Here is a 94316-nt window from a genome sequence, read left to right as displayed (position 1 = left end):
CGTCAAGGTTGGTGAAGAAGTCGAAATCGTCGGCATCCGCGCCACGACCAAGACGACTGTTACCGGCGTTGAAATGTTCCGCAAGCTGCTCGACCAGGGCCAGGCCGGCGACAACATCGGCGCTCTGATCCGTGGCGTACAGCGTGACGGCGTCGAGCGTGGCCAGATCCTGTGCAAGCCAGGTTCGGTCAAGCCGCACAAGAAGTTCATGGCAGAAGCCTACATCCTGACGAAGGAAGAAGGCGGCCGTCATACGCCGTTCTTCACGAACTACCGTCCTCAGTTCTACTTCCGTACAACGGACGTGACCGGTATCGTTTCGCTTCCTGAAGGCACGGAAATGGTTATGCCAGGCGACAACGTCACCGTTGAAGTCGAGCTGATCGTTCCGATCGCGATGGAAGAAAAGCTCCGCTTCGCGATCCGCGAAGGCGGTCGTACCGTCGGCGCCGGCATCGTTGCCTCGATCATCGAGTAACAAATCAGAGGGCAGGGCGGGTTCTTCGGGTCCCGCCCGGTTCACTTTTTTTAAGCAAGTTGGCCCTGCTGACTTGCTTATGACATGAAAATGTAGCAAATGGCGCGCGAGCGCTATTTGCGCCTTGCTTCGTTTTATCGAGGCAGGCAATTGCCAAAGACATTAAGGTGGGCCTTCGGCCTGGAGACGAGAACGGACTGCCGCTGTTGGCGCACCCGTTCGATCTTTGACACTGGTGGTCCCGCCTTAGGATAACGAACAACTCGTGCTGTAACGTTGGCACGTGGAAACAAGAAACAAGGATAACGTCGAATGAACGGCCAAAATATCCGCATTCGCCTGAAGGCGTTCGATCACCGCATTCTCGACGCTTCGACGCGTGAGATCGTGTCGACGGCGAAGCGCACCGGCGCAAGCGTCCGGGGCCCCGTTCCGCTTCCGACTCGCATCGAGAAGTTTACGGTTAACCGGTCCCCCCACATCGACAAGAAAAGCCGCGAGCAGTTCGAGATGCGCACACACAAGCGCCTTCTCGATATCGTAGACCCGACACCACAGACCGTGGACGCGCTGATGAAGCTCGACCTCGCCGCAGGTGTCGATGTTGAGATCAAGCTCTGAGGCTTATGTCTCGAGCTGAGTGAGAAGGATTGAACCGATGCGTTCGGGTGTAATTGCACAGAAAGTGGGAATGACCCGCGTCTATAACGACGCTGGTGAGCACATCCCGGTTACCGTTTTGCGGCTGGAGAGCTGCCAGGTTGTCGCACAGCGCACTGTTGAGAAGAATGGCTATGTTGCCGTTCAGCTCGGTGCTGGCGTCGCCAAGGTAAAGAACACCTCCAAGGCTATGCGTGGCAACTTCGCCATCGCTAATGTCGAGCCGAAGTCGAAGCTCGTTGAGTTTCGCGTTTCCGAAGAAAATTTGATCGACGTCGGCACTGAGCTGAAGGCTGGTCATTTTGCTGCTGGTCAGCTGGTGGATGTCACCGGCACTTCGATCGGTAAGGGTTTTGCCGGTGCTATGAAGCGCCATAACTTCGGTGGTCTGCGGGCGACCCACGGTGTTTCCGTGTCGCACCGTTCGCACGGTTCGACTGGTAACAACCAGGATCCGGGCAAGGTCTGGAAGGGCAAGCGCATGGCTGGTCACATGGGCCAGACGCGTATCACCACGCAAAACCTCGAAATCGTCTCGACGGATGAAGACCGCGGACTGATCCTCGTCAAGGGTGCCGTTCCCGGCTCCAAGGGCGCCTGGATTGAAGTTCGCGACGCCGTCAAGTCGGCCGCGAAGTAAGGGAGCCAGCTATTATGGAATTCAACGTCAAGACCCTCGAGGGAAAAGACGCCGGCCAGGTTTCCCTGTCGGACGCGATTTTCGGCCTCGACCCACGCGAGGATATCCTCGCACGCATGGTGCGTTACCAGCTCGCTAAGAAGCAGCAGGGCACGCACAAGACCAAGAGCCGTTCCGAGATTGCTCGCACCGGTGCGAAGATGTTCAAGCAGAAGGGTACGGGCCGCGCTCGTCACCATTCGGCTCGCGCTCCGCAGTTCCGCGGCGGTGGTCGTGCACACGGCCCGGTCGTTCGCAGCCACGAGCATGATCTTCCTAAGAAGGTTCGCGCTCTTGCTCTGCGTCACGCTCTGTCTGCAAAGCTGAAGTCTGAAGATCTGATCGTCATCGACAACCTGGTTGCTTCTGAAGCAAAGACCAAGGCTCTCGTCGGTACGTTCGCATCGCTCGGCCTCACCAACGTGCTGTTCATCGGCGGTGCTGAGCTCGACAGCAACTTCAAGCTCGCAGCCCAGAACATCCCGAATGTGGACGTTCTGCCGGTCCAGGGCATCAATGTTTACGACATCCTGCGTCGCGGTAAGCTCGTGCTTTCCAAGGCTGCGGTTGAAGCCCTCGAGGAGCGTTTCAAGTGACCGACATTCGCCACTATGATGTGATCGTATCTCCTTCGATCACCGAAAAGTCGACACTGGTTTCCGAGTATAACCAGATCGTCTTCAACGTTGCCAAGACTGCTTCGAAGCCGGAAATCAAGGCTGCCGTGGAAGCTCTCTTCGGTGTGAAGGTCACTGCCGTCAATACGCTGGTCCGCAAGGGCAAGGTGAAGCGCTTCAAGGGCTTCATCGGCAAGCAGAAGGACGTCAAGAAGGCTGTCGTAACCCTGGCCGAAGGTCAGACGATCGACATCTCCACCGGTCTCTGAGGTAAAGAAAAATGGCACTGAAAAGCTATAATCCGACGACCCCGAGCCAGCGTCAGCTGGTTATCGTCGACCGTTCGGGCCTCTGGAAGGGCAAGCCCCTCAAGTCGCTGACTGAAGGTCTGTCCAAGAGCGGTGGTCGCAACAACAACGGTCGTATCACTGCCCGCTTCATCGGCGGTGGTCACAAGCGTACCTATCGCCTTGTCGATTTCAAGCGTCGCAAGTTCGACATTGAAGGCACGGTCGAGCGTCTGGAATACGACCCTAACCGTACGGCGTTCATCGCGCTCGTCACCTACACGGACGGCGAACAGGCCTACATCATCGCTCCGCAGCGTCTTGCTGCAGGCGACAAGGTCATCGCTTCCTCGAAGGCTGTCGACGTGAAGCCCGGCAACACCATGCCGCTGCAGTTCATCCCGGTTGGTTCGATCGTTCACAACGTCGAAATGAAGCCAGGCAAGGGCGGTCAGATTGCTCGCTCCGCCGGCACCTATGTGCAGCTCGTCGGCCGCGATGCCGGCATGGCGATCCTGCGCCTCAACTCTGGTGAACAGCGTCTCGTTCCGGGCTCCTGCCTGGCGTCGATCGGTGCTGTCTCCAACCCCGATCACGGCAACATCAACGACGGCAAGGCCGGTCGTACCGTATGGCGTGGCAAGCGTCCGCATAACCGCGGCGTTGTCATGAACCCGGTCGACCACCCGCACGGCGGTGGTGAAGGCCGTACCTCTGGTGGACGCCATCCGGTGTCCCCGTGGGGCAAGCCCACTAAGGGCAAGCGCACGCGTTCGAACAAGTCCACGGACAAGTTCATCATGCGCTCGCGCCACGTCAAGAAGTAAGAGAGGAAGTCGTTAAATGGCTCGTTCAGTTTGGAAAGGTCCGTTTGTTGACGGCTATCTTCTCAAGAAGGCTGAGAAGGTGCGCGAAGGCGGACGCAGTGAAGTGATCAAGATGTGGACCCGTCGGTCCACGATCTTGCCGCAGTTTGTCGGTTTGACGTTCGGCGTCTACAACGGCAACAAGCACGTGCCGGTCAGCGTCAACGAAGACATGGTCGGACACAAGTTTGGTGAATTCGCTCCCACCCGGACCTATTACGGTCACGGCGCGGACAAGAAGGCGAAGAGGAAGTAATCATGGCGAAGGCAAAGACCGAACGCCGGCTGAAGGACAACGAAGCACAGGCAGTCGCCCGTACGCTTCGCGTCAGCCCGCAGAAGCTAAACCTGGTTGCCGCCATGATCCGCGGCAAGAAGGTTGAACGCGCTCTGGCAGAACTCGAGTTCTCCCGCAAGCGCATCGCAGGCACGGTGAAGAAGACTCTCGAGTCTGCTATCGCCAACGCCGAAAACAACCATGACCTCGACGTCGACACGCTGATCGTAGCGGAAGCCTACGTCGGCAAGTCGATCACGATGAAGCGTTTCCACGCTCGCGGCCGTGGCCGTGCATCGCGGATCGAAAAGCCGTTCGCGCATCTGACGATCGTCGTTCGCGAAGTCGAGGAAAAAGGGGAGGCCGCATAATGGGTCAGAAAATCAATCCTATCGGTTTTCGCCTCGGCATCAACCGTACATGGGACAGCCGTTGGTTCGCCGACAACGCCGAATACGGCCAGCTGCTTCATGAAGACCTGAAGATCCGCGCATACCTGATGTCCGAGCTGAAGCAGGCCGGCATCGCCAAGGTGGTTATCGAGCGTCCGCACAAGAAGTGCCGCGTCACGATCCACTCGGCTCGCCCGGGTCTGATCATCGGCAAGAAGGGTGCGGACATCGAGAAGCTTCGCAAGAAGATCTCCACGATGACCAACTCCGAAACGCACCTCAACATCGTTGAAGTGCGCAAGCCGGAAGTCGACGCAACGCTCGTTGCCCAGTCGATCGCCCAGCAGCTCGAACGCCGCGTGGCTTTCCGCCGTGCGATGAAGCGTGCTGTTCAGTCCGCCATGCGTCTTGGCGCCGAAGGCATCAAGATCACTTGCGCCGGCCGTCTCGGTGGCGCGGAAATCGCTCGTACCGAATGGTACCGCGAAGGCCGCGTGCCGTTGCACACACTGCGCGCCGACATCGACTACGGTACGGCTGAAGCCGAAACCGCATTCGGTATCTGCGGCATCAAGGTCTGGATCTTCAAGGGCGAAATCCTTGAGCACGATCCGATGGCGTCGGAACGTCGCGCGCTGGAAGGCGATGCGCAGGGTCCGGCAAGCCGTGAGCGTGGCGATCGTGGCGACCGTCGCCGCGAACGTGAAAACGCTTGATTAGCGCTGGCGAAAGATAAGCTCGGAGAAGTAATAAAATGTTGCAGCCAAAGCGTACCAAGTTCCGCAAGCAGTTCAAGGGCCGCATCAAGGGCGTTGCCAAGGGTGGCTTCGACCTCGCATTCGGCGAATTCGGTCTGAAGGCTCAGGAACCGAACCGCGTCAACGCACGTGAGATCGAAGCGGCTCGCCGCGCGATCACACGTTACATGAAGCGTGCGGGTCGTGTATGGATCCGCGTATTCCCAGACGTACCGGTCACGGCAAAGCCGACCGAAGTGCGCATGGGTAAGGGTAAGGGTTCTGTCGAATACTGGGCTTGCAAGGTCAAGCCTGGTCGTATCATGTTCGAGATCGACGGCGTTTCGGAAGAGATCGCGCGCGAGGCACTTCGCCTCGGGTCTGCCAAGCTCTCGGTCACGACGCGCTTCGTACAGCGCATCGCAGATTAAGGAGAAGGCACGATGAAAGCCGAAGACGTACGCGGCCTGACCGCCGACCAGCTCAAGGACAAGCTTGCTGACCTGAAGAAGGAGCAGTTCAACCTGCGCTTCCAGAAGGCCACCGGCCAGCTCGAGAAATCCTCGCGCATCACCGAGGTCCGCAAGGATATCGCTCGCGTGAAAACCATTGCCCGCCAGAAGGCGGCAGAAGCCAAGGCCTAAAGGAAGAATAATATGCCGAAACGCATTCTGCAGGGCGTAGTCGTTTCCGACAAGAACGAGAAGACCGTTGTTGTCCGCGTCGAGCGCCGCTTCGCTCACCCTTTGCTTCAGAAGACCGTTCGCCGGTCCAAGAAGTACAAGGCCCATGACGAAAACAACCAGTTCAAGGTTGGTGACGTAGTTTCCATTCAGGAATGCGCCCCGATCTCCAAAGACAAGACCTGGACGGTTATCAACGCCCAGGCTTAAAGACTTCAGGATTTTGCGTCAGGCCCTTGCGTCGGACACAGAATCCTGTAAGAAGCACGCCACTGGCGTAGAACGCTCGGAAACGAGCGTTCTTTTGCTTTCAGCGCACGGAAGGTCCCACTTAGGGAAACCACCTTGGCAAGACCGATCCCGCGCATACTGAAAATGTGTTCATAGCCAGCTCCGTTCGTATTCATGCGCGCGGATAGTTGGTCATTAGAAAAAGGCGACCTGACATGATTCAGATGCAAACAAACCTCGACGTGGCGGATAATTCCGGCGCACGTCGTGTCATGTGCATCAAGGTGCTGGGCGGCTCCAAGCGCAAGTACGCTTCGATCGGCGACGTTATCGTCGTTTCGATCAAGGAAGCTATTCCGCGCGGCCGCGTGAAGAAGGGTGACGTGATGAAGGCGGTGGTTGTGCGTACCGCCAAGGACATCCGTCGCGCCGACGGCAGCGTCATCCGCTTCGACAACAACGCAGCGGTCCTCATCGACAACAAGAAAGAGCCGATCGGCACCCGTATCTTCGGACCGGTTCCGCGCGAACTTCGCGCCAAGAACCACATGAAGATCATCTCGCTGGCTCCTGAAGTTCTGTAAGGAGCGAGAGATATGCAGAAGATCAAGAAGGGCGACAACGTCGTCGTACTGACCGGCAAGGACAAGGGCCGCACCGGTGAAGTAATCCAGGTTATGCCGAAGGAAGACCGCGCGGTCGTTCGCGGCATCAACATGGTGAAGCGCCACCAGCGTCAGTCGCAGACGCAGGAAGCTGGCATCATCAACAAGGAAGCGTCCATCCATCTGTCGAACATCGCGGTTGCCGCGAAAGACGGTAAGCCAACTCGCGTTGGTTTCTCGGTCGTCGACGGTAAGAAGGTGCGTGTCGCCAAGCGTACGGGAGATGTGATCGATGGCTGAGTCCAAGTATGAGCCGCGGCTCAAGGCGGAATACGTTTCCCGCATCCGCGCCGCGCTGAAGGAGCAGTTTTCCTACTCCAACGACATGATGATCCCCAAGCTGGACAAGATCGTCATCAACATGGGTGTGGGCGAAGCAACTGCCGACAGCAAGAAGCCAACGGTTGCAGCAGCCGACCTTGCAGCGATCGCCGGCCAGAAGCCGGTCATCACAAAGGCACGGAATTCCATCGCGGGCTTCAAGGTTCGCGAATTCATGCCGATCGGTGCCAAGGTTACGCTTCGCGGCGCCCGCATGTACGAATTCATGGATCGACTGGTCAACATCGCGCTTCCGCGCGTTCGCGACTTTCGCGGCCTGAACCCGAAGTCCTTTGACGGCCGTGGCAACTTCGCCATGGGCATCAAGGAACACATTGTGTTCCCGGAGATCAACTACGACAAGGTTGATCAGATGTGGGGCATGGACATCATCGTTTGCACGACGGCTACCAACGACGACGAAGCACGGGCTCTCCTGAAAGAGTTCAACTTCCCGTTCCGCCAGTAACCGTAACGACGAGCGTTTAAAAGGAACTCCGATATGGCGAAAACCAGCGCAGTTGAAAAGAACAAGCGCCGCCGCAAGACCGTCGCGGACCATGCAGCCAAGCGTGCTGTATTGAAGGCGACCATCATGAACCAGGAACTTCCGATCGAAGAGCGGTTCAAGGCAACTATCAAGCTCGCTTCTCTGCCGCGCGATGGCTCGAAGACGCGTATCCGCAACCGTTGCGAAGTCACCGGTCGCCCACGCGCTTTCTATCGCAAGCTTAAGATGTCGCGTATTGCACTTCGCGAACTCGGCAGCCTCGGCAAAGTGCCGGGCATCGTCAAGTCGAGCTGGTAAGGAGATCGTTAGATGACCATGACTGATCCCTTGGGCGATATGCTCACACGTATCCGCAACGGCGCTTCCCGCCGCAAGTCGACCGTTTCGACGCCAGCCTCCAGGCTGCGCGTTCGCGTTCTCGACGTGCTGCAGGCTGAAGGCTACATCCGCGGTTACACTGAAACCGATTTCGGCAACGGCAAGGCCGAGATCGAAATCGAACTGAAGTACTACGAAGGCGCGTCGGTGATCCGTGAGATCGGCCGCGTGTCCAAGCCGGGCCGCCGAGTTTATGTCTCGGTCAAGTCCATCCCTCAGGTCGCGAACGGCCTCGGCATCACCATCCTTTCGACTCCGAAGGGCGTGATGGCCGATCACCAGGCTCGCGAACAGAACGTAGGCGGCGAGGTTCTTTGCTCGGTCTTCTAAGACTGCGCAAGGATCTCCCTAGCGAACAGACAGGATTGAATAATGTCTCGTATCGGTAAAAAGCCCGTTCAGGTTCCTGCAGGGATCACGGCCTCGGTTGATGGCCAGAAAGTCACTGCCAAGGGCCCGAAGGGCGAGCTTTTCTTCGTCGCTAACGACGAAATCAAGCTTGAAATCAAAGACAATGCCATTTCGGTGACTCCGGTCAACGATTCCAAGGATGCTCGTTCGAAGTGGGGCATGTCCCGCACGATGATCGAAAACATCCTGAAGGGTGTGAAGGACGGTTTCGAGCGCAAGCTTGAAATCAACGGCGTTGGTTACCGCGCGTCGCTGCAGGGCAAGAACCTGCAGCTGGCTCTCGGTTTCAGCCACGACGTGGTCTATCAGACCCCGGAAGGCATCACCATTGCCGTGCCGAAGCCGACGGAAATCATCGTCTCCGGCATTAATAAACAGCAGGTCGGTCAGGTAGCAGCGGAAATCCGCGAATACCGCGGTCCAGAGCCCTACAAGGGCAAAGGCGTCAAGTACGCTGAGGAACGGATCGTCCGCAAGGAAGGCAAGAAGAAGTAAGGACGCGGGATCATGGCTACCAGAAAAGAAGCACTCACAAAGCGTGCGAGCCGTGTTCGCCGTCAGATCAAGAAGGTCGCAAATGGCCGTCCGCGTCTGTCGGTTCACCGCTCCTCGAAAAACATCTACGTTCAGGTCATCGACGACGTGGCCGGCCGCACGCTTGCAGCCGCTTCCACGCTCGACGTCGATCTGCGCAAGTCGCTGAAGACCGGTGCGGACGTTGCAGCAGCTGCTGCCGTTGGCAAGTTGGTTGCAGAGCGCGCTGCCAAGGCTGGCGTGACGGAAGTCGTGTTCGACCGCGGCGCATTCATCTACCACGGCCGCATCAAGGCTCTTGCTGAAGCTGCCCGCGAAGGCGGCCTGAGCTTCTAAGAAATTTCGCCCGGTCTGCCTGAAGAAGGGGAGGCCGGGCGATTTGCGGTTTTACCGCATCACGTCCGGTACGCCGGACAATCTCAACCTGCCGTTCCACCCGCAAAAGAAAAAGGAAAAGGACAATGGCACAGGAAAGAAGAGGTTCGGGCAACGATCGCCAGAACCGCGAAGAACGCGATAGCGAATTTGTCGACAAGCTGGTCGCGATCAACCGCGTCGCCAAGGTCGTCAAGGGCGGCCGTCGTTTCGGTTTTGCTGCTCTCGTCGTCGTCGGCGACCAGAAGGGTCGCGTTGGCTTCGGTCATGGCAAGGCACGCGAAGTGCCGGAAGCCATCCGCAAGGCAACCGAATCTGCAAAGCGCGATCTGATCTTCGTACCGCTGCGTGACGGCCGTACGTTGCATCACGACGTCAATGGTCGTCACGGCGCCGGCAAGGTTCTGCTGCGCTCGGCCAAGGCTGGTACCGGTATCATCGCCGGCGGCCCGATGCGCGCTGTATTCGAAACGCTCGGCGTCCATGACGTTGTTGCGAAGTCGACTGGTTCGTCGAACCCATACAACATGGTTCGCGCAACGTTCGACGCTCTGAAGCACCAGGTGCATCCGAAGGACGTAGCAGCTCAGCGTGGCCTCAAGTATGCCACCCTGCAGTCGCGCCGCGCCGCTTCCGGCAATGCGTCGGAAGAATAAGAGGAGTCTGAACCATGGCTAAGGCTACGCAGAAGACTGAAGCAAAGACGGTTACCGTTCAGCAGATCGGCAGCCCAATCCGCCGCCCGGCCGAACAGCGCGCAACGCTGATCGGTCTTGGCCTCAACAAGATGCATCGGACCAGCACTCTGGAAGATACTCCTTCCGTTCGTGGCATGATCCGTGCTGTCCAGCATCTCGTTCGCGTCGTCGAAGAGAAGTGAGACGGAGGAATTGACCATGAAACTGAATGAGATTAAGGACAACGAAGGCTCTTCGAAGGACCGTATCCGCGTTGGTCGCGGTATCGGTTCCGGCAAGGGCAAGACCGGTGGACGCGGCGTCAAGGGTCAGAAGGCCCGTTCAGGCGTTTCGATCAACGGCTTCGAAGGCGGTCAGATGCCAATCTACCGTCGTCTTCCGAAGCGCGGCTTCAACAACATCTTCGCATCTGAATACGCAACCGTATCGCTCGGCCGTATCCAGACTGCGATCGATGCTGGCAAGCTCGACGCAAACGCGACTGTCGACGCAGCAGCTCTCAAGGCTGCCGGCGTCATCCGTCGCCTCAAGGACGGCGTTCGCGTCCTGTCCGGCGGCGAACTGACAACCAAGGTTTCGATCGAAGTCGCCGGTGCCTCCAAGGCTGCCGTCGAAAAGATCGAAAAGTCGGGCGGCTCGATCAAGCTGCTCGTGGTTGCTGAAACAGCCGCTGAATAAATCGTTTGAAAATCACCCGGTGTGAGCTTCACACCGGGTGATTTTATGTCCATATGTGAGCCTCACGATCCCCAAGGCAGTCCGGCCGGTCAGCTACCGGGATCAGACGGAAAAATGGGTGAGGCAGGCGATTGCGACAGCATCTCGCGCCCCCAGCTTTCTGAAAACAGAATCAAGACTGCGTTCCGGAAGGCACATGCCGCCGGGGGATGGGTCGGGCGGAGAATTGCATGGCTTCTGCAGCTGAACAACTGGCCTCAAATCTGAATTTCAAAACTTTCGCCAAGGCGGAAGATCTCAAGAAACGCCTGTGGTTCACGCTGGCAGCGCTTCTTGTTTATCGCTTGGGCACGCATATCCCGCTGCCAGGTCTCAACCCTGAAGCCTATGCGCAGGCCTTTAGCGGTCAGTCGGGTGGCATTCTCGGCCTCTTCAACATGTTCTCCGGCGGTGCTGTCGAGCGCATGGCGATCTTCGCCCTCGGCATCATGCCTTACATTTCCGCTTCGATTATCGTGCAGCTGATGACTTCGGTCGTCCCGTCGCTCGAGAACCTGAAGAAGGAAGGCGAGGCGGGTCGCAAAATCATCAACCAGTACACTCGCTACGGCACCGTGATTCTCGGCGCGCTTCAGGCCTACGGCATCGCTGCCGGCCTTTCGAGCGGTCAGGGCATCGTGTCCAACCCGGGCTGGTTCTTCACGCTCTCAACGGTCGTCACGCTGCTTGGCGGCACGATGTTCCTGATGTGGCTTGGTGAGCAGATCACCTCGCGTGGTATCGGCAACGGTATTTCGCTGATCATCTTTGCCGGTATTGCCGCAGGTCTTCCTGGCGCGCTCGCCAACACAATGGAACTCGGTCGTACCGGTGCTCTGCCGACGGCTCTGATTCTCACCGTTATCATCGTCGCGATCGCCGTCATTGCGCTGATCGTGTTTGTTGAACGCGCCCAGCGCCGGCTTCTGATCCAGTATCCGAAGCGTCAGGTCGGCAACCGCATGTTCCAGGGCGATACCTCGCACCTTCCGCTGAAGCTCAATACAGCGGGCGTTATTCCGGCAATCTTTGCATCCTCGCTTCTGCTTCTGCCGGCAACGGCTGCAGGCTTTGCCGGCAATTCACAGCTGCCAGATTGGGCAACGGGGATCATTGCAGCTCTTGGCCACGGCCAGCCGCTGTTTATGCTGTTCTACGCCATGCTGATCGCGTTCTTCGCCTTCTTCTACACGGCCATCGTCTTCAACCCGAAGGATACGGCTGATAACCTGAAGAAGCACGGCGGCTTCATTCCCGGCATCCGTCCCGGTGAGCGTACCGCGGAATATATCGATTACGTCCTGACCCGAATCACGGTCGTCGGCGCTATCTATCTCGTCGTGGTCTGCATTCTTCCCGAATTCCTGGTGGCCAGAACGGGCGTTCCGTTAGCCCTTGGTGGTACTTCGCTTTTGATCGTGGTCAGTGTAACCCTTGATACGGTTGCGCAGATCCAGGGACACCTCATCGCGCAGCAGTATGAGGGATTGATCAAGAAGTCGAAACTACGCGGTGGAAAGAGGGGACGATGAGACTGATTCTTTTAGGACCGCCGGGCGCGGGCAAGGGGACCCAAGCCCAGCGGATCGTGGAGAAGCATGGCATTCCGCAGCTCTCCACTGGTGATATGCTGCGGGCAGCCGTGGCAGCTGAGACCGAAGTCGGCAAGCGCGCCAAGGCAGTCATGGATGCGGGCAATCTCGTCTCTGACGAGATCGTCAACGCGATCGTCTCCGAGCGCATAGACGCGCCCGACTGCGCGAACGGTTTCATCCTTGACGGTTTTCCCCGCACGCTCGTGCAGGCGGACGCCACTGAGGCGATGCTGTCTGCCAAGGGGCTCGATCTTTCCGTCGTGATTGAACTTCGCGTCGACGATAAGGAGCTTGTCCGTCGCGTCTCCGGTCGCTATTCCTGCGCCCAGTGCGGGACGGTCTACCACGACTCGGATAAGAAGCCTTCGTCGGATGGCACGTGCGACAAGTGTGGCTCGACCCACTTCAAGCGTCGGCCGGACGACAACGCCGAGACTATGACCAAGCGTCTCGAGGTTTACTACAAGGAAACCTCGCCGCTCATTGGTTACTACTATGCCAAAGGCAAGCTCAAGGTTGTCGATGGCATGGCCGAGATGGATACTGTCACGGCCGATATCGAAAAGATCCTTGCCAGTCTCTGAGACTGTCTTGGATGGGTTAAAGAATCTTGGGGTGGAGCAGTTGCATTCAAGCACTGATTCCGCTAAACACCGCGCCAACTCGCGACAGTTTTACAGCGATCGGCGCGGATTCCCGCAAGGACATCCGGGGCGATCATTTTGCCTGTCTCGTATGAAGTTTGAACTGGCGACCGTATCCAAAGGTCGCTTTCATGGAAGAAGTACCGCTTGCCGGATGGCAACCGGAACGCAAGGAGAATAGACGTGGCACGTATCGCTGGCGTCAACATCCCGACTGCGAAGCGCGTTGTCATCGCGCTGACCTACATTCACGGGATCGGCCCGAAATTCGCACAGGAAATCATGGAGAAGGTTGGTCTTGCCGCTGAAAAGCGCGTCCATCAGCTGACCGACTCGGAAGTCCTTCAGATCCGCGAAACCATCGACCGCGATTATCGCGTCGAAGGTGATCTTCGTCGCGAAACCGCGATGAACATCAAGCGCCTCATGGACCTCGGCTGCTATCGCGGCCTGCGTCACCGCCGTGGCCTTCCGGTCCGCGGTCAGCGCACGCACACCAATGCCCGCACCCGCAAGGGTCCGGCAAAGGCGATTGCTGGTAAGAAGAAGTAATTTTGGATCGATAGTCGCAAAGCGGGCAGGGCTCCTGGTTGCTTTTTCGTGACTGTCTGATCTGAGGTGGAGCCGCTGGCATTACGGCGGTGCAGAGATCAACGAAAGGAATACCATGGCCAAGGAAGCCACACGCGTACGCCGCCGCGAACGCAAAAATATTACGTCGGGCGTTGCGCACGTCAACTCGACGTTCAATAACACCATGATCACCATCACCGACGCACAGGGCAATGCTATTGCCTGGTCGTCTGCTGGTGCAAAGGGCTTCAAGGGTTCGCGCAAGTCGACCCCGTTCGCCGCTCAGATCGCTGCCGAAGACTGCGCCAAGAAGGCCCAGGAGCACGGCATGAAGTCGCTCGAAGTTGAAGTTTGCGGTCCGGGTTCCGGTCGCGAATCGGCTTTGCGCGCTCTGCAGGCTGCCGGCTTCATGATCACCTCGATCCGCGACGTGACCCCGATCCCGCACAACGGTTGCCGCCCGCGCAAGAAGCGCCGCGTCTAATGGACGTTTTTGGAGCTCGCTTCGCAGCGATCTTCATCTGAACCCGGTAATAGCCGCTCCGTCTCCTGAAAGAGTCGAGGCGGCTTTCACCGTATAGCCGGAAGGGTATTTCCGGTGTTCCTCGTGCTCGGTTACCACGATTGGATGGTGGTAACGAACGGAAGGTAGTAGGTCATGATCCAGAAGAACTGGCAGGAACTGATTAAGCCGAACAAGGTGGAGTTTTCCTCTTCCGGCCGTACAAAGGCAACGCTTGTTGCTGAGCCTCTCGAGCGCGGCTTCGGCCTGACGCTCGGCAACGCGCTTCGTCGCGTACTTTTGTCGTCGCTGCGCGGTGCTGCTGTTACCGCAGTGCAGATCGACGGCGTTCTGCACGAATTCTCCTCCATCCCCGGCGTTCGGGAAGATGTGACGGACATCGTGCTGAACATCAAGGAAATCGCCATCAAGATGGATGGTGACGATTCCAAGCGCATGGTCGTGCGCAAGCAGGGCCCGGGCTCCGTTACCGCCGGCGACATTCAGACGGTTGGCGATATCGAGATCCTCAACCCCGACCACGTGATCTGCACGCTCGACGAGGGTGCGGAGATCCGTATGGAATTCACGGTCAACAACGGCAAGGGCTACGTTCCTGCCGATCGTAACCGTGCGGAAGACGCTCCGATCGGTCTCATCCCGGTCGACAGCCTGTATTCCCCGGTCAAGAAAGTGTCCTACAAGGTGGAAAACACCCGTGAAGGCCAGGTTCTCGACTATGACAAGCTGACCATGACCATCGAAACCGATGGTTCGGTCTCGGGTGAAGACGCCGTAGCCTTCGCCGCTCGTATCCTTCAGGACCAGCTGTCGGTCTTCGTCAACTTCGACGAACCGCAGAAGGAAGCAGAAGAGGAAGCCGTCACCGAACTCGCGTTCAACCCGGCACTCCTCAAGAAGGTCGACGAACTGGAACTTTCCGTCCGTTCGGCCAACTGCCTGAAGAACGACAACATCGTCTATATCGGCGACCTCATCCAGAAGACCGAAGCCGAGATGCTCCGCACTCCGAATTTCGGTCGCAAGTCGCTGAACGAGATCAAGGAAGTTCTGGCATCCATGGGCCTCCATCTTGGTATGGAAGTTCCTGCATGGCCGCCGGAAAACATTGAAGATCTCGCAAAGCGTTACGAAGACCAATACTAACAGGATCAGACTGCAGGCGAATGCCTGCAAGTGAAGGAGACACACCATGCGTCACGGAAATTCGGGCCGTAAGCTCAACCGCACCGCAAGCCACCGCAAAGCCATGTTTGCCAACATGGCGGCTTCGCTCATCACCCATGAGCAGATCGTAACAACCCTGCCGAAGGCGAAAGAAATTCGCCCGATCGTCGAAAAGCTCGTCACTCTCGGCAAGCGCGGCGACCTGCACGCTCGTCGTCAGGCGATCTCGCAGATCCAGGATCAGGACGCTGTTCGCAAGCTGTTCGATGCCATCGCTTCGCGTTACGCAACCCGCAACGGCGGCTACCTGCGCATCATGAAGGCCGGCTATCGTCAGGGCGACAACGCTCCGATGGCTGTCATCGAATTCGTCGAGCGCGACGTCGATGCCAAGGGCGCAGCCGACAAGGCTCGCGTTGCTGCTGAAGCAGAAACTGCCGAAGCCGCATAATTCGATCCCAGGATCGCACTTTTCGAAAAGGCCGGGTGGAAACGCCCGGCCTTTTCTTTTGGGAAATGAGGGGGCGGGCTCGAGCATGACTGCACCACGATCCATACGCGTTCAGCGCTGCCTCGCCACGCTGCTTGTGATCTCCGCGGGGCTTCTGCTGCGCCGCTTCGGTTACGATCTCGGTCTTTCCTTCTTTGTCGTGAAATACGGTGGGTCAGTTCTCTGGGGTGCGATGGTGTTTCTTGCGTTGGCCACGCTGACCGCATCGGTGAACATCGGCAGGCTCGCCTTTGCGGCATTCCTCATCGCCCTTATCGTCGAATTCTCAAGGCTCTTTCACCCGCCCGAGTTGGATGCGTTTCGACTGACGACGGCCGGCAAACTGTTGCTCGGACGGGTGTTTTCCCTGTGGAATATCGCAGCTTACGCTTTCGGTATCGGGACTGCCGCATTTGTCGAGGCGTGGGGCCTCAAACGGGGACGTAGATCTTCTGTTTGATATGCTTGAGATTCGCAACGATCGTGAATGTCATCACCACCAGCAGGGACCACGAACTCCATTTCCCAAGATGCACGACCGACCACGCCCCGATCTGGTTCGGATATTGCCAGATCCCGAAAAAGGTCGAGATGTTCTCCGCCAGCCAGATAAAAAAGCCGATCAGCACGAAGGCGATCAGGAGTGGCATCCGTCTGTCGCGATCGTAGGGCCGGTAGGTGACGGTGGTGCGGGCGTAAAGGCCGAGCGCGCAGGCGGCGATGTACCAGCGGTAGTCACCGATGAAATGGTGAGTGAAGAAATTCGCGTAGATTGCAATCGCGATCAAGCCGGCCATCCAGTAGCTGGGATGGTGGTGGATCCGCAGATCGAAAAGCCGCCAGGCCTGGATGATGTAGCTCCCCACGGCGGCATACATGAAGCCGGAAAACAGCGGTACGCCCAGCACTTTCGTATAGGCGAAGTCAGGGTAGGACCATGACTGGATGCTGCCGGAGGTTTTGAACACTTCGAGCGCAAAGCCAACCACGTGGAAAAGGCCGATCGCTTTTGCCTCATCCCAGGTTTCCAGCTTGCTCCAGATCATCAGGGACTGGATGGCGAGCGCGATGATTAGCAGAACGTCGTAGCGCGGGATGCCGAGCACGCCCGTTCGCGGAACGATGAAGATCGACACAAAAAACAGGCCGGCGAACAGGCAGGCCCGCGCTTCTTTGATGCCGAAGTAGAGAAACTCGATGACGAAACGCGTGATACCGTGGATTTCTCCAAAAGGCCGCTGGTTGCAAAGATAGACATCCAGCAGGGATAGTCGTCCGCCGTCCACAGTCGATTCTGGTGTCATCAAAACATCTCCGCTGCACGGACTGAAGCCTGCGGCGACTGTGACTGTCAAGTCCGGGGGATGGCAGGCTGACCGGCCCGCCGAATGACTGAAGCTCCCTATATCGCTGTTGCCACATCCCGTTTTTTTAGCGACAATCGAGCCGTGACGCATTTGGTGGGAGGAGCCCGATGCATGACCCTGTTTCCCATGCCGACCAAGTCTACGCGTCGGCCAGTTCCCCTGTCGCGAGTTCAGCTGTAGTCGCGTCCTGGCGCCGCTGCATGACCATGCATCACTTGGCGCCAGAGGACCGGCGGATGCCGGAGCGGGTGACAGAGCAGGAACTGGACGTCGCCCGAAAACAGTCGGAGCGTCTTATCGGGCAGGCGAGGGACGAGCTCGACCGGCTGTTCTTGGTCGTCGGTCGCGCCGGCTGCTGCATCCTGATGACCGACAGCAAAGGTATCGCGCTTGACCGTCGCGGCGCAGCGGGCGACGACAAGGATTTTCGTGCGCTCGGCCTCTGGACCGGCTCGGTCTGGACCGAGGAGAGTATCGGCACCAACGGGATAGGCACCGCAATCGCCGACGACCGGCCGATATCGATCATCCGCGACCAGCACTTCTTTGCATCCAATATCGATCTGAGCTGCACGACTGCGCCCATTCGTGATCACCGTGGAGTTCTGGCCGGCGCGCTCGATGTCTCGACGTGCCGAAGTGACGCAAACGAAGGCACGATCGCCATCCTGTCGCAGACGGTGCGTGAGGCGGCATCCCGGATCGAGCTGAACCTGTTCCGAAACGCGTTTCAAGGTGCCCGCTTCGTGATGGTGCCGAGTGAGACGGGATCTCCAATGGCGCTCCTGGCTGTAGATCGCGACGACCTTGTGATCGGTGCCACGCGGGCTGCGCGATCGGCGCTGCGTCTGGACGACGATCGGATTGCGGAAGGGATCCCGGCCTCCGATCTGCTTCACGAATCGAGCCGGGATGCGCGAGAACTGCTGTGCGATGCCGAGCGCTCGGCGCTTCTTCGGGCGTTGTCTCGTGTCCACGGCAACGTCTCGCTGGCAGCCCAGGTGCTCGGCGTCAGCCGTTCCACCCTGCATCGCAAGATGAAGCGATTTGGCATTCAATGACGGGGAGTTTTGTCGCAGACTTGCGACAGAGTGCATCGCGGTATCGCGGGTGAGGCCTGTTTTCACCACGCCAGAAGCGCAGATTCTGTTCCATCGGGTTCGCTTTGAACCTGTTCATCATGGGAGGATGACATGCTGCATCAGAAAATCGTTGAGTCACCGTTCAAGCTCAAATACGGCAACTATATCGGCGGTGAGTGGAAAGAACCGATCAGCGGCAAGTATTTCGACAACGTCACGCCGATCACCGGCGGCAAGATCTGCGAGATCCCGCGGTCTGACGAAAAGGATGTCAATGCGGCGCTCGACGCTGCCCACGCCGCCAAGGAAAAATGGGGCCGCATGGCGCCGGCTGACCGCTCGAACATCCTGATGAAGATCGCCCAGCGGATGGAAGACAAGCTGGAAGTTCTGGCGCAGGCCGAAACCTGGGACAACGGCAAGCCGATCCGCGAGACAATGGCCGCCGACATCCCGCTCGCCATCGATCACTTCCGCTATTTCGCATCCTGCATCCGTGCCCAGGAAGGTTCGATCAGTGAAATCGACCACGATACGGTCGCCTATCACTTCCACGAACCGCTTGGCGTTGTCGGCCAGATCATTCCGTGGAATTTCCCGATTCTGATGGCCGCGTGGAAGCTTGCACCGGCGCTTGCCGCCGGCAACTGCGTCGTCATCAAACCGGCTGAGCAGACACCGGCCTCGCTTCTGGTCTGGGCGGAACTCGTCGGTGACCTCCTGCCACCCGGCGTGCTGAATATCGTCAATGGTTTCGGTCTCGAAGCCGGGAAACCGCTTGCGACCAGCAACCGGATCGCCAAGATCGCCTTTACCGGAGAGACCACGACGGGGCGGCTGATCATGCAATATGCCAGCCAAAACCTTATCCCTGTCACGCTCGAACTTGGCGGCAAGTCGCCGAACATCTTCTTCGCCGATGTGATGAATGAAGACGACGATTTCCTCGACAAGGCGCTGGAAGGCTTTGCGATGTTCGCGCTGAACCAGGGCGAAGTCTGCACCTGCCCCAGCCGCGCACTGATCCAGGAATCGGTTTACGGTCGTTTCATGGAGCGGGCGGTCAAACGCGTCGAAGCCATCACGCAGGGCAACCCGCTCGATAGCTCGACCATGATTGGCGCGCAGGCATCCTCGGAGCAGATGGAAAAGATCCTGTCCTATCTCGACATCGGCAAGCAGGAAGGCGCGGAAGTGCTGACTGGCGGCGTCAAGAACGATCTCGGCGGGGAATTGGCGAACGGCTACTACATCAAGCCGACGATCTTCAAGGGCCACAACAAGATGCGGATCTTCCAGGAGGAGATCTTCGGACCGGTAGTGTCGGTAACGACCTTCAAGGACGAAAAGCAGGCGCTGGAGATCGCCAACGATACGCTGTACGGGCTCGGCGCCGGCGTGTGGACCCGCGACGGCAACCGCGCCTACCGCTTCGGCCGGGAGATCCAGGCCGGCCGCGTCTGGACAAATTGCTATCACGCCTATCCCGCGCATGCGGCATTCGGCGGGTACAAACAGTCCGGGATTGGTCGCGAAAACCACAAGATGATGCTCGACCACTACCAGCAGACCAAGAACATGCTGGTGAGCTACAGCCCGAAGAAGCTCGGGTTCTTCTGATCGATCTCAACCCAAGCATGGGCTCCCGGCTGCAGGGTCGGGAGCCTTTTCAATGTCTCGATGCGAACAGGAATGACATGATGGATGCGACAATCAACGGCGAACCGCGCGTCACGGCCACGGATTCCGCGCTGAACTTCATTGCCGAGATCCAGGCGGACCACCCGGACATCCTGTTCCACCAATCAGGCGGCTGCTGCGACGGGTCGTCACCCATGTGCTATCCGAAGGGCGATTTCATGCTTGCCGACCACGACGTGAAGCTGGGCGAAATCGGCGGCGTGCCGGTCTATATCAGCGGGAGCCAGTTCGAGGCCTGGAAGCACACACAGCTGATTATCGATGTCGTGCCCGGTAGGGGCGGCATGTTCTCGCTCGACAATGGGCGTGAAAAGCGCTTCCTCACCCGGTCACGACTATTCGGCGGCGGTGAGGCCTGCGCGATACCTGCCATACGTTGACGCCGCCCACTATGTCGTGGTGGCGGGACGTGCCGGACGGGTCTTGCCGCGCTTCCAGTTGAGGAACGGCTTCCTCAGCGGCCGGTAGGCGAGCAGCAGCCCGATCGCTGCGATATGGATAAACGGAACGAGCGTCACCGACTTCACCGCGAGCACATAGTGGAGCGCGCCGCCCAGTGCCACGAGATAGATCAGCTTGTGCATTTTCACCCAGGTCTGTCCGAGCTTGCGGATCGACCAGTTGTTGGATGTCACCGCAAGCGGGATCAGCAGCAGCAGGCAGGCAAAGCCGATTGTGATATAGGGGCGCCGCACGATATCGCTGCCAACAGCGCCGAAGTTCAGCTGCAGATCGAGCAGAAGATAGACGCTGAAATGGAACACGACGTAATAGAAGGCGAGCAGCCCTAGCGCACGGCGATAGCGGATCCAGTTGATCCCGAGAATATCGCGAAGGGGCGTGACGGCGAGCGTCAGGATGATGAAACGCAACGCCCAGATGCCGATCAGGTGCTCGAACGTCTTGACCGGATTGAAACCCAGCCCGCCCGTCGCGGCCTGATAGAAGTACCACGCCGCGGGACAAAGCCCCACGACGTAAAGTGCCCAGATGCTGGCGGCATGGTATCGGCGGGGCAGGGCTGGGATCGAGAGCATGGTCAGTAGTTCGCTTTCAGGTCCATGCCGGTATAGAGGCTCGCCACTTCGTTCGCATAGCCGTTGAAGGGCAGGGTATCGACGCGCTTGGTTCCGAAGAAGCCGCCTTCGCCGATCCGCTGTTCGGTCGCCTGACTCCAGCGCGGATGGTCGACGGCCGGATTGACGTTGGAATAGAAACCGTATTCCCGGGCGTTCGAATTCTTCCAGGTGGTCTGTGGCTGCTCTTCGACCAGCTTGATCTTGACGATCGACTTGATCCCCTTGAACCCATACTTCCACGGCACCACGAGCCGGATCGGCGCACCGTTCTGGTTGGGCAGCGTTTCGCCGTAGAGACCGACAGCGAGAATGGTCAGCGGATGGCGCGCTTCGTCAAGGCGCAGGCCTTCGACATAAGGCCAGGGTAGAGCCTGGAAGAGACCGCCTTGGCCGGGCATTTCCTCGGGACGCACGACCGTCTCGAACGCCACGTATTTCGCGCTGCCAAGCGGCTCGACCTGGTCGAGGATCGCCGCCAGGGGGAAACCGATCCACGGGATCACCATCGACCAGCCTTCGACGCAGCGCATGCGGTATCTCCGCTCCTCGAGCTTCATCTTGAGGATCTCGTCGAGACCGAATTCCTTCGGCTTGCCCACCATGCCCTCGACCTTGACGGTCCAGGGTGTCGGTTTGAACGCACCGGAATTCTGCGAGGGATCTTCCTTGCCGACGCCGAACTCGTAGAAATTGTTGTAGGTGGTGACGGCTTCTTTAGGCGTCAGCTTTTCGTCCAGCTTGTAGGGGCCGGGCGATGCGCTGAGAGCCGCAGCGAATGCGCTTGAGCCTCCAAGGACTGAAAGGCCGGCGCCCGCGGCGACGGTGCCCACGAAATTCCGGCGCGACAGATAGATGTCGCGCGGCGTGATCTCAGTCGGCGAAATGTGGGGTGGGCGAAATGCGGGCATGGCGGATCTCCTTCAGGCAAAAGCCTATCCTGTGCTTATACGTACCGCCGACAGGTTTGGTTTCACAGAGGCGGAGGAAAGGCATTAAACCACGTTTGCGTGAAAGAATTAGCGTTGAAACATACGGTAAGCCTTGAACCGGGAAATCGCATGCTCATTTCAGCTTTGACATTAATCAAGGATAGTGAGTATGGCGACGAAAACCTGGGATGCTGCCAGCGAACGCTTCACGGAAACCGATGCGGGCCGGATCGATCGACTGCGGCGTTTGCGGCGTATCCACGGCGTCGCCCGTATGATGGATACGGCGATCGGTATTCCCGGCACCCGGTTTCGGTTTGGTGCCGATTCCATCATGGGCCTTGTTCCGCTCGTGGGCGATGCCGGGGGCGCATTGATTGGCCTCTATATCGTCAACGAGGCCCGCCGCATGGGTGTGCCGAACGACAAGCTTGCAAAGATGATCGGCAACCTTGCGGTCGATTCTGTCGTCGGCAGCGTGCCGCTGGCCGGTGATCTGTTCGACGTCTTCTTCAAGTCGCACCGCCGCAACCTCAACATCGTTCTCGACCATTTCGGTGTGACGGCGGACGACCTCCGCGCGAAGCGATAGCGGACACGAGAAGAGGGTGAGGGACGGTGACGTTGCCTCACTCCTCAAGCGCCACGCCGAAGCAGAACCGCTATGAAACTTCGACCTCGCCTACATCGCTGGGCAAATTTTTACCGCGCTGGTGAGAACCGTACCGTACCGTACTGTTTTTCGCCCCATTGGTAGTGACACTGGCTTTAGCCTGCAGTAGGACGGAGAAAACAAGGTCCTTTGCGCCGCGTGATCCAACGCGGTAAATAGCAACGGCTGAACGCGATCGAGGAAACATCATGCCTGTCTATCGTTCAAGAACCACGACCCACGGCCGCAACATGGCTGGCGCGCGCGGCCTCTGGCGCGCCACCGGCATGAAGGACGGCGATTTCGGCAAGCCGATCATCGCGGTGGTCAATTCCTTCACGCAGTTCGTGCCGGGCCACGTCCACCTCAAGGATCTCGGCCAGCTGGTCGCCCGCGAAATCGAGGCAGCCGGCGGCGTCGCCAAAGAGTTCAACACGATCGCGGTCGATGACGGCATCGCCATGGGCCACGACGGCATGCTGTACTCGCTGCCATCGCGCGAGATCATCGCCGACTCGGTCGAGTACATGGTCAACGCCCACTGTGCCGACGCCATGGTCTGCATCTCCAACTGCGACAAGATCACGCCCGGCATGCTGAATGCTGCCATGCGCCTGAACATCCCGGCCGTCTTCGTCTCCGGTGGCCCGATGGAGGCCGGCAAGGTCGTCCTGCACGGCAAGACCGTTGCGCTCGACCTCGTCGATGCCATGGTTGCCGCCGCCGACGACAAGATGTCGGACGAAGACGTCACCGCCATCGAAAAGGCCGCCTGTCCAACCTGCGGCTCGTGCTCCGGCATGTTCACCGCCAACTCGATGAACTGCCTGACCGAGGCGCTCGGCCTGTCGCTGCCCGGCAATGGCTCGACGCTCGCCACCCATTCGGATCGCCGTCGACTGTTCGTCGAAGCCGGTCACCTGATCGTCGATATCGCGCGCCGTTACTACGAGCAGGATGACGAACGGGTCCTGCCGCGCAATATCGCCACCAAGGAGGCGTTCGAAAACGCCATGTCGCTCGATATCGCGATGGGCGGCTCGACCAATACGGTTCTCCACATCCTGGCGGCTGCCTATGAGGGCGGCGTCGATTTCGGCATGGAGGATATCGATAAGCTGTCGCGCAAGGTGCCGTGCCTGTCCAAGGTCGCGCCTGCCAAGAGCGATGTCCACATGGAAGACGTTCACCGCGCCGGCGGCATCATGCGTATCCTGGGCGAGTTGGAGCGCGGCGGCCTGATCAACCGAGACTGCTACACGGTTCACGAAGCAACGCTCGGCGATGCGATCGACCGCTGGGACATCACTCGCACCAATTCCGAGAGCGTCCGCGATTTCTTCAAGGCAGCACCCGGAGGCGTTCCCACTCAGGTCGCGTTCAGCCAGTCTTCGCGTTGGGACGAGCTCGATACGGATAGCGACACGGGCATCATCCGCTCGGTTGAAAATCCCTTCTCCAAGGATGGCGGCCTGGCGGTTCTCTACGGCAATATCGCGGCCGACGGCTGCATCGTGAAGACCGCGGGCGTCGATGAGTCGATCCTGAAGTTCAGCGGTCCCGCTGTCGTCTTCGAAAGCCAGGATGCGTCCGTCAAGGCGATCCTCAGCAACGAGGTGAAGGCCGGCGATGTCGTCGTCATCCGCTACGAAGGTCCAAAGGGCGGACCGGGCATGCAGGAAATGCTCTATCCGACCAGCTATCTGAAGTCGAAGGGCCTCGGCAAGGCCTGCGCGCTGATCACCGACGGTCGCTTCTCCGGCGGTACATCCGGCCTTTCCATCGGTCACGCTTCCCCGGAAGCAGCCCAGGGTGGCGCGATCGGACTTGTCCGCCAGGGCGATATGATCGAGATCGATATTCCGAACCGGACAATCCATCTGGCGGTGTCGGACGCTGAACTCTCGGCGCGTCGCCACGAGCAGGACGCACTCGGCTGGAAGCCGTCAGCACCCCGCAAGCGCAACGTCACGACGGCTCTCAAGGCCTATGCGGCATTTGCGTCGAGTGCGGACAAGGGCGCGGTCCGGATTCTGCCTGAGTAAGTCTCTGGTCGAACCAACCCCGCAGACAGAGATCTCAAAGACAAAGGCCTCGGTGCACAACACCGAGGCCTTTGTCTTTTATCGTTTCCAGTGAACGTCGCTTAAGGACTAAAGCGGCTCTTTGCTCAGTCCGCTAAACGCTTCCTGCAACTGCTTCATCCGCTCCGCATAGGCCGTCGTCAGGCATTGGACGTCTGCCTCGCAAGCCCGACGCTTCTTCAACCAGTCGCTTTGTTCCTGGCGCAGCTGGTCGCGATTGCCCATGGCGAGCAGGCTGGTCAGGATGTCGAATGTGGTGACCATCTTCACATCGGCATCGTTCAGCGTGCGTGTGTCGCAGATCACCTTCTCGTCGGCGACCAGATCGGTCTTCTCGCAATCGAAGCTCGCCGCCGCTGCCGGGCGAGGGGCAAGGGAAAGGCCGGCGCTCAGGACAAGTGCAGCCACGCCGGTGGCCGCGAATATGGTTTTCATGCTGGAACGCTCCTGTGTGCAGTCTCTGGAGCCGATCCCAAACGGCATCGTAAACTCCCAAGGACAAACATGATGCACATGCGCGAGATAGCAAGGATGATGGAGGATAGGATCGTGCTGAAAAGCCGATGCTTTTTGCGGATCAGCTGGAAGCAGCAACACCCGCCCGCGGGCTTTGTCGGGTACCGTCTTTCCCTGCCTGTGCCAGATACCCATATACGCGGTCGCAAGGACGCGTCATCGGGTTCCGGGCACCTTTCTTTTGCCGCTTGCGGCGCTACAACGTCATCCAGCAATTTGTAAGAGGAATCACATGTCCAGCACGCTCAAGCGACCGTTCGAACGGCATCTCAGGCAGCTCTCGCTCAGCGTCGTCCTGCTCGCGGCATTGGCCCCCGCTGGCGCCTATGCGCAGGACCAGAAGACGGTGCCGCAAAGCCGGCAGGAAATGCAGCTTTCGTTCTCGCCGCTGGTCAAGCAAACCTCCGGTGCCGTCGTCAACGTCTATGCCGAGCGCGTCGTGCAGCGCCCGAACCTGTTTTCCGGCGACCCCTTCTTCGAGCAGTTCTTCGGCCAGCGCATGCCGAACCGTTCGGAAAAGCAGTCTTCGCTCGGTTCCGGTGTCATTCTCTCCGGCGACGGTCTTGTCGTTACCAACAATCACGTCATAGAAGGCGCTGATGATATCAAGATCGCCTTGGCGGACGGCCGGGAGTTTCCCTGCGAACTCGTCCTGAAGGACGAGAGCGTCGATCTGGCCGTGTTGCGGATTAAGGCAAAGGAAAATTTCCCGGTCCTGCCGCTGGCCGATTCGGACCGCACAGAGGTCGGTGATCTGGTGCTCGCGATCGGCAATCCGTTTGGTGTCGGCCAGACAGTCACCAGCGGTATCGTTTCGGCGCTTGCCCGCAACCAGGTGTCGTCGGGTGATTTCGGCTTCTTCATCCAGACCGACGCGTCGATCAACCCCGGTAACTCCGGCGGCGCGCTGATGAACATGAATGGCGAACTGATCGGCATCAACACCGCGATCTTCTCGCGCGGCGGTGGATCGAACGGGATCGGCTTTGCCATTCCGGCAAATCTCGTGAAAGTCTTCCTCTCCGCTGCCTCCGAAGGCAAGTCGGTCTTCGACCGCCCCTATGTCGGCGCGACCTTCGATGCCGTGACCTCTGACGTCGCCGAAGCGCTCGGCTTGAAGGCCGCCCGCGGCGCGCTGGTCTCGCGTGTCGTCGAAGGCGGTCCGGCCGACAAGGCAGGATTGAAGCCCGGCGAAGTCGTGACAGCCGTCAATGGCATTCCCGTCGAGCATCCCGATGCGCTCGGCTACCGGCTGACGACGGCTGGCCTTGGCAAGGGAGCCAAATTGACGGTCCAGACCCCGGACGGCATGCGCGACCTCCAGCTTGCGCTCAATTCCGCGCCGGAAAGCACGCCGCGCGACGAGCGGGTGCTGGAAGGCCGCAATCCCTTCGCGGGCCTTCGGATTGCCAACCTGTCACCGAAACTCGCCACGGAACTGCGCATGCCCACAGACAAGAGCGGCGTCGTCGTCACCGACGTCTCGCGCGGCTCGCCTGCCGGTCGTCTCGGCTTCCAGCCACAGGACATCGTCGTCTCGCTGAACGGCGAGGCGGTCGCTTCGACGACTGTCATGGAAAAGATGCTGCGCACCGATCCGGGGTTCTGGCGGGTCGAGATCGAACGCAAGGGCCAGCGTATCCGGCAGTTCTTCCGATGAACGGTAAGGGCTGATGAGCGACGACCTGTTTGCACCGAAAGTCCCAGAAGAGGTCGCCGGCCGGCGGCCGCTTGCCGACCGGTTGCGGCCGAAGACGCTTTCGGAGGTGACAGGTCAGGCTCATCTGACGGGTGACGATGGTGTGCTTCGTCGCATGATCGATTCTGGCTCGCTTGGATCGATGATCTTCTGGGGGCCGCCCGGTACCGGCAAGACGACCGTCGCCCGGTTGCTGTCAGGCGAGGCGGGGCTCGCTTTTGAGCAGATTTCAGCGATCTTTTCCGGCGTCGCGGATCTGAAGAAAGTGTTCGAATCGGCCCGCCTTAGACGCATGCAGGGCCGGCAGACGCTTCTCTTCGTCGACGAGATCCATCGCTTCAACCGCGCCCAGCAGGACAGTTTCCTGCCCGTCATGGAAGACGGTACAGTGATCCTCGTCGGTGCGACCACCGAGAACCCCAGTTTCGAACTCAACGCCGCTCTCTTGTCGCGTGCCCGGGTTCTGACTTTCCGCAGTCACGACGAGGACAGTCTCAGCGAACTCTTGGAACGCGCAGAACAGGTGGAGGCAAAGCCGCTGCCGCTCGACGACGGCGCGCGTGCAAGCCTGATCCGGATGGCGGACGGAGACGGCCGTGCGGTTCTGACGCTCGCCGAGGAAATCTGGCGTGCGGCAAGGACGGGTGAGGTGTTCGACACCGTCGGTCTCACCGAGATCGTCCAGCGCCGCGCCCCTGTCTACGACAAGGCACAGGACGGCCACTACAATCTCATCTCCGCGCTCCACAAGTCGGTGCGGGGCTCGGATCCCGATGCCGCACTTTATTACCTCGCGAGGATGTTCGATGCCGGCGAGGACCCGCTCTATCTCGGCCGACGTCTGGTCCGGATGGCGGTGGAGGACATAGGCCTTGCCGACCCGCAGGCGCTTGTCGTGTGCAATGCCGCCAAGGATGCCTATGACTATCTCGGATCGCCGGAAGGGGAGCTTGCGCTGGCCCAGGCCTGCGTCTACCTGGCGACGGCTCCGAAATCGAATGCGGTCTATATGGCCTTTAAGGCGGCGACCCGGGCTGCCAAGGAAAACGGCTCGCTTCTGCCACCCAAGCATATCCTCAATGCCCCGACCAAGCTGATGAAGGCAGAGGGCTATAATGACGGGTATCGTTACGACCACGACGAGCCCGACGCATTTTCAGGCCAGAACTACTTCCCGGAAAAAATGGGCCGCCAGACCTATTACGATCCGCCGGAGCGCGGCTTCGAGCGTGACATCAGAAAGCGTCTCGACTGGTGGTCAAAACTGCGCAAGGAGCGCGGCGGCAGCTAAGCCTCAGGAAGCCCTGGCGATGCCTGGTTTCTGCGCCTGACCCGGTGCCGCGACGAGCCTCACCGAGGACTCGGCCAGAGCATGATGCCCTTCCATATCCACCACCAGATGCCAGTGGCCGTTTTCCGGAACGGCGATCCGCAGTGGCGATTTCTTCGCAACGCCGCCGACGAACTTGAAATCGAGTTGTTCCGTAAACCGCTGGTAGTTCGCAGCAGTCATCAGGCGGACGTTGTTCACGCCATTGAGCGTGACTTCAATGATTGTGCCGGCGCGCTGCGGTTTGAGATCATAATGCGTGTAGCGAAAATTCGGACCTGCCATGCTTGCCTCATTCATGCCAGTATATGGGTACAACAATCCTACAGACACCCGGTTAAAGATCTATGGAACCTACTGCGTTCCTGGGTGTTATTTAAGCATGATGCCGACGCGCTGAGCCACCAGCCCGCTGGCAAGACAGATAAAGCAAGGCGATGTTTCCCCCCGCGTCGCCCAAAAACGACAAAATATTTGACCTCCAATCTACCTGGTCCCGCTGTTCCCCGCAGCGGGACTTTTCTTTTTTCGGTTTCGTAAAAAGCTGTCTCTACAAAGACTTGAAGCAATTTCCGGACTCAGGTCGAGAGCGATTTGATTCAGTTTGTGAGGTGCTGGCGGTCCAGTTGGGCGGTCAGCGCAAAGATGGTTTCGCACACGGGCGTCGGCACGCCGGCCAGTTTTCCGAGCGACACGACCATGCCCGTCAACGGCACGATCTCCAGCGCCTTGCCCGCAAGTAGATCCTGAAGCATCGAGGTTTTTACTGGCCCGAAACCTTGCGCTCTCGCAAACATTTCATCGGCCGTCTGGGTGAACCTCGCACCAAAGGCGGTGCCGACGGCCTGAACCTCGTTGATGATTTTCCGAACGATTTCGGCGATATCCGGGTTTGACATCATGTCGATCATCAAGGCGCGGGTGAGGGCGCTGATGGGATTGAAGGCGGCGTTGCCACGAAGCTTCGCCCAGATCTCGTCTCTGATCCGCGGCGTTGCCTTGGCATCGAGATCGCAGCGCTGGAAAAGGTCCACGATCGACGACAGTTCGCCGGACATCTCGCCGCTGGGTTCTCCGAGAAAGAAGTGGCCTTTGCCGTTCAGGCGTGTCTTGCCGGGTTCGATGATTTCCGCACCTTGATACGCGACGCAACCGATCACGCGTTCCGGACCGATGGCGTTCCAGATGCAACTGTCTGCGTCGAGCTCGGGGATTTGCCGGCCTCCAAAGCCGCTTTCCATGTCCCCATGGAAATACCACCAGGGAATTCCGTTCAGGATCATCACGACGCGCGTGCTTTCGCCAAGCAGTGCCGCTAGACCATCTGTTGCGGCTGCGAGCTGATGGCCCTTCAAACCGGTAATGATAAGATCCTGTGGAGGCAGACTGAACGGATCATCCGTCGCGGTAACCCGTACGCGGACCGGATCGATGCCCGTGTCTTCATAAACGACGTTTAACCCGTTCTCTCGGATTGCCTTAAGCTGTGCGCCTCGCGCCACAACCGACAGCTCCGTGTCGGCTCCTGATCCCGCCGCTATCTTTGCGGCAAATGCACTTCCGAGCGCGCCCGCGCCATATACGCAAATTTTTCTGAACGTCATCTGTCCTCGCTGCATTCCGACGTAAGTCGGAAGCAGTGTAGGGGAGCGGTAGAAGCGAGGCGACCGATAATTTCGGCCGGTCCTAGTGCGAGGGGTTGTTCGGCAGCAGTTCGTTCATTCGCAGTTCGTCGATTGCTGTGACAGCCTCTTCTGCGGTCCAGCCGGCCTTCAGGGCCGCTGCAATCATCCTTACTTCCGCCTCTTCCTCAAGCGCAAGAAACAGCGGCTCGAGCGCTTCCTGGACGGTCAGAACATTCTCCTCCGGCGACGGGACGGACTGCCGTGCGGTATTCGTCAGCATGTGCGGTTCTCCTTTGTGATGGTCGAATCTATCCAATTTAACGACCCCCGAAAAGGTTCCCAAAAAACGTCGATTTTGCGGGCTTTCTGGCATCCCGATATCGTGATCTGAAGATATCGCACAAAGGTCGTTGCGAACGGTCGCAGTTAACGATGCGTTTATGAATTCGTGAAAATAAATCGCAATACGGTGCGGGATTGTCCTCGCTATCTGGGCTGGGTTGCCTGGATCGTCCCGCGGCTTTCAGCCGGTTGTATCGCCTGCGCATCCGCCACTTGCAGGCTTTGTATGGAGTAAACGCAATGACCCAGAAGACACTTGCCCTGGCGCTCGTCGCCGCCTTTGCCGCCAGCCCCGTTATGGCTGCGGATCTCACCAGCGCCTATGAGGCGCCCGCCTACAGCGAACCTGCGAGCGAACCGGCCGGTTGGTCAGGTGCTTATGTCGGTGGACACGGCGGTGTAACGTCGCCGAGGATCAACCCGTTTGCCAGCGGCAAGGGCCTCAACCTCGGCGTTCACGGCGGCTACAACCACGACCTGGGCGGCGCTATCGTTGGTGGCGAACTCGATTACTCCTATCTCGGCGATGCCGACGTGAAGGCCCGCGGCGGCAAGCTGTCCGAGCGTCATCGCATGGCCGCCAAGGTCAAGGCTGGTGTTCCGCTCGACCAGACGCTGCTTTACGGCACGACCGGTCTTGCCATGACGAAGTATCGCGATGGTGACAATGTTACCGGCCCAGACGGCTGGAAGCCTGGCCTCCTGCTGGGTGCCGGCATCGAGCAGAAGCTGACCGGCAACATCTCGGCCCGCGTCGAGTACAACTATGTCATGACCGACAACGTCAAGAGCTCCTACCAGGGCGTCGAAACCCGTAAGGACGTTCACGACCACTCGGTTACCGCTGGCGTGAACTACAGGTTCTGATTAATCCGGTCACACCCGGAACGGAAAAGGCTCGCTCACGCGGGCCTTTTTTCGTTGGGGATCTGGGCTTAGCCGCCTCAACGGTTTGCCTATCGATGTCTGTCGGGAAACGCTGCGAGCCACAGCTTCTGCCCCATCGCTCATTACATAAACTCAAAAGGCCCGCAATCGCGGGCCTTTTTCATAATCGCTATGAAAACGATGGGTCTGAACCGGTGGCCGATCAGCCGTCCGACCAGAACCGGCTGTGATCGAACTCTTCGGCGATACCGAGCGGCAGAGGCTCGGCACTGTCCGGCTTGGCAGTCAGATCCGTCAGCGTGCGGCCGACGACGAGCGGCGCGGTCATTCCGGTCGATGCGCCGGGGGGCGAAATCGCCCAGGAGATCAAAACGTCTTCGCCATCGAACTCGTCTTCCGGATCGATTCGCGGCCCGGTGATCGGCAGCGATGCCAGCGAGTGTCTTGGTTCTGGAAGTCCTTTCGCCGGCGCAGCAAGGGCGAGGGCGGGTACGAAGCCCGGTGCAGGGCGCGGCAGCATCGGCATGCTGTTTGCGAGCGCGGACGCCGATGCGGCCGTCGGTGCCGGACCAAGCGAGGCGGTTTCGATGACGGCGGCAGGAGCCGATGACGCGGTTGCAGCCGCCGGACGCAGGCCCGGGGCCGGGATTGCGAGAGATGCCAGATCGGCAAAGGCGGGTACCGGCGCCACGGCAACCGTCGCACGCGCCGATGGCCGTGGCGTCGTCTGCTCGTCGAGTGCTGCAAGCGCGCGGCTGCGTGGTGTTGGCAGCATCGCGGTGATCAGGCCGCTGCCGACCCGTTTTCCGGCACCTGCATCATCGTCGGCCTCGATATCTATGGTCGCACGCGCAATAGCGATCGACTTGCCGCTGCCACGGCGTTTGAGGTCGGCCATCGCGACGCTATAGCCCTGGAGCGGTCTTCCGTCGGCGGGAACATGAATGGTTCTGCCGTTCGGGAAGATACGCGCCAGCTCCTGCCGCGACAGTCGTGGCCAGGCCCGGACATTGCCGACATCCACATGCAGGAAGGGCGAGCCGGATGTCGGGTAATAACCGACGCCGCCGCCCTGGATCTGAACTGCGATGGCCCGCAGCGTCGAAAGCTTGACGCCGGGAATGTAGAGATCGATCGCCTTGCCAAGCATATGCTGGCTCTTGCGCGCAACCCCGGTGGAGCGTGAGCGACCGCGCAGCATGTTGTTGGTGGCAGGCGAACGATAGGCCGAAACGACGTGGATGTAATTGTTGGTGCCGGAACGCTCGTAGATCTCCCAGACGAGATCGAGCAGGTTCGGATCCATTCGCGCCGTCTCGTTGCGGCGCCAGTCGCGCAGGAACCGGTTCATCTGGGCAAGACCCTTCTGATCCAGCCTGCCGTCACGCTTGTAGGTAATCGTCGCCTTTTCGCCCGTATGGGTGAAATAGAGCTTGAGAGACCGATCCTCGGCAAAGGCAAACGACGCCGATCCCAACAGAGCCGCCACCGCAAGCCCGGCTGCGCCCGCAGACCGTGCAGCCTTGCCGGCCGCTTGCGAGGCGAGGTTCACAAGTGCGCGTGCAGCACCGGGTACAGACTTAATCGACAGAGACTGGGACACGACAAACCCGCTTTACGCAAACTGTGACAGCGGGATGCGAAAACCGCAGCCCGGCGAATACGGGACCATTATGGTCAACGAAAAGCTAACGGGAGGTTGATGCCCGCAAGGCGAAGTGCGGTGACACGGCTTTGTGAAGTGGGGTGGGCCGCGCTAGCGTCAAACCGGATTGCAGGTCATGCCGTTGCTGGCCGTGGGTCGCCAGCGCTATAAGCTCGGTTCCTCGCTTTTTGCTTCCACGGGAAAGACTGTTTCGAGGGAACAGCTACGAACAGCGTTTATTCAGTGTTTGAGGAAAAGGCCGCAAGAAAAATCCCCGCACTGAACATCATCAGTGCGGGGATCAGGTTAGACTAATTTGGCTCAGGTGAGGGCTAGCCGCTCACCAATCCCGTCTCAACTCAGCTGCAGCCGCTCGTTGCGCCGCAGGTGTCGCACTTTTCGCATGTTCCGTTGCGGACCATGGTGAAGTTCTGGCACTCGGTGCACATGTTGCCGGTGTAGCCCTGCATGATCGACTTCATCCGGCGATCGGCTTCCTTCTTCTTGGCTTCCGCCTTGGCAGCGGCAGCGTCTGCCTCAGCCTTGTCGGAGAAGAGGGCGGTTGCGACCTGCTGGCCTTCGTCGGCAAGCTGCTCGTCGGCGATGTCATCTGCCACTTCGCGAGGCCGCTCTTCGTAGTCGCGCTTGAAGGACACGACTTCCGATGTGGAGATCGCAAGCGTGGTTTCGAGCTTGCGGGCAGCCGAGCCGGCAAACGAGGTGACGTTGCCGCCGCCGCTGCCGACCGAGGCCTTTGCCGCGGAGCCCCCTGCCGAACCCTTCGGCTCGTTGCCGGCCAACCGGTCGGAACCACCCGAGACGAGTGTCGGCTTGTAGCCGCGCGTCCAGCCGGTGGAGAGAAGGTTGGTCTTGCCTTCCTCGATACCCTTGCCAAGTGCCGTCTGCGAGAAGTCCGACGTATCCACATGCGCCAGATCGTGACGGCCGAGATAGGACACGGCCAGTTCGCGGAACACGTAGTCGAGGATCGACGTGGCGTTCTTGATCGCGTCATTGCCAGTCACGATGCCGGCCGGCTCGAACTTGGTGAAGGTGAAGGCCTCCACATATTCTTCAAGCGGCACGCCGTACTGGAGACCGAGCGAGATGGCGATGGCGAAGTTGTTCATCATCGCACGGAAGGCGGCGCCTTCCTTGTGCATGTCGATGAAGATTTCGCCGATGCGGCCGTCACCGAATTCGCCGGTACGCAGATACACCTTGTGTCCGCCGACATTGGCCTTCTGGGTGTAACCCTGGCGGCGGTTTGGCAGCTTTTCTCGTTCGCGGGTGACGCGTTCGACGATCCGCTCGACGATCTTTTCGGTGATCGTCACGGCCTGTGCGGCAGTTGGTGCTGCAATCAGCTCCTCGATCGCGTCCTCTGCATCGTCTTCGTCGATCAGCGAGGCGTTGAGCGGCTGCGACAGCTTCGAACCATCGCGGTAGAGGGCGTTGGCCTTCAGAGCCAGCTTCCAGGACAGCATGTAAGCTGCGCCGCAATCTTCGACGGTTGCCTCGTTCGGCATGTTGATCGTCTTGGAGATCGCGCCGGAGATGAACGGCTGGGCCGCCGCCATCATGCGGATGTGGCTTTCAACCGACAGGTAGCGCTTGCCGATCTTGCCGCACGGGTTGGCGCAATCGAACACCGGCAGATGCTCGTCCTTGAGGAACGGTGCGCCTTCCAGCGTCATCGCACCGCAGACGTGGATGTTGGCAGCTTCGATGTCCTTCTTCGAGAAACCGATATGCTCAAGCAGGTTGAAGCTCATGTCGGCGAGCTGCTCGTCGGAAACCTTGAGGGTCTCCTTGAGGAAGTCGGTGCCGAGCGTCCACTGGTTGAACACGAACTTGATGTCGAAGGCAGCCTTGGTTGCGCCGTTGATGGCAGCGATCTTCTCGTCGGAGAAGCCCTTTGCCTTCAGCGAACCGGGGTTGACGCCGGGAGCCTGGTTGATGTTGCCGTGACCGACCGCATAGGCCTCGATCTCGGCAAGCTGGCTTTCGGTATAGCCGAGGCTGCGAAGCGCTTCCGGAACCGCACCGTTGATGATCTTGAAGTAGCCGCCGCCGGCGAGCTTCTTGAACTTGACCAGCGCAAAGTCGGGCTCGATACCGGTCGTGTCGCAATCCATGACGAGACCGATTGTGCCTGTCGGCGCAATCACTGTTGTCTGGGCGTTGCGATAGCCGTGCTTTTCACCCAGCTGCAGCGCCTTGTCCCAGGCAGCCTTTGCATGGACGACGAGATCCTGGTCCGGGTTTTCCGAGTGGATCAGCGCAACCGGATCGACCGACAGCTGCTCGTAGCCGGAGGTTTCGCCGTAGGCTGCGCGGCGGTGGTTGCGGATGACCCGCAGCATGCTTTCGCGGTTCGGTGCGAAATTCGCGAACGGTCCGAGTTCGCCGGCCATTTCGGCAGACGTCGCATAGGCAACGCCGGTCATGATCGCGGTCAGCGAGCCGGCAATGGCGCGGCCTTCCTTCGAGTCATACGGAATGCCCGACGACATCAGGAAGCCACCAATGTTGGCATAGCCGAGGCCGAGCGTGCGGTACTGGTAGGAGAGCTCGGCAATTTCCTTGGACGGGAACTGCGCCATCATGACCGAGACTTCGAGAACGACGGTCCACAGGCGGACCGAATGCTCGTAATCGGCAATGTTGATGTTCTTCGTCGCCGGGTTCTTGAACTGCAGAAGGTTCAGCGAGGCAAGGTTGCAGGCCGTGTCGTCGAGGAACATGTATTCCGAGCACGGGTTCGAGCCGCGGATCGGTCCACCGGCCGGCGACGTGTGCCAGTCGTTCATCGTCGTGTTGAAGTGGATGCCCGGATCGGCAGACGCCCATGCGGCATAGGAAATCTGTTCCCACAGGTCCTTGGCCTTCAGCGTCTTCATGACCTTGCCGTCCTTGCGTGCGGTCAGGTTCCAGTCGCCGTCATTCTCGACCGCCTTGAGGAAGTCGTCCTTTAGCGAGACAGAGTTGTTAGAGTTCTGGCCGGATACCGTGAGGTAGGCTTCCGAATCCCAGTCGGTGTCGTAGGTCTTGAATTCAAGATCCTTGTAGCCTTGGCGGGCGAACTGGATGACGCGCTTGACGTAGTTTTCCGGAACCTGGTCCTTCTTGGCGGCCTTGATCTCGCGCTTCAGGGCAGGGTTCTTCAGCGGGTCATAGCACTCGTCGCCATCGGCCTCGCAGTTGACGCAAGCCTTCATGATTGCCTTCAGATGACGGCTGACGATTTTGGAACCGGTGACGAGGGCGGCAACCTTCTGCTCTTCCTTGACCTTCCAGTTGATGTATTCCTCGATATCCGGATGGTCGATATCGACCACGACCATCTTCGCCGCGCGACGCGTCGTGCCGCCCGACTTGATGGCGCCGGCTGCACGGTCACCGATCTTGAGGAAGCTCATCAGGCCGCTGGAGCGACCGCCGCCCGAAAGCTTTTCGCCTTCGCCGCGCAGATGGCTGAAGTTGGAGCCGGTGCCGGAGCCGTACTTGAACAGGCGGGCTTCGCGAACCCACAGGTCCATGATGCCGCCTTCGTTGACGAGGTCATCGCCGACCGACTGGATGAAGCAGGCATGCGGCTGCGGATGCTCGTAGGACGACTTCGACTTGGTCAGCTTGCCGGTGAACGGGTCGATATAGAAATGGCCCTGGCCGGGACCGTCGATGCCATAGGCCCAATGCAGGCCGGTGTTGAACCACTGCGGGCTGTTCGGCGCAACGCGCTGGGTGGCAAGCATATAGGCAAGCTCGTCCATGAACGCGGACGCGTCGTCTTCCGACGTGAAATAGCCGCCCTTCCAGCCCCAGTAGGTCCAGGTACCGGCAAGACGCGAAAATACCTGGCGCGCATCGATTTCCGAACCGTAGCGCTCGCCTTCGGGAAGATCGCGCAGCGCCTTTTCATCGGCAACCGAACGCCAGAGGAACGACGGAACGTCGTTTTCTTCGACTTTCTTCAGGCGCGCAGGCACGCCGGCCTTGCGGAAATACTTCTGCGCCAGAACGTCCGTCGCAACCTGCGAGAACTGCGTGGGCACGTCGATATCCGCAAGCCGGAAGACGATCGAGCCATCCGGATTACGGATCTCGCTGGTTGCCTTGCGGAATTCAATCTCTCCGTAGGCGCCCGTTTCCGGCTTGGTGAAACGACGTTCGATGCGCATTGCCTAATCCCTCGTCAGTGAGGCGCCACTCGATGGGGCGCACGTGTTCATGCCGGCTGCTCGCCATCATGGGCAGCCGGTCAAAATTTTATCACCCAGTGAAACATCATGGATGGCATGTCTGTATCTTGTGATGGATGGTGGCTGCAAACACTAAATATAGTATTAACAGTTTCTTTCCGCCAGCGCCAGCACCGTTTCAGCAGACCATCGAGCGGCCATGGAAATCCGTCACCAGGCGATCCTCAAGAACCGCCACGACCTGCAGGAAACCCATTTTGACTCGAAAAAGAACCGGCCTCGTTACTCCCGGTCCAGTCGCCGCCGCAACCTGAAGGCAATGTCGACCTCCAGGGGAGATTCGTCAAGCCGTAGTTGTTAGTGGTTTCGTAACCACAAGATATTGTAGGTTTGGCTGTGGATAACGGGGAAGAAAAAACGTTGAGGAATCTCAGTGATTTACGACGTCAAGTACCGAACTGCGCAAAGTTCACGCAATTGGACGGCGTTCGCGATCAGGACTGCTTCGACAGTGCGACGCCTGTAAAGCAGGGACTTTGCCTATGCTCTGAAGCATCTGTGTGACACTGGCGACAATTTCGGATTATTTTCGAGGTTGGGAAAATGCGGTTCGCTCTGTTGACAGCCGGAAATGTTTCCAAACGGCACGTCTTGCAGGGGTAAGTCCATCGCTCCGATTTCTCATCCCTCGTATTCCGCAAATGTACCGTAAACGGTTTTCGTATATCTAACCGGGATGCAAGTAGGTTTCGCAAAAAGCGAGTTCAAAAGAGGGAGCCCGTGATGTTCGGCGACGTCGTTGCGCGGCATAGTCGTCAGGCAATCTTTCGCACACTCGGGCTCGCGCTGATCTGTACCTCCGGCTCGCTCCCCGCGTTTGCCGATGCGACGCAACGACCTTCGTATCGTTGCGAATTTGCGCATACCATGGATACTGCAGTTTCGAGATCCGCCTGTAATGCTGTCCGCTCCACAGTCGAGCAGATGACGGGTCGAGGACCTGGTTATGGACAGTTCGTCTTCGAGGTAACGCGCGCTCGCACAAACAGCGTGTCTGCGAGATTGCGCTGGAAGGCAGACGGAGCTGCTGGCTGGCGTTCCGGACCGGTCGTGACGACCGTCGTCTCGGACGCGGCTTTGAATGACGATATTCTGAAGGCATTTGCCCGGCAGCTTGTCGAGGCATCAGGATTTTGAATGGCCACAGGAAGGCCGGGGGAGACTTGAATGGCGACTTACACGGAAGAGACTGACGCAGCGGCTAGCCGTTCCACGGCCTACAAGATCGCTGCCGGCGACACGTTCACCGGCGCGCTGGCGACCGGAGATGCCGATTGGATCAAGGTCTCGCTTACGGCAGGCAAAGCCTATCAGTTCGACATGTCGGGGACGGTCGGCTGGGCCGGTCTCCAGGTCATGGACGCGGACGGCATCGCGATTGATATCGACGAGAACAGTCTCGACACGGACTTCGAGAAGTCGACGCTCAGCGTCTTTGCCGAAAAGAGTGGCACCTACTATATCCGCGTCGGCAGTCACGACGACGAATGGTCAGGCGACTATGCGCTGAAGACGACGGTTGTTACCGCCCCGAAATTCGCAAGCTACGATACGATCGCCAAGCAGTTGACCACTGATTTCTGGACCAGCGACGGCGGCACGCCCTTCAAGTTCAATATCGCGGCCGGCGGTACATTGACCGTCAACATCGGTGCGCTGACCACCCAGGGCCAGCAGCTGGCCAAGTGGGCTCTCACTGCCTGGACGGAAGCCTCCGGCATCAAGTTCAAGTTCGTGACCGGTTCGGCACAGATCTCCTTCGACGACAAGGAGGGCGGCGCTTACGGCGGATCGACGTCGATCATCGGCGGTTTCACCACGGCGTCTTTCGTCAATGTGGCGGCAAGCTGGATCACCGACTATGGCGCGGGCGCAGACAGCTACACGATGTCCACCTATGTGCACGAGATCGGTCATGCCCTGGGGCTCGGCCATGCGGGCAACTATGACGGCAACGCCACCTGGGGCATCGACAATCGGTTCGAAAACGATTCCTCACAACTGACGGTGATGTCCTATTTCGACGATCAGGTCAGTGTCTGGGCCGGTGGCTCCGGCACCACCTCCATCACGCCGATGATGGTGGACGTCCTTGCCATCCGCAACCTCTACGGGACCACGGCGATCAGTTCGGGCAACACGACCTACGACCTCAAGTCCGACTTCCTCGGCAACGATGTCGCGATGAACCTGGTCGATACCGGCGGCAGCGATACGCTGAATTTCAGCTGGGCGTCGGGAAGCCAGCGGATCGACCTCAATGCCGAGGAATTCTCGAGCGTCTCGGGCGGGATCAGCAATCTCTCGCTGTCGCGGGGCACGGTGATCGAGAACGCGATCGGCGGCAAGGGCGTGGACGTCATCGTTGGCAACGCGGTCGCCAACATCCTCGAAGGTCGGGCTGGACAAGACAAGCTGATCGGCAACGGCGGCAACGACAAGCTGATCGGTGGTACCGGAAACGATACCCTGACCGGTGGCAGCGGCAAGGACACGTTCGTCTTCAGTTCGGCGCTGAACAGCTCAACGAATGTCGATACGATCACCGACTTCTCGGTCGTGGACGATCTGATCCATCTGGAGAACGCGATCTTTACCGCCTTCACCAAGAACGGAGCGATTTCCAGCGGCAATTTCCTGAAAAGCACGTCGCCAACGGCGAAGGACAGCAACGATTTTCTGGTCTACGAAACCGATACCGGAAATCTGTTCTACGATGCCAACGGCAGCAAGTCCGGCGGCTCGATCATGATCGCGCATCTCGATAAGAGCCTGGCGCTGAGCTATCAGGATTTCCTGATCGTCTGAAACCGGTTGCGCGAAGACAGACCGGCACGGGTGGGCCGGTCTGGATGTCGTATGGCAGTTCAGCCCTTGTGGCCCTTGGCGATCGGCTCCTGGTAGGTGAAGCCCATATCCCAGGGGAAATAGATCCACGTATCCTGGCTGACCTCGGTCACGAACGTATCGATCATCGGCACGCCCGACGGCTTTGCATAGACGCAGCCGAAATGCGCCTTTGGCAGCATGGCACGCACCTCGGAGGCTGTCTTGCCGGTGTCGGTCAGGTCGTCGATCACGAGGATGCCAAGCCCACCGTCTTCGCAGAGCTCGGGCGAAATCCCTTTCAGAAGGTTCATCTCGCCCTGGTTGACGTAGTCGTGGTAGGACGCGATGCAGACGGTCTCGATCAGGCGGATGTTCAGCTCGCGCGAAATAATCGCCGCCGGCACAAGGCCGCCGCGCGTGATGCAGACGATGGCTCTGAAATCCTGACCCAAACCGGCGAGACGCCACGCCAGCGCGCGCGCATCACGGTGGAACTGGTCCCAGGAGACGGGGAAAGCTTTTTCGGGAAGAGACATTGGAGAGCCTTGGCTTAGATCTGCTTTGGCTCTCGCTAATAGCGGGAAACGGATGTTTCTGGCAAGGTGGGTAGGACGACTTCGGTCCGACCCTTCATCGCGACAGAAGCGTCAGCGCGGTCATTGAATCCAGAACGCTGCGTGTCGTCCCTCCGAACAGCATTTCCCACCAGCGGGAATGGCCGTAGCCACCCATGACCAGCAGATCGATACTGTCGTCCAAAAGCCGGTTTTCGATGGCCTTGGCTGGCGTCTCGCGGCTACCGATCCGCGTGGTGACAGTGACGTTGACGCCATGTCGCGCAAGACTTGTGGCAATCTCGGTTCCCGCAAACTCGGCCGTCTGGTCGCCGCGCTCCGGCGGGTCGACGACGAGCACTTCCACACTTGCGGCGGTCTTGAGAAAGGGCAGGGCGTCGAAGGTCGCGCGGGCCGCTTCCTTGGAACCGTTCCAACCGATCAGAACACGCTCGATCGGCTTGAAGGCGGTCATCCGGTGTGGAACGAGCAACATCGGGCGACCGCTCTCGAACAGGAAGGTTTCGAGATCGGCCCGGTGATCCGAATGCGAAGGGTCGCTCTGGCTTGCAATGATGAGGTCCGCGGTCCGGGCAGTCTCCATCACCGAACTCGCGCCATATCCGGCAGAGGAGACGAAACTGCGCCATTCGCGCGACAGTCCCTCACGCGTGGACACCGTGTTGAAGATGTCGGCGACCATGGCCGTTTCCTTCTGGGCAACCTCCTGCAGGACCTGGACCGCTGCGGGATCGGGGATCTCCATTGGCGCAATCAACGGCACGGCGGCAAGCGTCTCGGCATGCACGCCAATCAGGTGGGCGGAAAACGTTTCAGCCAGGGCCGCGCCAAAATCCGCCATTTGCCGGGCGTTCTGCGGAATGTCGAGGACAGCAAGAATGGTTTTGTAAGCCATGGCGTCATCTCCCTTGTTGACCGGCGCCGGGGAGCCGAAAGCCGGTCTCTAATTGTTACTTGATGCCCAGATCGGCCTTGGTCGATCGACTTGGGGAAGGCCAGCTCGCGCAGGTCTCTCTCAGGCGTCCGCCGTCGGGTTGTCCGCAATCCGGGTGCCGTCGATATCGGCAATCATGTCCGCGACAGCCTGCGCGGCCGCGTTCAGAACCTGCGGATCGCGGGCGCGGACCACCAGCTCGGTTGAGAAGCGCTTGCCATCGTATTTTGGATAAGAGCCGATGCTGGTCTCCGGATGCGCCTTCTGCACAGCCGCAAGCGGGGTCCCGATATCGCCCTCGCCATAAGGGCAGGCAATTGCCCGCGACAGCACTTTCGAGCCCGATTTGAGGGTCGGCAGAACATTGTCCATCATCGCCTGGAACACTTGCGGTACACCGGCCATCACGTGGACATTGCCGATGACGAAGCCGGGTGCCGTCGAAACCGGATTGGCAATATGCGTGGCACCCTCCGGCATCCGCGCCATGCGTTGGCGGGCCTCGGTGAATTCCATTTCGCGGCGCTTGTACATCTCGGCGAGCAACCGCATCGCTTCCGGGTCGTGAATGCAGGGCACTTCGAATGCTTTTGAGACTGCATCCGCTGTGATGTCGTCATGGGTCGGGCCGATGCCGCCGGATGTGAAGACGTAATCGTAGCGGGCACGCAAAGCGTTCAGAGCCTCAACGATCGCGTCTTCTTCGTCGGCAACGATGCGCACTTCCTTCAGGTCGATGCCTGAAAGCGTCAGCAGGTCGGCGAGGTGGCCGATATTCTTGTCCTTGGTCCGGCCGGAAAGAAGCTCGTCGCCGATGGCGAGCATCGCCGCGCTGACGAGGGTAGGTGAGGATGACAGGGTATCGGACATGGAGGCGCTCGCTTTCTCATTGCACGGGAACGTTAGCGCGCGCCGGGAAACGATTGCAATCGTTCAATCCAAAAACTGACGTGCGAATAAAACGACAAACATTCGATCGCGTTCAGCAATTGTGGACAGTCCGTGCAGAGATCGCCCTCTGGCCGGTGCTGTGACACTGCGCTAGCTAAGCCTCAAGGCCTGTTATCGGAAAGCGTCCTGCTTGCCATGATCGTGACGTGGTCCGTTGCCGCCTTGCGATCATCATTCCAGCACCTGCAAAGGAATTGAAAACAATGACAAAAGTACTGGTTCTCTACTATTCCTCGTACGGCCATATCGAGACGATGGCGTATGCTGTCGCCGAAGGCGCTCGCTCGGCCGGTGCCGAAGTGACCGTCAAGCGCGTTCCGGAACTGGTTCCTGAAGAGGTAGCCAAGGCATCGCACTTCAAGCTTGATCAGAAGGCTCCGATCGCCACACCGGACGAGCTCGCTGAATACGATGCGATCATCGTCGGTGCCGGGACCCGCTACGGTTCGGTTGCCTCGCAGATGCGCAATTTCTGGGATCAGACCGGTGGCCTGTGGTTCGCCGGCAAGCTGATCGGCAAGGTCGGCTCCGTGTTCACCTCGTCGGCCACCCAGCATGGCGGCCAGGAATCGACGATTCTCGGCTTCATCCCGACCTTCCTTCACCAGGGCATGGCCGTGGTTGGTCTGCCTTACTCCTTCCAGGGCCAGATGGGCACGGAAGAAGTCATGGGTGGCTCCCCTTACGGCGCCACGACCATTACCAACGGCGACGGCTCGCGCCAGCCTTCCGAGATTGAACTCGAAGGCGCACGCTTCCAGGGCGCCCATGTTGCAAAGACTGCAGCCAAGCTCAGCGCCTGATCTGCCCACTTCAAGTGAAAAAGCGCGGGGCCTCGGCTCCGCGCTTTTTTGTTGCGCACCTGCTGCCGCCTGCAATTTCCGTCCTTGACGTCGAAGGCGAACTTCACGAAACAGGAAACCAGGCGGACGTGGCGAAATTGGTAGACGCAGCAGACTTAAAATCTGCCGACCTCAGGTCTTACGGGTTCGACCCCCGTCGTCCGCACCATCATTCTTAACCTTTCCAAATTGAATTGATCTCCTTGCCCTCTACTTCCATCAGGAGCGGTAGGAGAAAAACGTATGCTCAGGGCAATTTTGATCGTTGTGGCCGGTCTATTCGTCAGCGCGAATGCATTCGCGGCTGGCGTCGTAAAGGAAGGCCAGGTGATGGCGAGCCGGATCCTTGGCAAGAATGTCGAGTTTACGCTCTATCTTCCTCCAGGCTACGGATCCGACGAACGGCGATACCCGGTCATCTATCTGATGCACGGTGGTGGCGATGGAAAGAATCAGGACTGGTACCGGTATGGGAACGCCAACCTGATCTTCGACAAACTGATCGAAAGCGGCGAAGTACCGCCCTTCATTGCCGTGACGCCTGAGGGTCGGCGGGACGAGGAAAACAAGTTCAACACCTATTATATGAACGATGCCGACGGAAAATATCTGTGGCAGGATATGTTCGTGAAGGAATTCATTCCGCACGTTGAGGGCTCGTTCCCGGTGATCGCAGGCAAGAAGTCGCGCGGTATTCTGGGCCTCTCCATGGGTGGTTATGCAGCCATGGCCTACGCGCTGAAATATCCGGATCTGTTTGCCGGTGCTGCAGCGCTGAGTGCTGCGTTCAGAACCGATCAGCAGATTGTAGCGATGGATCAGGCAGGCTATGACCGTCGGTACGGCAAGGCATGGGGTGAGGGGTTGAGTGGCACGGATCGGCTGAACCAGCCTTACTACGCCAACAGCGTTCTCGATCTCGTCGACAAGACGCCTCCAGACGCAATCCGCAAAACGGAACTGTTCATCGATTGCGGATCGTCCGACAGCTTCTTCGTGGGCAATGCGGAACTGACGGTCAAGCTGCAGAAGCTCGGCGTGCCGCACCGTTTCATGGCGCGTGAAGGTGGCCACGACTGGACCTATTGGCGCTCGGGTCTGCCGGAAGCGACCCGGTTCATCGGCAAACTCCTGCATCAATAGTGCCGCGCAGAGCGCGTCGCCATTACCCGAAGATTCTGGGGCATCGATGTTTTTGTTCCCAAAAACGCGCACAGAACGGAAAGTCTGCAAAACGGCCTTGGTCTTGTTACGGCACGTGTGGCATAGCGGATGAAATCGTGAAGAATTGGGATGTTTAGCGTGACGAAGCTCGGTGTCGACGAAGCAAAAGCCGCAATGCGGACGATCTTTCCGGAGACGCCGCTTCAGCTCAACGAACATTTGAGCCGTAAATACGGCGCAGAGATCTGGCTGAAGCGCGAGGACCTGTCTCCGGTCCGCTCCTACAAAATCCGCGGCGCCTTCAACTTTCTTCGCAAGGCGATCGCCGACGGGGCAAAGGATCGCACCTTCGTCTGTGCCTCGGCCGGCAATCACGCGCAGGGATTTGCCTTCGTGTGCCGGCATTTCGAAGTGCCGGGCGTCGTCTTCATGCCGGTAACGACGCCGCAGCAGAAGATCGACAAGACGCGGATCTTCGGCGGCCAGTACATCACCATCAAGCTCGTCGGCGACATCTTTGACCAGTGCTATGCCGCGGCACGCGCCCATGTGGAGGAGACCGGTGGCATGATGGTGCCACCGTTCGATGCGGCTCATATCATCGAGGGGCAGGCGACAGTCGCTGCCGAAATCCTCGAGCAACTGCCGGAAGGCGCAACGCCTGATCTCGTCATCATGCCGGTCGGCGGTGGTGGGCTTGCGTCAGGACTGAGCGGCTATCTTTCCGACGTGGTGGCGAAGGAAAACTTTATTTTCACCGAGCCGACAGGTGCTCCAAGCCTGAAGACCAGCCTCCAGACCGGGTCGCTCGTCACACTTCCGAAGGTCGACAACTTCGTGGATGGCGCTGCGGTTGCGCGGATCGGCGAACTGAATTTCGAGATGCTGAAGGGATTTTCTCCCGATCAGGTTCTGCTCGTTCCCGAAAACGCGATCTGCGTGACGCTCACGGAGATGCTCAACCTCGAAGGCTTTGTGCTGGAGCCCGCCGGTGCTCTGTCGATCACCGCGCTCGAGATGCTCGGCCGCGAGAAGCTGGCCGGAAAGCGGGTAGTCTGCATCGTTTCCGGCGGCAACTTCGATTTCGAACGCCTTCCGGACGTCAAGGAACGGGCGATGCGCTATGCGGGGTTGAAGAAATACTTCATCCTGCGCCTTCCGCAGCGTCCGGGCGCCCTGCGAGACTTTCTTAACCTGCTCGGTCCGGAAGACGATATCGCGCGTTTCGAATACCTGAAGAAGTCGGCCCGCAACTTTGGCTCGATCCTCATCGGTATTGAAACGACCGCGTCCGGAAACTTTGCCGGTCTGCACGAGCGCTTCGAGGCGGCGGGGCTTGGTTACGAGGACATCACCGAAAACGAGATCCTTGCCAACCTGATCATCTGATTTTGTCGAAATCGCACCGGAATGGTCTTCGGATTCCGCCGGTGCCGAGCAAAGGGTAGCACTCATCCATGGCTTCGTTTCTTTCCTCTCTTCTTTCGATGTTTTCCGGCCCGAAATCCGAAACCGCGCCCGCACGGGAAGCCGAGCCGCAGATGCATGCCGAATGCCGCATCTATCCTGCACCGATCAAGGAAGGCAGCCAGTTCCGGCTTGCCGGCCGCATCGAAAAAGATGTCGCTGGCGAAACACTCGTCCGCACTTTCGTGCGGGCAGACATGTTCACCTCTGCGGAGGACGCATCCGAATATGCCGTTCGCAAGGCACAGCAGATCATTGATCAGAACGGCGCCTCGCTGTTCTCGGATGGCGCCGTTTCGCGCTCTGCCTGATTGTTCGTGGGTCCCGCGAGATCCTCTATTGCGCCGCAGCAATTTACCGGCATAACTGGTGTTGCGATTATCTAACAAAGTCATGGCTTTGGGATGTGAACGCGAGGTCCGCCAGGCTTAAAAGGCGTGATGATGCAGGTTTTGAACCTCTTTCTGTTTGTTGCAGAAGCGATCGTCTATTTCACGATCATGGCCGCCTTCCTGCATTTCAGGCGCCAGCTTGGCCTTGGCGTGTTCTTGGCTGCGCTCGGTGTGATGCACTTCATGGAGACCTACCTCGCGGCGGTCTTCTATGTCGAACTGCCGTTCGGGCTGGTATCGCCCGGATCGTCCGTCTTCTTTGCGGGCAAGCTGATGATGATCCTCCTCTTGTACTTGAAAGAGGATGCCTCGACGGTGCGCCAGCCCATCTACGGACTGTTTCTCGGCAATCTCCTGACGGTTCTCATCGCGCAGATCCTGCAGGCGCATCCGGTCGTCACCCTTCCTGCGGGACGGCCTGCCGACATGGTCTTTCTCAACGAGATGGGCTCACTCATGGTATGGGGTACGGCGCTACTCTATATCGACGCCATCGCCATCATTCTTCTCTATGAGCGTTTCGGCCGGATCTTCAGGCGCCATATCATCCTGCGCTTTGCCGTCAGCGGTGCGATCGTTCTAAGCTTTGACCAGCTTGCCTTCTATTCCGGACTGCGATTGCTGTTCGACGCGCCGCTGTCGGTCCTGTTCGGCGGTTGGTACGCCAAAATGCTCGCGGTGATCATCTATTCCGTGCTGCTGCTCGCCTATCTCAAGGTCGAACAGATCCCGAGGCTTGCCTTGTCGCGGCGCGAAATTGCCGACATTTTTCACGATCTGACGTTTCGCGAGCGGTATCAGGCGCTGCTTGCCACAAGCGGCGTCGATCGGTTGACTGGCGTTTTCGATCGCAACCGGCTGGAAGCCGATGCGCCGGCGATGATCAAGCAAAGTATCGATATGCGGCAGCAGCTCAGTCTCGTGATCATCGACGCAGACCGGTTCAAGGACGTGAACGATCTCTTCGGTCACATGAAGGGGGACGAGGTGCTCAAGGACGTAGCAGCGCAGCTCAAGGCCCGAACGCGGCCGCGCGATCATCTCTCGCGGTTCGGCGGCGAGGAGTTCGTGCTGATCCTGCCGAACACGAATCACGAAGGAGCCTTGGCGCTCTCCGAGCGGCTTCGCCAGGATATCTGCGCGTCTGTCATCAGGCCGGATGGCAAGTGCATCACCGTATCGATCGGAGTGGCGACCACGTCTGACGATGGAGACACATTCGCGACACTGTTCGGCGTTGCGGACCAACGCCTCTATCACGCAAAGAAAGACGGCCGGGACAATGTCCACGGCCGTCAGGGGCGTCTCGTCTCACCAACCGGTGTGGACGTCTAGGATCAGGCCGCCAGTGCAAGCTGCTGCGTGCGATCCTGTGCGGCGGCAATCGCCTTCTCATACGCTTCCGGACCGAATGCGGTACCTTCAATGTAGATCACTTCGACATCCGTCATGCCCATGAAGCCAAGAACCGTCTTGAGGTAAGGAACGGCGTGGTTCATCGCCATGGCCGGGCCTTCCGAATAGATGCCGGCGGCCGACAGAACGACATAGACCTTCTTGCCGGTCGCAAGTCCCTGCGGACCTTCGGCTGTGTAGCGGAACGTCATGCCGGCGCGGGCAACGTTGTCGATCCAGCTTTTCAGCGTCGAATAGATATTGAAATTGATCAGGCCCGTGGCAAGCACGACCGTATCGGCGGCGAGCAACTCGGCGACGAGTTCGTCGGACAGTTTCGCTGCTGCCGCTTCCTCGGAATTGCGAGCATCTGCGGGCTTGCGGATCGCAGATGTGGTCACGGTGTCGAGATGGGCGATCGGGTTCTGACCTAAATCACGGGTCACAACGGTCGCGCCCGGATGCTGGACCTTCAGCTTGTCGACAAATTCCGTCGCAATCTTTGTCGACAGCGATTCGGTGCCGCGAGGGCTGGATGTCACGAGAAGGATGGATGGCATTGCTTTGTTTCCTATGAATTTCTCGACGGTGGGAGACTGGAGGTCGCCTGTCTGGGAAGACAAATAGGAGTAGACGGCAATCGATGGAATGGGGATAATGTCGAAGCTTTCCATCTAAAATCTGGATAGGTCACATGGACGCGAATCCCACCCTCGATCAGCTGCAGGTCTTCATCGCAGTTGCCGAAAGCGGCAGTTTTTCGGCAGCCTCACGCCTGCTGAACCGGGCTCAGTCGGTTGTCAGCTACACGATTGCCAACCTCGAGACGCAGCTCGAGATTCAGTTGTTCGACCGGGCCGGGGCGCGTCAGCCAAAACTGACCGAGGCCGGACGGGCGATGCTGATGGATGCGCGGCGAATTGTTGCCGACCTGCAGATCATGCGGTCTCGGGCAAAGAGCATCACTCAGGGATTGGAAGCCGAGATCACGCTGGCCGTCAGCGTGATGGTGCCGGCCGACGCGGTGGTCAGCCAGCTACGCGAATTCCGAGAGAAATTTCCAAGTGTCGCCCTCAACCTCAGCGTCGGGGAACTCGGCATGGTGATGGGCCAGGTCATCAGTGGACGGGCCGGCATCGGCATCGGTGGCGCTCTCCTGAAGCAGGACGATTCGCTGATTGCCGAAAGGATCGGTCATTCATACCTCTTGCCGGTCGCAGCGCCGGATCATCCATTGGTGAAGCTCAACCGCACACTCACCCTTGCCGATGTGCGCGACGAGACGCAACTGGTCGTGACCGACGCGTCAGGGCTTACCGCAGGGCGTAACTTCAATGTCTTGTCCTACAAGATCTGGCGCATCAGCGACATCGCCACCAAGTATCAGCTGATCAAGGGTGGGCTTGGTTGGGGTGGGCTTCCAGCCTCCCTGGTGCTCGATGACATCCGCAACGGCGATCTGGTCGCGTTGGATATCGACGCGTACGAGCAGGGGCAATATCCGATCTACGCCTTGCGAAAGGCATCCAATCCGCCCGGACCCGCGGGACAGTGGTTGATCGAATCGTTTGCAGCCAAGCTGTCCTCATGTCCAAACCATGATGACCTTCCCGAACTCCTGAAGCAGGAGCCGGAAAGGACGTATTGGCAGGCTGCCGAATAACACGCGTCCTCGGCCGGACGACTGGATTTGGCGCCTCAGAGCACCAGTCTGAACTTCGCGAAACCGTTCTCGCCGTCGCCGGCATCCTCGATCTTCGTCCCCTTCAGGCTGCCGGCAAACTGGCGCGCCTTGGGTCCGGTCTCGAACAGGGCCGTGGATCCGGGCTGCGGCTTGAACGACCAGTTGTCGTCGGCCGAAGGATTGATCGTCCCTTGATCCATGATGTAGCGAACAACGACGTCGCGGTTGGTGTCGGGTGCGACGAAAATGACCTTGTCGCTGGCGATCTCCGGAAACTTGCCCCCACCGCCGGCACGGTAGTTATTGGTGACGACGACAAACTTCTGCGCCGGATCGATCGGCTTGCCGTCAAACTTCAGGTCGACGATACGGTGAGCATTCTCGTCCAGTACCTTTCCGTCCTTGTCGAAGCGCGACGGCTGGGACAGGTCGATCTGGTAGGTCACGCCATCGATCACGTCGAAATTGTAGGACGGGAAACCGGCGTTGAGCAGCGGAACGTCCTTTGATCCCGGCTTGACCTGGTTGAACATGCCAGCCGACATTTCCAGCCAGTTCTTCACCTGCGCGCCCGATATCAGCACGGCCTGAACCGTGTTGGGATAGAGATAGAGATCCGCGACATTCTTGATGGCGATGTCGCCGGTCGGGACGTCGGTGAAGTAATCCGCACCGCCGCGACCGCCGGCCTTGAAGGGAGCGGCGGCGGATAGCACCGGGAGGTCCTTGTACTCGCCATCCTTCAGCATGTCCTTGATGTACCAGGTCTGCGCATTCGAAACGATCTGCACCGACGGATCATCCGCGACCAGCGCGAAGTAGGAATAGAGCGGCGCGGATGTCTTGCCGACCGGACGGCGAATATAGGCAAGCGTCGCCTCGTGTTCCGGCTTGATGGCCGCGGTGACCTCAGGCTTGTCCTTGACGTCGGCAACGACCTTGCGATTTTCGTCGCGGTGATAGATCGGTCTGACTTCCGAGGTGGAATCGACGATCTTCCAGCCGCTGCCATCCTTTTCGATCAACAGGTCGATCAGACCCATATGGGAGCCCCAGAACCCGGCCATGACGGCGGGCTTGCCCATCAGCGTGCCTTTCTTGGCATCGGCGCCGGCAATGCCCTCGAAATCCTTCGGGCCGGGGAAGACCAGATGCTGGTGGCCGGTGAAGATCGCATCGATACCCTCGATCCCTGCGAGATAAAGAGACGCGTTTTCCATCCGATCGCTCTGGCCGGAACCATCGATGCCGGAATGGGAGAGGGCGATGACGATGTCGGCGCCTTCCTCCTTCATGACGGGCACCCAGGCCTTGGCAGCATCGACGATATCGCGCGTCTGCGCCTTGCCCTCAAGATTCTTGCTATCCCAGGTCATGATCTGTGGCGGCACGAAGCCGATGAAGCCGACCTTGATCGGGGTCGACTGGCCGGAACCGTCGCGGATCTGCTTTTCGATGATCACGTAGGGTTTGAAGAAGAGATCGTCGTCCTTGGCACTGGAGGCAAGCTGGCCCTTGGTCAGGTTGGCGCAGACATGCGGGAAGCCGGATCCTGCAAGAACCTTGAACAGGAAATCGAGGCCGTAGTTGAATTCGTGGTTTCCAAGCGTGCCGACGTCATATCCCAGCACGTTCATCGCAGTGATCACGGGATGCTTGTCGCCCTCCTTCATGCCACGCTCATAGGCGATGTAGTCCCCGAGCGGATTGCCCTGCAGGAAGTCGCCGTTGTCGATCAGCATCGAATTTCCGGCTTCGGCTCGAATCGAATCGATGAGCGAGGCGGTACGGGCCAGTCCAAGTGTGTCGTTCGGCTTGTCGGCATAATAATCATAAGGGAAGACATGCACGTGGATGTCTGTCGTCTCCATCAGCCGCAGATGCGCCTGGTTGGCGGCCGCGCGTGCCGCAAACGGGTGGAGCATGACCAGCGCCGATGTGGCCGCAATGCCACCGAGAAGGGATCGGCGCGAGACTGCATGATTTTCGAAAAGGTCTTTGGTGAAAAGCGACATCTAATATCTCCCTCCGGATCACTGATGGAGGCGAGCTTAGGCACAATCGCCCACGGACGCATCCCTAAAATGACGGTCGGCGAAAGTTCGGTGACTGCCGGGTAATGACGCGACGGTCAATCCGGATCGGCCGCACCGCGCGCCGCAGATAGCTCGAAAAAAATCCGCCACAAAAATCAAATGGATATGACTTAGATATATCTGGCAGCTTGCAGCATTGCGCAAATGTGCTAGCTTTAGATATATCGAAAGATACTCTAAAGGAGAGTAAGATGTTTCAACGATTTGAAACCAACAAAAGCTGCAACGCCGATCGCTCGGGCTTCGAGGGACTATTTACCATGCGGGGCGGTCCGTTCAGCAAAGGCTTTGCGGGTAGGGGTTTTGGCGGAAAAGGCGGGCCGGGCGGTGGCCGTGGCTTCGGCGATGATGGCGAGGGTCGTATCGGTCGCTTTCTGATGCAGGGCGATCTCAGACTGGTCGTCCTGGCCTTGATCGAGAAAGAAGCCCGCCACGGCTACGAGATCATAAAACATATCGAAGATATGACGTATGGTTTTTACGCACCCAGCCCTGGCGTCATCTATCCGACGCTGACCTATCTTGAGGAAGCCGGCTACGTGACGGCTGAAGCGGATGGCAACAAGAAGCGTTACACCATCACTGACGAGGGCCGTGCGCACCTCGATGAGAACCGCAGTTTCGCAACGACCATCCTCGAGCGCTTGTCCGAGCTGGCTGAAAAGATCAAGCAGAAGCAGGAACGGCACGAACACCACCGCGATCACGACAGGGGGCCACATCATGACCGCGGCCCGGCTCTGCCGCGCAGTGTGGAAGCGGCGCTTCTCAACCTGAGAGAAGTGTCGGCTCGCAGGATCGAACAAAACGACAAGGCTGCGGGCGATCTCGTGCGGCAGCTCCTCGATTTTGCCGAAAAGCTGGAGCGGGACGGCGGAGACCCGCAGGCATAAGGGGCTCCTGCTAAGCCGCGTCAATCCGGCACTGGAAACAGTTGTTGCGGGCCGAACGAACGTGGACATAGGCGATATCGGCGCGTTGAAGCAGGTCTTTGGCGCGCCGCATGATTTCGGACGTCGGGGTCACCGCACCCGTGCCATAGACGATCCTGTCATTCTCTCCATAACCCCGGACGATGTAATCCGGACTGACCAGAATTGGCGGTAGAACCTCTTCCGCGATAAACCGTGTGCAGGGCGTCTTATGCAGGAAGATGGGACCGGTTTCGGCATAGGGCTGCGTTGTCGGAAACGGTCGATAGGCAAGAACGAACAGGCTTTCGCCCGCGCCGATATTCCTGAGGCAATGGCGGCAGGGATATCCGGGACCATCCGAGATCATGGTCTCCGTCTGGTGTCCGTAGGAATCGCTGCCTCCGTTCCATAGATGCTCTGCGTGGTCACCCGGGATCGCGTTGAAGATTGGCATGGTCGTCTCCTTTTCTATATATAGGAGATGACCCGTCGGGCTTTGAAGCGCCACCCGATCCTTGCGCGAGCTAGCTGTCCAGCACCTTTACCAGTTCCGCGCTGGTCATCGGCACGATCTCGGCCTCGTATGTCGAGACGGGCGAAAAACCCATCATCTGGTAGAGCTGCAGCGCCCGGGGATGGTCGAGCGAATTGGTGGTGACGGTGACCTTCTCCGGGTTGTTCTGCCACGCAGAATAAAGAGCCTGCGTCAGGAACCACTTGCCGATGCCGAGCCCGAGGGCCCGCTCGAACAGGCCGAAATAGGACAGCTCTACGACGTTGTCGTCAGTAGAGTTCAGCTCGTAGAAGCCGGCTGGCGATCCGTCGACCAGAAGGATCGTGATCGAACAGCGCGGGTTGTGTATCGCGGCCGCAAGCTCGGCGTCGGACAGCCGCAGCCTATCGTACCAGTGCCAGCGTTTGCCGACTTGCCGGTATAGGTACCGGTAGAAATGCAACGGCACTTCGGTGGCGCGTATGATGGCGGTTTGAATGTTGGCCGGAATCGGCATGCTGGTCTTGGGCGCGGCCGTCATTTCCAGAACGGTGACGCGCGCCTTCAGCGGTACGGGCTTTTTCGCCATCGTTACGCCTGCGACGAGATTGCAGGGGTAGGCTTAGCCGGTCCTGTCTCGATCGGCGTGTCCGAGCGTCCGCCCCATTCCGTCCAAGACCCGTCATAAAGCGCGTTGTCCTCATGCCCGAGCGATTCCAGCGCAAGCGTGATGATCGCAGCGGTAATGCCCGAACCGCAGCTCGTCACGACCGGGCGCCCCAAATCGATTCCCGCGGCTTCAATAGCCTGGCGCAGTTCGGGTATCGTCTTCAGCTTGCCGTTTGTCGAAAAGCTGCTGGAGGGAGCGTTGACGGCACCCGGCATGTGACCGGAGCGCATGCCAGCGCGGGGTTCCGGCTCTGTGCCGGTAAAGCGTCCGGCCGGCCGTGCATCGGCGATCTGGCTTGTACGATCGCTGACGATCGACATCATCTGATGGTAGTCGATGACCTTGTCGAGGCGAAGCTCCGAATCGAAATTGGACGCAACCGGCGAGGGGATTTCGGTTTCGAGCGCGCGCCCTTCCGCCTTCCAGCCATCGAGGCCACCGTCCAGGATAAACACCTGTTTCGCACCCATGATGCGGAACAGCCACCAGCCACGCGGCGAAGAAAAGATGCCCGGACCGTCATAGATGACGATGCGGTCATTCTCGCTGATGCCGAGCTTGCCGACAGCATCGGCAAACACATCGGGCGAGGGCACCATATGTGGGAGGCCGGTGGAATGATCCGCGACTTTGTCGTGATCGAAACGCACGGCACCGGGAATATGCCCTGCCGCATATTCGGCATCTGCATCGCGGTTGTGGGCAGGCAGGTAGAAGGAGGCGTCGACGATTCTCAAATCCGGGCTTCCGAGCTCGTTTTCGAGCCACTCGGACGAAACGACGAAACGGCTGGTGTCGCTCATGTCAAAACTCCTACCTTGATAAAACGCGGTATTCGGTGAGAAACCGGTTCGGACAAACGAGTGTCTTCAGGCATCCGCGGCGATATCGCCGAACCGGATCCGGAAGCGACGGTTTTCCTTGCCCTTTTTCTCGATTTTGGAAATGTGGATAGCGCCCACTTCCCCGGTGTTTGCAACATGTGTGCCGCCGCACGGCTGGCTGTCAACGCTCGAATCCTCGCCGATGCAGACAAGGCTGACGCGTCCGAGCCCGACCGGCGGCCGGACGTTCTTCGATTTGACGATGCCGGGATTGGCTGCCAGTTCCGCGTCGGTGATCCATTGCAGGTAGACCGGATGGTTCTGCGCAACGAGATCCATCAAGCCGGCGGTCACCTCATCCTTGTCGATCACGGCCGTCATGTCGAAATCGACACGCGATTCGTCTTCGCCAACTGCGGCACCGGTGATCGGGTAGGAGCAGACGACCGACAGCAGGTGGCAGGCCGTATGCATCCGCATCAGCTTGTGCCGTCTGTCCCAGTCGACATGCATGACAACAGTTTCGCCGACCGTCGGCCGCGGTTCGCCTTCCAGCGGAACGTGGACGACGATGTCCTTCGTCTCGCCGTGCCGTGTCTGGCCAAGCTTGATCCTGGTTCCGTCGGCGCGCTCCAGACTGCCGGTATCACCAGGTTGCCCCCCAGATGTCGCATAGAAGCAGGTGCGGTCGAATTCGATGCCGCCATCCTCGTGGATCGCGGTAACCACCGCCTCCAGTGTCGAGAGATAGAAGTCGTCGCGATAGAGGAGTTCAGTTGCCATCGGTTCTGTTCTCTGCGGTCGGTTTCAGACGGTTTCGAACGGAATATCGATCTTGGTCTTCTTCGTGAGCCAGCCCGGAACCGGCAGGCCCTTGGACTGCAGGAAATCCGGGTTGAAGAGTTTGGACTGATAGCGGTTGCCGTAGTCGCAAAGGATCGTCACGATCGTATGGCCGGGACCGAGATCCTTCGCGAGGCGCATCGCGCCAGCGATGTTGATGCCGGAAGAGCCGCCAAGGCAAAGCCCCTCGTTCTCGATCAGATCGAACACGATCGGCAGCGCTTCAGCATCCGAGATGCGATAGGAAAAGTCAGGCGCAAACCCTTCGAGATTGGCGGTGATACGTCCCTGACCGATGCCCTCGGTGATCGAACTGCCCTCGGATTTCATCTCGCCGTGCGCATAGAATTCGTAGAGTGCGGCACCTTCCGGATCCGCGATGCCGATCTTGACGGCGGGGTTAAGCGCCCGCAACGCCATGGCTGTACCGACCAGCGTACCGCCGGAGCCGACTGCGCAGACGAAGCCGTCCACCTTGCCGCCCGTCTGTTCGAAGATCTCGGGGCCCGTCATCTCGATATGGGCCTGCCGGTTGGCAACATTGTCGAACTGGTTTGCCCAGATCGCGCCCGCAGGTTCCGTCTTGGCAAGCTGCTCGGCAAGGCGACCGGAAACCTTCACATAGTTGTTCGGGTTCTTGTAGGGAACGGCTGGTACTTCCACGAGCTCGGCGCCCATCAGTCTCAGCGCGTCCTTCTTCTCCTGGCTCTGGGTCTCTGGAATGACGATGACGGTTCGATACCCCAATGCCTTTGCGACCAGGGTCAGACCGATACCGGTATTGCCGGCAGTCCCTTCGACGATCACTCCGCCCGGCTTCAGAAGCCCCTTCTTCTCGGCATCTCTAATGATATAGAGCGCCGCGCGATCCTTGACCGACTGACCGGGATTGAGAAATTCGGCCTTGCCGAGGATTTCGCATCCGGTTGCATCGGATGCAGCCGCCAGCCTGATGAGCGGCGTATTGCCGATGAGGTCGAGAACAGAAGATTGTATTGCCATGGGAAATGCCTTCTTTTTCAAGGATCATGTAATCAGGCTGCATTCGGCGGGCAAGGCATCCGCGCCAAGAAAATCCTTTCCGCGCATCGCGCGCGATGGGATCGCCCCCGCATACCGAGGACTGTCATCTACCGGACAATACCGGCAGGTTTATCGACATGGCTCGGATGCAACTGTATAATACATCCTTCGCCCTGCACTACGCAGAGTGGAGCGCTCGGTTTTGGTTTCAGACGATTCGACCTGATGGCATTGATTTTGAGAACTGAATTTCGTTCACGCCAACGATTGCGGCTTAGTTTATGCATCTGAATATTGAGAGAGTCGATTTTCTGATCTCGCAATACGTAGCCGGCTCTCTGCCAAAGGCAGCCCACGTCTTGTTAGGTTCCCATCTGCAGATGCAGAAACCCAATGCCCAGCTTGTCGATGCCCTTCAGCGACTGGCCGGCGATGGGTTGGAAGACATGACCTGCGATGAGACGTTGTCCCGTGAATTTCGAGACAGGGCCATCAGCGATATTGTCAGATCGGACCCGCCGGCATGGAGCGTGTTGCCACCGGAGCAAGGTTCCCAGTTGCCGGCCCTGTTGCGCGGTTATACGGGGAAAGACCTGACCTCTATTCCGTGGCGGCGCAAGCTGCCGGGACTGCGCGAGCATATTATCGAGCGGTCGCCCGACGTGGAAGCAAGTCTTCTCTGGGCCCGTCCTGGGAGGGCACTTCCAAACCATGGCCACAACGGTCTCGAACTCACGCTGGTGATCGAAGGCGAATTCCACGATCACCGCGGAAACTTCACGCAGGGCGACATATCGGTCGCTGACGAGACGCTCGATCACCGGCCGATCGTTGGTGATTCGGGGCCGTGCGTCTGCTTTTCCGTCCTGTTTGCACCGATCGCTCTCAGCGGATCGCCGATCCAGCTCATGGGCGATATGATCGGACTTTAAAGCCGAACACTGTCATCGAATGGTTGGTTCGCGGTCAACCATTCGTCAATCGGCCAGAACTGAAAACGCAGCAGTCAGACCAATCAGTTTACGTGCATTTGCGCTTCGCTCACGGCTTGCTCGAAAAACTGTCGTGCGTCCTCCGGCGAACGACGGCCGTCGAGGGCAGCCCGGCAGGCACTGCGCGCCCGCACGAAATGCGGACCCCGAAGATCCGGCCAGTGGTCCAGTAGCAGGATGAGGGCCTCGGATGGCCCATTGATTACCTCGGTCCCAAGATTCCCAAACGCGACTTTGACCGGTTTTTGCCAGTTCGGCTGCGGCATAGTTGTCTCCTCCCTAAGTCAACTGTCCTCTACCTCCAGCCTAGCGCAATGTTCCATTAGGACAAGCGGATTTTCCGGGTTCGGATGTGTGTTGGGAGCATTTAAGGGGCGGCATCGCCGGGCACTGTGCCCAGGGACGGGGCGTCGTGACACCGCCCCAACGAACGCGATCGAATTAGCCTGTCTGCTCACTTCAAGGCACGAGAACAACTGTCGCCACTCGCGACGTCGTGCGGCACCAGCCTGCAACAGTCGCGTCGGTGAGGCGTCTCCGCTGGACGCGGAACTTCGGCCAGATACGCATGTTCTGGTTTCAGGAGGAAAAATAATGGCTAATTACATGTGGTTTATCGTCGTCGCAGGCGGAGCAGCAATGCTTGGGCTCGCACTTGCGTACGGTTCCTACAAGGAGAGCCGACATCGCTCTCTGATTCCGTTGGCCGGCTTGGCCGTTGCGATCGCCGTCGGCGTCGCGGTTAGCATCGGCGTCACGCAGGCTCCGACCGCCAACAGTGTGCCGCCCGATCCGCAGGGCACGCATTACGATACGCCGGCTGCCCCATCCCGCGAAAACGCGCTTCCCGGTACGCCTGCACCCTCGGATCAGAAGTGAAGACGACTTTGAGATGAGCGCGGGGAGCAAACACAGAACTCACGTTGCGACTTAGCGGACGCGACCGGCTTTCTTCTTTGGCAGTGGAACTGCACGCAACAGCGTTACACATCCCCGAACGCGAAACCAATCGCCATATCAAGTTGCTTTTTCGCTTTGTCAAAATAGGGGAAGTGGAGAAGCGCCTGTCTTCGGATACGGATCAACAAAAACAGGCGCTTATCGCAGAATTTGGCTCCCCGGGCCGGATTCGAACCGGCGACCTGTCGATTAACAGTCGAATGCTCTACCGCTGAGCTACCAGGGAACAACCGCGCTTGCGGTGTGAGCGGGGTAATACAAATGCTTCACGCATTTGCCAAGCGGTTTTTTCAAAAAAATTAGGTCCGGCTTGTTTTATCCCCATGCATCCCCATCTCGCCCCTACAAAAAAGCGTTTAGTTGGAGCCGTATACGTGGTGGAAAAACCTCAAGGCAGGCGGTTTGGAATGGATCCGGGGCAGGGTCGTCTCTTCATCGCAGGACGGTCCATTCCGATGCCGCGCTCGCGCGTGGCGCGGCTCTGCATCGGAACCGTTCTTATCGTCGGCGGCATTCTGGGCTTCCTGCCGATTTTGGGCTTCTGGATGGTGCCGCTGGGTATCTTGATCCTGTCGCAGGATCTCGCTTTCGTCAGACGTCGTCGTCGTCGTCTGGAAGTCTGGTGGGGTCGCAGGCGCCGCGAGAAACAAGCAGCTTCGCTTCGGAAATGACATGATGTCAACCAGACCGGGAGAAGCTGTCGCCTGGTGCGAGAGCTTCTTCCGGAATGAGGCTTATCCAGCGAGTGACGCCAGGCCCTGGCCGGCGGCGAACGCGCCATAAGCAAGCGCCCCGAAATAGACGATCGTTGCAAGGTTGAAGAAATAACCGCCGAGAACGACGAGACCATCCCGCTGAACCATGCCTGTCGACAGAAGCAGAATAGCAATGCCGGGCAGCGTGTTGGACAGGGGGATGAGGCCGAGCGGAAACATCAGCAGCACACCGGCGAACGTGATTGCGAGGCCATTGACCCTGTTGGCAATGGGCCCGGTCGTGATGCCGGCCATGCGGTGCTTCAGATATTTGTCGAGCCTAGAGACGATTTTCACGCCTTTCTCAAGGGTCGGCACCAGCTTTGCGCTGTCGAGTTCCCGATCGAGAATCGCACGAGGAAGCCACGGCATCCGGTTGAGCACCACAGCAATGCTGATCATTATGATGGCCGCGCCGAACACGGTGCTAACACCCGGGATCGAAACGGGCAGCAGAAAGGGGAGGGATGTGACCGCGCAGATCAGCAGCAGACCCTGTTCACCGACGCCATCCATCAACTGACGCAGCGTCACGGTGCCGCCGTCAATCCGATCGATCAATTTCCTCAGCGTTTCGCTGAGACCTGCCGATGTATCTTCGAATTCCGCGTTATCCTGCAAAGCTGCACCTCTATCATAAGAAATGCAGTCTGAATAACAGCAGAAACAAGCAACTCAAAGGCAACAAAACGAACTCGCGCGACGCGCGGCGCGTCAGTCGACCATCAAGCCGCCTCCAGATGTACCGGTTATTGACACGAGCAACGCGTCGCGATTTCCCGGCTGCGCATGCAATCCACTATTTCGGTTGCGCCCAGCGATCATAGAGGCCGCAGGCCACCACGAGAGCAAGAGTGCACAAGACGAATGGATTCAATGCGGCTACAAAATCGAGATACTGCATAACGGTCTCCTCTTCCCGTTACCCAAGCCGCCAGATGTCTCCCACACCTGACTTCAGACACTCTAACACGATTTTGATCCGTGAGCGAGAATGTTGATCAGGGCGAGCGTGCGGCTTGTGGGGGACGAGGAGAGGCCGTCAGTCAGCGTGTCTCGGTGAGACCGTCAAAACAGGGCAACGAAAAGATGCCCCACATAAATGATGCTGACGAGGGATATAATAGTCGTGAACGCCATGACGGCGTCGGAAGATGAGAGCTTCATATCGAACCATCGCCGTCATGGCGATCCTCTGACAAGGGTATGGCGGCAACATCGCCGTCTGCCTATTTCTAGGACAAATAGTTTAACGCAGCCCTATGGAGGAACGTTAATATCTGGTTACGACCCGATCGTGAAATGTTGCGGCATCGTGTCGATGCTATGGGCGGGGCTCTTCGGCACCCGCGCAGACCCCATACCGCTGCGCGACCATGTGATCACGGCAAGCTTGTCCGATACGAGCCGTTCAAGTCTAATTGATGCTGTTTGGGAGAGGGGTTTTGGGCTCGTCCGGCTTGTCGCGGCCGGCCGGTAGAAGCTGACCGGACAGTTCCACCAGCGGCGTCTGCGACAATGCCTTGGCTGCCTCCGCAAGCAGTGCGAGTTGCCGCGCAATATCTGCGAGTTGTGTGGCGGGATCATCCTTCAAATCGGCCTCGCTGCGATCATTCCGTGAGGGGCCGGAAATAGACGCGCCTGCAGAAATGTAAAGGAAATTTGCTAATAGAAGCAATAAATCAACGGCGTGAAGGACTGCTCGACAGTTTTTCGGGTTTGCCGGTTTCCTTGGAAACAGGGGCCGAGCAGAATCTGTCCGCCGTCAAAAACATGGACTACCGGCTTCTCCAGTAGTAGACCGTTTTCATCCAGAATCGGCGCGCACGGCACCGGTCAGCTAAGCGGTCCACGCCCTCAATCAACACTCGTCGACATGAATTTTGAGAATCGAAATGCTCCCACACCACGCCTACGCTGTTACTTCCCGTCCTTGGTATCTTTTGACACTGGCATTGGTCGGGGCTGCCGTTCTGTTCGCTATAGACCTTGCGAGTAACGGTTTTACGACAGCACTGACGAAGGAAACCGGCGCGCTCGAGATTTCGACGGCCCTTCTTTACGCCTATACCGCAATGGTGTGGCTGTGGACGCGCACCGGCGACATATGGCGGCGGGACTGGCAGGTTGCGGCCATCATGCTGTTGATGATGGGGCGAGAACTCGACCTCGACAAGCGGCTGACCAGTGTCGGCATGCTCAAGAGCAACCTCTACCTGACGAACATGGCGCAACCTGTCGAGCGCGTCTTTGGCGTTCTGGTGATCCTGTTCGTGGCAACCGTCGCGTTCCGGCTGATCGTTCGCAACGGCCCTGAGCTTCTCTCCGGCGTCAGGTATCGCGCGTCCTGGGCTTGGAACATCATCGCGGCGATCGGTCTTGCCATTGTGTCCAAGTCGATCGATGGGCTGGATCGCAAGCTTGCGCCTTTTGGCGTCATTGTCAGCGATCACACCAATCTTCTGTTGGGTATCGTCGAAGAAGTGCTGGAATTCGGCATTCCGGTCATGTTCCTGGTGGCGACCATAAGCTCGATCGATCTTTCCGCGGCAGCCAGGGGACGCAAGCCGGCCGCGGCGTCTGCTCTCTGACATCATCACGCTTCGCGCCCAATCGTTGAATTCTTGACACAAACCAGCGACCGGTGCCGATAAACGTCCGGTCTCTGGCATCCCGCTTATTGCCTCGAACGCAAAGCGCGGTAGTTGTTCCGGTTCACAGGAGCCGAACATGCATCCGGAAAATCGCGTCCAACGCTATAAAGACACTATCCAAATCCTTCGTGCGGACATCGAGTGGCTGACCACGAGCGGGTTCAGGACGCAGACGACGTCGAACGAGACCCTCATCGCGGAGTTGGAACTGGCCGCAGAGGCGTATCGTGGCTTGGTCGAAGAACTGGTGCGGCCGGTGGGCTGATCCGGGCAGGCGACAGCTTCAGTCGCGAATTGGCGGAAGGCTGGCGGGCGTGAAAGAAGATCCGCTGGCGTTCTCGTGCACCAGTCGCAATACCTAAATAACATCCAGGAATGTGCGCGACCGGTTGCGATCGGACAGACCGTGTCGATCGGCTGACGCCGATGCTAACCCATTGCGATATATCGAGAAAGGGATGGAGGCCTCGCCCGGAATTGAACCGGGGTACGAGGATTTGCAGTCCTCTGCGTCACCACTCCGCCACGAGGCCATCCGATGCTAAAAAAGCGAGTGGTGGCGCCGAATTAGAACGAATCTCCGATGGGTGCAATACCCTTCTGTTCAATCCTCGACGTTTTTATCCACTTCGTCAGCGGCGCCTGTCTGTACCGGTGATGAAGGGCGCCTGCAAAACGCGGCGTCCTCGGAAGATACCCCTGCGGGGGAGGCTGTATGCAGCGTGTTCGCGTCATCTGGCTGTGTTGATCCTATGGTAAATATTTCACGAATATTCCTCGCGGTCAGGGGAACGGAACCGAGCTCTTCCGACTTTAGTGAGCGAAGCCCAGGGAGTGAAAAATGCTGAACCGATTGATCACCGCACTCTACAGACCCGTCACCGAAGATGATGCGACTGGCACGTTTGCAGATGGAGCCTTTCATCTGAGTGCTGCCGAGCAGTTGGCATTCGATCGCAGCCATAGCCTGCGCAAATCCTACGGACACGATGTCGTCCTCGCCAAGAAGCGCGAGCTTCCGACCCTTATCCTGCACTAAGCAAGAGTTGCACGAGCGCCTGCATCACCGTGTTTTTTCCAATCGATGCGCGCGCTATCTTGAAAGCGCAGCGAGAGGCAAGTAACACGGCTGAAGGATTGGCCGGTACGCCGGCGCTGTGAGGCAGATGACATGATTGATTTCGAAGCAGCCCGTGTGAAGATGGTCGAGAACCAGATCCGCACGACAGACGTGACGGCACATTCCGTGCTTCAGGCGTTTCTCACGGTACAGCGCGAAAACTTTGTTCCGGCCAAGTCGAAGTCACTGGCCTATATCGACAACGATGTTGAAATCTGTCCCGGTCGCTTCCTGATGGAAGCCTCGCCTCTGGCCAAGCTTTTGCAGTTGGCTGCGATTACCAAGTCGGATACGGTGCTCGAGGTCGGCACAGGCAGCGGATACATTTCTGCGCTTTTGTCGCTTCTCGCGAAATCGGTCGTGTCGATCGAATCCGATGAAGCGCTCGCCGAGCAGGCAATCGCCAACCTCGCGGGCGCCCACAACGTGACTGTCGTCACGGGCGACATGGAAAAAGGCGTTGCGAACCAGGGCCCTTACGATGTCATCTTCATTGCCGGCTCGATCGAAGACGTGCCGGATGAACTTAGTGCGCAGCTCAAGGATGGCGGGCGTCTGGTCGCCGTTCTCGGATACGGCAATGCCGCGCAGGCGACGCTCTTCGTCAAAGAGCAGGGTGCACTTTCGAAAAGCGCCCACTTCAACGCTTCGATCAAACCGTTGCCGGGATTCCGCCTAGCGAAGGATTTCCTATTCTAAAATCGGCTTGCTGACGGTTTGCGAAGTTTAGAAAGGGGGCCTTGGCCTCCTTTTTGTTTTTCCAGCGCGATACAAATCGGCAGCGGGGATTCACGTCGGCAACAAATCTGTGTATCGCTAGAGTCGTTGATGCGCCCGTCGTTGTATCGCGAGACGAGGTTCGTAAAGTGAAAACGAATCAGACCTTTGAAAAGAGGTCGTCTGCCGACCTGGCACCCAGTCGGCGAGAACGGGGATGAAAATGGCTCAGCCAAGTGTAGCGCGTGAACCGTCAATGGAAGAGATCCTGGCTTCGATCCGCCGGATCATCGAAAGCAACGAGCCGGTCGGCGAGGGTTCACCAGATCAGGCATCGCGTTCGCCCTATGCGGATGACGATCTGATCGACGATATCGACGATACGGACTTTGCGTCCGATCTTGCCGCTGGCATCGCTGCAAACGACCCGGGCCTTCCTCTTCGTGCCCATTCACCGGCCCCGATGCCGTTCCAGTCGGAACCCTACGCCCCCGCATCTGCAAACGACGCACCCAAGCCTGTTTCCGCATCGACAGTCGACCCTGAGATTTCATCATCGGGTGAGCGCTCGCTCTCGCTTGCCGACGTTGCGGCCCGCGTCCGCGCCGCTTCGGCCCGCCAGCAGGAAAATGCGATGAGCCGCCCGGCACCGGCGCCGCGCCTGTCGATGCCCGCAGCCGAGAAGGCATCCGCTGCAATCTCGGCCTTTGCCGACGTCGCGCTGCGTGACACCATCGCCCCTCTCGAAACAAGGCCTGCGGCAATGGTATCCAAGCCGATCGAGACCCCTATGGCGAAAGACGTCGAGCCTGCAGGACCATCGCCCATTCCAGCGCTGAAGCCGCAACCGGCAGTCGCGCAGCAGCCGGAGATGTCCGAGCCGGTCGAACAGCCGGCACCGAAGGCGCAACCGGCTCAACAGGAAAATCTTCCTGCGATGATCGAGGAGGCCGCTGCAACGCTCCTTTCGGTCGAAGCGGGCGCGCAGGTGACAAAATCGTTCAACGAACTTGCAGCCGTCTTCGATGGTCTCGAGCGTCGCTCTGTCGAGGATATGGCGCAGGAAATGCTGCGTCCGATGCTGCAGGAATGGCTGGACGACAACCTGCCGACACTGGTGGAGCGTCTCGTGCGCGAGGAAATCGAGCGCGTTGCCCGCGGCCCGCGTCGCTAAATCGCCTCCAATGCCTGTCATCAAGGGCCGCTCCACACGGGGCGGCTTTTTTATTGACTTCACGGCCTCCACGTCTTTAACACCGCACCATCTCATTCAAAAAGAAAAACGGGTCAGGAAATGCTCGAAAAGACCTACGATTCCGCCGCCGTCGAACCGAAGATCGCCAAAGCCTGGGACGATGCGGACGCCTTCCGTGCCGGTGCCAACGCAAAGGCTGGTGCGGAAAGCTTCACCATCGTCATCCCGCCGCCGAATGTGACCGGGTCGCTGCACATGGGGCACGCGCTCAACAACACGCTGCAGGATATCATGGTCCGCTTCGAGCGCATGCGCGGCAAGGACGTGCTGTGGCAGCCGGGCATGGACCATGCGGGCATTGCCACGCAGATGGTCGTCGAGCGCCAGCTGGCCGAGCGAAAGCTTCCCGGCCGTCGCGAGATGGGCCGCGAGGCCTTTGTCGAGCGCGTCTGGGAATGGAAGGAAGAGTCGGGCGGCCTGATCTTCAACCAGTTGAAGCGCCTCGGCGCATCCTGCGACTGGTCGCGCGAACGCTTCACCATGGACGAGGGGCTGTCGAAGGCCGTTCTCGAAGTCTTTGTCACGCTCTACAAGGAAGGCCTGATCTACCGCGGCAAGCGGCTGGTCAACTGGGATCCGAAGTTCGAAACGGCGATCTCCGACCTCGAAGTCGAGTCGCGGGAAGTCGAAGGCCATATGTGGCACTTCAAATACCCGCTGGCCGGCGGCGAGACCTATACCTATGTCGAGAAGGATGCGGACGGGAATATCGTCCTTTCCGAAGAGCGCAATTATATCTCGATCGCCACGACGCGTCCGGAAACCATGCTGGGCGATGGCGCGGTTGCCGTCCATCCGTCGGACGAGCGGTATGCACCGATCATCGGCAAGCTGTGCGAAATCCCTGTCGGTCCGAAGGAGCATCGCCGCCTGATCCCGATCATTGCGGACGAATATCCGGAACCGGATTTCGGCTCTGGCGCGGTCAAGATCACTGGCGCGCACGACTTCAACGACTATCAGGTCGCCAAGCGCAACAAGATCCCGCTCTATCGCCTGATGGATACCACGGCCTCGATGCGAGACGATGGTGAGGCCTATGCCGTCTATGCAGCGAAGGCACTGGAGATCGCCAAGTCCGGCGAACTGCCGGGTGAAACCGACATCGACGAGATCAATCTGGTTCCCGAGGAGTATCGCGGTCTAGACCGGATGGAAGCACGCGCTAGGATCATTGACGCGATCAATGCCGACGGGCTGAGCGTCACCGTCACTGACGCTGAAGGCAACGCGATCCCCTACGTCGAGAAAAAGAAGATCATGCAGCCGTTCGGCGATCGCTCCGGCGTCGTCATCGAGCCGATGCTGACCGACCAGTGGTTCGCCGACGCCAAGACGCTGGCCGAACCGGCGATTGCTTCGGTTCGCGAAGGCCGTACCAACTTCGTCCCGAAGAACTGGGAAAAGACCTATTTCGACTGGATGGAAAATATCGAGCCCTGGTGCATTTCGCGCCAGCTCTGGTGGGGACACCAGATCCCGGCGTGGTACGGTCCTGATGGTCAGTGCTTCGTCGAAAAGTCCGAGGAAGAAGCACTCGACGCGGCCATCCAGCATTATCTCGCACACGAAGGCCCATGGAAGGCCTGGGTTCAGGAGAAGCTCGAGAACTTCAAGCCTGGCGAGATCCTGATCCGCGACGAGGACGTGCTCGACACCTGGTTCTCGTCGGCACTCTGGCCCTTCTCGACGCTGGGCTGGCCGGACAAGACGCCGGAACTGGAGCGCTATTACCCGACCAGCGTTCTCGTCACCGGCTTCGACATCATCTTCTTCTGGGTTGCCCGGATGATGATGATGGGCATGCATTTCATGAAGGATGCGGAAGGCGAGCCTGTCGAGCCGTTCCACACGATCTACGTTCATGCGCTGGTTCGCGACAAGAACGGCCAGAAGATGTCGAAGTCGAAGGGCAACGTCATCGATCCGCTCGACCTGATCGACGAATACGGCGCCGATGCGCTGCGGTTCACGCTGGCCATCATGGCGGCACAGGGTCGCGATGTGAAACTCGATCCGGCCCGTATCGCCGGCTACCGCAACTTCGGCACGAAGGTCTGGAACGCAACGCGCTTCGGGGAGATGAACGGCGTCAAGCGTGATGCGGGCTTTGATCCTGAGAATGCGAAGCTGACCGTCAATCGCTGGATCCTCACGGAACTGTCGAAGACCGTTTCTGACGTTACCACCGCGATCGAGACGCAGCGCTTCAACGAGGCTGCCGCTTCGCTCTACCGCTTCGTCTGGAACCAGGTTTGCGATTGGTATGTCGAGCTGTTGAAGCCGATCTTCATGGGCGAGGATGAAGCCGCCAAGGCCGAGGCGCAGGCCTGCATGGCCTATGTCCTGGAGCAGAGCTACGCGCTTCTCCACCCGTTCATGCCGTTCATGACCGAGGAGCTCTGGGCTCACACGGCAGCCCGTGACGGATTGCTCGCCCATGGCGAGTGGCCGGTCTCCGGTTTTGCGGACGCTGACGCTGCCGACGAGATCAACTGGCTTGTCGATCTGGTATCCGGTCTCCGCTCTGCACGGTCCGAAATGAACGTCCCGCCATCGGCGACAGCACCGCTCATCATGGTTGGTGCCAATGCGGTCACCTCGTCGCGGCTCGCGCGTCACGAGGCGGCAATCTGCCGGCTCGCGCGTGTCGAGAGCATCTCGACAGCTGACGTCGCCCCGAAGGGTGCGGCACAGATCATCGTCGGCGAGGCGACGGCCTGCCTGCCGCTCGGCAACCTGATCGATCTCGGCACGGAGAAGGCCCGAATCGAGAAGGCGATCGTCAAGAACGAGCAGGAAAAGGACCGTCTCGGCAAGAAGCTCTCCAACGAGAAGTTCATTGCCAATGCCGATCCGGACGTGGTTGCCGCTGACCGGGAGCGCCATGCCGAGCTGGAAGTTCAGCTCGAAAGCCTCAAGATCGCTCTGCAGCGGGTCATCGAAGCCGGCTGATGACCAAGGTCTCCGCCGTGCTCTAGGCCGGCGCCAACGAACGAATCTCTGAAAGCCGCGGTCCTGTGACCGCGGCTTTTTGCTGCGCTTCGATCCAGAAGTTCCGTTTGCGTGCACATGCACAACGGGAGAAAGCCGCAATGTTGCCGCATTGTCACATCGCCGCGCCCATGCGGGATGGTGTTCTAATTCCAGCTACGGTACGGCCCCAGATTAGGTAATTTTGTTCCCAACCACCGATTCGGTGGCGATTGTTCCTCCGCTTACGTAAATTAGCGACCGTTTTGCAGCGCAAGATCGGGGACAGCCGAAAGTTGTTATTTTGGGCAGAGTATTTAGAATTGTCTCAATGACTTGCCTGGGAGTGGGAGACGAGATGCAAAGCAATTACATCGCCAAGGGCGCCTTTGTTCTGATGGCTGGATGGAGCGTTTATTCGCCGGCGTTAGCGGGCGGACTGGAACGTGGGGGATACAATATCGACCTTCTGTTTGACAGGTCGCCCTATGCCGGCGAAGCGACGGCAACCTACGTCATGCCGCAGCGGAAGCTGAAGAACGCGCAAGACACGATCACCGGACCGGACGGCAACCTCAGCACGACACCCGGCTATTCCTATTCGAGCACTGCTGACGACAGCGAGAGCTACTGGTCGCCGCGGATCGGCATCAAGGCGGGTATCGGCGATTCCGTCGACTGCATGTTCGACTATTCTCAGCCCTATGGTGCGCATACCAATCCCGGCGCCAACTGGGCGGGTGCCAACGACAACATCGAGACGAAGGTCGACAGCGACAACTACGCAGCCACCTGTTCCTACCGCTTCGATGCCGGCCCAGGCCAGCTTCGCCTGATCGGCGGCGCGAACTATCTGCGCATGGATGGCTTCAAGGAACGGCTGTTGATCGCCCCTGAAGCGCTTGGCTTCGCGTTCAGCGGTGTTGGTCGTCTGGACCTGGAAGGCGACGGTTGGGGCTGGCGCGCCGGTGCGGCCTACGAAATCCCGGAATACGCATTCCGCGCGAGCCTGATGTATTATAGCCAGGTGAAGCTCGACGAGGTCACCGGTACTGTCGATCTGACGCAGGTCCCGGTCGGCAGCGTCTACGCCGGTACCGTCGTGCCGGTTGAGGGCTCGACGGCTATGCCGGATGCTCTCGAGCTGAAGCTTCAGTCGGGTATCGCACCGGACTGGCTTGCTTTCGGTTCGGTCAAGTGGACCGACTGGAGCCAGTTGCAGCGCATTCCCTTCTACAACAACGGTGTTGAGATCACATCGCTCGATCTCGGCTATCGCGACGGCTGGACGATCACCGGCGGCATCGGCCACAAGTTCAACGAACAGTGGAGTGGGGCCCTGAGCCTCACCTGGGATCGCGGCACATCGCAGGAATTCGGAACGCAGACAGATACCTGGCTATTCAGCGCCGGCGTTTCCTATGCCCCGACCCAGCACGTCGAGATTCGCCTTGGCGGCGTGCTCGGCATCCTGACGGGTGGCGAGTCCAGCGCATCGTCCATTGACGGCATCCCCGTCGGCGACGAAGCGAGCTACGAATACGATAGCGACCTGGTTGCAGCACTTTCTACGTCGTTGAAGGTAAAGTTCTGAAAACAGTTACTAATTAGCAAAAGCCCGGTTCGAGCCGGGCTTTTTCGTTTGTGGCGCGTTTTCGCCGACCCCTGCGAATTTGTGACGATTTGGCAACAGTCTTGTGCCACGATGAGCGGGTCGGCGAACAACGGAGATTTTGTCCATTTCCCGCCACAAACAGGGAGCAGCGGTAAAGGAATAACGGACACGGACCGCGGGGGCGGCGCGTGTGAATTGGAGTACCATGGGCGGGTTTTTCAATAGAATACGGGGCTTTGGCCGCGTTGTCGCAGGCGGATCGGATCGCCGCGCACAACTTCGGCGCGTTTTGCCGGCAGGTCCTACTCTTGCCGAAAACGGGACGTACAGTTTCCATTCTAGAACGGCAGCGATAGCTGGCGTCTCGCTGATCGCCGGTTGGCTGATCAGGCCGTGTAATCGGTCGGAGATGGCAAGCTCTATGACTTCCGGGTGTATGGGAAGAAACTGAAACATGTCGAAGTTTGGCATTGTGTCCATGAAAGTATTGCTTCTTGGCGTGTCGCTCACCTCGGCTGTGGTGGGCTCGGCAGCTGCGTTCGACATCCAATCCGGCGTGACCAAGGAATCGGGTCCCTTCGACCTCTTCAAGTTCGGCTTCAAGGCCTACAAGAACGGCCAGAAGGAAGACGCGGTCGAAGCGTATCGCTATGCCGCCGAGAAGGGACATACCGGTTCCCGCTGGGCATTGGCGAACATGTACGCCTTCGGCGATGGCGTCACGAAGAACGATCTCGAGGCGTTCAAGATCTATAACGAGATCGCCACGCAGGGCGTCGAACCCGGCTCGGAAGATACCGGTTTTTTTGTCAACGCGCTTCTGTCGCTTGCGACCTACTATCGCCGCGGCATCCCCGATACACCGGTGAAGCCCGATCTTGCCCAGGCGCGGCAGATCTATTTTCAGGTCGCTTCGACCTTCGGTGTCGCGGAGGCGCAGTTCCAGCTTGCCAAGATGATTCTTGCAGGCGAGGGCGGATCGCCAAACCTTCAGCAGGCGAAGAAGTGGCTGAACCAGGCCCGCAAGAGCGGCCATCCGGGCGCCATGGCCGTTTTCGGCAACATCCTGTTCGACGAGGGACAGACGGTCCGCGGTCTCGCCTTCCTGACGGCTGCACTCGACAAGTGCAGCACGAAGGACTGTATCTGGATGGAGCCCTTGCAGGAGCAGGCTTTTTCCATGGCAAGCGAGGAAGACCGTCGCGGTGCGATCGCGCTGTCGCATGAGTTTGCCAAGGGTATGGACTGAGGAAGCGGCGTTCGCTGCTTCCTGTTAGATCCGGACGATCAGGGACAAGAATCGCTCAGACCGGCGCGAAATCGAAAATCCCGGCGACCGGGACATGGTCGGACGGCTTTTCCCATCCGCGCACATGCTTCTCGATGACCGTCGCCTTCAACCGGTCGGCAGCTTCCGGCGACAGCATCAGATGATCGATGCGGATGCCGTTGTTCTTCTGCCAGGCGCCCGCCTGATAATCCCAGAACGTATAGAGCTTGGTGGCATCCGTGGTTGCGCGAACGGCGTCCGTCAGGCCGAGATTTTCGAGCGCACGGAATGCCGCCCTCGTTTTCGGCAGGAAGAGCGCATCTGTCGCCCATGCGGCCGGATCGAAACAATCATGAGGCTCGGGAATGACGTTGTAGTCGCCGGCGAGTATCAGTGGCTCTTCGAGTGCCAAGCATTGCTGGGCATGCAGCCGCAGCCGTTCCATCCAGGCAAGCTTGTACGGGTACTTGACCGGGTCATCGGACGGGTTGCCGTTGGGCAGGTAGATCGACGCAACGCGGATCACGCCGCCCTGAACGGAAAAGACGCATTCGATGTAGCGCGATTGCTCGTCAATTTGTCCGTCGGGACCGACGGCACCGGGTAGACCGCGCATCACTTCGTCGGGTTTTATCTTCGACAGGATCGCCACCCCGTTGAAGCCCTTCTGGCCGTGTGTCTCGACATGATAGCCGAGCGATTCGATCTCGAGCCGCGGAAAGCCTTCGTCGACGGATTTGATCTCCTGGAGGCAGGCGATGTCCGGCGACGAGTCGGCGAGCCACTGACGCAGATTATCGATCCGCGCCTTGACGCCGTTGATGTTCCAGGTGGCAATCTTCATTGCAGTCGTCCTTCCGTCTTCAGCCTATCCTTTTATCGAAAGACAAGCTGATGGGAAGGGTCGAGTGGCAATCTGATCGGGACGATTGGAAGATCTTAGATGGCGAAGCTGGTACCGCAGCCGCAGCTTGCGACCGCGTTCGGATTCTTGATCTGGAATGACTGGCCAAGCAGATTATCGACGAAGTCGATCTCTGAACCTTCCATGTAGACGATGGACAGGCTGTCGATCAGCACCTTGGCATCGCCGTTGGCGATCACCACGTCATCTGCTTCCGGCGCGCCCGCGAGGTCGAACTTGTAGGAGAAACCGGAGCAGCCGCCGCCTTCAACAGAAACACGCAGAGACTGCTTTTCGGATTCTGCCGCAACGATTTGGGCGATCCGCTTGGCTGCAGCATCGGAGAGAGTTACGTTCATCGTCATTTCAATGGTCTCCTGCCGGGGTAAAGGCCCGGTGAGTCTTGGGTAAAGGCACCCTGATAACTCGAAGATGGATGTCACTGCCGTTGCACACGGCAACACTATAGGTATGAAGACCTGAACGGCGCGTCAATGGGGCGTACCCATACACGACAACACGCAGGCACGCTTGAGGCATTAAGGACGGTTATGGCGATCGATACGGGGGTACTTGGTTTCGGTGGGGGTGAGCGAGCGTTATATGCATCCAATCCCTGGGCCTCGCGGGGCCGCCTGTTTCCCGAAGCGAGCAGCCTGACGCGCTCGGAGTTTCAGCGCGATCGTGACCGTATCGTCCATACGACGGCGTTTCGCAGGCTCAAGCACAAAACACAGGTGTTTATCAGTCCTGACGGCGACCATTACCGAACGCGGCTGACCCATACGATCGAAGTGGCGCAGGTGGCCCGCGCGCTGGCCCGTGCCCTGAAGCTGGATGAAGATCTGGCAGAAGGCGTCGCGCTCGTTCACGATTTTGGCCACACCCCCTTCGGACATACGGGTGAGGATGCGCTCGATGAGCTGATGAAGCCATATGGCGGGTTCGACCACAATGCCCAGTCGCTGCGGATCGTCACCAAGCTTGAGCGGCGATACGCGGAGTTCGACGGTCTCAACCTGACATGGGAAACGCTTGAGGGTCTCGTCAAGCACAATGGCCCTTTGATGATGGCCGACGGCAGCGAGGGTTCCCACGGTCCTTTGCCGCAGCCGATCCGCGACTACTGCCTCCTGCACGATCTCGAGCTTTCGAGCTATGCCAGCCTGGAGGCCCAGGTCGCGGCGATTTCCGACGACATTGCCTACAACACCCACGATATCGACGATGGGCTTCGCTCTGGCCTGCTCACTTTCGATATGCTGGAGGAGGTGCCGTTCCTCGCCGGACTGATGCAGGAAGTGAGGACGAAATACCCCAATCTGGACCCGACCCGCTTTGCCTACGAAGTGACGCGCCGCCAGATCACCCACATGGTCGAGGACGTTATCGCGGTCTCCCAGAAGAACCTTAGAGAGCTTGCACCCGAGAGCGCACAAGATGTGCGCATGGCGGAAAGGGTGATCTCGACCTTCTCCAACGAGATGGCGCAGACCGACAAGCAGATCAAACGAGTGCTGTTCTCCCGGATCTACCGGCACCCCGAAATCATGCGCATCCGGGCCGGCGCCTCGCAGATCGTCGTCGACCTGTTCCATCGCTACATGGACGACCCGGCGCTGATGAAAGGCCACTACTGGGTCAAGCAGATGAACGGCGTCCCGGAGGCGGCCCGTGCGCGCCACGTTGCAGATTATCTTGCCGGTATGACCGACACCTACGCAACCCGCGTCCATGCCGAGTTGTTTGACCAGACTCCTGATTTGCGCTAGGGCCTGCCCGACACCAATGGCTTCGAGGGGCCCGCCCAAAACACTTTGAGCGGATGTAAACATATGAATCTTTTTGCCGAATTCGACAATAGAATTAAGAACGCGCTAGAAACTCTCGAAATCATTCGAGAAAATCGAAGTGCGGTTGATTTCGGACGCCTCACGGTCGAGCCTCCGCGCGATCAGAGCCATGGCGACGTCGCGACCAATGCAGCGATGGTGCTTGCCAAGCCTCTCGGCACCAACCCGCGCGCGCTCGCCGAGATCATCGCCGAAGCGTTGCGTGGCGACGCGGATATTTCGGAAGTCTCCGTTGCCGGTCCCGGCTTCATCAATATCAGGCTTTCCACCGGATACTGGCAGCAGATGCTCGCCAAGATGATTGCGCAAGGGACGGACTACGGCCGCTCGGATGTCGGTGCCGGTCGCAAGGCAAACGTCGAGTATGTCTCGGCCAATCCGACGGGGCCGATGCATGTCGGTCATTGCCGCGGCGCTGTCGTGGGCGATGCGCTCGCCAATCTGATGGCCTTTGCCGGCTATGACGTCACCAAGGAATACTACATCAACGACGCTGGCAGCCAGATCGACGTTTTGGCCCGCTCGGTCTTCATCCGGTACCGCGAGGCGTTGGGCGAAGCAGTCGGCGAGATTCCGGCTGGCCTCTATCCGGGCGACTACCTCGTCCCGGTCGGGCAGGCTCTGGCCGCTGAATACGGTCCCCGGCTGCATGCCATGCCCGAAGACGAGTGGATGCCGATCGTCAAGGAGAAGGCCATCGACGCGATGATGGCCATGATCCGCGAAGATCTCGAAGCCCTCAACGTGCATCACGACGTGTTCTATTCCGAGCGCACGCTGCATGCGGACGGCGCGCAGCGCATCCGTGCGGCGATCAACGATCTGACGTTCAAGGGCCATGTCTACAAGGGCAAGCTGCCGCCGCCGAAGGGTCAGCTTCCCGAAGACTGGGAAGACCGCGACCAGACGCTGTTCCGCTCGACCGAAGTCGGCGACGATATCGATCGTCCGCTGATCAAGTCGGACGGCAGCTACACCTATTTCGCCGCCGACGTTGCCTATTTCAAGGACAAGTTCGACCGCGGCTACGATGAGATGATCTACGTGCTCGGTGCCGACCACGGTGGCTACGTCAAGCGGCTCGAGGCCGTGGCGCGCGCCGTCTCCGAAGGCAAGTCAAAGCTCACTGTTCTTCTCTGCCAGCTCGTCAAGCTTTACCGTAACGGCGAGCCGGTCAAGATGTCGAAGCGCTCCGGCGACTTCGTGACGCTACGTGACGTCGTGGACGAGGTCGGTCGCGACTCAGTCCGCTTCATGATGCTCTACCGGAAGAGCTCGGAGCCGCTCGATTTCGATTTTGCCAAGGTGACCGAGCAGTCGAAAGACAACCCTGTCTTTTATGTCCAGTATGCCCACGCCCGCTGCATGTCGATCTTCCGCCAGGCAAGGGAGGCGTTTCCGGGTCTGGATACCGAGACGCTCGATTTCGCTGAAAACATTGACGAAATCACCGACAAGAGCGAGCTTCAGCTGGTCGCGAAGCTTGCGGAATATCCGCGAATCGTCGAAGCTGCAGCTCTGGCACAGGAGCCGCACAGGCTCGCATTTTACCTCTATGATCTGGCCAGTTTCTTCCATGCTCACTGGAATAAGGGCAAGGACCAACCGGAATTACGGTTTGTTAACGATAAAAACCGACAATTGAGCATTGCCAGGCTTGGACTGGTGCACGCAGTCGCCTGTGTCCTGAAGTCGGGACTTGCAATCACAGGTACAGCGGCACCTGAGGAAATGCGGTAGAAACGCCCTCATTTCCCCACATTGCACTGGCAGATGAGTTGTAATGGTGGTGAGTGGACGAGCGAATGGCGGACAACAACCTAGCGCGTAGCCGGAATGACGCCCCGGAATTTTTTGCTGACGGCGATCCTCTGGCAGAGCTCGCTCGCATCGTAGGCTACGAGGAACGGACAGTCGCTAATCCGGCTGCCCCTTCCGTGGGTTCTGCGCCAATGGCGGCATCTGCCCGCCGCGAGCCGGCCTTCAATCTCGAAGACGAGTTGCTGAGGGAATTCGAGCAATACGATACTCCGCGGATCGATCCGGTCAACGCTATCCCGCTCGACGCCAAGCCTTCCCGCGTGGAGGCGCCTTTGCCGGTCGAACACGGCTATCAGGCTGCGCCTTCTATTGCCTATGAGCCTCCCATCGAACGCGAGCCGGTTTTCGAACAGCCGGTCCAGTCGGTGGTGTCGCAGAAGCAGGAAGATCTCAACCCTTTCGATGCTCCGGAATTTTCCGTCGATCCGTTTGGTGCAGCACCTGCAGAGGCGGAAGCTGTTTCGCCTGCCGTCGATGCTCATCGTGCACCGGCCGAGCCGAATTTCGACCCGTCAAATTTCCATGGCCTTCCTACACTCCGTGCGGAGGTAGAAGGCGCCGATGACTATCAGCCTGCGACTCAGTCCAGGCAGGAACCGTCGGTTGACGCTTTTGATCTGGCGTCTGAGCTGGAGAGCTCGTTCGCCGTTGCAGCCGAGCCAGTCGTCGCAGCTCCCATGGTTTCGGCGCCGGAGCCTGTTCGGGCTGAACCCCGCAAGAGCACCGGTTACACGCCGGGCTTCCGCATGCCGCTTGCGAATTTCGGTCTGAACGCCGGTGTCACGCCGCTGGAACGCCCCGTCGAAAAGCCGCCGGTTGTCCAGCCCAAGGCCGTTGCGTCCCCGGTTGAACAGCCTCGCGCTGCTGAACCGGTCGCTGTGAAAGAGGTCGTCCAGCCCACTTTGGAGGCGCAGAAATTTTCGCCGCTTGACGAGCTGGTTTATGACGTTGCCCGTTTCCCGGTCAGCCAGGAAGCGCCTGCGACTGTTCGCGCCGAGCCGAAACTCGAACTGCCGCAGGCTCCGGCCTCCAAGCCGCAGCCAATCGCCGTCGCTGCGACCGTTGCCGCTGTGGCGGCGCCCGTGATCCCGACGCCGGTTCCAACGCCGACTGTTCAGCAGGCGGCACCCGTCGCCGACCTGGCAGATGACTTCGATCCTTTCGCCGACGAAGACTTTGAACTGGCGCTTGACGATCTCGAACTTGATCTAGCCGACATCGTGGTGGCGGAAAACTCCGTTCAGCCGGTGGCGCCTGCCGCGGCAATCCCTGCCGCCGTCTTGACGCCCGCGGCTGCGGCAGCACCCATCGTTGCAGCAGCGCCTGAGCCGGAAGAAGAAGTCGCCGTCGTCGAAGCGGAAATGCCGTTCGATGCGGCGATGATTTCCGAATCGGAAGAGCATGTCGAGGCTATCGCCGATCTCAACGTGCCGGACCTGCCAGTCGAGCAGCCGGAAGAAGAGCCTGCCTACGCGTCCGAGTACGATATCGATATCGATGCAGAACTCGCGGCGCTCTTGGTAAACCCGACGTCGCAGACTGCTCCGGCACCGCGGCATCAGGAGGCGGCTGCCCCGGCTTCCGTCGCTGCCGGCAATTTCCCAGAGCAGCCTCGGCAGACATCGGGCAGCGCTTACCCCGACCTCGACGATTTCGAGCGGGCCCTGGAAGAAGACTTCCGTCGCAGCCTTGTCGCGCCGCTTCCGGCCAACGACCATGACAGCGATCTCAACGGATACGAAAACGACCTCGACCAGCGTTCGCCCCGGTCGGCGTCCCGGACGTGGCTTCTTCCCATCGCCGTTGTCGGCGTCCTGGTCGTTGCCGGCGCAGGTGCCTACACGATGCTGGGTAGCGGACCTTCGCGGATGATGGGCGGCGAGCCGGTCGTCATCGCAGCCGATACCGATCCGGTAAAGGTTGTCCCGGAAAATCCGGGTGGCAAGACCGTTCCGAATCAGGACAAGGCTGTTTACGACCGCGTTGCCGGCGCTGCATCCGAAACGCCGAAGCAGGAAGCGCTGATCTCCAGCGAAGAGCAGCCGGTCGATGTCGTCCAAAAGACGCTGATGCCGGAAAGCCTTCCGCTCGAAGGCGAAAACGATATCGATCCGACTGATACCGGCGAGACCCAGGATGCACGTCTGCTTCCCGATCAGGGCCAGCAGGTTGCTTCGACGGGCGGACAGGATCCTCTCACCGTTACACCGCGTCGGGTAAAGACGATGATCGTGCGTCCGGATGGCAAGCTCGTCGAACAGGAAGTGCCGGCTCCGGCGCTTGCTGCGGCGCATACAGGCAAGATGCCGGCGGCTTCGGTGAAGTCTCCGGAACTGGCCCAGCCAGTCACTCCGGCCGCTGCGATCGCCGCATCTGCACCTGCTGCCAGCACGGTTGCCGAAATCATCCCGGCGTCTGCGCCGATGACGGCAGCCACTATGGCGCCACTGGACACTTCGGCACCTGCTGCTGTCGCGAAGGCGCCGGTCCCGAAGGTTCGTCCTTCGCAGCAGCCGGTCAATGTCGTCGCATCCGTCAGCGATCAGGGCAACGTTCGCGCTCCCGCAGCACAGGTTCAGCCGGTTTCGGCAACTCCTGCCGCTGCTAATGCACAGGTCGCGTCGGTCGGCGAGGGCGGCTACGTCATCCAGATCGCATCGCTGCCATCCCAGGCTGACGCTCAGAGGTCTTACCAGAACCTGTCGTCGAAGTTCGGCAACGTGATCGGCGGGCGTGGGGTCGATATCAAGGCTGCTGAAATCGCCGGCAAGGGTACCTTCTATCGCGTTCGGATCCCGGCCGGCAGCAAGACGGAAGCCGTAGCACTCTGCGAAAAGTATCGCGGTGTCGGCGGCACCTGCCTCGTCGCTCGCTGAGATCTTTGACGAGAAACCATCGAACGGGGCGCACAGCGCCCCGTTTTCTATTCTGCTCCCAGCATTCTAGGATCGAACATGACCGAATCGAAAGCGATGATCCTGGGCTCCAGCGGCCCGCAGCTTACCCAGGACGAAATCCTGCTCTACCGGGATGAGCGTCCCTGGGGTTTCATTCTCTTTGCCCGCAACTGTGTCGAGCCGGCCCAGATCACTGATCTGGTTGCAGCCATGCGCGACACCGTCGGCCGCCCGGAGGCGCCTGTCCTGATCGACCAGGAGGGTGGCCGCGTTCAGCGTATCCGTCCGCCGATGATCGAGCGTTATCCGTCAGCCGCCGCCTTGGGGGCTCTCTACAAGAATGACCGTGAAATGGGCTTGCGCGCCGCATGGCTGATGTCGCGGCTGCACGCCTTCGACCTCATGAAGCTCGGCATCAACGTCGACTGCCTGCCGGTCCTGGACGTACCGGTGGAAGGCGCCAGCAACGTCATCGGCGACCGGGCCTACGGCTTCGATCCGAAGACGGTGTCCCAGATGGGGCAGGCTGCGGCCGATGGCCTCAAGGCTGGCGGCATGCTTCCTGTGATGAAGCACATCCCGGGCCACGGCCGCGGCTTGGCCGATTCGCATCATGAACTGCCGGTCGTATCGGCATCGCGGGCGGAACTCGAAGCGCATGACTTCCTGCCCTTCGTGGCGCTCAAGAACGAGTTGATGGCGATGAGCGCGCATATCGTCTTCACCGCGATCGACACGGAAGAGCCGGCGACGATTTCTCGGAAAGTCATCGAGGATGTCATTCGCGGTCATATCGGCTTCGATGGCCTGCTGATGTCCGACGACAGCTCGATGAACGCCCTAAAGGGCACGATCGGCGAGCGCGCGGCGAGAATCGTTGGGGGCGGTTGTGATATCGTCTTGCATTGCAACGGCCTGATGGACGAAATGAGGGCAGTGGTGAATGAGGCGATCCCGCTTGGCGGCGAGGCGCTTCGACGTGCCAAAGCGGTGGAGCAAGGTTTCCCGGTTGCTGATGATGCACAGGAAGACACGCTTCGCGACGAATTCCACGGACTGATTGGGGTCGCCTGACCGCCGACAGTGAAGACGGATCGGAATGGCGATGACAAAAGCTGAAAATGCCATTCCGATGGACAAGATGTGGCAGGACGTGACCGAGCGGGCGATCGATGATCCTTCACTGGTGATCGACGTCGCGGGCTTCGAGGGACCGCTCGATCTTCTGCTGCATCTTGCTCGCAGCCAGAAAGTGGATCTGTCGCGGATCTCTGTCCTGGCACTCGCCGAGCAGTATCTCACATTCGTCGACAGCGCGCGGCGCGTTCGGATCGAACTGGCAGCCGACTATCTCGTGATGGCAGCTTGGCTCGCCTATCTCAAGTCGCGGTTGCTGATCCCCAAGCAGATCAAGATCGACGACGGCCCGACCGGCGAGGAACTGGCAGCAACGCTTGCCTTCCGGTTGAAACGGCTGGAAGCAATCCGCGATGCAGCCGCCCAGCTCGTCAACCGTAACCGACTCGGTCGCGATATTTTTGCACGTGGGGCACCGGAGCATATTCCGCAGCACAGGCCGTCGGCCTATGACGCATCGCTCTACGACCTGTTGTCGGCCTACGCAAATCTTAGACAGCGCAACGCCATCACCCATGTCACGATCGAACGCCGCAAGGTCTGGTCGCTGGTTGAGGCGAGGGACCTTCTCAACCGCATGCTGGGCGAGATCGGCGATTGGACGGCCCTGCAGCAGTACCTTCTGCCGTATCTGCCGCCGCAGGATCGCGTCACTGCGACTGCCAGCGCCTTTGCCGCCTCGTTGGAACTGGTGCGCGAAGGACAGCTCGAGATCCGCCAGGATGGCGCTTTCCAGACAATCTATCTCAGAAAGGGACCCGGGCGGCCGAAGGCCGAGACGTTGCCTCTAAAGGCAGGGACAGCCGAATGAGCCAGATCGAGGGCGCGATGGACGACGACGCGGCAGTGGATGACATTGTGCCGGTGCCCTACTCGTCGGAGGAGGTCGAGCGGATCGCCGAAGCCCTCGTGTTTGCATCGGCGGAGCCTGTCTCTGAAGCGTTTCTGGCTGAGCGTCTTCCACGGGGAGAAGATATCCAGGCCGTGATGCAGAGACTGGCGGGCATCTATGCCTCACGCGGAGTGAACCTGGTCAAGGTGGCTGATCGCTGGGCTTTCCGCACGGCAGCAGACCTTTCCTTCGTCATTCGCAAAGACGACAGCGACGTGAAGAAGCTGTCGAGGGCCGCCCTCGAAGTGCTTGCCATCATCGCCTACCACCAGCCTGTGACCCGCGCCGAGATCGAGGATATTCGCGGCGTCCAGACCTCAAGAGGTACGCTTGACGTACTGATGGAAGCCGGCTGGGTTCGTTTCCGCGGTCGGCGTCGGTCGCCGGGCAGACCGGTGACACTCGGAACGACAGGAGATTTTCTCGATCATTTCGGGTTGGAAGAGCTACGCGATCTTCCTGGTCTCGAAGAATTGAAGGGCGCGGGACTTCTATCTGGCCGCATTCCATCCGGCTTTTCGGTGCCGGTTCCGGGCGGTGAGGACGAGCTTTCGGACGAGGAAGACCCCATCACCCAGCTTGATCTGGAGGAGCTTGGCTTGCTGCCTCCAACCGGCGACGGTGATGGCTAGCAGGGGTTTCAGCCAGCTTTCCCCTTATTATTCCCGTGTTCCCGAATATGGACCGTGCGTGATTGTCCGTTGCCGACAGCAGCGTCGCTAGATTGCGAAAGTCATCCGTTCATAGCTTTTCGTGCAACGTATTTGGTGTTTGAAAAACAAACTTAAAAAGCTTACATCGGGGTCACGTTCCAATGGAGTTAGACTATGGGTTCTTTTAGTGTGTGGCACTGGCTGATCGTTCTAGTCATCGTGCTTGTCCTGTTCGGACGCGGCAAGATTCCTGAGCTGATGGGCGACTTTGCCAAAGGCATCAAGAGCTTCAAAAAAGGCATGGCGGACGAGGATGCCCCTGAGGCAAAGCCTACCGATACTGTGAACGGCGGCAGGACGGTCGATCACAAGCCCGACGAGATCAAGGAAACCACTCGGTCTTAATTGGTCGGGAGGGTTTCAGGAGCCTCGCTGAATGTTGGATATCGGTTGGACCGAGCTACTTGTCATTGCCATTGTGCTTATCGTGGTCGTAGGTCCCAAGGACTTGCCGCCCATGCTGCGCGCTTTCGGGAAGATGACATCAAACCTGCGCAAGATGGCGGGTGACTTTCGGACGCAGTTCGACGAGGCGCTTCGCGAGGCAGACATGGATGACGTCCGGAAGACGATTTCGGACGCCAAGAGCCTCAATCCCGCCAACAGCCTGCGCGACGCGATAAATCCGCTTCGCCAGATGGGTCAGGACATCCGAAACGATCTGCAGAAGGCGACGCATATGCCGTCGACGCCGACGCCGGTTAGTACGGATGTCGAAGCGCAGCATGCTGTCGAGGGTGCTCCGGTCGCCGATACGGCGCCTGTTGTTGCGGCTGTGCCGGTTACGCCCGTCACGGCATCTCCTGTTGCTGCGCCGACGTACTCTGCTGTGACGCCGGCACCAGCGGAGGCGACAACGCCTGCCGAACCCGGCCGCGTTAGAAAGCCTCGCGCACCGAAATTGGCGGCCACGGGTGAACCGGCAGCTGTGGATAAGCCTGCAACGACACGCAGATCCACGAGGGCGGAGAAGCCTGCCCCAGTGGCGACGTCTGCCGAACAGCCGAAACGTGTTCGCGTGGCCAAGGTCCCGGTGTCCGCACCTGAAACGACTGAGACGGCCGTCAAGCTTGCAGCCGCCCGCAAGCGTACCCCGAAGAAGCCTGTCGATACCCCGAAGGACGATGCCTGATGAGCGGTGATTACGAAGATAAGCCGCAGCCGCTTATCGAGCATCTGATGGAGTTGCGGACAAGGCTCATCTGGTCGATCGGCGCTTTCTTCCTCGCCTTCGTCGTGTGCTTCTTCTTCGCAAAACAGCTCTTCAACCTTCTCGTCATTCCCTACAAGTGGGCGGTCATCTGGGCGAAGCTCGATATCGCGAAATCCGAACTGATCTACACCGCGCCGCAGGAATTCTTCTTCACCCAGGTGAAGGTTGCGATGTTTGGCGCGCTGGTCATTGCCTTTCCGGTGATTGCCTCGCAGATCTACAAGTTCGTGGCTCCCGGGCTCTATAAGAACGAGCGGGCAGCCTTCCTGCCGTTCCTGATTGCCTCGCCTGTGCTGTTCCTGCTTGGAGGGGCACTCGTCTACTTCTTCTTCACGCCGATGGTGATGTGGTTCTTCCTGGCCATGCAGCAGGCGCCGACCGAAGGTGAAGTGGGGATCTCGCTTCTTCCGCGTGTTTCGGAATATCTCAGCCTCATCATGACGCTGGTTCTGTCCTTTGGACTGGTTTTCCAGCTTCCGGTTGTCACGACGCTGCTTGCTCGCGTGGGCATCTTGTCCAGCAAGTGGCTGCGCGAGAAGCGTAAGTTCGCGATCGTCATCGCCTTCGTCGTTGCCGCCGTCCTGACGCCGCCGGATCCGATGTCCCAGATCGGTCTTGCTATACCGACCATCCTTCTCTACGAGATTTCCATCTACGCCGCGCGACTCGTCGAGCGCAGACGCGATGAGGACGCTTCGAGTGATGAGGCCTCGTCTGACGTCGCAGAGACGGAGAAGGCCTGAGGTTTTTCTCTCGATCGATATCGCAGCGGCCTCATGCTTTGAAGGCCAAGAATCATGCTCGATATCAAGTGGATCCGCGATAATCCGGAAGCTTTCGACGCAGCGCTGAACAAGCGCGGCGCCGAGCCAATGGCTGCCACCCTGCTTGCGATGGACGATACCCGCCGCAGCGTCATCCAGACGCTTCAGGATATGCAGTCGCGCCGTAACGCCGCCTCCAAGGAGATCGGCAATGCGATGGCGCAGAAGAATACCGAACTCGCCGAGAAGCTGAAGGCGGAAGTCGCCACCATCAAGGACACGATGCCGGCCGCCGAGCAGGAAGAACGGGCAGCTGTCGCAGCGCTCGATGACGCGCTGTCGCGCCTTCCAAACATTCCTCTCGACGATGTCCCCGTCGGCCAGGACGAATCAGGCAACGTCGTCACGCGCACGATCGGAACGAAGCCCGGCTGGAATCATCCCGCCAAGGAGCATTTCGAGATCGGCGAAGCGCTCGGCTATATGGATTTCGAGCGCGCCGCAAAACTCTCGGGCTCGCGCTTTACGGTGCTGACCGGACCGCTCGCCCGTCTTGAGCGGGCAATCGGTCAGTTCATGATCGACATGCACACCAGCGAGCACGGGTACACGGAAGTGTCGTCGCCGCTGATGGTAAAGTCCGAGGCAATGTACGGCACAGGCCAGTTGCCGAAGTTCGAGGAAGATCTCTTCAAGACGACCGATGGCCGCTACCTTATCCCAACGGCCGAAGTGACGCTGACCAACCTTGTTTCGGGCGAGGTTCTGGACGCCGAAAAGCTGCCGCTGCGCTTTACGGCGCTTACCCCGTCCTTCCGTTCGGAAGCCGGTTCTGCGGGTCGCGATACGCGCGGCATGTTGCGCCAGCACCAGTTCTGGAAATGCGAGCTCGTCTCGATCACGGATCAGGAATCATCGATCGCCGAGCACGAGCGGATGACCGAATGCGCCGAAAACGTCCTCAAGCGTCTCGGCCTGCATTTTCGGACGATGACGCTCTGCACCGGCGACATGGGCTTCAGCGCCCGCAAGACCTATGACATCGAAGTCTGGTTGCCGGGACAGGATGCGTTCCGCGAAATCTCGTCCTGCTCGGTCTGTGGCGATTTCCAGGGCCGCCGGATGAACGCGCGCTATCGCGGCAAGGACGACAAGGCTTTGAAATTTGTTCACACGCTGAACGGCTCGGGCACTGCCGTCGGCCGCTGCCTGATCGCAGTCCTCGAAAATTATCTCAATGAAGACGGCTCCGTTACGATCCCGGACGCGCTTCTGCCCTATATGGGCGGCCTGACCAAAATAGAAAAAGCATAAGGCAGCCCTGAATGCGCATCCTGCTCACCAACGACGACGGTATCCACGCGGAAGGCCTGGCGGTTCTCGAACGGATTGCCCGCCAGCTTTCCGATGACGTCTGGATTGTTGCGCCAGAAACCGACCAGAGCGGTTATGCGCATTCCCTGACCCTGTCGGAGCCGCTGCGCCTGCGCGAGATCAGCGACCGGCACTATGCCGTGCGCGGCACGCCGACGGACTGCGTCATCATGGCGATGCGCCACGTCATGGGGGGCAAGCCGGATCTCGTTCTGTCGGGTGTCAACGTCGGTGCCAACCTTGCCGACGACGTGACCTATTCTGGCACGGTCGCAGGCGCCATCGAGGGCACTCTGCAAGGCGTCCGGTCGATCGCGCTCAGCCAGGCCTACCGCAAGGAGAACGGCCGCGTCCTGCCTTGGGATACGGCCGAATCGCATGGCCCGGGCCTGATCCGCAAATTGCTGGATACGGACCTTCCGGCCGGCACGTTTCTCAACGTCAATTTCCCGGCCTGCGCGCCTGACGATGTCCAGGGGACGGAAGTCACGTCTCAGGGCAAGACCGATTTCGACGTGGCGATCGACGAACGCCAGGATGGTCGAGGCTTCCCATACTATTGGCTGTACTTTGCCTCGCGTGTCGGCCGCCAGGCGGAGGGCACCGACATCAACGCCATCAAGGCCAATCGCATTTCAGTAACACCGCTGAAACTGGACCTGACCGACTATTCGGTGCAGGATCGCTTGATGAAGGCGCTGGGTTGAACCCAGATAACGTGGCAGGCGGAGTGACAGCTTGAAATCGGGCATGGTCGAGAAGGAAGGGTTTGCTGCACTTGTCTTGCGGCTCCGGTCCGCAGGCATTTCTAATATCGACCTTCTGACTGCCGTCGAGCAGACGCCTCGTTCGCAGTTCGTGCCGCCCACGCTTTCTCAGGAAGCCTATTCCAGCCGCACGGTCCCGATCGATTGCGGTGCCTTTATGGAAGGAGCAGATCTTGCGGTTCGCCTTCTGGCCGCTCTGCAGGTGAAACCCGGTCATCGTGTTCTCGAAATCGGTACCGGCAGCGGTTTTACAGCCGCCGTGATCGGCCGCATCGCAGAACGGGTGCTGACCGTAGATCGCTATAAGACGCTCACCGTTGCGGCGCAGGCCCGCGTTGACGCACTTGGAATGCGCAACGTCATCGTACGACAGGCGGATGGCAGCAACGGGATGCCGGGCGAGGGCACGTTCGATCGGATATTCGTGACCACGGCATTTACGGTTCTGCCGCGATTCTATGCGGAGCAGCTGACCCATGGCGGTTCGATGGTTGCGCCGCTGATCGGCGACGACGAGACCTGCATGATGGTGAGGCTCACCAAGACCGGGAGCCGATTCGAACGGGAAGACCTGTTCACCGTGCCATTCCTGCCGATCATTCCGCAGATGGCGGCAGCGCTTTAAGCTGGTTCGGCATTGGTTCCGCTCCTGCCACGCGCTTCCAACTCATGGTTAGCGAATTATCAAAAAAATTGCATCTCTTCCGACACTTTAACCCCACAGTAAGACTAACGCGCTTTAATGACTCCCACGATGGTTGCGTGAGTGTAGGTCGAGTCCATGCGTGTCAACAGTGCACAAAAAGTCGGAAAATCAGTAGCTAAGCTCGCAGTTGCGGCTTTGCTTGCGAGTGCGGCCACTGGCTGCAGCTCGGATTCGAGCCGTTTCTCCGGGCTGTTCTCCAAAGATGAGCTGACAACGGCTTCAATACCCCAGCGTCCGGTCGGCGGGGCCTATGGCCAGGCGCCAATGCCGCGCGACGATGTGCGGTCGGGCCAGGCGGTGGCACCGGTCCAGCAGGATTACGGTTCGCGAAATACCGCGATGAACCAGCCTTATCCGGCCCAGTCCGGCGGCTATTCATCACCGGCCCGCGCCGCTTCGGCGCCGATGGCCGTCCAGCGCAACGAGTTGGCAGCTCCCGGCATGCCTTCTGCTCAGGCGTCGGCTCCCATGGCGTCCCGTGCACCGATGGCGGCTGACCGCGGTCCGGGCACTCGCCAGGAATCCATGGCCCAGTCATACCCGGGTCGTAGCGGTAGTTCGCAGTCTCTGACGGCTCCCACACCGTCGACCGCTCGAGGCGACAACCTGACAACGGCTTCGACGAAGCCGATGTCCGGCTGGTCTTCGGTCAACGCTCCGCGGGTAACGCTCAGGGCAGGCGAGACCGCATCGACCCTGTCTTCCCGCTACGGCGTTCCTGAAAAGGAAATCCTGAAGGCCAATGGCGGCGCTGTGAAGCCGGGCCAGACGATTGTCATCCCGACCTTCGGCCCGTCCCGCAATTCCGCGAAGACTGCGGCGTCCGATATCGACCTGCAGAACAAGGCGCCAGCGCCCACCCAGCAGACCGAGCAGAAGGTTGCCGTTCTGCCAACGCCGACCCGCGACAAGGCGATGGCGGAGCCTGGCAAGATCTCACCTCCGGGCGGAAAGCCTCTCGGTGGCACCTACACGGTCAAGCCTGGCGACAGCCTTGCAAAGATCGCTCGCGAAACCGGCACGCCGATTGATCAGCTGAAGGCCGCAAACGGCTTGTCGGCTGACGGTGTACGAATTGGCCAGACCCTGAAGGTCGGTGGTAGCTCGGTTGCGACCGATCCGGTCAGAACCGCATCCATCCCGGAAAAGCCGGCTGCCCAGCCTAAGCCTGCTGCACCGTCGCCTGTCGCCGAAGCAGCACCCGCAAAGCCTGCGCCACAGGAAACAGCATCGCTGTCGGACGTCGAGAAGAAGTCCGATGTGTCTGCTGCTGCACCACAGTCGACCGGCATTTCCAAATACCGCTGGCCTGTCAGCGGTGCGGTCATCGCCGGCTACGGCGCCAACGTCAACGGCAGCCGCAATGACGGTATCGACATCTCGGTTCCCGAGGGCACGCCGATCAAGGCTGCAGAAAACGGCGTCGTCATCTATGCCGGCAACGGCCTGAAGCAGCTCGGAAACACCGTTCTGGTTCGCCACGACGATGGCAAGGTCACCGTTTACGGCCACGCCGGCAACATCAACGTCACGCGCGGCCAGAAGGTCACCCGCGGCCAGACTGTCGCGGCGTCCGGCATGAGCGGCGACGCTCAGCGTCCGCAGGTCCACTTCGAGGTGCGCAAGGATGCGACACCGGTCAACCCCATCACTTTCCTTGAATAATTGTAGTGCGTTTCAAGGGGACGGGAGAAAAGCGCAGCTTCGGCTGCGCTTTTTTCGTTTTGGGCTGCTTCAAGAACTCACGGCGTGAGTGTCTTGCGCATCCGCCCGGCGAGATCCTGGATATACTGCCACGCGACGCGGCCGGAACGCCCGCCGCGCGTCGTCGCCCAGGCGAGCGCCTCGTGGTGCAGGGTTTCGCGGTTGAGGCCGAGATCGAAATGGTCGGCATAGCCGTCGATCATGGTCAGGTAGTCGTCCTGACTACACTTGTGGAACCCGAGCCAAAGCCCGAAACGATCCGAGAGCGAAACCTTCTCCTCGACCGCTTCGGACGGGTTGATCGCCGTCGACTGCTCGTTTTCCAGCATATGCCGCGGCAAAAGGTGGCGCCGGTTCGATGTGGCGTAGAACAGGACGTTGTCCGGCCGGCCTTCTATGCCACCGTCGAGCGCTGCCTTCAGAGACTTGTAGGCCGTATCGTCGTTGTCGAAGGACAGATCGTCGCAAAACACGATGATGCGATGGCCGGATGCCTTGAGGATGTCGAGTAGCGCCGGCAGCGAGGCGATATCCTCGCGGTGGACTTCGACCAGTTTCAGCGAGACACCGGTCGACGCGCGGATATCCTCGTGCACGGCCTTGACCAGCGACGACTTGCCCATGCCGCGCGCGCCCCAGAGAAGGACGTTGTTTGCCGGATAACCTTCGGCAAACCGCAACGTGTTTTCCTGCAGGATGTCGCGCACGTGGTCAACGCCACGGATCAGGGTGAGGGCCACGCGGTTGGGGCGTGGCACGGGCTGCAGGCGCTGGCTTGTCGGCACCCAGACAAAGCAATCCGCGACAGTCCAGTCATTGACCGCTGGTGGAGGGCCCGCCAGCCGCTCGACCGCGTCGGCGAGCCTGCGCACTTCAGAAAGGATCAGGGCGTTGAACTCGTCGGTCATCTGGTATTCCTCAAGACTTTTGGTCGTCGGTCGCGCCCTCTCGGTCGCTTTTTTCAGCAGGTAACATGCTCGTTATTGCATCAAAAGCCGTAGAGCCGTGGATTCAGTACGCGGGAGGACCGCTTTCTGTTGCATTCCCCCGTGTCACAACTATATTCCGGCGGCTTATGACAGGGGGCTCGGCGCCTCCGCTTATCGTTTAGGAGTTCTTGATGTTCATTACTGAGGCATTCGCGCAGGCGGGTGGAGCGGCGCCGGCGGCTTCCGCAACAGACTCGATTCTGCAGATGGTGCTGCTCTTCGCACCTCTGATGGTGGTCTGGTATTTCTTCCTGATCCGTCCGCAGCGCGCCCAGGCCAAGAAACGCCAGGAGACCCTGACGAGCATTCGCCGTGGCGACCAGGTTGTGCTTGGCGGCGGCCTCGTCGGCCGGGTTTCGAAGGTTGTCGATGACAACGAAGTCGAAGTCGAAATCGCCGACGGCGTAAAGGTCCGCGCAATGCGCGCCTACATCGCCGAAGTCCGCGTCAAGGGCGAGCCTGTCAAGGCCGACACCGCGTCCTGACATCCGGCAGGCCCGCTCTGGCGGGCCTTTCCATTTTCTAATCAATCAAGGACGCGGTAATGGCAAAAGGGATCGAGATACGCGAAGCCCATTTCCCCGGTCGCGCCCAGATCGATGCCTACGGCAATGGCGGTTTCCGTTTTGCCGACATGTCGCATCGCGGGTCGATCCTCTGCCTTCCCTCAGGGATACACGGCTGGGATCTGAGCGAAGGTGAGCCCCTTACGGTATCCTCCCTCTACAAGGTCCTCGACGAAGCCTCAGGCATTGAGGTCTTGCTGATCGGCACGGGCCAGAACCTGAAGCCGATACCTGCAGAGGTGAAAGCCGCATTGAAGGCGAAGGGCATCTCTTCCGACCCGATGAGCACCGGTGCTGCCGTGCGCACCTACAATATCATGCTCGCCGAATCCCGTGCCGTCGCCGTCGCGCTGATTGCCGTCTGACCCATGAGTGACGATCGTTCAACGAATGGCGAACTCTGTCTCGCGACGCTGCGAGACACGGACCGCGATCGCTATCTCGCATGCCTCCTGTCTCCGGAAGACAAGCGCCCGGCATTGGCCGCGCTCTACGCCTTCAACGCCGAAATTGCGCGCGTCCGGGACATGGTCCGCGAGCCGCTTCCGGGAGAGATCCGCCTGCAATGGTGGCGGGATTCCCTTGAGGGTGGAAGTCAGGCAGACGGGCTGGGAGACACGGGCGGCAATCCGATCGCTGCAGGACTGCAGGATGCGATCGAAACCTATCGGCTGCCGCGTCAAACGCTTGTCGCCATGACGGAAGCGCGAATCTTCGATCTCTACGACGATCCGCTCACTGACCGCAACGCGCTGGAAGGCTATGCTGGCGAAACCGCCTCGGCTTTGATCCAGCTTGCAAGCCTCATCCTTTCGCCCGAAGATGCCGCAAGGTCCGCGCCGGCGGCCGGCCATGCGGGTGTTGCGCAGGCGATCGCCGGTTTCATCCTGCTTTTGCCGATCCATCGGCGCCGCAACCAGCTTTACCTCCCGCTCGATCTTCTAGCTGCCACCGGCCTTGACCGCGACAGCTTTCTGGTGGGCAGCGACAAACCTCGCATTTCCGCAGCAATTCAGGCCTTTGCCGGCCTTGGCCTCGAGCATCTCGACAAGGCACGACGTGCCGGTCCTCTTCCGTCCGCGCTCGTGCCGGCCTTCGTGCCGGTAGCGCTTGTCGAGCCGGTTCTGAAGCGCGCTTCACGCCGGGGTGCCGATGCTCTCGACGGAGACATGCAGTCTCCCCAATGGCGTCGTCAGTTGCGGATGCTGAAGGCTGCCGTCCTCAAACGCTTCTAGCGATCGCCAGTCGCCACGCTTCACGCAAGCCTTGGGGGATAAATGCCCTCTATCGGCAGGTGCGCATCTGCCATCAGTGGAGAAGCAGTCTTGAGCCCTTTGGTAGTTTGGTCGATCGCCATCGGCGTGATGCTGGCCTTGGCCTTTTATGTTACCCGCCTGGTCAAGCACAGTGACGAGGACAGCCTTCACGATATGGGACTGGCGATACTCGAATTCGGTCGCGCCTATCCTGCCGAAGCCATCAGGAGCCTGCACAGCACAGCCGATGCGAACACGATCTTCGTGCGACTGCACGACAATAAGTCAGGCATCATGCGCAACCGTGGCAATCATTTCGCATGCCACGTAATCCGGCCCGGCCGCGTGCGGGTCACGCCGACGCCCGAACCGAAAGGCTTTTCGGCCGAATTCCTGGACTCCCCGACACAGAACGGAACTTTCGTGTTCAAGAATGAAAACGAGGCGGCAGAAGTGTCGCTTTGGCTTCTCGACAATTACGTGAGCGTTGCCGATCGACAGCTTTCGGCCGAACCGCAGCCGGCTTCAAACACCGGCCGCTCCGATTAGGCCTTTAAGCGATACCCAGCCACTCACGGCAGTCCTTCAGCGCGCGAACCGACATCAACTGCCGTTTCATGATCGTCTTGTCCTTGCCGCGAAAGCGTTTGACGCCTTCGGGTTTGACGATCGAGCCGGGAGCAAGATCCGGGAACAGGCCGAAATTGACATTCATCGGCTGGAAGGACCGTTTGCCGGGCTCTTCGTCGTGGACCAGATGCCCCCCGGTGATATGCCCAAGCAGAGAACCGAAGGCCGTTGTCGCCGGCGGCGGGACGATTTCTTCGCCCTTGCGCTCGGCAGCCGCAAAACGACCAGCCAGAAGACCGATTGCCGAACTCTCCACATAGCCCTCGCAGCCGGTGATCTGACCGGCGAATCGCAGGCCCGGCCGGCTCTTCAAAGTCAGCGAGTGATCGAGCAGCATCGGTGACTGGATATAGGTGTTGCGATGCAGGCCGCCGAGCCGTGCGAATTCCGCGTTCTGCAGCCCCGGGATCATCCGGAAGATCTCGGCCTGCGCGCCATACTTCAGCTTGGTCTGGAACCCGACCATATTGTAGAGCGTGCCAAGTGCATTGTCCTGCCGCAGTTGGACGACGGCATAGGCCTTGACGGTCGGATTGTGTGAATTGGTAAGCCCCATCGGCTTCATCGGACCGTGGCGCAGCGTTTCGCGCCCACGCTCCGCCATGACCTCGATCGGCAGGCAGCCATCGAAATAGGGCGTGCCTTCCCATTCCTTGAAGCCGACCGTATCGCCCGCAATCAGTGCATCGAGAAAGGCATTGTACTGCGCTTCGTCGAGCGGGCAGTTGATGTAATCCTTGCCTGTGCCGCCGGGCCCGACCTTGTCGTAGCGCGACTGGTACCAGCAGATATCCATATCGATCGATTCGCGGTGGACGATCGGCGCGATCGCGTCGAAGAAGGCGAGCTGGTCCTCTCCGGTCTCGGCCTGGATCGACTTTGCGAGATCGGGCGACGTCAGAGGACCGGTCGCGACGACGGCCAAGTCCCATTCCGCCGGCGGTAGACCGTGAATTTCCTCTCGCACAACGGTGATCAGCGGATGGTTTTCGATCGCCTGCGTGACTGCATGAGAGAAACCGTCGCGGTCGACCGCAAGTGCGCCGCCGGCCGGGACCTGATTTTTGTCGGCGCAGGCCATGATCAAAGAGCCGGCCAGCCTCATTTCTGCATGGATGACGCCGACGGCATTGGCCGTCGCATCATCGGAGCGGAAAGAGTTCGAGCAGACGAGCTCGGCGAGACCGTCCGTGCGGTGGGCATCGGTGCCGCGCACGCCGCGCATCTCGTGGAGAATGACGGGGATGCCGGCCTCAGCGATCTGCCAGGATGCTTCGGAGCCGGCAAGGCCGCCACCGACGACGTGGATTGGGGCAGGGGTAGACGAATTCGATATGGTGCTCATGTCCGGCTCATTATCACGGCATTCGAACGGCCGGAATCAAAAAGGCACCTAAAAAGGTGCCTCTGATCATTCCTTGGGTGTCTCTTTGATCTTTTCGGATCATTGCGACTATCGTTCTATCGCCATCGCGACATCATATCGCGCTGGTCCATCACAATGGATGGATTAACGGAAGGAACGAGCGGCGATGCCGCGGATGTCGTAGCGGGTCAGACCAATGTCGTTGAGCGCCTGGTTGGAAAGGCTGCCGAGTTCATTGATCGTACGGCGGTAGCTGATCCAGTTCTTAGCGATGCGGATCGGGTTCATTTGGTGTTTCCTCAATCATCTTTTTCCCAGTGATCTATCGTCACCGGCGATGAGCTTCATATAGGTGAGACGCGCCGAAAGGTGCAGTGCAAAAAATGTGCGACTGCCATGCGTTTGTGCAATGAGTTGATGCTTTTTGCAGCTTCGTACGAAAAAGCAGCAGCAGCCGTTTCGCTGCGTGAAGCACTATGCACAAACGAAAAACGCCTCCCGAAGGAGGCGCTTTTAAACGGTAGACCGTTGGTCGTTCTTTAGATTTTAGAAGCCGACTGCCGTGCGTGCAACGCGACGGATGTCGGAGCGGCCAATACCGAGGTCAGAGAGTTCGCGGTCCGACATGCGGCCGAGTTCCGAAACCGTTTCGCGGTACTTGCGCCAGTCGTTCAGCTTCTTTGCGATTTTCATGGTCGTTTCCTTCGTTGGTCAATGCCGGCTAATTGCTTCCGGCTGCGTTGCTAATCGTTTTAAATGCTGCGCTGCGAAGGAAAAAGCGCGCATTTCGTATGCCACCTATGCATCTGTTGCATTGCATGCAGAAGGATCGTGCGGAAACTAGCTGTATCTGACCATAATTTGATCAGGCGCTGAATTTTACGTCTATTACACCCACAATGAAGGCGCGTAGGGCCGTTTCTGTCCTGCTTGCCAGCTCGACCCGAGGCGAACGCAGTCTCCCTTTTGATCATCATCAAACAGGCGTCACAAACCTTCATTTTTCCTTTGCGTGTAGGAAAACGGGTGTTATAGAGACGCGCGCTCCGGAAGGCCTCTGGCCGCTAGAGTTTCGATGCCTAGGGGCGCGGGTATGGTGAAATTGGTAGACACGCCAGATTTAGGTTCTGGTGCCGCAAGGCGTGGGAGTTCAAGTCTCTCTACCCGCACCAGGATCGCTGGACGCGCTGTTCGCCGGTAACGGCAGGACGCGCTGCTTATGAAAGCCGCGGCTGGTCACTTTTTAGTTCCGGTGGTGTGCTCACGAAAAACACGAACGGCTGTATGGGCGCCGCCGCCACGATAAGAAGGTATAAAAATGCAGGTTACCGAAACGCTCGCTGAAGGGCTGAAGCGCGAAATCAAGGTCGTTATCCCTAAGCAGGATATGGAAGCCGAGCTCAACGTTCGTCTGGCCGATGCCAAGGACAAGGTTCGCATCAACGGATTCCGTCCGGGCAAGGTGCCGCTTTCACACCTCAAGAAGACCTATGGCAAGTCGATCATGGCTGATCTCGTCAACGAGATCGTCCGCGAACGCCCCACCAAGATTCTCTCCGAGCGCGGCGAGAAGTCGGCAACGCAGCCTTCGGTGTCGATGACCGAAGACGAGGCGGAAGCCGAAAAGATCCTCAATGCACAGGCTGATTTCGAATTCACCCTGACCTATGAAGTGATCCCGCCGATCGAGCTGAAGTCGACTGACGGTATCACCGTCGAGCGCGAAGTCGTTGAAGTGTCGGAAGACGAAGTCAACGAGCAGATCCTCAAGATCGCCGAAAGCGCTCGCACGTTCGAGACAAAGGACGGCGTTGCCGCTGAAGGCGATCGCGTCACCATGAACTACCTCGGCAAGGTCGATGGCGAAGCCTTCGATGGCGGCACTGCTGAAGACGCAGAACTGGTCATCGGTTCCGGTCGCTTCATCCCGGGCTTCGAAGACCAGCTGGTCGGCGTCAAGTCGGGCGACGAAAAGCAGATCACCGTGACCTTCCCGTCCGAATATCCGGCTCCGAACCTGGCTGGCAAGGACGCGACCTTCGACATCACCGTCAAGGACATCGCTGCTCCGGCTGCCGTCGAGATCAACGACGAACTTGCTTCGACGCTTGGCATCGAATCGGTCGATCGTCTGAAGGAAATCGTCCGCGGCCAGATCGAAAGCCAGTACGGCAACGTCACGCGTCAGAAGGTCAAGCGTCAGATCCTCGACCAGCTCGACGAGATGTACAAGTTCGACGCGCCGCAGGGCCTCGTTGACGCCGAGTTCGACAACATCTGGCGCCAGATCAACACCGATCTGCAGCAGTCGGGCAAGACGTTTGAAGACGAAGAAACGACTGAGGAAGAAGCACGCGAAGAATATCGCAAGCTTGCCGAACGTCGCGTCCGTCTCGGCCTGGTTCTCTCCGAAATCGGCGAAAAGGCCGGCGTCGAAGTAACCGAGGAAGAAATGCAGCGCGCACTCTACGCACAGCTGCAGCAGTTCCCGGGCCAGCAGAAGGAAATCCTTGATTTCTTCCGCAACACCCCAGGCGCTTCCGCTTCGCTGCGTGCCCCGATCTTTGAAGAAAAGGTCGTCGACCATCTCCTGTCCGAGGTCAAGGTCACCGACAAGACCGTGACGAAGGAAGAGCTGCTCGCC

At 59.3% G+C, this 94316-nt stretch carries 102 protein-coding genes and 4 tRNA genes (1 of these 106 only partly in view); 76 read left to right on the top strand and 30 right to left on the bottom strand.

Annotated features, from left to right (window positions below; genetic code table 11):
- The 29 genes from ASG19_RS13525 to ASG19_RS13385 form a co-directional block, all read left to right on the top strand.
- Positions 1–478, top strand: a 478-nt coding sequence (locus ASG19_RS13525) for an EF-Tu/IF-2/RF-3 family GTPase (RefSeq protein ID WP_244476157.1), incomplete at its 5' end; no start/stop codon positions are given.
- Positions 479–790: 312 nt separating this feature from the next.
- Complete coding sequence (gene rpsJ, locus ASG19_RS13520; RefSeq protein WP_003547547.1) at positions 791–1099, top strand: 30S ribosomal protein S10; 309 nt, start codon at positions 791–793, stop codon at positions 1097–1099.
- A 37-nt stretch (positions 1100–1136) separates the two neighbouring features.
- Positions 1137–1778: a 50S ribosomal protein L3 gene (rplC, locus tag ASG19_RS13515; protein WP_062457777.1), complete on the top strand. Its 642-nt coding sequence runs from the start codon at positions 1137–1139 to the stop codon at positions 1776–1778.
- Positions 1779–1792: 14 nt separating this feature from the next.
- Positions 1793–2413, top strand: a complete 621-nt coding sequence (rplD, locus tag ASG19_RS13510) for a 50S ribosomal protein L4 (RefSeq protein ID WP_062457774.1) — start codon at positions 1793–1795, stop codon at positions 2411–2413.
- Positions 2410–2703, top strand: coding sequence for a 50S ribosomal protein L23 (locus ASG19_RS13505; protein ID WP_062457771.1), 294 nt, complete (start codon positions 2410–2412; stop codon positions 2701–2703). The genes rplD and ASG19_RS13505 overlap by 4 nt, the downstream gene beginning before the upstream one ends.
- An 11-nt stretch (positions 2704–2714) precedes the next feature.
- Positions 2715–3548: a 50S ribosomal protein L2 gene (gene rplB, locus ASG19_RS13500; RefSeq protein ID WP_062457768.1), complete on the top strand. Its 834-nt coding sequence runs from the start codon at positions 2715–2717 to the stop codon at positions 3546–3548.
- A 16-nt stretch (positions 3549–3564) separates the two neighbouring features.
- Entirely contained in the window at positions 3565–3843 is a 279-nt protein-coding gene (rpsS, locus tag ASG19_RS13495) for a 30S ribosomal protein S19 (RefSeq protein WP_062457765.1), read from the top strand.
- Positions 3844–3845: 2 nt separating this feature from the next.
- Positions 3846–4235: a 50S ribosomal protein L22 gene (rplV, locus tag ASG19_RS13490; RefSeq protein ID WP_062457763.1), complete on the top strand. Its 390-nt coding sequence runs from the start codon at positions 3846–3848 to the stop codon at positions 4233–4235.
- On the top strand, positions 4235–4972 hold the full coding sequence (gene rpsC / locus ASG19_RS13485; RefSeq protein ID WP_062457759.1) for a 30S ribosomal protein S3: 738 nt from the start codon (positions 4235–4237) through the stop codon (positions 4970–4972). The genes rplV and rpsC overlap by 1 nt, the downstream gene beginning before the upstream one ends.
- A 38-nt stretch (positions 4973–5010) precedes the next feature.
- On the top strand, positions 5011–5424 hold the full coding sequence (rplP, locus tag ASG19_RS13480) for a 50S ribosomal protein L16 (RefSeq protein WP_062457756.1): 414 nt from the start codon (positions 5011–5013) through the stop codon (positions 5422–5424).
- Between the two features lie 12 nt (positions 5425–5436).
- Positions 5437–5637 (top strand): 50S ribosomal protein L29, encoded by a 201-nt coding sequence (rpmC, locus tag ASG19_RS13475; RefSeq protein WP_007770142.1) that lies wholly within the window; start codon positions 5437–5439, stop codon positions 5635–5637.
- 12 nt (positions 5638–5649) lie between these two features.
- Entirely contained in the window at positions 5650–5886 is a 237-nt protein-coding gene (rpsQ, locus tag ASG19_RS13470) for a 30S ribosomal protein S17 (protein ID WP_062457753.1), read from the top strand.
- A gap of 236 nt (positions 5887–6122) precedes the next feature.
- Entirely contained in the window at positions 6123–6491 is a 369-nt protein-coding gene (rplN, locus tag ASG19_RS13465; RefSeq protein ID WP_052638136.1) for a 50S ribosomal protein L14, read from the top strand.
- 12 nt (positions 6492–6503) lie between these two features.
- On the top strand, positions 6504–6812 hold the full coding sequence (gene rplX, locus ASG19_RS13460) for a 50S ribosomal protein L24 (protein ID WP_062457750.1): 309 nt from the start codon (positions 6504–6506) through the stop codon (positions 6810–6812).
- Positions 6805–7362 carry a 50S ribosomal protein L5 gene (gene rplE, locus ASG19_RS13455; RefSeq protein ID WP_062457747.1) on the top strand — a complete coding sequence of 186 codons (558 nt, stop codon included), beginning with the start codon at positions 6805–6807 and terminating at the stop codon, positions 7360–7362. Before rplX ends, rplE begins: the two co-directional genes overlap by 8 nt.
- 33 nt (positions 7363–7395) lie before the next feature.
- On the top strand, positions 7396–7701 hold the full coding sequence (gene rpsN / locus ASG19_RS13450) for a 30S ribosomal protein S14 (RefSeq protein ID WP_062457744.1): 306 nt from the start codon (positions 7396–7398) through the stop codon (positions 7699–7701).
- A 12-nt stretch (positions 7702–7713) separates the two neighbouring features.
- A complete protein-coding gene (gene rpsH / locus ASG19_RS13445; protein WP_062457741.1) occupies positions 7714–8112 on the top strand; it encodes a 30S ribosomal protein S8 in 399 nt (132 codons plus the stop codon).
- A 42-nt stretch (positions 8113–8154) separates the two neighbouring features.
- Positions 8155–8688 (top strand): 50S ribosomal protein L6, encoded by a 534-nt coding sequence (gene rplF / locus ASG19_RS13440; protein ID WP_062457738.1) that lies wholly within the window; start codon positions 8155–8157, stop codon positions 8686–8688.
- Positions 8689–8700: 12 nt separating this feature from the next.
- The gene (gene rplR, locus ASG19_RS13435) at positions 8701–9063 is read left to right on the top strand and encodes a 50S ribosomal protein L18 (RefSeq protein WP_062457734.1); all 363 of its coding nucleotides are present in this window, start codon (positions 8701–8703) and stop codon (positions 9061–9063) included.
- Between the two features lie 125 nt (positions 9064–9188).
- Positions 9189–9758: a 30S ribosomal protein S5 gene (rpsE, locus tag ASG19_RS13430; protein ID WP_062457730.1), complete on the top strand. Its 570-nt coding sequence runs from the start codon at positions 9189–9191 to the stop codon at positions 9756–9758.
- A 14-nt stretch (positions 9759–9772) separates the two neighbouring features.
- Entirely contained in the window at positions 9773–9982 is a 210-nt protein-coding gene (rpmD, locus tag ASG19_RS13425; protein WP_062457727.1) for a 50S ribosomal protein L30, read from the top strand.
- 16 nt (positions 9983–9998) lie between these two features.
- Positions 9999–10478, top strand: coding sequence for a 50S ribosomal protein L15 (gene rplO / locus ASG19_RS13420; protein ID WP_062457725.1), 480 nt, complete (start codon positions 9999–10001; stop codon positions 10476–10478).
- Between the two features lie 230 nt (positions 10479–10708).
- The gene (gene secY, locus ASG19_RS13415; protein ID WP_062457722.1) at positions 10709–12049 is read left to right on the top strand and encodes a preprotein translocase subunit SecY; all 1341 of its coding nucleotides are present in this window, start codon (positions 10709–10711) and stop codon (positions 12047–12049) included.
- Complete coding sequence (locus ASG19_RS13410; RefSeq protein ID WP_062457720.1) at positions 12046–12696, top strand: adenylate kinase; 651 nt, start codon at positions 12046–12048, stop codon at positions 12694–12696. The genes secY and ASG19_RS13410 overlap by 4 nt, the downstream gene beginning before the upstream one ends.
- A gap of 243 nt (positions 12697–12939) precedes the next feature.
- A complete protein-coding gene (rpsM, locus tag ASG19_RS13405) occupies positions 12940–13308 on the top strand; it encodes a 30S ribosomal protein S13 (protein ID WP_062457717.1) in 369 nt (122 codons plus the stop codon).
- Positions 13309–13423: 115 nt separating this feature from the next.
- Positions 13424–13813, top strand: coding sequence for a 30S ribosomal protein S11 (rpsK, locus tag ASG19_RS13400; protein ID WP_007766864.1), 390 nt, complete (start codon positions 13424–13426; stop codon positions 13811–13813).
- Between the two features lie 174 nt (positions 13814–13987).
- Positions 13988–14998 (top strand): DNA-directed RNA polymerase subunit alpha, encoded by a 1011-nt coding sequence (locus ASG19_RS13395; RefSeq protein ID WP_062457714.1) that lies wholly within the window; start codon positions 13988–13990, stop codon positions 14996–14998.
- Positions 14999–15044: 46 nt separating this feature from the next.
- A complete protein-coding gene (rplQ, locus tag ASG19_RS13390; RefSeq protein WP_062457711.1) occupies positions 15045–15470 on the top strand; it encodes a 50S ribosomal protein L17 in 426 nt (141 codons plus the stop codon).
- An 85-nt stretch (positions 15471–15555) separates the two neighbouring features.
- The gene (locus ASG19_RS13385) at positions 15556–15969 is read left to right on the top strand and encodes a DUF2809 domain-containing protein (RefSeq protein ID WP_062457709.1); all 414 of its coding nucleotides are present in this window, start codon (positions 15556–15558) and stop codon (positions 15967–15969) included.
- Here ASG19_RS13385 and ASG19_RS13380 read toward each other — a convergent pair.
- Positions 15941–16813, bottom strand: coding sequence for a DUF817 domain-containing protein (locus ASG19_RS13380; protein WP_062457705.1), 873 nt, complete (start codon positions 16811–16813; stop codon positions 15941–15943). The two genes, ASG19_RS13385 and ASG19_RS13380, sit on opposite strands and share 29 nt — an antisense overlap.
- Before the next feature lie 170 nt (positions 16814–16983).
- Between ASG19_RS13380 and ASG19_RS13375 the strand changes: the two genes are divergently transcribed.
- From ASG19_RS13375 to ASG19_RS13365, 3 genes are all read left to right on the top strand, one after another.
- Positions 16984–17937: a helix-turn-helix domain-containing protein gene (locus ASG19_RS13375; protein ID WP_062457703.1), complete on the top strand. Its 954-nt coding sequence runs from the start codon at positions 16984–16986 to the stop codon at positions 17935–17937.
- 132 nt (positions 17938–18069) lie between these two features.
- Positions 18070–19578: an aldehyde dehydrogenase gene (gene adh, locus ASG19_RS13370; RefSeq protein WP_062457700.1), complete on the top strand. Its 1509-nt coding sequence runs from the start codon at positions 18070–18072 to the stop codon at positions 19576–19578.
- 80 nt (positions 19579–19658) lie between these two features.
- Positions 19659–20039 carry a DUF779 domain-containing protein gene (locus ASG19_RS13365; RefSeq protein ID WP_062457697.1) on the top strand — a complete coding sequence of 127 codons (381 nt, stop codon included), beginning with the start codon at positions 19659–19661 and terminating at the stop codon, positions 20037–20039.
- Positions 20040–20048: 9 nt separating this feature from the next.
- Here the strand turns inward: ASG19_RS13365 and msrQ are convergent, their stop codons facing one another.
- Together msrQ and msrP are read right to left on the bottom strand one after the other, a co-directional pair.
- On the bottom strand, positions 20049–20696 hold the full coding sequence (gene msrQ, locus ASG19_RS13360) for a protein-methionine-sulfoxide reductase heme-binding subunit MsrQ (RefSeq protein ID WP_062457694.1): 648 nt from the start codon (positions 20694–20696) through the stop codon (positions 20049–20051).
- Between the two features lie 2 nt (positions 20697–20698).
- Positions 20699–21646 (bottom strand): protein-methionine-sulfoxide reductase catalytic subunit MsrP, encoded by a 948-nt coding sequence (gene msrP, locus ASG19_RS13355; protein WP_062457691.1) that lies wholly within the window; start codon positions 21644–21646, stop codon positions 20699–20701.
- A 190-nt stretch (positions 21647–21836) separates the two neighbouring features.
- On the opposite strand from msrP, the gene ASG19_RS13350 reads away from it, so the two are divergent.
- Complete coding sequence (locus tag ASG19_RS13350; RefSeq protein ID WP_062457688.1) at positions 21837–22259, top strand: DUF4112 domain-containing protein; 423 nt, start codon at positions 21837–21839, stop codon at positions 22257–22259.
- 269 nt (positions 22260–22528) lie between these two features.
- Complete coding sequence (ilvD, locus tag ASG19_RS13345; RefSeq protein ID WP_062457685.1) at positions 22529–24364, top strand: dihydroxy-acid dehydratase; 1836 nt, start codon at positions 22529–22531, stop codon at positions 24362–24364.
- A 108-nt stretch (positions 24365–24472) separates the two neighbouring features.
- Here ilvD and ASG19_RS13340 read toward each other — a convergent pair whose 3' ends face one another.
- Positions 24473–24838, bottom strand: a complete 366-nt coding sequence (locus tag ASG19_RS13340; protein WP_062457681.1) for a hypothetical protein — start codon at positions 24836–24838, stop codon at positions 24473–24475.
- 313 nt (positions 24839–25151) lie between these two features.
- Between ASG19_RS13340 and ASG19_RS13335 the strand changes: the two genes are divergently transcribed.
- Together ASG19_RS13335 and ASG19_RS13330 are read left to right on the top strand one after the other, a co-directional pair.
- Positions 25152–26579, top strand: a complete 1428-nt coding sequence (locus ASG19_RS13335) for a DegQ family serine endoprotease (protein WP_062457678.1) — start codon at positions 25152–25154, stop codon at positions 26577–26579.
- A 13-nt stretch (positions 26580–26592) separates the two neighbouring features.
- Positions 26593–27909, top strand: coding sequence for a replication-associated recombination protein A (locus ASG19_RS13330; protein ID WP_062457675.1), 1317 nt, complete (start codon positions 26593–26595; stop codon positions 27907–27909).
- 3 nt (positions 27910–27912) lie between these two features.
- On the opposite strand, the gene ASG19_RS13325 is transcribed toward ASG19_RS13330, so the two are convergent.
- From ASG19_RS13325 to ASG19_RS13315, 3 genes are all read right to left on the bottom strand, one after another.
- A complete protein-coding gene (locus ASG19_RS13325; RefSeq protein ID WP_062457672.1) occupies positions 27913–28233 on the bottom strand; it encodes a DUF1883 domain-containing protein in 321 nt (106 codons plus the stop codon).
- A 314-nt stretch (positions 28234–28547) separates the two neighbouring features.
- A complete protein-coding gene (locus ASG19_RS13320) occupies positions 28548–29552 on the bottom strand; it encodes a 2-dehydropantoate 2-reductase (RefSeq protein WP_062457669.1) in 1005 nt (334 codons plus the stop codon).
- A gap of 82 nt (positions 29553–29634) precedes the next feature.
- Positions 29635–29853, bottom strand: a complete 219-nt coding sequence (locus ASG19_RS13315) for a hypothetical protein (protein ID WP_062457666.1) — start codon at positions 29851–29853, stop codon at positions 29635–29637.
- A 302-nt stretch (positions 29854–30155) separates the two neighbouring features.
- Here ASG19_RS13315 and ASG19_RS13310 point away from each other — a divergent pair, with 302 nt between their 5' ends.
- Complete coding sequence (locus ASG19_RS13310; RefSeq protein ID WP_062457663.1) at positions 30156–30782, top strand: outer membrane protein; 627 nt, start codon at positions 30156–30158, stop codon at positions 30780–30782.
- A gap of 223 nt (positions 30783–31005) precedes the next feature.
- Here the strand turns inward: ASG19_RS13310 and ASG19_RS13305 are convergent, their stop codons facing one another.
- Together ASG19_RS13305 and ASG19_RS13300 are read right to left on the bottom strand one after the other, a co-directional pair.
- A complete protein-coding gene (locus ASG19_RS13305) occupies positions 31006–32406 on the bottom strand; it encodes a DUF882 domain-containing protein (protein ID WP_244476156.1) in 1401 nt (466 codons plus the stop codon).
- 401 nt (positions 32407–32807) lie between these two features.
- Positions 32808–36632, bottom strand: coding sequence for a vitamin B12-dependent ribonucleotide reductase (locus ASG19_RS13300; protein ID WP_062457660.1), 3825 nt, complete (start codon positions 36630–36632; stop codon positions 32808–32810).
- Positions 36633–37880: 1248 nt separating this feature from the next.
- On the opposite strand from ASG19_RS13300, the gene ASG19_RS13290 reads away from it, so the two are divergent.
- A complete protein-coding gene (locus tag ASG19_RS13290) occupies positions 37881–39521 on the top strand; it encodes a M10 family metallopeptidase C-terminal domain-containing protein (protein ID WP_062457654.1) in 1641 nt (546 codons plus the stop codon).
- Positions 39522–39580: 59 nt separating this feature from the next.
- Here the strand turns inward: ASG19_RS13290 and gpt are convergent, their stop codons facing one another.
- From gpt to ASG19_RS13275, 3 genes are all read right to left on the bottom strand, one after another.
- Entirely contained in the window at positions 39581–40078 is a 498-nt protein-coding gene (gene gpt / locus ASG19_RS13285) for a xanthine phosphoribosyltransferase (protein ID WP_062457651.1), read from the bottom strand.
- 94 nt (positions 40079–40172) lie between these two features.
- Positions 40173–41012, bottom strand: coding sequence for a universal stress protein (locus tag ASG19_RS13280; protein WP_062457648.1), 840 nt, complete (start codon positions 41010–41012; stop codon positions 40173–40175).
- Between the two features lie 120 nt (positions 41013–41132).
- The gene (locus ASG19_RS13275) at positions 41133–41921 is read right to left on the bottom strand and encodes a competence/damage-inducible protein A (RefSeq protein WP_062457644.1); all 789 of its coding nucleotides are present in this window, start codon (positions 41919–41921) and stop codon (positions 41133–41135) included.
- A 284-nt stretch (positions 41922–42205) separates the two neighbouring features.
- Between ASG19_RS13275 and wrbA the strand changes: the two genes are divergently transcribed.
- The 6 genes from wrbA to ASG19_RS13245 all read left to right on the top strand — a co-directional run bounded on the left by wrbA (position 42206) and on the right by ASG19_RS13245 (position 47202).
- Positions 42206–42805, top strand: coding sequence for an NAD(P)H:quinone oxidoreductase type IV (gene wrbA, locus ASG19_RS13270; RefSeq protein ID WP_062457641.1), 600 nt, complete (start codon positions 42206–42208; stop codon positions 42803–42805).
- A gap of 122 nt (positions 42806–42927) precedes the next feature.
- Positions 42928–43013: transfer RNA gene (locus tag ASG19_RS13265), tRNA-Leu, on the top strand.
- Positions 43014–43087: 74 nt separating this feature from the next.
- Positions 43088–43987 (top strand): alpha/beta hydrolase-fold protein, encoded by a 900-nt coding sequence (locus tag ASG19_RS13260; RefSeq protein ID WP_062457640.1) that lies wholly within the window; start codon positions 43088–43090, stop codon positions 43985–43987.
- A 150-nt stretch (positions 43988–44137) separates the two neighbouring features.
- On the top strand, positions 44138–45397 hold the full coding sequence (gene ilvA, locus ASG19_RS13255; RefSeq protein WP_062457637.1) for a threonine ammonia-lyase: 1260 nt from the start codon (positions 44138–44140) through the stop codon (positions 45395–45397).
- A 68-nt stretch (positions 45398–45465) separates the two neighbouring features.
- Positions 45466–45786 (top strand): HlyU family transcriptional regulator, encoded by a 321-nt coding sequence (locus ASG19_RS13250; protein WP_062457634.1) that lies wholly within the window; start codon positions 45466–45468, stop codon positions 45784–45786.
- Positions 45787–45915: 129 nt separating this feature from the next.
- A complete protein-coding gene (locus ASG19_RS13245; RefSeq protein ID WP_174196768.1) occupies positions 45916–47202 on the top strand; it encodes a GGDEF domain-containing protein in 1287 nt (428 codons plus the stop codon).
- A 2-nt stretch (positions 47203–47204) separates the two neighbouring features.
- On the opposite strand, the gene ASG19_RS13240 is transcribed toward ASG19_RS13245, so the two are convergent.
- On the bottom strand, positions 47205–47822 hold the full coding sequence (locus ASG19_RS13240) for an FMN-dependent NADH-azoreductase (RefSeq protein ID WP_062458121.1): 618 nt from the start codon (positions 47820–47822) through the stop codon (positions 47205–47207).
- A 134-nt stretch (positions 47823–47956) separates the two neighbouring features.
- Here ASG19_RS13240 and ASG19_RS13235 point away from each other — a divergent pair, with 134 nt between their 5' ends.
- Complete coding sequence (locus ASG19_RS13235; RefSeq protein WP_062457631.1) at positions 47957–48925, top strand: LysR family transcriptional regulator; 969 nt, start codon at positions 47957–47959, stop codon at positions 48923–48925.
- 35 nt (positions 48926–48960) lie between these two features.
- On the opposite strand, the gene ASG19_RS13230 is transcribed toward ASG19_RS13235, so the two are convergent.
- Positions 48961–50961, bottom strand: a complete 2001-nt coding sequence (locus tag ASG19_RS13230) for a bifunctional 2',3'-cyclic-nucleotide 2'-phosphodiesterase/3'-nucleotidase (protein WP_062457629.1) — start codon at positions 50959–50961, stop codon at positions 48961–48963.
- Positions 50962–51233: 272 nt separating this feature from the next.
- Here ASG19_RS13230 and ASG19_RS13225 point away from each other — a divergent pair, with 272 nt between their 5' ends.
- Positions 51234–51935, top strand: a complete 702-nt coding sequence (locus ASG19_RS13225; RefSeq protein ID WP_062457626.1) for a PadR family transcriptional regulator — start codon at positions 51234–51236, stop codon at positions 51933–51935.
- 10 nt (positions 51936–51945) lie between these two features.
- Here ASG19_RS13225 and ASG19_RS13220 read toward each other — a convergent pair whose 3' ends face one another.
- The 5 genes from ASG19_RS13220 to ASG19_RS13200 all read right to left on the bottom strand — a co-directional run bounded on the left by ASG19_RS13220 (position 51946) and on the right by ASG19_RS13200 (position 55788).
- A complete protein-coding gene (locus ASG19_RS13220; protein WP_062457623.1) occupies positions 51946–52410 on the bottom strand; it encodes a DUF1203 domain-containing protein in 465 nt (154 codons plus the stop codon).
- Between the two features lie 70 nt (positions 52411–52480).
- Positions 52481–53038: a GNAT family N-acetyltransferase gene (locus ASG19_RS13215; protein WP_062457620.1), complete on the bottom strand. Its 558-nt coding sequence runs from the start codon at positions 53036–53038 to the stop codon at positions 52481–52483.
- Positions 53039–53040: 2 nt separating this feature from the next.
- Positions 53041–53922, bottom strand: a complete 882-nt coding sequence (gene sseA / locus ASG19_RS13210) for a 3-mercaptopyruvate sulfurtransferase (RefSeq protein ID WP_062457617.1) — start codon at positions 53920–53922, stop codon at positions 53041–53043.
- A 66-nt stretch (positions 53923–53988) separates the two neighbouring features.
- Entirely contained in the window at positions 53989–54726 is a 738-nt protein-coding gene (locus tag ASG19_RS13205; protein WP_062457614.1) for an alanyl-tRNA editing protein, read from the bottom strand.
- A 24-nt stretch (positions 54727–54750) separates the two neighbouring features.
- Positions 54751–55788: a cysteine synthase A gene (locus ASG19_RS13200; RefSeq protein ID WP_062457609.1), complete on the bottom strand. Its 1038-nt coding sequence runs from the start codon at positions 55786–55788 to the stop codon at positions 54751–54753.
- Between the two features lie 401 nt (positions 55789–56189).
- Between ASG19_RS13200 and ASG19_RS13195 the strand changes: the two genes are divergently transcribed.
- Positions 56190–56741, top strand: a complete 552-nt coding sequence (locus tag ASG19_RS13195) for a cupin domain-containing protein (protein ID WP_244476155.1) — start codon at positions 56190–56192, stop codon at positions 56739–56741.
- An 83-nt stretch (positions 56742–56824) separates the two neighbouring features.
- Here the strand turns inward: ASG19_RS13195 and ASG19_RS13190 are convergent, their stop codons facing one another.
- Positions 56825–57067 carry a DUF982 domain-containing protein gene (locus tag ASG19_RS13190; RefSeq protein ID WP_062457603.1) on the bottom strand — a complete coding sequence of 81 codons (243 nt, stop codon included), beginning with the start codon at positions 57065–57067 and terminating at the stop codon, positions 56825–56827.
- 328 nt (positions 57068–57395) lie between these two features.
- Between ASG19_RS13190 and ASG19_RS13185 the strand changes: the two genes are divergently transcribed.
- Positions 57396–57680 carry a hypothetical protein gene (locus ASG19_RS13185; RefSeq protein WP_156461830.1) on the top strand — a complete coding sequence of 95 codons (285 nt, stop codon included), beginning with the start codon at positions 57396–57398 and terminating at the stop codon, positions 57678–57680.
- 232 nt (positions 57681–57912) lie between these two features.
- Here ASG19_RS13185 and ASG19_RS13180 read toward each other — a convergent pair.
- Positions 57913–57987: transfer RNA gene (locus tag ASG19_RS13180), tRNA-Asn, on the bottom strand.
- Between the two features lie 181 nt (positions 57988–58168).
- Between ASG19_RS13180 and ASG19_RS13175 the strand changes: the two genes are divergently transcribed.
- Complete coding sequence (locus tag ASG19_RS13175; protein WP_062457597.1) at positions 58169–58432, top strand: PGPGW domain-containing protein; 264 nt, start codon at positions 58169–58171, stop codon at positions 58430–58432.
- A 63-nt stretch (positions 58433–58495) separates the two neighbouring features.
- On the opposite strand, the gene ASG19_RS13170 is transcribed toward ASG19_RS13175, so the two are convergent.
- Positions 58496–59137 carry an exopolysaccharide biosynthesis protein gene (locus tag ASG19_RS13170; protein WP_062457592.1) on the bottom strand — a complete coding sequence of 214 codons (642 nt, stop codon included), beginning with the start codon at positions 59135–59137 and terminating at the stop codon, positions 58496–58498.
- A 796-nt stretch (positions 59138–59933) separates the two neighbouring features.
- Positions 59934–60110, bottom strand: coding sequence for a hypothetical protein (locus tag ASG19_RS23915; protein WP_156461831.1), 177 nt, complete (start codon positions 60108–60110; stop codon positions 59934–59936).
- Positions 60111–60411: 301 nt separating this feature from the next.
- Here ASG19_RS23915 and ASG19_RS13165 point away from each other — a divergent pair, with 301 nt between their 5' ends.
- The gene (locus ASG19_RS13165; RefSeq protein WP_139283852.1) at positions 60412–61107 is read left to right on the top strand and encodes a hypothetical protein; all 696 of its coding nucleotides are present in this window, start codon (positions 60412–60414) and stop codon (positions 61105–61107) included.
- Between the two features lie 139 nt (positions 61108–61246).
- A complete protein-coding gene (locus ASG19_RS13160; protein WP_062457587.1) occupies positions 61247–61435 on the top strand; it encodes a hypothetical protein in 189 nt (62 codons plus the stop codon).
- Between the two features lie 194 nt (positions 61436–61629).
- Here the strand turns inward: ASG19_RS13160 and ASG19_RS13155 are convergent.
- Positions 61630–61703 (bottom strand) — tRNA-Cys (locus ASG19_RS13155).
- Between the two features lie 308 nt (positions 61704–62011).
- Here ASG19_RS13155 and ASG19_RS13150 point away from each other — a divergent pair.
- The 6 genes from ASG19_RS13150 (at position 62012) to exoR (ending at position 70099) form a co-directional block, all read left to right on the top strand.
- Positions 62012–62209 carry a hypothetical protein gene (locus tag ASG19_RS13150; RefSeq protein ID WP_062457584.1) on the top strand — a complete coding sequence of 66 codons (198 nt, stop codon included), beginning with the start codon at positions 62012–62014 and terminating at the stop codon, positions 62207–62209.
- A gap of 132 nt (positions 62210–62341) precedes the next feature.
- Positions 62342–62989, top strand: coding sequence for a protein-L-isoaspartate O-methyltransferase (locus tag ASG19_RS13145; protein ID WP_062457581.1), 648 nt, complete (start codon positions 62342–62344; stop codon positions 62987–62989).
- A 241-nt stretch (positions 62990–63230) separates the two neighbouring features.
- Positions 63231–64181 carry a DUF2497 domain-containing protein gene (locus ASG19_RS13140; protein WP_082471943.1) on the top strand — a complete coding sequence of 317 codons (951 nt, stop codon included), beginning with the start codon at positions 63231–63233 and terminating at the stop codon, positions 64179–64181.
- Between the two features lie 120 nt (positions 64182–64301).
- Positions 64302–67217, top strand: a complete 2916-nt coding sequence (locus tag ASG19_RS13135) for a valine--tRNA ligase (RefSeq protein ID WP_062457575.1) — start codon at positions 64302–64304, stop codon at positions 67215–67217.
- A 376-nt stretch (positions 67218–67593) separates the two neighbouring features.
- Positions 67594–68829, top strand: coding sequence for an OmpP1/FadL family transporter (locus ASG19_RS13130; RefSeq protein ID WP_062457572.1), 1236 nt, complete (start codon positions 67594–67596; stop codon positions 68827–68829).
- Positions 68830–69304: 475 nt separating this feature from the next.
- A complete protein-coding gene (gene exoR / locus ASG19_RS13125; protein WP_062457569.1) occupies positions 69305–70099 on the top strand; it encodes an exopolysaccharide production regulator ExoR in 795 nt (264 codons plus the stop codon).
- A 55-nt stretch (positions 70100–70154) separates the two neighbouring features.
- On the opposite strand, the gene xth is transcribed toward exoR, so the two are convergent.
- Positions 70155–70964: an exodeoxyribonuclease III gene (gene xth, locus ASG19_RS13120; RefSeq protein WP_062457566.1), complete on the bottom strand. Its 810-nt coding sequence runs from the start codon at positions 70962–70964 to the stop codon at positions 70155–70157.
- Between the two features lie 95 nt (positions 70965–71059).
- Positions 71060–71389: an iron-sulfur cluster insertion protein ErpA gene (erpA, locus tag ASG19_RS13115; RefSeq protein ID WP_062457564.1), complete on the bottom strand. Its 330-nt coding sequence runs from the start codon at positions 71387–71389 to the stop codon at positions 71060–71062.
- A gap of 186 nt (positions 71390–71575) precedes the next feature.
- On the opposite strand from erpA, the gene ASG19_RS13110 reads away from it, so the two are divergent.
- The 13 genes from ASG19_RS13110 (at position 71576) to ASG19_RS13050 (ending at position 86826) form a co-directional block, all read left to right on the top strand.
- Positions 71576–72796 carry a deoxyguanosinetriphosphate triphosphohydrolase gene (locus ASG19_RS13110; protein WP_062457562.1) on the top strand — a complete coding sequence of 407 codons (1221 nt, stop codon included), beginning with the start codon at positions 71576–71578 and terminating at the stop codon, positions 72794–72796.
- A 63-nt stretch (positions 72797–72859) separates the two neighbouring features.
- Positions 72860–74617: an arginine--tRNA ligase gene (argS, locus tag ASG19_RS13105; protein WP_062457559.1), complete on the top strand. Its 1758-nt coding sequence runs from the start codon at positions 72860–72862 to the stop codon at positions 74615–74617.
- Between the two features lie 212 nt (positions 74618–74829).
- A complete protein-coding gene (locus tag ASG19_RS13100) occupies positions 74830–77574 on the top strand; it encodes an SPOR domain-containing protein (protein WP_244476154.1) in 2745 nt (914 codons plus the stop codon).
- 78 nt (positions 77575–77652) lie between these two features.
- A complete protein-coding gene (gene nagZ, locus ASG19_RS13095; RefSeq protein WP_062457553.1) occupies positions 77653–78669 on the top strand; it encodes a beta-N-acetylhexosaminidase in 1017 nt (338 codons plus the stop codon).
- Positions 78670–78694: 25 nt separating this feature from the next.
- A complete protein-coding gene (locus ASG19_RS13090; RefSeq protein ID WP_062457551.1) occupies positions 78695–79543 on the top strand; it encodes a ScpA family protein in 849 nt (282 codons plus the stop codon).
- Between the two features lie 17 nt (positions 79544–79560).
- On the top strand, positions 79561–80256 hold the full coding sequence (gene scpB / locus ASG19_RS13085) for an SMC-Scp complex subunit ScpB (RefSeq protein WP_244476165.1): 696 nt from the start codon (positions 79561–79563) through the stop codon (positions 80254–80256).
- A 195-nt stretch (positions 80257–80451) separates the two neighbouring features.
- The gene (locus ASG19_RS13080) at positions 80452–80682 is read left to right on the top strand and encodes a twin-arginine translocase TatA/TatE family subunit (RefSeq protein WP_062457545.1); all 231 of its coding nucleotides are present in this window, start codon (positions 80452–80454) and stop codon (positions 80680–80682) included.
- Positions 80683–80713: 31 nt separating this feature from the next.
- A complete protein-coding gene (tatB, locus tag ASG19_RS13075; RefSeq protein WP_062457542.1) occupies positions 80714–81469 on the top strand; it encodes a Sec-independent protein translocase protein TatB in 756 nt (251 codons plus the stop codon).
- A complete protein-coding gene (gene tatC / locus ASG19_RS13070) occupies positions 81469–82293 on the top strand; it encodes a twin-arginine translocase subunit TatC (RefSeq protein WP_062457539.1) in 825 nt (274 codons plus the stop codon). Before tatB ends, tatC begins: the two co-directional genes overlap by 1 nt.
- 54 nt (positions 82294–82347) lie before the next feature.
- The gene (serS, locus tag ASG19_RS13065; RefSeq protein ID WP_062457537.1) at positions 82348–83628 is read left to right on the top strand and encodes a serine--tRNA ligase; all 1281 of its coding nucleotides are present in this window, start codon (positions 82348–82350) and stop codon (positions 83626–83628) included.
- 11 nt (positions 83629–83639) lie between these two features.
- Positions 83640–84395 (top strand): 5'/3'-nucleotidase SurE, encoded by a 756-nt coding sequence (gene surE, locus ASG19_RS13060; protein WP_062457534.1) that lies wholly within the window; start codon positions 83640–83642, stop codon positions 84393–84395.
- Between the two features lie 31 nt (positions 84396–84426).
- A complete protein-coding gene (locus tag ASG19_RS13055; protein ID WP_062457531.1) occupies positions 84427–85080 on the top strand; it encodes a protein-L-isoaspartate(D-aspartate) O-methyltransferase in 654 nt (217 codons plus the stop codon).
- A gap of 156 nt (positions 85081–85236) precedes the next feature.
- Positions 85237–86826: a peptidoglycan DD-metalloendopeptidase family protein gene (locus ASG19_RS13050; protein WP_062457528.1), complete on the top strand. Its 1590-nt coding sequence runs from the start codon at positions 85237–85239 to the stop codon at positions 86824–86826.
- Between the two features lie 77 nt (positions 86827–86903).
- Here ASG19_RS13050 and ASG19_RS13045 read toward each other — a convergent pair whose 3' ends face one another.
- Complete coding sequence (locus ASG19_RS13045; protein WP_062457525.1) at positions 86904–87773, bottom strand: ATP-binding protein; 870 nt, start codon at positions 87771–87773, stop codon at positions 86904–86906.
- Between the two features lie 212 nt (positions 87774–87985).
- Between ASG19_RS13045 and yajC the strand changes: the two genes are divergently transcribed.
- From yajC to ASG19_RS13025, 4 genes are all read left to right on the top strand, one after another.
- Positions 87986–88339: a preprotein translocase subunit YajC gene (gene yajC, locus ASG19_RS13040; RefSeq protein WP_062457522.1), complete on the top strand. Its 354-nt coding sequence runs from the start codon at positions 87986–87988 to the stop codon at positions 88337–88339.
- 59 nt (positions 88340–88398) lie between these two features.
- The gene (locus ASG19_RS13035) at positions 88399–88785 is read left to right on the top strand and encodes an Mth938-like domain-containing protein (RefSeq protein ID WP_062457520.1); all 387 of its coding nucleotides are present in this window, start codon (positions 88399–88401) and stop codon (positions 88783–88785) included.
- A 3-nt stretch (positions 88786–88788) separates the two neighbouring features.
- Positions 88789–89655, top strand: a complete 867-nt coding sequence (locus tag ASG19_RS13030; RefSeq protein ID WP_062457517.1) for a phytoene/squalene synthase family protein — start codon at positions 88789–88791, stop codon at positions 89653–89655.
- Positions 89656–89745: 90 nt separating this feature from the next.
- Entirely contained in the window at positions 89746–90225 is a 480-nt protein-coding gene (locus tag ASG19_RS13025; RefSeq protein WP_244476153.1) for a hypothetical protein, read from the top strand.
- Between the two features lie 4 nt (positions 90226–90229).
- Here the strand turns inward: ASG19_RS13025 and trmFO are convergent, their stop codons facing one another.
- The 3 genes from trmFO to ASG19_RS23540 all read right to left on the bottom strand — a co-directional run bounded on the left by trmFO (position 90230) and on the right by ASG19_RS23540 (position 92365).
- The gene (gene trmFO, locus ASG19_RS13020) at positions 90230–91651 is read right to left on the bottom strand and encodes a methylenetetrahydrofolate--tRNA-(uracil(54)-C(5))-methyltransferase (FADH(2)-oxidizing) TrmFO (protein ID WP_062457512.1); all 1422 of its coding nucleotides are present in this window, start codon (positions 91649–91651) and stop codon (positions 90230–90232) included.
- A 165-nt stretch (positions 91652–91816) separates the two neighbouring features.
- Positions 91817–91960, bottom strand: coding sequence for a DUF1127 domain-containing protein (locus tag ASG19_RS23545; protein WP_082471896.1), 144 nt, complete (start codon positions 91958–91960; stop codon positions 91817–91819).
- A gap of 258 nt (positions 91961–92218) precedes the next feature.
- Positions 92219–92365 carry a DUF1127 domain-containing protein gene (locus ASG19_RS23540; protein WP_082471897.1) on the bottom strand — a complete coding sequence of 49 codons (147 nt, stop codon included), beginning with the start codon at positions 92363–92365 and terminating at the stop codon, positions 92219–92221.
- A 394-nt stretch (positions 92366–92759) separates the two neighbouring features.
- On the opposite strand from ASG19_RS23540, the gene ASG19_RS13015 reads away from it, so the two are divergent.
- Positions 92760–92844: transfer RNA gene (locus tag ASG19_RS13015), tRNA-Leu, on the top strand.
- Between the two features lie 146 nt (positions 92845–92990).
- Positions 92991–94316, top strand: the 5' portion of a protein-coding gene (gene tig, locus ASG19_RS13010) for a trigger factor (protein ID WP_062457509.1). Its footprint extends 159 nt past the window's final position; 1326 of the gene's 1485 nt are visible here — the first part of the coding sequence; it begins with the start codon at positions 92991–92993; its stop codon lies beyond the right edge, outside the window.

Source organism: Rhizobium sp. Leaf306 (genome assembly GCF_001423425.1).
Taxonomy (GTDB): Bacteria; Pseudomonadota; Alphaproteobacteria; order Rhizobiales; family Rhizobiaceae; genus Neorhizobium; species Neorhizobium soli.
This window is presented reverse-complemented; position numbering and strand designations above follow the sequence as displayed.

Excerpts from the sequence above, each read along its gene's own strand:
- rpsJ (WP_003547547.1), top strand. The coding sequence starts at position 791 with ATGAACGGCCAAAATATCCGCATTCGCCTGAAGGCGTTCGATCACCGC.
- rplC (WP_062457777.1), top strand. The coding sequence starts at position 1,137 with ATGCGTTCGGGTGTAATTGCACAGAAAGTGGGAATGACCCGCGTCTAT.
- rplD (WP_062457774.1), top strand. The coding sequence starts at position 1,793 with ATGGAATTCAACGTCAAGACCCTCGAGGGAAAAGACGCCGGCCAGGTT.
- rplB (WP_062457768.1), top strand. The coding sequence starts at position 2,715 with ATGGCACTGAAAAGCTATAATCCGACGACCCCGAGCCAGCGTCAGCTG.
- rpsS (WP_062457765.1), top strand. The coding sequence starts at position 3,565 with ATGGCTCGTTCAGTTTGGAAAGGTCCGTTTGTTGACGGCTATCTTCTC.
- rplV (WP_062457763.1), top strand. The coding sequence starts at position 3,846 with ATGGCGAAGGCAAAGACCGAACGCCGGCTGAAGGACAACGAAGCACAG.
- rpsC (WP_062457759.1), top strand. The coding sequence starts at position 4,235 with ATGGGTCAGAAAATCAATCCTATCGGTTTTCGCCTCGGCATCAACCGT.
- rplP (WP_062457756.1), top strand. The coding sequence starts at position 5,011 with ATGTTGCAGCCAAAGCGTACCAAGTTCCGCAAGCAGTTCAAGGGCCGC.
- rpmC (WP_007770142.1), top strand. The coding sequence starts at position 5,437 with ATGAAAGCCGAAGACGTACGCGGCCTGACCGCCGACCAGCTCAAGGAC.
- rpsQ (WP_062457753.1), top strand. The coding sequence starts at position 5,650 with ATGCCGAAACGCATTCTGCAGGGCGTAGTCGTTTCCGACAAGAACGAG.
- rplN (WP_052638136.1), top strand. The coding sequence starts at position 6,123 with ATGATTCAGATGCAAACAAACCTCGACGTGGCGGATAATTCCGGCGCA.
- rplX (WP_062457750.1), top strand. The coding sequence starts at position 6,504 with ATGCAGAAGATCAAGAAGGGCGACAACGTCGTCGTACTGACCGGCAAG.
- rplE (WP_062457747.1), top strand. The coding sequence starts at position 6,805 with ATGGCTGAGTCCAAGTATGAGCCGCGGCTCAAGGCGGAATACGTTTCC.
- rpsN (WP_062457744.1), top strand. The coding sequence starts at position 7,396 with ATGGCGAAAACCAGCGCAGTTGAAAAGAACAAGCGCCGCCGCAAGACC.
- rpsH (WP_062457741.1), top strand. The coding sequence starts at position 7,714 with ATGACCATGACTGATCCCTTGGGCGATATGCTCACACGTATCCGCAAC.
- rplF (WP_062457738.1), top strand. The coding sequence starts at position 8,155 with ATGTCTCGTATCGGTAAAAAGCCCGTTCAGGTTCCTGCAGGGATCACG.
- rplR (WP_062457734.1), top strand. The coding sequence starts at position 8,701 with ATGGCTACCAGAAAAGAAGCACTCACAAAGCGTGCGAGCCGTGTTCGC.
- rpsE (WP_062457730.1), top strand. The coding sequence starts at position 9,189 with ATGGCACAGGAAAGAAGAGGTTCGGGCAACGATCGCCAGAACCGCGAA.
- rpmD (WP_062457727.1), top strand. The coding sequence starts at position 9,773 with ATGGCTAAGGCTACGCAGAAGACTGAAGCAAAGACGGTTACCGTTCAG.
- rplO (WP_062457725.1), top strand. The coding sequence starts at position 9,999 with ATGAAACTGAATGAGATTAAGGACAACGAAGGCTCTTCGAAGGACCGT.
- secY (WP_062457722.1), top strand. The coding sequence starts at position 10,709 with ATGGCTTCTGCAGCTGAACAACTGGCCTCAAATCTGAATTTCAAAACT.
- ASG19_RS13410 (WP_062457720.1), top strand. The coding sequence starts at position 12,046 with ATGAGACTGATTCTTTTAGGACCGCCGGGCGCGGGCAAGGGGACCCAA.
- rpsK (WP_007766864.1), top strand. The coding sequence starts at position 13,424 with ATGGCCAAGGAAGCCACACGCGTACGCCGCCGCGAACGCAAAAATATT.
- ASG19_RS13395 (WP_062457714.1), top strand. The coding sequence starts at position 13,988 with ATGATCCAGAAGAACTGGCAGGAACTGATTAAGCCGAACAAGGTGGAG.
- rplQ (WP_062457711.1), top strand. The coding sequence starts at position 15,045 with ATGCGTCACGGAAATTCGGGCCGTAAGCTCAACCGCACCGCAAGCCAC.
- ASG19_RS13385 (WP_062457709.1), top strand. The coding sequence starts at position 15,556 with ATGACTGCACCACGATCCATACGCGTTCAGCGCTGCCTCGCCACGCTG.
- ASG19_RS13380 (WP_062457705.1), bottom strand. The coding sequence starts at position 16,813 with ATGACACCAGAATCGACTGTGGACGGCGGACGACTATCCCTGCTGGAT.
- ASG19_RS13375 (WP_062457703.1), top strand. The coding sequence starts at position 16,984 with ATGCATGACCCTGTTTCCCATGCCGACCAAGTCTACGCGTCGGCCAGT.
- adh (WP_062457700.1), top strand. The coding sequence starts at position 18,070 with ATGCTGCATCAGAAAATCGTTGAGTCACCGTTCAAGCTCAAATACGGC.
- ASG19_RS13365 (WP_062457697.1), top strand. The coding sequence starts at position 19,659 with ATGGATGCGACAATCAACGGCGAACCGCGCGTCACGGCCACGGATTCC.
- msrQ (WP_062457694.1), bottom strand. The coding sequence starts at position 20,696 with ATGCTCTCGATCCCAGCCCTGCCCCGCCGATACCATGCCGCCAGCATC.
- msrP (WP_062457691.1), bottom strand. The coding sequence starts at position 21,646 with ATGCCCGCATTTCGCCCACCCCACATTTCGCCGACTGAGATCACGCCG.
- ASG19_RS13350 (WP_062457688.1), top strand. The coding sequence starts at position 21,837 with ATGGCGACGAAAACCTGGGATGCTGCCAGCGAACGCTTCACGGAAACC.
- ilvD (WP_062457685.1), top strand. The coding sequence starts at position 22,529 with ATGCCTGTCTATCGTTCAAGAACCACGACCCACGGCCGCAACATGGCT.
- ASG19_RS13340 (WP_062457681.1), bottom strand. The coding sequence starts at position 24,838 with ATGAAAACCATATTCGCGGCCACCGGCGTGGCTGCACTTGTCCTGAGC.
- ASG19_RS13335 (WP_062457678.1), top strand. The coding sequence starts at position 25,152 with ATGTCCAGCACGCTCAAGCGACCGTTCGAACGGCATCTCAGGCAGCTC.
- ASG19_RS13330 (WP_062457675.1), top strand. The coding sequence starts at position 26,593 with ATGAGCGACGACCTGTTTGCACCGAAAGTCCCAGAAGAGGTCGCCGGC.
- ASG19_RS13325 (WP_062457672.1), bottom strand. The coding sequence starts at position 28,233 with ATGGCAGGTCCGAATTTTCGCTACACGCATTATGATCTCAAACCGCAG.
- ASG19_RS13320 (WP_062457669.1), bottom strand. The coding sequence starts at position 29,552 with ATGACGTTCAGAAAAATTTGCGTATATGGCGCGGGCGCGCTCGGAAGT.
- ASG19_RS13315 (WP_062457666.1), bottom strand. The coding sequence starts at position 29,853 with ATGCTGACGAATACCGCACGGCAGTCCGTCCCGTCGCCGGAGGAGAAT.
- ASG19_RS13310 (WP_062457663.1), top strand. The coding sequence starts at position 30,156 with ATGACCCAGAAGACACTTGCCCTGGCGCTCGTCGCCGCCTTTGCCGCC.
- ASG19_RS13300 (WP_062457660.1), bottom strand. The coding sequence starts at position 36,632 with ATGCGCATCGAACGTCGTTTCACCAAGCCGGAAACGGGCGCCTACGGA.
- ASG19_RS13290 (WP_062457654.1), top strand. The coding sequence starts at position 37,881 with ATGGCGACTTACACGGAAGAGACTGACGCAGCGGCTAGCCGTTCCACG.
- gpt (WP_062457651.1), bottom strand. The coding sequence starts at position 40,078 with ATGTCTCTTCCCGAAAAAGCTTTCCCCGTCTCCTGGGACCAGTTCCAC.
- ASG19_RS13280 (WP_062457648.1), bottom strand. The coding sequence starts at position 41,012 with ATGGCTTACAAAACCATTCTTGCTGTCCTCGACATTCCGCAGAACGCC.
- ASG19_RS13275 (WP_062457644.1), bottom strand. The coding sequence starts at position 41,921 with ATGTCCGATACCCTGTCATCCTCACCTACCCTCGTCAGCGCGGCGATG.
- wrbA (WP_062457641.1), top strand. The coding sequence starts at position 42,206 with ATGACAAAAGTACTGGTTCTCTACTATTCCTCGTACGGCCATATCGAG.
- ASG19_RS13260 (WP_062457640.1), top strand. The coding sequence starts at position 43,088 with ATGCTCAGGGCAATTTTGATCGTTGTGGCCGGTCTATTCGTCAGCGCG.
- ilvA (WP_062457637.1), top strand. The coding sequence starts at position 44,138 with ATGTTTAGCGTGACGAAGCTCGGTGTCGACGAAGCAAAAGCCGCAATG.
- ASG19_RS13250 (WP_062457634.1), top strand. The coding sequence starts at position 45,466 with ATGGCTTCGTTTCTTTCCTCTCTTCTTTCGATGTTTTCCGGCCCGAAA.
- ASG19_RS13245 (WP_174196768.1), top strand. The coding sequence starts at position 45,916 with ATGATGCAGGTTTTGAACCTCTTTCTGTTTGTTGCAGAAGCGATCGTC.
- ASG19_RS13240 (WP_062458121.1), bottom strand. The coding sequence starts at position 47,822 with ATGCCATCCATCCTTCTCGTGACATCCAGCCCTCGCGGCACCGAATCG.
- ASG19_RS13235 (WP_062457631.1), top strand. The coding sequence starts at position 47,957 with ATGGACGCGAATCCCACCCTCGATCAGCTGCAGGTCTTCATCGCAGTT.
- ASG19_RS13230 (WP_062457629.1), bottom strand. The coding sequence starts at position 50,961 with ATGTCGCTTTTCACCAAAGACCTTTTCGAAAATCATGCAGTCTCGCGC.
- ASG19_RS13225 (WP_062457626.1), top strand. The coding sequence starts at position 51,234 with ATGTTTCAACGATTTGAAACCAACAAAAGCTGCAACGCCGATCGCTCG.
- ASG19_RS13220 (WP_062457623.1), bottom strand. The coding sequence starts at position 52,410 with ATGCCAATCTTCAACGCGATCCCGGGTGACCACGCAGAGCATCTATGG.
- ASG19_RS13215 (WP_062457620.1), bottom strand. The coding sequence starts at position 53,038 with ATGGCGAAAAAGCCCGTACCGCTGAAGGCGCGCGTCACCGTTCTGGAA.
- sseA (WP_062457617.1), bottom strand. The coding sequence starts at position 53,922 with ATGAGCGACACCAGCCGTTTCGTCGTTTCGTCCGAGTGGCTCGAAAAC.
- ASG19_RS13205 (WP_062457614.1), bottom strand. The coding sequence starts at position 54,726 with ATGGCAACTGAACTCCTCTATCGCGACGACTTCTATCTCTCGACACTG.
- ASG19_RS13200 (WP_062457609.1), bottom strand. The coding sequence starts at position 55,788 with ATGGCAATACAATCTTCTGTTCTCGACCTCATCGGCAATACGCCGCTC.
- ASG19_RS13195 (WP_244476155.1), top strand. The coding sequence starts at position 56,190 with ATGCAGAAACCCAATGCCCAGCTTGTCGATGCCCTTCAGCGACTGGCC.
- ASG19_RS13190 (WP_062457603.1), bottom strand. The coding sequence starts at position 57,067 with ATGCCGCAGCCGAACTGGCAAAAACCGGTCAAAGTCGCGTTTGGGAAT.
- ASG19_RS13185 (WP_156461830.1), top strand. The coding sequence starts at position 57,396 with ATGGCTAATTACATGTGGTTTATCGTCGTCGCAGGCGGAGCAGCAATG.
- ASG19_RS13175 (WP_062457597.1), top strand. The coding sequence starts at position 58,169 with ATGGATCCGGGGCAGGGTCGTCTCTTCATCGCAGGACGGTCCATTCCG.
- ASG19_RS13165 (WP_139283852.1), top strand. The coding sequence starts at position 60,412 with ATGCTCCCACACCACGCCTACGCTGTTACTTCCCGTCCTTGGTATCTT.
- ASG19_RS13160 (WP_062457587.1), top strand. The coding sequence starts at position 61,247 with ATGCATCCGGAAAATCGCGTCCAACGCTATAAAGACACTATCCAAATC.
- ASG19_RS13150 (WP_062457584.1), top strand. The coding sequence starts at position 62,012 with ATGCTGAACCGATTGATCACCGCACTCTACAGACCCGTCACCGAAGAT.
- ASG19_RS13145 (WP_062457581.1), top strand. The coding sequence starts at position 62,342 with ATGATTGATTTCGAAGCAGCCCGTGTGAAGATGGTCGAGAACCAGATC.
- ASG19_RS13140 (WP_082471943.1), top strand. The coding sequence starts at position 63,231 with ATGGCTCAGCCAAGTGTAGCGCGTGAACCGTCAATGGAAGAGATCCTG.
- ASG19_RS13135 (WP_062457575.1), top strand. The coding sequence starts at position 64,302 with ATGCTCGAAAAGACCTACGATTCCGCCGCCGTCGAACCGAAGATCGCC.
- ASG19_RS13130 (WP_062457572.1), top strand. The coding sequence starts at position 67,594 with ATGCAAAGCAATTACATCGCCAAGGGCGCCTTTGTTCTGATGGCTGGA.
- exoR (WP_062457569.1), top strand. The coding sequence starts at position 69,305 with ATGTCGAAGTTTGGCATTGTGTCCATGAAAGTATTGCTTCTTGGCGTG.
- xth (WP_062457566.1), bottom strand. The coding sequence starts at position 70,964 with ATGAAGATTGCCACCTGGAACATCAACGGCGTCAAGGCGCGGATCGAT.
- erpA (WP_062457564.1), bottom strand. The coding sequence starts at position 71,389 with ATGACGATGAACGTAACTCTCTCCGATGCTGCAGCCAAGCGGATCGCC.
- ASG19_RS13110 (WP_062457562.1), top strand. The coding sequence starts at position 71,576 with ATGGCGATCGATACGGGGGTACTTGGTTTCGGTGGGGGTGAGCGAGCG.
- argS (WP_062457559.1), top strand. The coding sequence starts at position 72,860 with ATGAATCTTTTTGCCGAATTCGACAATAGAATTAAGAACGCGCTAGAA.
- ASG19_RS13100 (WP_244476154.1), top strand. The coding sequence starts at position 74,830 with ATGGCGGCATCTGCCCGCCGCGAGCCGGCCTTCAATCTCGAAGACGAG.
- nagZ (WP_062457553.1), top strand. The coding sequence starts at position 77,653 with ATGACCGAATCGAAAGCGATGATCCTGGGCTCCAGCGGCCCGCAGCTT.
- ASG19_RS13090 (WP_062457551.1), top strand. The coding sequence starts at position 78,695 with ATGGCGATGACAAAAGCTGAAAATGCCATTCCGATGGACAAGATGTGG.
- scpB (WP_244476165.1), top strand. The coding sequence starts at position 79,561 with ATGGACGACGACGCGGCAGTGGATGACATTGTGCCGGTGCCCTACTCG.
- ASG19_RS13080 (WP_062457545.1), top strand. The coding sequence starts at position 80,452 with ATGGGTTCTTTTAGTGTGTGGCACTGGCTGATCGTTCTAGTCATCGTG.
- tatB (WP_062457542.1), top strand. The coding sequence starts at position 80,714 with ATGTTGGATATCGGTTGGACCGAGCTACTTGTCATTGCCATTGTGCTT.
- tatC (WP_062457539.1), top strand. The coding sequence starts at position 81,469 with ATGAGCGGTGATTACGAAGATAAGCCGCAGCCGCTTATCGAGCATCTG.
- serS (WP_062457537.1), top strand. The coding sequence starts at position 82,348 with ATGCTCGATATCAAGTGGATCCGCGATAATCCGGAAGCTTTCGACGCA.
- surE (WP_062457534.1), top strand. The coding sequence starts at position 83,640 with ATGCGCATCCTGCTCACCAACGACGACGGTATCCACGCGGAAGGCCTG.
- ASG19_RS13050 (WP_062457528.1), top strand. The coding sequence starts at position 85,237 with ATGCGTGTCAACAGTGCACAAAAAGTCGGAAAATCAGTAGCTAAGCTC.
- ASG19_RS13045 (WP_062457525.1), bottom strand. The coding sequence starts at position 87,773 with ATGACCGACGAGTTCAACGCCCTGATCCTTTCTGAAGTGCGCAGGCTC.
- yajC (WP_062457522.1), top strand. The coding sequence starts at position 87,986 with ATGTTCATTACTGAGGCATTCGCGCAGGCGGGTGGAGCGGCGCCGGCG.
- ASG19_RS13035 (WP_062457520.1), top strand. The coding sequence starts at position 88,399 with ATGGCAAAAGGGATCGAGATACGCGAAGCCCATTTCCCCGGTCGCGCC.
- ASG19_RS13030 (WP_062457517.1), top strand. The coding sequence starts at position 88,789 with ATGAGTGACGATCGTTCAACGAATGGCGAACTCTGTCTCGCGACGCTG.
- trmFO (WP_062457512.1), bottom strand. The coding sequence starts at position 91,651 with ATGAGCACCATATCGAATTCGTCTACCCCTGCCCCAATCCACGTCGTC.
- ASG19_RS23545 (WP_082471896.1), bottom strand. The coding sequence starts at position 91,960 with ATGAACCCGATCCGCATCGCTAAGAACTGGATCAGCTACCGCCGTACG.
- ASG19_RS23540 (WP_082471897.1), bottom strand. The coding sequence starts at position 92,365 with ATGAAAATCGCAAAGAAGCTGAACGACTGGCGCAAGTACCGCGAAACG.